Annotated in this window: 105 protein-coding genes and 5 tRNA genes (2 of these 110 running past the window's edge); 80 read left to right on the forward strand and 30 right to left on the reverse strand. The window is 56.2% G+C overall.

Annotated features, from left to right (window positions below):
• Positions 1-34, forward strand: partial view of a cytochrome b/b6 domain-containing protein gene (locus ACQE3D_RS03490; protein WP_313729072.1) — the 3' end only. Its footprint begins 644 nt before the window's first position; the window shows 34 of its 678 coding nt (coding positions 645-678); the start codon falls outside the window, past its left edge; it ends in the stop codon at positions 32-34.
• A 44-nt stretch (positions 35-78) separates the two neighbouring features.
• Positions 79-825 carry a VIT1/CCC1 transporter family protein gene (locus tag ACQE3D_RS03495; RefSeq protein ID WP_313729071.1) on the forward strand — a complete coding sequence of 249 codons (747 nt, stop codon included), beginning with the start codon at positions 79-81 and terminating at the stop codon, positions 823-825.
• 350 nt (positions 826-1,175) lie between these two features.
• On the opposite strand, the gene ACQE3D_RS03500 is transcribed toward ACQE3D_RS03495, so the two are convergent.
• Positions 1,176-1,943: a symmetrical bis(5'-nucleosyl)-tetraphosphatase gene (locus ACQE3D_RS03500; protein WP_313729070.1), complete on the reverse strand. Its 768-nt coding sequence runs from the start codon at positions 1,941-1,943 to the stop codon at positions 1,176-1,178.
• 1,190 nt (positions 1,944-3,133) lie between these two features.
• On the opposite strand from ACQE3D_RS03500, the gene ACQE3D_RS03505 reads away from it, so the two are divergent.
• The 4 genes from ACQE3D_RS03505 (at position 3,134) to ACQE3D_RS03520 (ending at position 8,721) form a co-directional block, all read left to right on the forward strand.
• Positions 3,134-4,750, forward strand: a complete 1,617-nt coding sequence (locus tag ACQE3D_RS03505) for an OprO/OprP family phosphate-selective porin (protein WP_313729069.1) — start codon at positions 3,134-3,136, stop codon at positions 4,748-4,750.
• Positions 4,751-4,896: 146 nt separating this feature from the next.
• Positions 4,897-6,324, forward strand: coding sequence for an ATP-binding protein (locus ACQE3D_RS03510; RefSeq protein ID WP_313729068.1), 1,428 nt, complete (start codon positions 4,897-4,899; stop codon positions 6,322-6,324).
• A gap of 66 nt (positions 6,325-6,390) precedes the next feature.
• Positions 6,391-7,329, forward strand: coding sequence for a cation diffusion facilitator family transporter (locus ACQE3D_RS03515; RefSeq protein WP_064025726.1), 939 nt, complete (start codon positions 6,391-6,393; stop codon positions 7,327-7,329).
• A 6-nt stretch (positions 7,330-7,335) separates the two neighbouring features.
• Entirely contained in the window at positions 7,336-8,721 is a 1,386-nt protein-coding gene (locus tag ACQE3D_RS03520; RefSeq protein ID WP_313729067.1) for a sigma-54-dependent transcriptional regulator, read from the forward strand.
• Between the two features lie 5 nt (positions 8,722-8,726).
• Here the strand turns inward: ACQE3D_RS03520 and ACQE3D_RS03525 are convergent, their stop codons facing one another.
• The 4 genes from ACQE3D_RS03525 to hemA are packed head-to-tail and all read right to left on the reverse strand — an operon-like array spanning position 8,727 to position 12,362.
• Positions 8,727-9,149 (reverse strand): M67 family metallopeptidase, encoded by a 423-nt coding sequence (locus tag ACQE3D_RS03525; RefSeq protein WP_313729066.1) that lies wholly within the window; start codon positions 9,147-9,149, stop codon positions 8,727-8,729.
• Positions 9,146-10,027 carry a peptide chain release factor N(5)-glutamine methyltransferase gene (gene prmC, locus ACQE3D_RS03530; protein ID WP_313729065.1) on the reverse strand — a complete coding sequence of 294 codons (882 nt, stop codon included), beginning with the start codon at positions 10,025-10,027 and terminating at the stop codon, positions 9,146-9,148. Before prmC ends, ACQE3D_RS03525 begins: the two co-directional genes overlap by 4 nt.
• Complete coding sequence (prfA, locus tag ACQE3D_RS03535; RefSeq protein ID WP_064025734.1) at positions 10,020-11,105, reverse strand: peptide chain release factor 1; 1,086 nt, start codon at positions 11,103-11,105, stop codon at positions 10,020-10,022. Before prfA ends, prmC begins: the two co-directional genes overlap by 8 nt.
• A 6-nt stretch (positions 11,106-11,111) precedes the next feature.
• Positions 11,112-12,362, reverse strand: a complete 1,251-nt coding sequence (hemA, locus tag ACQE3D_RS03540) for a glutamyl-tRNA reductase (protein ID WP_313729064.1) — start codon at positions 12,360-12,362, stop codon at positions 11,112-11,114.
• Between the two features lie 148 nt (positions 12,363-12,510).
• On the opposite strand from hemA, the gene ACQE3D_RS03545 reads away from it, so the two are divergent.
• From ACQE3D_RS03545 to rplQ, 52 genes are all read left to right on the forward strand, one after another.
• Positions 12,511-14,235, forward strand: coding sequence for a tetratricopeptide repeat protein (locus ACQE3D_RS03545; protein WP_313729063.1), 1,725 nt, complete (start codon positions 12,511-12,513; stop codon positions 14,233-14,235).
• Positions 14,235-14,801 (forward strand): lipoprotein insertase outer membrane protein LolB, encoded by a 567-nt coding sequence (gene lolB / locus ACQE3D_RS03550; RefSeq protein WP_064025740.1) that lies wholly within the window; start codon positions 14,235-14,237, stop codon positions 14,799-14,801. Before ACQE3D_RS03545 ends, lolB begins: the two co-directional genes overlap by 1 nt.
• On the forward strand, positions 14,798-15,667 hold the full coding sequence (gene ispE / locus ACQE3D_RS03555) for a 4-(cytidine 5'-diphospho)-2-C-methyl-D-erythritol kinase (protein ID WP_313729062.1): 870 nt from the start codon (positions 14,798-14,800) through the stop codon (positions 15,665-15,667). The genes lolB and ispE overlap by 4 nt, the downstream gene beginning before the upstream one ends.
• Before the next feature lie 9 nt (positions 15,668-15,676).
• Positions 15,677-15,751, forward strand: a tRNA-Gln gene (locus ACQE3D_RS03560).
• Between the two features lie 36 nt (positions 15,752-15,787).
• Positions 15,788-16,741, forward strand: a complete 954-nt coding sequence (locus ACQE3D_RS03565; protein WP_064025744.1) for a ribose-phosphate diphosphokinase — start codon at positions 15,788-15,790, stop codon at positions 16,739-16,741.
• A 55-nt stretch (positions 16,742-16,796) separates the two neighbouring features.
• Positions 16,797-17,393 (forward strand): 50S ribosomal protein L25/general stress protein Ctc, encoded by a 597-nt coding sequence (locus tag ACQE3D_RS03570; protein ID WP_082885371.1) that lies wholly within the window; start codon positions 16,797-16,799, stop codon positions 17,391-17,393.
• A 12-nt stretch (positions 17,394-17,405) separates the two neighbouring features.
• Positions 17,406-17,960 (forward strand): aminoacyl-tRNA hydrolase, encoded by a 555-nt coding sequence (gene pth / locus ACQE3D_RS03575; RefSeq protein WP_313729061.1) that lies wholly within the window; start codon positions 17,406-17,408, stop codon positions 17,958-17,960.
• 52 nt (positions 17,961-18,012) lie between these two features.
• Positions 18,013-18,097, forward strand: a tRNA-Tyr gene (locus tag ACQE3D_RS03580).
• Positions 18,098-18,121: 24 nt separating this feature from the next.
• Positions 18,122-18,195: transfer RNA gene (locus tag ACQE3D_RS03585), tRNA-Gly, on the forward strand.
• Between the two features lie 19 nt (positions 18,196-18,214).
• Positions 18,215-18,290, forward strand: a tRNA-Thr gene (locus ACQE3D_RS03590).
• A 35-nt stretch (positions 18,291-18,325) separates the two neighbouring features.
• On the forward strand, positions 18,326-19,516 hold the full coding sequence (gene tuf / locus ACQE3D_RS03595) for an elongation factor Tu (RefSeq protein ID WP_281022268.1): 1,191 nt from the start codon (positions 18,326-18,328) through the stop codon (positions 19,514-19,516).
• 38 nt (positions 19,517-19,554) lie between these two features.
• Positions 19,555-19,630: transfer RNA gene (locus tag ACQE3D_RS03600), tRNA-Trp, on the forward strand.
• A gap of 38 nt (positions 19,631-19,668) precedes the next feature.
• A complete protein-coding gene (gene secE, locus ACQE3D_RS03605; protein ID WP_281022269.1) occupies positions 19,669-20,049 on the forward strand; it encodes a preprotein translocase subunit SecE in 381 nt (126 codons plus the stop codon).
• The gene (gene nusG / locus ACQE3D_RS03610; protein WP_064023908.1) at positions 20,050-20,583 is read left to right on the forward strand and encodes a transcription termination/antitermination protein NusG; all 534 of its coding nucleotides are present in this window, start codon (positions 20,050-20,052) and stop codon (positions 20,581-20,583) included. It abuts the gene before it with no gap.
• Between the two features lie 101 nt (positions 20,584-20,684).
• On the forward strand, positions 20,685-21,116 hold the full coding sequence (rplK, locus tag ACQE3D_RS03615; RefSeq protein WP_064023907.1) for a 50S ribosomal protein L11: 432 nt from the start codon (positions 20,685-20,687) through the stop codon (positions 21,114-21,116).
• Positions 21,116-21,811, forward strand: coding sequence for a 50S ribosomal protein L1 (rplA, locus tag ACQE3D_RS03620; RefSeq protein ID WP_064023906.1), 696 nt, complete (start codon positions 21,116-21,118; stop codon positions 21,809-21,811). Before rplK ends, rplA begins: the two co-directional genes overlap by 1 nt.
• A gap of 181 nt (positions 21,812-21,992) precedes the next feature.
• Entirely contained in the window at positions 21,993-22,487 is a 495-nt protein-coding gene (gene rplJ, locus ACQE3D_RS03625; protein WP_064023910.1) for a 50S ribosomal protein L10, read from the forward strand.
• Positions 22,488-22,534: 47 nt separating this feature from the next.
• Positions 22,535-22,906, forward strand: coding sequence for a 50S ribosomal protein L7/L12 (gene rplL / locus ACQE3D_RS03630; RefSeq protein ID WP_064023905.1), 372 nt, complete (start codon positions 22,535-22,537; stop codon positions 22,904-22,906).
• A gap of 129 nt (positions 22,907-23,035) precedes the next feature.
• Complete coding sequence (gene rpoB, locus ACQE3D_RS03635) at positions 23,036-27,112, forward strand: DNA-directed RNA polymerase subunit beta (RefSeq protein WP_313729060.1); 4,077 nt, start codon at positions 23,036-23,038, stop codon at positions 27,110-27,112.
• Between the two features lie 69 nt (positions 27,113-27,181).
• On the forward strand, positions 27,182-31,381 hold the full coding sequence (rpoC, locus tag ACQE3D_RS03640) for a DNA-directed RNA polymerase subunit beta' (RefSeq protein WP_071158708.1): 4,200 nt from the start codon (positions 27,182-27,184) through the stop codon (positions 31,379-31,381).
• A gap of 145 nt (positions 31,382-31,526) precedes the next feature.
• On the forward strand, positions 31,527-31,901 hold the full coding sequence (rpsL, locus tag ACQE3D_RS03645) for a 30S ribosomal protein S12 (protein ID WP_013820393.1): 375 nt from the start codon (positions 31,527-31,529) through the stop codon (positions 31,899-31,901).
• 13 nt (positions 31,902-31,914) lie between these two features.
• Positions 31,915-32,385, forward strand: a complete 471-nt coding sequence (rpsG, locus tag ACQE3D_RS03650; RefSeq protein WP_064023902.1) for a 30S ribosomal protein S7 — start codon at positions 31,915-31,917, stop codon at positions 32,383-32,385.
• Between the two features lie 27 nt (positions 32,386-32,412).
• On the forward strand, positions 32,413-34,506 hold the full coding sequence (gene fusA, locus ACQE3D_RS03655) for an elongation factor G (RefSeq protein WP_281022270.1): 2,094 nt from the start codon (positions 32,413-32,415) through the stop codon (positions 34,504-34,506).
• Positions 34,507-34,534: 28 nt separating this feature from the next.
• On the forward strand, positions 34,535-35,725 hold the full coding sequence (gene tuf / locus ACQE3D_RS03660; protein ID WP_281022268.1) for an elongation factor Tu: 1,191 nt from the start codon (positions 34,535-34,537) through the stop codon (positions 35,723-35,725).
• 6 nt (positions 35,726-35,731) lie between these two features.
• Positions 35,732-36,043, forward strand: coding sequence for a 30S ribosomal protein S10 (rpsJ, locus tag ACQE3D_RS03665; protein ID WP_020484801.1), 312 nt, complete (start codon positions 35,732-35,734; stop codon positions 36,041-36,043).
• Positions 36,044-36,073: 30 nt separating this feature from the next.
• Positions 36,074-36,715 carry a 50S ribosomal protein L3 gene (gene rplC, locus ACQE3D_RS03670; RefSeq protein WP_064027404.1) on the forward strand — a complete coding sequence of 214 codons (642 nt, stop codon included), beginning with the start codon at positions 36,074-36,076 and terminating at the stop codon, positions 36,713-36,715.
• A 12-nt stretch (positions 36,716-36,727) separates the two neighbouring features.
• The gene (gene rplD / locus ACQE3D_RS03675) at positions 36,728-37,348 is read left to right on the forward strand and encodes a 50S ribosomal protein L4 (protein WP_071158636.1); all 621 of its coding nucleotides are present in this window, start codon (positions 36,728-36,730) and stop codon (positions 37,346-37,348) included.
• Positions 37,345-37,644 carry a 50S ribosomal protein L23 gene (rplW, locus tag ACQE3D_RS03680; RefSeq protein ID WP_064027399.1) on the forward strand — a complete coding sequence of 100 codons (300 nt, stop codon included), beginning with the start codon at positions 37,345-37,347 and terminating at the stop codon, positions 37,642-37,644. Before rplD ends, rplW begins: the two co-directional genes overlap by 4 nt.
• Positions 37,645-37,682: 38 nt before the next feature.
• Entirely contained in the window at positions 37,683-38,510 is an 828-nt protein-coding gene (rplB, locus tag ACQE3D_RS03685; protein ID WP_064027397.1) for a 50S ribosomal protein L2, read from the forward strand.
• 12 nt (positions 38,511-38,522) lie between these two features.
• Positions 38,523-38,795, forward strand: a complete 273-nt coding sequence (rpsS, locus tag ACQE3D_RS03690; RefSeq protein WP_064027395.1) for a 30S ribosomal protein S19 — start codon at positions 38,523-38,525, stop codon at positions 38,793-38,795.
• A gap of 9 nt (positions 38,796-38,804) precedes the next feature.
• The gene (rplV, locus tag ACQE3D_RS03695; RefSeq protein ID WP_071158639.1) at positions 38,805-39,137 is read left to right on the forward strand and encodes a 50S ribosomal protein L22; all 333 of its coding nucleotides are present in this window, start codon (positions 38,805-38,807) and stop codon (positions 39,135-39,137) included.
• 9 nt (positions 39,138-39,146) lie between these two features.
• Positions 39,147-39,818 carry a 30S ribosomal protein S3 gene (gene rpsC, locus ACQE3D_RS03700; RefSeq protein WP_071158634.1) on the forward strand — a complete coding sequence of 224 codons (672 nt, stop codon included), beginning with the start codon at positions 39,147-39,149 and terminating at the stop codon, positions 39,816-39,818.
• A 19-nt stretch (positions 39,819-39,837) separates the two neighbouring features.
• The gene (rplP, locus tag ACQE3D_RS03705) at positions 39,838-40,251 is read left to right on the forward strand and encodes a 50S ribosomal protein L16 (RefSeq protein ID WP_064028927.1); all 414 of its coding nucleotides are present in this window, start codon (positions 39,838-39,840) and stop codon (positions 40,249-40,251) included.
• On the forward strand, positions 40,251-40,442 hold the full coding sequence (rpmC, locus tag ACQE3D_RS03710) for a 50S ribosomal protein L29 (RefSeq protein ID WP_064028925.1): 192 nt from the start codon (positions 40,251-40,253) through the stop codon (positions 40,440-40,442). The genes rplP and rpmC overlap by 1 nt, the downstream gene beginning before the upstream one ends.
• A 2-nt stretch (positions 40,443-40,444) precedes the next feature.
• On the forward strand, positions 40,445-40,708 hold the full coding sequence (rpsQ, locus tag ACQE3D_RS03715) for a 30S ribosomal protein S17 (protein WP_064028923.1): 264 nt from the start codon (positions 40,445-40,447) through the stop codon (positions 40,706-40,708).
• Positions 40,709-40,732: 24 nt separating this feature from the next.
• Positions 40,733-41,101 (forward strand): 50S ribosomal protein L14, encoded by a 369-nt coding sequence (gene rplN, locus ACQE3D_RS03720; protein WP_064028920.1) that lies wholly within the window; start codon positions 40,733-40,735, stop codon positions 41,099-41,101.
• A gap of 14 nt (positions 41,102-41,115) precedes the next feature.
• Positions 41,116-41,433: a 50S ribosomal protein L24 gene (rplX, locus tag ACQE3D_RS03725; RefSeq protein WP_064028918.1), complete on the forward strand. Its 318-nt coding sequence runs from the start codon at positions 41,116-41,118 to the stop codon at positions 41,431-41,433.
• A gap of 12 nt (positions 41,434-41,445) precedes the next feature.
• Positions 41,446-41,985 (forward strand): 50S ribosomal protein L5, encoded by a 540-nt coding sequence (rplE, locus tag ACQE3D_RS03730; protein ID WP_064028916.1) that lies wholly within the window; start codon positions 41,446-41,448, stop codon positions 41,983-41,985.
• Positions 41,986-41,998: 13 nt separating this feature from the next.
• The gene (rpsN, locus tag ACQE3D_RS03735) at positions 41,999-42,304 is read left to right on the forward strand and encodes a 30S ribosomal protein S14 (RefSeq protein ID WP_064028913.1); all 306 of its coding nucleotides are present in this window, start codon (positions 41,999-42,001) and stop codon (positions 42,302-42,304) included.
• 34 nt (positions 42,305-42,338) lie between these two features.
• Positions 42,339-42,734 (forward strand): 30S ribosomal protein S8, encoded by a 396-nt coding sequence (gene rpsH / locus ACQE3D_RS03740; RefSeq protein ID WP_064028911.1) that lies wholly within the window; start codon positions 42,339-42,341, stop codon positions 42,732-42,734.
• Positions 42,735-42,751: 17 nt separating this feature from the next.
• Complete coding sequence (rplF, locus tag ACQE3D_RS03745; protein ID WP_064028908.1) at positions 42,752-43,285, forward strand: 50S ribosomal protein L6; 534 nt, start codon at positions 42,752-42,754, stop codon at positions 43,283-43,285.
• An 8-nt stretch (positions 43,286-43,293) separates the two neighbouring features.
• A complete protein-coding gene (gene rplR / locus ACQE3D_RS03750; protein WP_313729058.1) occupies positions 43,294-43,647 on the forward strand; it encodes a 50S ribosomal protein L18 in 354 nt (117 codons plus the stop codon).
• A gap of 9 nt (positions 43,648-43,656) precedes the next feature.
• Positions 43,657-44,163 (forward strand): 30S ribosomal protein S5, encoded by a 507-nt coding sequence (gene rpsE / locus ACQE3D_RS03755; RefSeq protein WP_313729057.1) that lies wholly within the window; start codon positions 43,657-43,659, stop codon positions 44,161-44,163.
• Positions 44,164-44,167: 4 nt separating this feature from the next.
• Positions 44,168-44,353, forward strand: a complete 186-nt coding sequence (gene rpmD / locus ACQE3D_RS03760; RefSeq protein ID WP_064028900.1) for a 50S ribosomal protein L30 — start codon at positions 44,168-44,170, stop codon at positions 44,351-44,353.
• Positions 44,353-44,787 (forward strand): 50S ribosomal protein L15, encoded by a 435-nt coding sequence (gene rplO, locus ACQE3D_RS03765; protein ID WP_281022276.1) that lies wholly within the window; start codon positions 44,353-44,355, stop codon positions 44,785-44,787. Before rpmD ends, rplO begins: the two co-directional genes overlap by 1 nt.
• 1 nt (position 44,788) lies before the next feature.
• Positions 44,789-46,114: a preprotein translocase subunit SecY gene (gene secY / locus ACQE3D_RS03770; RefSeq protein WP_175463714.1), complete on the forward strand. Its 1,326-nt coding sequence runs from the start codon at positions 44,789-44,791 to the stop codon at positions 46,112-46,114.
• Between the two features lie 19 nt (positions 46,115-46,133).
• Positions 46,134-46,247 (forward strand): 50S ribosomal protein L36, encoded by a 114-nt coding sequence (rpmJ, locus tag ACQE3D_RS03775; RefSeq protein ID WP_082885534.1) that lies wholly within the window; start codon positions 46,134-46,136, stop codon positions 46,245-46,247.
• 76 nt (positions 46,248-46,323) lie between these two features.
• Complete coding sequence (gene rpsM, locus ACQE3D_RS03780) at positions 46,324-46,680, forward strand: 30S ribosomal protein S13 (protein ID WP_064028896.1); 357 nt, start codon at positions 46,324-46,326, stop codon at positions 46,678-46,680.
• A 22-nt stretch (positions 46,681-46,702) separates the two neighbouring features.
• On the forward strand, positions 46,703-47,089 hold the full coding sequence (gene rpsK / locus ACQE3D_RS03785) for a 30S ribosomal protein S11 (RefSeq protein WP_064028894.1): 387 nt from the start codon (positions 46,703-46,705) through the stop codon (positions 47,087-47,089).
• A gap of 16 nt (positions 47,090-47,105) precedes the next feature.
• Positions 47,106-47,726: a 30S ribosomal protein S4 gene (gene rpsD / locus ACQE3D_RS03790; RefSeq protein WP_064028892.1), complete on the forward strand. Its 621-nt coding sequence runs from the start codon at positions 47,106-47,108 to the stop codon at positions 47,724-47,726.
• Between the two features lie 23 nt (positions 47,727-47,749).
• Positions 47,750-48,760: a DNA-directed RNA polymerase subunit alpha gene (locus ACQE3D_RS03795; protein WP_064028889.1), complete on the forward strand. Its 1,011-nt coding sequence runs from the start codon at positions 47,750-47,752 to the stop codon at positions 48,758-48,760.
• Positions 48,761-48,776: 16 nt separating this feature from the next.
• Positions 48,777-49,160 (forward strand): 50S ribosomal protein L17, encoded by a 384-nt coding sequence (rplQ, locus tag ACQE3D_RS03800; RefSeq protein WP_064028887.1) that lies wholly within the window; start codon positions 48,777-48,779, stop codon positions 49,158-49,160.
• Positions 49,161-49,240: 80 nt separating this feature from the next.
• Here rplQ and ACQE3D_RS03805 read toward each other — a convergent pair whose 3' ends face one another.
• Positions 49,241-49,768 (reverse strand): DNA-deoxyinosine glycosylase, encoded by a 528-nt coding sequence (locus ACQE3D_RS03805; protein ID WP_313729056.1) that lies wholly within the window; start codon positions 49,766-49,768, stop codon positions 49,241-49,243.
• Between the two features lie 183 nt (positions 49,769-49,951).
• The gene (locus ACQE3D_RS03810; protein WP_064028936.1) at positions 49,952-50,518 is read right to left on the reverse strand and encodes a Smr/MutS family protein; all 567 of its coding nucleotides are present in this window, start codon (positions 50,516-50,518) and stop codon (positions 49,952-49,954) included.
• A 64-nt stretch (positions 50,519-50,582) separates the two neighbouring features.
• On the opposite strand from ACQE3D_RS03810, the gene surE reads away from it, so the two are divergent.
• From surE to ACQE3D_RS03865, 11 genes are all read left to right on the forward strand, one after another.
• Positions 50,583-51,332 (forward strand): 5'/3'-nucleotidase SurE, encoded by a 750-nt coding sequence (gene surE, locus ACQE3D_RS03815; protein WP_313729054.1) that lies wholly within the window; start codon positions 50,583-50,585, stop codon positions 51,330-51,332.
• 2 nt (positions 51,333-51,334) lie between these two features.
• Positions 51,335-51,997, forward strand: a complete 663-nt coding sequence (locus tag ACQE3D_RS03820) for a protein-L-isoaspartate(D-aspartate) O-methyltransferase (RefSeq protein ID WP_313729053.1) — start codon at positions 51,335-51,337, stop codon at positions 51,995-51,997.
• Positions 51,998-52,155: 158 nt separating this feature from the next.
• On the forward strand, positions 52,156-54,984 hold the full coding sequence (locus tag ACQE3D_RS03825; protein ID WP_409521094.1) for an Hsp70 family protein: 2,829 nt from the start codon (positions 52,156-52,158) through the stop codon (positions 54,982-54,984).
• A 356-nt stretch (positions 54,985-55,340) separates the two neighbouring features.
• Complete coding sequence (locus ACQE3D_RS03830; RefSeq protein WP_427551401.1) at positions 55,341-65,390, forward strand: hypothetical protein; 10,050 nt, start codon at positions 55,341-55,343, stop codon at positions 65,388-65,390.
• A 174-nt stretch (positions 65,391-65,564) separates the two neighbouring features.
• Positions 65,565-67,706, forward strand: a complete 2,142-nt coding sequence (locus ACQE3D_RS03835) for a peptidase domain-containing ABC transporter (protein WP_313729050.1) — start codon at positions 65,565-65,567, stop codon at positions 67,704-67,706.
• Positions 67,703-69,046, forward strand: a complete 1,344-nt coding sequence (locus tag ACQE3D_RS03840; protein ID WP_313729049.1) for an HlyD family type I secretion periplasmic adaptor subunit — start codon at positions 67,703-67,705, stop codon at positions 69,044-69,046. Before ACQE3D_RS03835 ends, ACQE3D_RS03840 begins: the two co-directional genes overlap by 4 nt.
• Positions 69,047-69,072: 26 nt before the next feature.
• Positions 69,073-70,812 carry a tetratricopeptide repeat protein gene (locus tag ACQE3D_RS03845; protein ID WP_313729048.1) on the forward strand — a complete coding sequence of 580 codons (1,740 nt, stop codon included), beginning with the start codon at positions 69,073-69,075 and terminating at the stop codon, positions 70,810-70,812.
• A gap of 275 nt (positions 70,813-71,087) precedes the next feature.
• Positions 71,088-72,155, forward strand: coding sequence for a cobalamin-independent methionine synthase II family protein (locus ACQE3D_RS03850; RefSeq protein ID WP_313729047.1), 1,068 nt, complete (start codon positions 71,088-71,090; stop codon positions 72,153-72,155).
• Positions 72,156-72,984: 829 nt separating this feature from the next.
• Positions 72,985-73,623, forward strand: coding sequence for a hypothetical protein (locus ACQE3D_RS03855; protein ID WP_139306215.1), 639 nt, complete (start codon positions 72,985-72,987; stop codon positions 73,621-73,623).
• A 59-nt stretch (positions 73,624-73,682) separates the two neighbouring features.
• Positions 73,683-73,994 carry an immunity protein TriTu family protein gene (locus ACQE3D_RS03860; RefSeq protein WP_313729046.1) on the forward strand — a complete coding sequence of 104 codons (312 nt, stop codon included), beginning with the start codon at positions 73,683-73,685 and terminating at the stop codon, positions 73,992-73,994.
• 180 nt (positions 73,995-74,174) lie between these two features.
• Positions 74,175-75,278: a glycosyltransferase family 2 protein gene (locus tag ACQE3D_RS03865; protein WP_313729045.1), complete on the forward strand. Its 1,104-nt coding sequence runs from the start codon at positions 74,175-74,177 to the stop codon at positions 75,276-75,278.
• A 193-nt stretch (positions 75,279-75,471) separates the two neighbouring features.
• On the opposite strand, the gene ACQE3D_RS03870 is transcribed toward ACQE3D_RS03865, so the two are convergent.
• The 17 genes from ACQE3D_RS03870 to ACQE3D_RS03950 all read right to left on the reverse strand — a co-directional run bounded on the left by ACQE3D_RS03870 (position 75,472) and on the right by ACQE3D_RS03950 (position 94,458).
• On the reverse strand, positions 75,472-77,124 hold the full coding sequence (locus ACQE3D_RS03870; protein ID WP_313729044.1) for an ATP-binding protein: 1,653 nt from the start codon (positions 77,122-77,124) through the stop codon (positions 75,472-75,474).
• Positions 77,121-78,392 (reverse strand): HD-GYP domain-containing protein, encoded by a 1,272-nt coding sequence (locus tag ACQE3D_RS03875; protein WP_313729043.1) that lies wholly within the window; start codon positions 78,390-78,392, stop codon positions 77,121-77,123. The genes ACQE3D_RS03870 and ACQE3D_RS03875 overlap by 4 nt, the downstream gene beginning before the upstream one ends.
• Positions 78,393-79,048: 656 nt before the next feature.
• On the reverse strand, positions 79,049-80,236 hold the full coding sequence (locus tag ACQE3D_RS03880; protein WP_313729042.1) for a glycosyltransferase: 1,188 nt from the start codon (positions 80,234-80,236) through the stop codon (positions 79,049-79,051).
• Between the two features lie 37 nt (positions 80,237-80,273).
• Positions 80,274-81,092 carry a cephalosporin hydroxylase family protein gene (locus tag ACQE3D_RS03885; protein ID WP_071157772.1) on the reverse strand — a complete coding sequence of 273 codons (819 nt, stop codon included), beginning with the start codon at positions 81,090-81,092 and terminating at the stop codon, positions 80,274-80,276.
• A 36-nt stretch (positions 81,093-81,128) separates the two neighbouring features.
• The gene (locus tag ACQE3D_RS03890; RefSeq protein WP_313729041.1) at positions 81,129-82,226 is read right to left on the reverse strand and encodes an FkbM family methyltransferase; all 1,098 of its coding nucleotides are present in this window, start codon (positions 82,224-82,226) and stop codon (positions 81,129-81,131) included.
• Positions 82,223-83,416, reverse strand: coding sequence for an FkbM family methyltransferase (locus ACQE3D_RS03895; RefSeq protein ID WP_427551402.1), 1,194 nt, complete (start codon positions 83,414-83,416; stop codon positions 82,223-82,225). Before ACQE3D_RS03895 ends, ACQE3D_RS03890 begins: the two co-directional genes overlap by 4 nt.
• A gap of 45 nt (positions 83,417-83,461) precedes the next feature.
• Positions 83,462-84,460, reverse strand: coding sequence for a radical SAM/SPASM domain-containing protein (locus ACQE3D_RS03900; protein ID WP_313729039.1), 999 nt, complete (start codon positions 84,458-84,460; stop codon positions 83,462-83,464).
• A 5-nt stretch (positions 84,461-84,465) separates the two neighbouring features.
• Positions 84,466-85,791, reverse strand: coding sequence for a glycosyltransferase family 4 protein (locus ACQE3D_RS03905; RefSeq protein ID WP_313729038.1), 1,326 nt, complete (start codon positions 85,789-85,791; stop codon positions 84,466-84,468).
• Between the two features lie 25 nt (positions 85,792-85,816).
• On the reverse strand, positions 85,817-86,845 hold the full coding sequence (locus ACQE3D_RS03910; protein ID WP_313729037.1) for a radical SAM protein: 1,029 nt from the start codon (positions 86,843-86,845) through the stop codon (positions 85,817-85,819).
• 49 nt (positions 86,846-86,894) lie between these two features.
• Positions 86,895-87,740 (reverse strand): NAD-dependent epimerase/dehydratase family protein, encoded by an 846-nt coding sequence (locus tag ACQE3D_RS03915; protein WP_313729036.1) that lies wholly within the window; start codon positions 87,738-87,740, stop codon positions 86,895-86,897.
• A 48-nt stretch (positions 87,741-87,788) separates the two neighbouring features.
• Positions 87,789-89,012: a class I SAM-dependent methyltransferase gene (locus ACQE3D_RS03920; protein ID WP_313729035.1), complete on the reverse strand. Its 1,224-nt coding sequence runs from the start codon at positions 89,010-89,012 to the stop codon at positions 87,789-87,791.
• Entirely contained in the window at positions 89,009-89,560 is a 552-nt protein-coding gene (rfbC, locus tag ACQE3D_RS03925; protein ID WP_313729034.1) for a dTDP-4-dehydrorhamnose 3,5-epimerase, read from the reverse strand. The genes ACQE3D_RS03920 and rfbC overlap by 4 nt, the downstream gene beginning before the upstream one ends.
• Entirely contained in the window at positions 89,557-90,669 is a 1,113-nt protein-coding gene (gene rfbG, locus ACQE3D_RS03930; protein ID WP_313729033.1) for a CDP-glucose 4,6-dehydratase, read from the reverse strand. The genes rfbC and rfbG overlap by 4 nt, the downstream gene beginning before the upstream one ends.
• On the reverse strand, positions 90,633-91,400 hold the full coding sequence (gene rfbF / locus ACQE3D_RS03935) for a glucose-1-phosphate cytidylyltransferase (protein ID WP_313729032.1): 768 nt from the start codon (positions 91,398-91,400) through the stop codon (positions 90,633-90,635). The genes rfbG and rfbF overlap by 37 nt, the downstream gene beginning before the upstream one ends.
• A gap of 189 nt (positions 91,401-91,589) precedes the next feature.
• On the reverse strand, positions 91,590-92,933 hold the full coding sequence (locus ACQE3D_RS03940; protein ID WP_064028825.1) for a PAS domain S-box protein: 1,344 nt from the start codon (positions 92,931-92,933) through the stop codon (positions 91,590-91,592).
• Entirely contained in the window at positions 92,930-93,346 is a 417-nt protein-coding gene (locus tag ACQE3D_RS03945) for a response regulator (protein WP_064028823.1), read from the reverse strand. The genes ACQE3D_RS03940 and ACQE3D_RS03945 overlap by 4 nt, the downstream gene beginning before the upstream one ends.
• Positions 93,347-93,348: 2 nt before the next feature.
• Positions 93,349-94,458 carry a sensor histidine kinase gene (locus tag ACQE3D_RS03950; protein ID WP_313729031.1) on the reverse strand — a complete coding sequence of 370 codons (1,110 nt, stop codon included), beginning with the start codon at positions 94,456-94,458 and terminating at the stop codon, positions 93,349-93,351.
• 195 nt (positions 94,459-94,653) lie between these two features.
• On the opposite strand from ACQE3D_RS03950, the gene ACQE3D_RS03955 reads away from it, so the two are divergent.
• The 8 genes from ACQE3D_RS03955 (at position 94,654) to ACQE3D_RS03990 (ending at position 105,664) form a co-directional block, all read left to right on the forward strand.
• The gene (locus tag ACQE3D_RS03955; protein WP_313729030.1) at positions 94,654-99,996 is read left to right on the forward strand and encodes a RecQ family ATP-dependent DNA helicase; all 5,343 of its coding nucleotides are present in this window, start codon (positions 94,654-94,656) and stop codon (positions 99,994-99,996) included.
• An 81-nt stretch (positions 99,997-100,077) separates the two neighbouring features.
• Entirely contained in the window at positions 100,078-100,332 is a 255-nt protein-coding gene (locus ACQE3D_RS03960; protein ID WP_313729029.1) for a hypothetical protein, read from the forward strand.
• 51 nt (positions 100,333-100,383) lie between these two features.
• Positions 100,384-100,791: a transposase gene (locus ACQE3D_RS03965; protein ID WP_231883784.1), complete on the forward strand. Its 408-nt coding sequence runs from the start codon at positions 100,384-100,386 to the stop codon at positions 100,789-100,791.
• Entirely contained in the window at positions 100,767-101,117 is a 351-nt protein-coding gene (tnpB, locus tag ACQE3D_RS03970) for an IS66 family insertion sequence element accessory protein TnpB (RefSeq protein WP_313727828.1), read from the forward strand. Before ACQE3D_RS03965 ends, tnpB begins: the two co-directional genes overlap by 25 nt.
• A 31-nt stretch (positions 101,118-101,148) precedes the next feature.
• Positions 101,149-102,708, forward strand: a complete 1,560-nt coding sequence (tnpC, locus tag ACQE3D_RS03975) for an IS66 family transposase (RefSeq protein WP_313729028.1) — start codon at positions 101,149-101,151, stop codon at positions 102,706-102,708.
• Positions 102,709-102,903: 195 nt separating this feature from the next.
• Positions 102,904-103,734: a hypothetical protein gene (locus ACQE3D_RS03980; protein ID WP_313729027.1), complete on the forward strand. Its 831-nt coding sequence runs from the start codon at positions 102,904-102,906 to the stop codon at positions 103,732-103,734.
• 335 nt (positions 103,735-104,069) lie between these two features.
• Entirely contained in the window at positions 104,070-104,381 is a 312-nt protein-coding gene (locus ACQE3D_RS03985; protein WP_313729026.1) for a transposase, read from the forward strand.
• 446 nt (positions 104,382-104,827) lie between these two features.
• On the forward strand, positions 104,828-105,664 hold the full coding sequence (locus ACQE3D_RS03990) for a hypothetical protein (protein WP_313729025.1): 837 nt from the start codon (positions 104,828-104,830) through the stop codon (positions 105,662-105,664).
• Between the two features lie 64 nt (positions 105,665-105,728).
• On the opposite strand, the gene ACQE3D_RS03995 is transcribed toward ACQE3D_RS03990, so the two are convergent.
• From ACQE3D_RS03995 to ACQE3D_RS04005, 3 genes are all read right to left on the reverse strand, one after another.
• Positions 105,729-106,235, reverse strand: a complete 507-nt coding sequence (locus tag ACQE3D_RS03995; RefSeq protein WP_313729023.1) for a M48 metallopeptidase family protein — start codon at positions 106,233-106,235, stop codon at positions 105,729-105,731.
• Positions 106,236-106,248: 13 nt separating this feature from the next.
• Positions 106,249-107,454 carry an MdtA/MuxA family multidrug efflux RND transporter periplasmic adaptor subunit gene (locus ACQE3D_RS04000; RefSeq protein ID WP_313729021.1) on the reverse strand — a complete coding sequence of 402 codons (1,206 nt, stop codon included), beginning with the start codon at positions 107,452-107,454 and terminating at the stop codon, positions 106,249-106,251.
• Positions 107,455-107,569: 115 nt separating this feature from the next.
• Positions 107,570-107,845 (reverse strand): cupin domain-containing protein, encoded by a 276-nt coding sequence (locus ACQE3D_RS04005; protein ID WP_064028806.1) that lies wholly within the window; start codon positions 107,843-107,845, stop codon positions 107,570-107,572.
• A 156-nt stretch (positions 107,846-108,001) separates the two neighbouring features.
• Here ACQE3D_RS04005 and ACQE3D_RS04010 point away from each other — a divergent pair, with 156 nt between their 5' ends.
• Positions 108,002-109,228 (forward strand): HD-GYP domain-containing protein, encoded by a 1,227-nt coding sequence (locus ACQE3D_RS04010; protein WP_231883661.1) that lies wholly within the window; start codon positions 108,002-108,004, stop codon positions 109,226-109,228.
• A 232-nt stretch (positions 109,229-109,460) separates the two neighbouring features.
• Here ACQE3D_RS04010 and ACQE3D_RS04015 read toward each other — a convergent pair whose 3' ends face one another.
• The gene (locus ACQE3D_RS04015; RefSeq protein ID WP_064028801.1) at positions 109,461-110,918 is read right to left on the reverse strand and encodes a GumC family protein; all 1,458 of its coding nucleotides are present in this window, start codon (positions 110,916-110,918) and stop codon (positions 109,461-109,463) included.
• A gap of 473 nt (positions 110,919-111,391) precedes the next feature.
• Here ACQE3D_RS04015 and ACQE3D_RS04020 point away from each other — a divergent pair, with 473 nt between their 5' ends.
• Together ACQE3D_RS04020 and ACQE3D_RS04025 are read left to right on the forward strand one after the other, a co-directional pair.
• Positions 111,392-112,588 (forward strand): HD-GYP domain-containing protein, encoded by a 1,197-nt coding sequence (locus ACQE3D_RS04020; RefSeq protein ID WP_313729019.1) that lies wholly within the window; start codon positions 111,392-111,394, stop codon positions 112,586-112,588.
• Between the two features lie 20 nt (positions 112,589-112,608).
• Entirely contained in the window at positions 112,609-113,769 is a 1,161-nt protein-coding gene (locus ACQE3D_RS04025) for an HD-GYP domain-containing protein (RefSeq protein WP_313729018.1), read from the forward strand.
• Positions 113,770-113,784: 15 nt separating this feature from the next.
• On the opposite strand, the gene waaC is transcribed toward ACQE3D_RS04025, so the two are convergent.
• Positions 113,785-114,801 carry a lipopolysaccharide heptosyltransferase I gene (waaC, locus tag ACQE3D_RS04030; RefSeq protein WP_313729017.1) on the reverse strand — a complete coding sequence of 339 codons (1,017 nt, stop codon included), beginning with the start codon at positions 114,799-114,801 and terminating at the stop codon, positions 113,785-113,787.
• A gap of 4 nt (positions 114,802-114,805) precedes the next feature.
• On the reverse strand, positions 114,806-115,022 hold the 3' end of the coding sequence (gene waaF / locus ACQE3D_RS04035) for a lipopolysaccharide heptosyltransferase II (RefSeq protein WP_409521101.1). It continues 740 nt past the right edge of the window; only the last 217 of its 957 coding nucleotides appear in the window; the start codon falls outside the window, past its right edge; the stop codon is at positions 114,806-114,808.

Raw genomic sequence — 115,022 nt, forward strand, 5'->3', positions numbered from 1 at the left:
GGGTAAAAAAGACATCGATGACACTTATCAATAGAATCGCAAGCGCCGCTACGACATTATCGATGGCTAGGAGTCAAGTTGAAACATTTGGAATTCCATAACGCGACGAGAATCGGCTGGTTGCGGGCCGCGGTGTTAGGCGCCAACGACGGCATTGTGTCGGTATCGAGCCTCATTATCGGTGTGGCGGCTTCCCATGCCGACCCGCAATCGATAGTGGTCAGTGGCGTTGCCGGACTGATGGCCGGCGCCATGTCGATGGCGGCCGGCGAATACGTATCGGTAAGCTCGCAAGTCGATACCGAACAAGCCGATTTAAAGCGGGAAGCGCGGGAGTTGGCGGAAAATCGCCATCACGAGCTAAACGAACTGACAACGATCTACGTGAGTAGAGGGCTACAACCCGAACTGGCTCGACAAGTGGCCGAACAATTGATGGCGCACGATGCTTTGGCGGCCCACGCGCGGGATGAACTGGGTCTAACGGATATCGCCGCCGCTAGGCCCCTGCAGGCTAGTATCGTCTCGGCTCTGACATTTTCGCTGGGCGCTTTGTTGCCGCTTTCGATGGCGATGATTTTCCCGCATTTGCCGTTAGCTCCAGTCAGCCGATGGCTGATTGCGTTTGGCGGATCGGCTGCATTGCCCTTGATTAGTGCGGTAGGGGCGATTTCCTTGTTGGCGCTGATGTCGTTGGGTGCACTGTCCGCGAGGGCCGGCGGCGCATCGGTGTGGTTGGCGGTCGGACGGGTTTCGTTTTGGGGGATGTTGTCGATGATCGTAACCGCCGGCGTCGGTTTGCTGTTCGGTGCGGCAACCGCTTGAGGGCGTAGCTCGCGCAGGCCGATGCATACGTCACCGCTTACAAGTGCTAAGCCGGCAAGCATTTCAATCGAAACCCTTCCTGTGCTGCCCCATCGCCCAAACACCGCAGGAACATCCCTTGGTTATGGAGGGTCCCTGATGCCAACTACTGGGAAACTTCTTCAATAAAAAGCAGATTGAGGATACATAAGCTTTGTGGTGCGAATCGCAAAAGTGTGCCGATGCTGCTGGTGAGCAGGGTCAGCGTTTCTGTATCGGGTTGGAATCCGCGCTTGCTTGGGCGCTTTGCCAGAGCGACCGTTCGCCTGCTGCTTCGGGCCAGATAGTGACGAGGCTGCGGCGTTACCTTGCTAAGCCAGCGTATCCAGCGCTCTCAATGCCGAAGGGTCGCCGACGGCCGGTAGCGGCACCGCCCCGGTAAACGGCTCATCCTGAAAACCCGCGTCGTCGGCAAACACGACGCGTTGGCTAGCGGTAGGCCGGTCCGGCAAGCGGTACCATGGCATCAGGCCGGCGGCTTGTGAGGAAACCGGGCCGCGAGCTTGGAAATCCATCTTGCCCTGTTCCGTGCAATATTTCATTTGAGTGAGTGCGTTGGCGATGTAATTCAAACGTTTCCAACCGCGTAATTTGGCGTGCCAGCGCGATTGATCCTGTTTGCGGTTCTCCAGAAAGGCCAGATAATTGCTTTGCGACAGTACCGACTCGACTTCGTAGGCAAAGGTCAGCATCTGGCTACGGGTCCATTCGGCCGGTATGCCGCTGTGAACCAGGGTGTAATTAAGCTTGCTGTCGTGGTGGATCAGGCCTCGCCGGCGCAGCCAATTCAGTAATTCGTCGCGGTCCGGGGCTTCCAGCACCGCGCGGTTGCTGCCTTGAGCGGGCGAGAAGCCGGCGGCTTGCATCAATAATTCCAGATCTTGGTTGCCCAGCACGCAGACCGCGCTTTTTCCCAGTCCCTTGACGTAACGCAGAACCTCCAGCGATTCCAGCCCGGCGCCGACCAGGTTGCCGGTCAGCCATAAGCGGTCGGTTGCGGGATCGAAGCCGACATCTTCCAAGCATTTGCGCAAAGCACTGAAATGGCCGTCGATACTACCTATCGCATAAATCGTCATGGTCTAGTTCCGAGGGGAATCGTTAAGGGCACTCGATTTGGCTATCAAATTGGATGCCAGTTCGGCTGTCCGATGTTGGGTCGTCGATTATTTGACTCTAGCACTTGAATTTACTGAGGGGCGCGCTTGGTCTTCGGTTGAAAGCGGTATGCCGAATGGCGATTCCCTTCGGCGATTGCTTGATTATGCGGCTTGCTTTGTCGGGACTGCGACAAAAAGCCGGGCATGCGCTCGCGACAAGGAGCGGATAACGAGTGGGGTGCCGGCGGTGCCAACCCGCTTGGGTTCCATTGGACGGATTTAAGCCAACCATCCGTGGCGCTGGATGCCTGCTTCCCGGCCGGCATGACGGTCTTGAACATATCCGACAAAGTAGAATTCGAAACGGGGGATAAACACCTTGATGTCCAAGGTGCCGTTCGCTAAGCGGAGTCGAAGCGAAATGGCTGGCTTCGACTCCGCTCAGCCAGCGGCTGACATGGACGGTCGCCGTTTAACTTCCGGGCACTGGATACCCGCTTCCCGACGGGCATGGCGGCCTTAAACATATCCGACAAAGTAGAATTCGAAACGGGGGATAAACACCTTGATGTCCAAGGTGCCGCTGGCTGAGCGGAGTCGAAGCGAAATGGCCGGCTTCGACTCCGCTCAGCCAGCGGCTACCTTGTCCGCCCAGCCACAGGCTTGCATTGCCCGCTCAGCCAGCGGCTGACATGGACGGTCGCTGTTTAACTTCCGGGCACTGGATACCCGCTTCCCGGCGGACATGGCGGCCTTAAACATATCCGACAAAGTAGAATTCGAAACGGGGGATAAACACCTTGATGTCCAAGGTGCCGTTCGCTGAGCGGAGTCGAAGCGAAATGGCTGGCTTCGACTTCGCTCAGCCAGCGGCTATATTGTCCGCTCAGCCAGCGGCGGGGATTGCCAGCTCAGCCAATGACTTACATGGACTGTCGCCGTTTAACGTCAGGCATTGGTAACCGCCTTCTGCCAAACGCCCTCCGAATAGCTACTCGAATTAGTTTTCGGCATCGTGGACCTTGTCGCAAAAACACGACGTTTTTTTGCGTTGCTGTCACGCTGTCACAAAGTTGTCATATTGCCTGCCTAAAATGCCTCCCAACTCGCCGAACAGCCGAAAGCGGCTCGGTAATGTGTTGATTTTATTAAATATCGGAGACATCGAAATGAAGTTTTCTAAACTGGGTTTGGCGGTGGCGGCGGTGTTGGGCGCCGGTACGGCCGGTCAAGCACTGGCATTGGACTTATACGTGGATACAAAAACCCAGCAGATTTTTGCCGAGCCGGGTCCAGGCCGGGCCAAGCTGGGTTCGTTCGAGCGAGTGGAAGACGGTGCAAACCAAAAAGCCGAGATGAGCGCACAGAAAGCCGAGATCGCGCACATTAAGGAAGAATTGGCATTGAAAAACAACGAATTGAAAGCGTTGGACGAACACGTCAAGGACGAGAAATACGGCGAGTTGCAAATCAACGAAAAAGGCATCAAGTTCGAAAGCAAGGACGGCAATTTCGAAATGATGATCAACGGCCGTATGCAAGTGGATTCCCAAACCAATGTCTCGGGCTTGAGCAACCACGGTATCGCCGACCCGACCGGGGCGAGTACCACTAATCAATTGGCCGACGGTGCCGGCATCCGTCGCGCGAGGATCGGTATCGAGGGTAGTTATTACAAGGATTTCGGCTACAAGTTCGAATACGACTTTGCGCGCGGCAACGGTACGGTGGCGAGTGGTCTAACCGACGCCTTCCTGACTTGGAACGGCTACGCGCCGTTTCAAGTGAAAGTTGGTCAGTTCAAAGAACCGTTCAGCATGGAAGAAGCCACCAGCAACCGCTATTTGACCTTCATCGAGCGTAATAACGTGGTTAATACGTTCTCGGATAACGACAATGCTTACAAAGTCGGCTTGGGTTTAGGTTACTCGGAACCGCGTTGGACCGCGAATATGGCATTGCAGACCGAATCGGTCGGCTCGGGCGGCGCGACGAGCAGCACCAGTTCCTTGAATGCGATGGGTAACACCAACCGCAATAACGGCTCCGGCGATACCGGTTGGGGCGTTACCGGCCGGGTGACCGGTCTGCCTTGGTTCGAAGACAAAACCAAGTTTTTGCATGTCGGTTTGTCGGGTTCCGAGCGCCAGATTGAAAATAATTTCCTGGCGAACGGTACGTTCAGCAACGGCGGCATCAGTTTCGGCAACCAGATCAACACCAATGTCGATAGAACCTATATTCTCAACACGGGTAACTTAACCGCTACCAACGGTTCCAGAATTGCCCAACGCATAGCTCGTTTCGGTGGTGAAACCGCGTTGGTCTACGGTCCGTTCTCGGCACAAGCCGAATACATTCAGGCCAACGTTTCCGGTAAAGGTTATCACGACGAGATGTTGAACGGTTGGTACGGTTACGCCAGCTACTTCCTGACCGGCGAATCGAGAGCGTACAAAACATCTACCGGCGCTTGGGATAGAATCAAGCCTAACCGCAACTTCAGCGCGCGCGGCGGCTGGGGCGCGTGGGAACTCGCGGCCGGTTACGATTATTTGAACTTGATCGACGGCAGCATCAACGGTGGCCGTGCGCAAACCGCCAAGTTCGGTATTAACTGGTATCCGAACTCGCATATTCGGATGATGGCTAACTTTGTCCATGCCTTAAACATCGACACTGCCGGCGTAATTAACGCCGCAAACGGCTCGGCGAACGCTCGTGCTCGCGCCTATAACAGTTCCAACTTCGACGTGGTTGAATTGCGCGCGCAAGTTGACTGGTAGTTGCCGTTTCGGGCAAGGATGCCTGCTAATCACCAAAAGCCGCCTCGATTCCTGAAAAGGACGAGGCGGTTTTTTTATGGTGCGTTGGGTGAGACCGAGTACCGTGGTAAATTTGCCGGCATTCATTGACTGCAAGGTAGTTGTTTATGTACCCCACGATGCGCCAGTTGCTGTTCCGTCCGGTCATTTTCGTCAGCTTCGTGCTGGGCATCCTGGTGGTTGGCGAATTGGCCGCCATCGGTCGGCTGACCTGGGTGAACGATCAACGCATTCATACCATAGAGCAGGACATTGGCCGCGGCCGGCATCTGGAAGAAACGATATTCGAATTGCTGCATTTGCAGCTCAGCTTGTCGGCCGAGGAAGGGGTCAGCGACGCCGAGAAGGCTCAAAAAGCCGCGATTCAGGCGCAATTGTTGGACAGTCTGCAAGATCACGACGCGGCGATTCCGGTCGATTTGCAGCAATTGCAGGACATATTCGCCAAGGCGGTGCAAGGCGATCGCACCAATCTGCTGACAGCCTTGCAAGTCATCAAGCAGGTGCTGGACAAGCAAGCCATGGAGGAAGAGAAACTGTTGATCAACATCGAGGACGATGGTCAATTGGAAATGCAGCTGGCGGTCATTTTGCCGTTTTTGTTGCTTTGGGTGGTTAGCTATTTCTTCCGAAACAACGTCTTGGAGCCGTTGGACGCTTTGAAAGCCTTGTTGTCCGGTCTGGCCGAAGGTGAAATGAAACCGATCACCCGGACCACCTCCGATCCGTTGATGCATTCGTTATTCGATCGCTACAACCATCTGGTGTCTCGCTTGGTCGAATTGGAGCAAGAGCATTTGGAACATACCGCGTCGCTGGAATATCGGGTGCGCCAAACCACGCACGCATTGCTCGAACGCAGTCAGCAATTGGCCAAGGCCGAGCGCTTGGCGGCGCTGGCCGAATTGGCGGCCAGCACTGCCCACGAGTTGCGCAATCCGTTGGCCAGCATCCAACTGGCGCTGGAAAATATGTTGGCGGAATGCCGCGACAGCGATTTGGCGGAACGCATGCAGTTGGTCTATCGCGAAGTGCAGCGCTTGACGCGCAATTTGAACGATTTACTGGCTTCGGCGCGCGGCAACGATGCGGCGGCACAGCGGATCGCGGTCGCGCCGGTCGTCGCCGAACTGCTGACCTTGCTGAAGTATCAGGCTCAGGAAAATATCGGATTCGATTGCGAAATCGACGCCGATGTTCACGTATTCCTGCCGGAAAGCGAGTTCCGGCAAGTGTTGCTCAATCTATTGTTGAATTCGATACAGGCGATAGGCCCCAACAGCGGCACGGTCAGAGTCACCGGCAGGGTCGAAAACGGGCGCTTGCTATTGACGGTGAGCGATAGCGGGCCGGGCTTTAGCGGCGATTTCCTGCGGCACGGCATTCGCCCTTTCGTCAGCCTTAAGGACGGCGGCAGCGGTTTGGGCTTGGCGATGGTGCAACGCTTCGTCAAGGATAGGCAAGGCCGGCTGGATCTGCGCAACAGCCCGGACGGTCACGCTTGCGTCACCCTGAATTTGCCGGTGACCGTTTAGATCGGCTTGGGCTTGGCGGCCGGCAACTGCTAGACTAGTCGGCCTTTTTTCATGGTTTTTCCGCCTATGTCTCAATCCAATTCGCTGACGGCTTACGGCTGGCTATCGATAGCGGCCGCGCTGAGCACGATAGCGCTGAAAAGTTACGCCTACTGGTTGACCGATTCGGTCGGTTTACTGTCCGATGCGTTGGAATCGCTGATTAACTTGGTCGCCGCGATCATCATGGTGATCGTGCTGAGCGTATCGGCCCGGCCGCCGGACGATAGCCACGCTTACGGCCACGAAAAGATCGAGTATTTTTCCAGCGGCGCCGAGGGCATCATGATTGTGTTGGCGGCTTGCAGTATCGCTTTTGCCGCCTGGGAAAGGCTTTGGCATCCGCAAGCTTTACAGCAGCTCGACTTAGGCATCGCGGTGTCGGTGTTCGCGTCGTTGATCAATCTGACGGTGGCGCGCATATTGATTGGTGTCGGGCGCTCACGTCAATCGATTACTCTGGAGGCCGACGGCAAGCATCTGATGACCGACGTCTGGACGACGGTCGGCATTTTAGGCGGCATTGCGCTGATCGCGGTCGCCAACCGCTACGACCGCGAACTGGCGCTGGCCCACCAACTGGGACTCGCAGGGTGGGACGTGCTCGACCCGCTGATTGCGTTTCTGGTGGCCGTGCAAATCGTTTGGGCCGGATTTCAGTTGATTACTCGGACGGTTGCCGGGCTGATGGACGCGGCGATGGCGCCGGACGAAGTCAGGGAAATTATTCAGGTGTTGGAGCATTACGCGGTCGAGCGCGGTATTGCTTACCACGCCTTGCGTACCCGCTACGCCGGCGCGCGGCGCTTCATGTCGGTGCACGTTTTGGTACCGGGTGGTTGGAGCGTCCAGCAAGGCCACGATTTGCTGGAGGAAATCGAAAGCCGTTTGATGGATTGCTTCGATAATATCGACATCGACACCCATTTGGAACCGATTGAAGATTTGGCCTCCTGGGAGCATTGACCGAACATGAACGACACGTTGCTGATTATCGAGGACGAAACCCTGCTCGGCTCGGAGCTGGCCCGATTTTTCCGAAAGAAGAACTGGGAAGTTTCGGTGACCGAATCGATACGCGAAGCCGAAGAGCATTTGTTGAAACAGGCCATCGATCCGCTCGTGGTTTTGTCGGATATGAATCTGCCCGACGGCAACGCTCTGGATTTGCTGGAGCGGATCAAGGATAAAAACGCTTGCAGCAGCGAATGGGTGTTTTTGACCGGTTACGGTAGCGTCGCCGATTCGGTACGCGCGGTGCGTTTGGGGGCTTACGATTTCGTCGAAAAGCCCTGCGAATTGGAGCGCTTGAATTTGTTGGTCGAGGGCGCGGCCCGTAGCGCCAGGGCACAGCGCCGAGTATTGCAGCAGGCAACGGCCCAACAGCGCCGCTACAGCGTCGACGCGCTGATCGGCGGCAGCCCGGCGTCGGTGGCGCTGCGCGGCATGATGACGCAGATTGCCCAAGTGCCGTTTTCCAGTCTGATCGTCAGCGGCGAAACCGGCACCGGCAAGGGTTTGATCGCTCGTATCCTGCATTGCGCCGGCGCGCGCTCCCACGCGCCGTTGATCGAAATCAATTGCGCGGCCTTGCCCAGGGAATTATTGGAATCGGAGTTGTTCGGCTACGAGGCTGGGGCATTTACCGGCGCCAAGAAGCGCCATCGCGGCCTGTTCGAGCAGGCCCATACCGGCACCTTGTTTCTGGACGAGATCGGCGAGATGGATCTGGAGCTGCAAACCAAACTGTTGAAAGCCGTCGAGGACTTGCGGATTCGTCGCTTGGGCGGCGAGTCCGAAATCGACATTGACGTGCAGATCATCGCCGCAACCAATCTGGATTTGGCCGAAAAGGTCAGGGACGGGCAGTTTCGGCGGGATTTGTATCACCGGCTGAACGTGATGAGTCTGCGGGTGCCGCCGTTACGCGAGCGTAAACAGGACTTGGACGAATTGGTGCCGATATTCATCGCCGACAGTAATCGCAAGTCGGCCAAAAACGTCCGCAATATTTCCGAAACAGCCTGGCAGGCGCTCAAGCGTTACGACTGGCCGGGCAATATCCGCGAATTGCACAACGTGTTGGAGCGTTGCGTCCTGTTGGCCAGCGATGAGAATTTTCCGGAACAATGGTTGCAGTTACCGGATCTCGGCGGTCAAACATCGGCGGGCGTGCGCGGCGACGGCATTTATTTACCGCTGGACGGCAGCTTGAGTTTGCAGGACATCGAGAAATTCGTGATTCAGGAAGTGTTGAACCGGACCGACGAAAATGTCACTGCCGCGGCCCGCATGTTGGGCATGACGCGTGAAACTCTGCGCTATCGGGTGCAGAAATACAATCTGAAATGTAAATAATCCGTTCAGGATTCGGTCATCGTCAGTATCGCTTCCCGGCTGACGCCGTTGTGAATTTGAAAGGCGCGCAATTCCAATACGCCTTTGGTATTCAACGAAACGATCAATTGCAAGGCCGTCGGATATCCGCTTTGCTCGATGTCGGCCGGCGACGGGACGGCCGGAGCGCTGGGATGGGAATGATAGATCGCGAATAGTGTTTCGCCTTTATCGCGCATCTGCTTCATCGCGGCAATTTGTTGGCGGCTGTCGAGCAAAAAGCGGGTGCCGGGCGTTTCGGCATCGTTGGCGATCGGGTAGCAGCTAATGGGTTTGCCGTCCGCGTCGGCGCCGATTAGACCGCAAACTTCCGCCTCGGGCGACAGTTGCGCCAAGTGCAACAGTTGGTTGGTGAGTTTGCGCGGGAGTTGGATTTCCGATTTATTCATAGGGGTTGCCATAGGCCTGAAGTAACGCGGGGATTGCCGGCGAGGTCGCGATGGGTAGCGACTGCCCGGTAACCGTGATTGTCGAAAATGGCTTGGACCGGCGCGGCTTGCTCGTAACCGTGCTCCACCAACAAACGCCCGCCCGGCTTTAAATGCCGGCCGGCTTGTTCGGCGATCGACTCGATGTCGCTCAAACCCTGTTTTTGGCTGACCAGCGCAGAGCGCGGTTCGAAACGCAGATCGCCCTGTTGCAAATGAGGGTCTTCCGCGGCGATATAAGGTGGATTGCTCAGGATCAGGTCGAAGTCTCGTTCCGGCACTTGCGCAAACCAATCCGAAACAACGAAGCGGACATTGTCGACCGCGAGTCGCTCCGCGTTGCGTTCGGCGACGGCCAAGGCCGGGCTGGAATTGTCGCAGGCTAAAACCGTGCTCAACGGCCTTTCCGCCGCGAGCGTGATCGCCAGTATTCCCGAGCCGGTGCCGAGGTCGAGTATTTTGGCGGCCCGGTCCCTTGCCAGCCAGACGAGGCTGAGTTCCACCAACAGTTCGCTGTCCGGGCGCGGAATCAGCACGTCCGGGGTCACGATAAATTCCCTCGACCAGAATTCGCGCAGACCGAGTAGATAAGCGACCGGGTGGCCTTGGCTTCTCAGCTCGAGCATGCGCTGGAATTCTTCGGTTTGCGGCAAGTCCGGGTGACGTTCCGGCCAGGCCCGCAAATACGAGCGGGGTTGCCGCAAGCAATGACATAACAATACTTCGGCATCGAGTCGCGCGGACGGGGACGTGTTTGCCAGTTGCCGCTCGCCGGCCTCGAGTAGCGTTGCTATTGAGGTAGAGCCGGGGTCAACGACAGGTTTGGTACTATCAAGCATTGCCCAGTTGGGTTAGCAGTTCGGCTTGGTGTTCGTGGATCAAGGGTTGGATAACTTGATCCAGGGCGCCTTCCATGATGTCTTCGAGTTTGTAGAGGGTCAGGTTGATGCGGTGGTCGGTGAGTCGGCCTTGCGGATAATTGTAAGTGCGAATGCGCTCGGAACGGTCGCCGCTGCCGACTTGCAGCTTGCGGCTTTCCGATTGCTCGGCGTGTTGCTTTTCCTGCTCGGCGGCCAGCAATCGCGCTTGCAGTACCGACATCGCGCGGGCGCGGTTTTTGTGTTGCGAACGTTCGTCCTGGCATTCCACCACCACGCCGGTGGGAATATGAGTGATCCGGATCGCCGAATCGGTGCGGTTGACGTGCTGACCGCCGGCGCCAGAGGCGCGGTAGGTATCGATGCGCAAATCGGCCGGATTGATCTCGATTTCGTCGACGCTGTCGACTTCCGGCATGATCGCGACGGTGCAAGCCGATGTATGCACGCGGCCTTGCGATTCGGTTTCCGGCACGCGTTGCACCCGGTGTGTGCCGGACTCGAATTTCAGTTGCGAATACACATTCTGGCCGGCCACGCGCAGGATGACCTCTTTATAGCCGCCGTGCTCGCCGCGATTTTCGTTGATGATTTCCACGCTCCAACCTTGGCGCTCGGCATAGCGTTGGTACATGCGCGCCAGATCGCCGGAAAAGATCGCGGCTTCGTCGCCGCCGGTGCCGGCGCGAACCTCGAGAAATATATTGCGGTTGTCGTTGGGGTCCTTGGGTAGCAACAGGATTTGCAGTTCTTGTTCGAGTTGTTCCCTCAGTTGTTCGGTCGAGGCGATTTCCTCCTTGGCCATCTCCCGTAAATCCGGGTCGCTGTCCTTGGCCATTTCCCTGGCCGATTCGAAATTAGCTTCGTTTTCCCGATAAGCGTTGTAGCAGGCCACGATGGGTTCGAGTTGGGCGTATTCTTGGCTTAGGCTGCGGAATTGGTTTTGGTTGCTTTGCACTTCCGGTTGAGTGAGCAGTGCGGTGATCTCCTCGAAGCGCTCGCCGAGGTTTTCCAGTTTGGTTTGTATCGAGGGTTTCATCAAGGGTTAACGTAATTTGAAAATTTCGCGCGAGGCGGCGATAAGATCGTGGCGCTCGTTGGCGCCGGCTTCGCGCAATTGCGCGCAGGGCGTGTGGATTAGTTTATTGGTCAGCGTGTGGGCCAGGCGCTGTAACACTTCTTCGGCGGATGCGCCGTTGCCGAGCTGCTGAACGGCTTTTTGTAACGCTTCGTCGCGCGCCAATTCAGCTTGCCGGCGGTAGTCGCGAATGGTTTCTTGGGCGCCTTGCGAACGTAACCAGGCCAGGAAGTGTTCGACCTGGGTGTCGATGATTTCCTCGGCCTGCTCTGCGGCCCGGCGGCGCGAGTCCATGTTTTGGTTGACGGTATTTTGCAGGTCGTCGACGGTGTACAAATAGACGTCGCGCAATTGCGACACTTCGGCTTCAATGTCGCGGGGTACCGCGAGATCGACCATGAACATCGGCTTATGCTTGCGCTTTTTGATGGCGCTCTCGACCCGGCCCTTACCTAGAATCGGCAATTGGCTGGCGGTGGAGGAGACGACGATATCGGCTTCGGCCAGATGGTCGGGTAGTTCCGATAGCGCGATCGCATAGCCGTTGAATTGCATTGCCAGGGCGTGGGCCTTGTCGTAGGTGCGATTGGCGATGATGACACGGCCGATGCCGTGCTGATACAAATGCCTAGCGGTCAATTCTATCGTTTCGCCGGCGCCGATCAGCAGTGCGGTTTGTTCGCTGAGTTTATCGAAGATTTGCTGCGCCAGTTGCACGGCGGCAAACGCGACCGATACCGGACTGGAGCCGATCGCGGTATCGGTGCGAACCTTCTTGGCGGCGGAAAATGTGTGATGAAACAACTTGCTCAGATTCCTGCCCAGCGTGCCGGCCTGATAAGCCGCGTGGTACGCGGTTTTCATTTGGCCGAGAATTTGCGGCTCGCCGAGTATCATCGAGTCTAGGCCACAGGCTACGCGAAACATGTGGCGTATGGTTTCGCTGTCTTTATAGCTGTACAAATAGGGCGTAAACTCCGCCGGCCGAATTTGCTTGGTGTCGGCGATCCACTCGATTAAAGGTGCTTGGCTATCGTTGTCGGTTTGACAGTAAAACTCGGTACGGTTGCAAGTCGACAGAATGGCTGCCTCGTTGATTTCCCGCAGACTCCGCAGATTCCGTAACGTGAAATCCAGGACGTCCGTCGGGAACGACAGGCGTTCCCGGACGGCTACCGGCGCGGTGTTGTAGTTAATGCCTACGGCGAGAAATGTCATCGGCTGCGAACAATAGCACACTGAAAGTATCTTATTTTAAGGACTGCGCGGTTTTTGTCCAAATGCAAACAAAGCCGGCCCCGTTTCGGCGCGGTTTTCTGGTAATCTATGGCTCCATATTTCTTGAAAAAACGGGTCGAATGATTGCATGAATAAATGGATAGGCATCGCAATACTTTCCGCTTTGTCGGGGTGCGCGTTAGCGCCGGAACAGCCGGCGGAAAACGAGGCCGCGGCGGTCAAGCCCGAGGGCTTGGATTTTAGAGTCAACCGCAATACCGTGATCGACGAGGAAGTCTTGTATTTGCTGATGGCGGCGGAAATGGCCGGTCAGCGCAATCAATACGATTTGGCCATGGATGCCTATCTGCAAGCGGCCAAGCGCGTTAACGATCCGCGAATCGCCGAGCGAGCGGTAAAAATCGGTTTGTTCCTAAAGGACGAACGGCGCACGCGCGAGGCTTTGTCGATCTGGCTGGAGAAAGACGGAAAAAATCTCGGTGCCCGAAAATTCGCGGTGATGCTGGCGTTAAAAAATGGCGACCGCAGTGCGGCTGTCGATCACCTGAATGCGATGCTGAACGATGATCCGGCCGGTTTCGAGGCCGGAATGTTGGAAATGGCCAAGATTTTGGAAAAAGAAGGCCGGGTACAGTTCGCATACGACGTTTTGGACGAATTGGCCAGGCAGCGACCCGATCAAGCCGGCTTGTTGTTCGTTCAGGCAGTGTTCGCTTCATTATTGCCGAATAACGAATTGGCCCAGCAAAAAATCGATAGAGCCCTGGAGTTGCAACCCGACTGGAATAAAGCAGTCATTTTTCAAGCGCAATTAGCCGGTCGTGCCGGCGACATGGCCAAAGCCCGGCAGTTTTTGGAAAAGGCGGTCAAACAGGCGCCGGACGACAAGCAGTTGCGGAAAATGTTGCTGGAGGTGTTGATTAACACCGGCGGGTTCGATGAAGCGATTAAATTATGCCAAAGCGTTTTGGAGGATAAGCCTGACGATCCTGAGACGCTGTTTATGCTGGCGGTTATTTACTTGCAACAGAATCAATCGGACAAAGCTGAAAATTATTTAGAAAAACTCGTGAGTAACCCGGATTGGGAAAGTCAGGCCAGTTTTTATCTGGGAAAGATAGAACAAGAGCGTCAGCGGCCCGACAAGGCGATTGCCTGGTTCGACAAAGTGGGTGAGGGTAATTACGCATTTGACGCCGACATGGCGGCTTTGTCGCTATTGATGGCGCAGAAACGATTCGATGAAGTCGAGAGCCGAATCGGGCGGATGGAGACCAAGTATCCAGACCGGCGCTTGCGGGTGTTGCTGGCCAAAGCCGAGCTCTTCAATCAACAAAGCAATTACTCCGAAGCGTTTGGTGTGTTGTCGGAGGCGCTCAAGGAAGTGCCTGACAATCGCGAGGTCTTGTATGCCAGAGCGCTGGTTGCCGAGCGCTTGGACAAGCTGGATGTTCTGGAAGCTGATTTGTTAAAGATCTTGGAAAAGAAACCGGATGATATCGCGGCGTTGAATGCCTTGGGTTATACATTAACAGACAGGACAAATCGCTATAGCGAGGCTGAGAAATATTTGGAGAAGGCCCTGGTCTTGCAGCCGGATGAGGCGGTTGTGATCGATAGTTATGGATGGTTGCAGTTCAAATTGGGCAAGCCGGAACAGGCCTTGGTTTATTTGCGTAAGGCTTACGAAAAGCAGGCGGAAAACGAAATAGCCGCTCATATCGCCGAGGTGTTGTGGTCGTTGGGTGAGCAAAAAGAGGCCACGGAGTTTTTTGAAGGCGTTTACAAGAAATTTCCCGACGACGAATATTTACTTGAGTTTAAGAAGCGGTTTCTCCAGGTTACGCCGTAGTGAATCAGCGTGTTTGGTGGTTAGTCGTTCTCGGTTTGCTGGCCGGCTGCACTACGCTGTCGGAGGGGCCGGTTCTCGAATACCGGCTGGCTGACGCAGGTGCGGCGCAAACTTTAGATCGTTGGTATTTCGAGGGGCGTTTGTCCTTTGTCGACGAGCGGGAGTCGGTTTCGGCTAGTGTGAATTGGCGTCACTCCAACCAAGTCGATGAAATCGAATTGGTTGGGCCATTGGCGCAAGGGCGCGTTAGGATTTCCGTGAGCGGCGACGTTGTTGCGATCGATGACGGTGAGGCGCGTCGCGAACTTCGGGGGGATGTTGACTCGATGGTAGAGGAAGGGCTGGGTATTTCCCTGCCGATCAGTGCGTTGCGGTTCTGGGTGTTGGGCGCGAGTCAGCCGGAATCTACGGTTACCGTCCAGCCAAGCGGTTTTTTTCAGTTGGGGTGGTTAGTGATTTTTCAAGAGATGCTTCAGGTGGAGCGAGTCGCTTTGCCGAGGAAAATGAGTGTGCAGCGGGACAAAACCCGAATAAAGTTATTTGTGGATCGGTGGGATTTGTCGTGACGAGAATTCAAGAAAATCGTTGGGGTGAGCGTTGGCCGGCGCCGGCCAAACTCAACCTGATGTTGAGAATTACCGGTCGGCGACCTGACGGTTATCACTTGCTGCAAACCGTATTTCAATTAATCGATTTGTGCGATTGGTTAACATTTCATCCGCTTGACGAAGACGTGGTTGAATTGGTTACCGAGATTCCAGGCGTGGCGGCGCAAGACGATCTCACCGTCAGGGCTGCCTTGTTGCTAAAGCAACATACCGGATGCAAGTTCGGTGTGAGAATTCAGGTGGACAAGCTGTTGCCGATGGGTGGCGGTTTGGGTGGAGGCAGTTCGGACGCAGCGACGACATTGGTGGTGCTGAATGCCTTGTGGGGGCTGAATTTGTCGACCGAAACTTTAATGTGTTTGGGGTTGCGTTTAGGTGCCGACGTGCCGGTATTTGTTGCCGGGCATTCCGCATGGGGAGAAGGGGTGGGTGATGTCTTAACGCCAATGACATTGCCTGAATCCTGGTTTGTGGTCATTAAGCCGGACTGTCACGTGAACACGAAGGAAATTTTTTTAGCTGACAGGTTGACACGGGATAGTAAATCAATCAGAATGAGCGACTTTATTGCAGGGGATAGCGTAAACGACTGTCTCGCTGTGGTTAGGGAGTTGTATCTGCCCGTGGCGAATGCATTGGACGCCTTATCGGGTTATGCGGAATCTCAGTTGACTGGTACGGGCGCGTGCGTGTTCGCGCGGTTTGAAAGCAGGCTTTCGGCTGAGAAAGTTTATTCTGCTTTGAAGGGTGATTGGTCGGTTTATTTGGCCAAGGGGGTAAATAAATCCCCGCTTCATAAGATGTTCGGACACGGATCTGTTTAATCTAATTTTTGGGCTGTCGCCAAGCGGTAAGGCACGAGGTTTTGATCCTCGCATACCAAGGTTCGAATCCTTGCAGCCCAGCCATAATCCTCGTATGTAGCCTCTTGGGAGTATGCTTCAATGCACGAAGCTTCGGTAATGGTATTCTCCGGTAATGCCAATAAGGCGTTGTCCGAAGGTATTGTAAAGAAGCTTAATATGCGGTTAGGCATGGCCAGTGTTGGCCGGTTCAGCGATGGTGAGATTTTTGTAGAAATTGAAGAAAACGTAAGGGGGCGGGATGTCTTTGTAATCCAGCCTACTTGCGCGCCAGCCAACGAAAACCTGATGGAGTTGTTGGTGATGATCGATGCCTTGCGCAGGGCATCGGCGGCAAGAATTACGGCGGTAATGCCTTATTACGGTTATGCGAGACAAGACCGTCGCAGTCGCTCGGCTAGGGTGCCTATCACGGCTCGGCTGGTTGCCGACATGATAGGTAATGCCGGAGCAGATCGAGCATTGACGGTGGATTTGCATGCCGATCAGATAATGGGTTTTTTTGCAATTCCCGTTGATAACGTCTATGCGTCTCCCATTCTTCTGGGTGATATTTGGCGGCAAGAGTACGAAAATTTGATTGTTGTCTCTCCAGATGTTGGGGGGGTTGTTCGGGCGAGGGCTATAGCCAAACGGTTAGGTGATGCGGATTTGGCCATCATCGATAAGCGTAGGCCTAGGCCGAATGTGTCCGAAATCATGCATATTATCGGCGATGTCGAAGGGCGCACTTGCGTGATGGTCGATGATTTGGTCGATACGGCCGGTACTCTTTGTCATGCTGCGGATGCTTTGAAAAAGCACGGAGCGAATAAGGTGGTGGCCTATTGCACCCACCCGGTTTTATCCGGGGCGGCTGTAGACAATGTCAGAAATTCGGTCTTGGACGAGTTGGTTGTAACAGACACGATTCCGTTAAGTAACGAGTTGGTGGCTGTTGATAAGATTCGGCAGCTCAGTGTGGCGGAGATGCTGGCTGAAACAATCAGGCGGATCGCCGTAGGCGAGTCGGTTAGTTCGCTTTATGTGGATTAGGGTTTTATTAGTTTTTGGGCGAGTGCCTTTTGGGGTGCTGCTTTTGGAGAAATAAATGGCTAACGTATTTGAATTTGTAGCGGAATCTCGCTCAAGTGCTGGAAGTAGTGCTTCGAAAGGGGTTCGTCGCATCGGTAAGGTTCCGGCGATTATTTATGGTGCTGGTGCTTCCCCGCAAATGCTGGTGCTGGATCACAATGAAGTTGTTAAGCATTTGGAGCATGAGGCTGTTTACTCTCATGTGTTGGATGTGAAAATCGACGGTAAAACTGAAAAAGCCGTTTTGAAGCAGATTCAAAGACATCCTGCCAAGCCGCAAATTCTTCACATGGATTTTATGCGTATCGATGAAACGCATAAGTTGAAAGTTCATGTGCCGTTGCACTTTGTCAACGAGGCGGTTTCCGTTGGTGTTAAAAAAGGCGGCGTTGTTACTCATGCGATGGTCGATGTTGAGGTGCTTTGTTTGCCTGCGGCGTTGCCTGAGTTTATCGAGGTCGATTTGGCTAAGGTCGAAATTGGCGAGGCCGTACACTTGTCCGATCTCAAATTGCCTAACGGTGTTGAGGTCGCTGCCCTCCAGCACGGTGCCGAGCATGATCATCCTGTTGCACAAATCGTCAAATCTCGTTCTGGTGAAGAATCGGAATAACAGTGTTTTTTGATGATTAAGGTGCTGGTTGGTTTGGGTAATCCAGGTCGGCAGTATGAAAAAACCCGGCATAATGTCGGGTTTTTGTTTCTCGATCATCTTTTGCTTGGTTCTGGTGGGCGCTGGCGAAATGTAAGTGGGTTTGAGGCGGAGATTGGGGAGCTGGTTATCGGCAATAAGATGCTGGTGTTGGTAAAGCCTCAAACGTTTATGAACAGAAGCGGGTCTTCGGTTGCTAAGGTTTTAAAGTACTACAAATTTGCGAGAGAAGCGATGCTGGTTGCTCACGACGACCTTGAGTTACCGATGGGTGTGGTTAAAACCAAGCAGGGTGGTGGGCATTCGGGGCATAACGGGCTTCGCGACATTATCGCGCATTTGGGTTCAAACGAGTTTGCTAGGTTGAGGTTCGGCATCGGGCGTCCAGACATAGGAGAGCGTGTCGCTGATTATGTGCTGAGCTCTCCTTCTAAGGAAGTGTTATCAAGGCAGTCTATGTTGTTTGATGCTGTCTCGGCCAAAATAGAAGGGATGCTTAATGGTGAAGAGCTTGTCTACGGGCTTTAAAAAGATATTGACTGAAAGGTTTAAAACGAGGATAATTGACTGATTAAGTAAAGGAGGGGTTCCCGAGCGGCCAAAGGGATCAGACTGTAAATCTGCCGGTTCTACCTTCGGAGGTTCGAATCCTCCCCCCTCCACCACTTCATTTGAAATTAGAAGGCTACGCGGGTGTAGTTCAATGGTAGAACTCCAGCCTTCCAAGCTGATTGCGTGGGTTCGATTCCCATCACCCGCTCCATTTTCTGGAAGTTTATTTTGCTCATATAGCTCAGTAGGTAGAGCACTTCCTTGGTAAGGAAGAGGTCACCGGTTCAAATCCGGTTATGAGCTCCAGTTTGGTTGATTGTTTTGTGTAGGGTGTTTTTACAATGGCAAAAGAAAAATTTGAAAGAAAGAAACCGCACGTAAACGTGGGCACGATTGGTCACGTCGACCATGGAAAAACCACGTTGACCGCCGCGTTGACGAAAGTAATGGCGGAGCTGCAAGGCGGTGAAGCAAAAGCTTTCGATCAAATTGACAATGCGCCAGAAGAGCGTGCGCGCGGTATTACTATTTCGACCTCGCACGTTGAATACGAGTCTGCGTCACGCCACTACGCACACGTAGACTGCCCGGGTCACGCCGACTACGTCAAAAACATGATTACCGGCGCCGCTCAAATGGATGGCGCGATTTTAGTTTGCTCGGCCGCCGACGGTCCGATGCCGCAAACCCGCGAGCATATCCTGCTGTCTCGTCAGGTCGGCGTTCCGTACATCGTGGTGTTCCTGAATAAAGCCGACATGGTCGACGACGCGGAACTGATCGAGCTGGTTGAAATGGAAATTCGCGAACTGTTGAATCAATACGAATTCCCCGGCGACGACACCCCTATCATTATCGGCTCCGCGCTGAAAGCGTTGGAAGGCGATCAAAGCGAAATCGGCGTGCAATCCGTCGTCAAGCTGGTTGAAGCACTGGACAGCTATATCCCTGAACCAGAGCGCGCGATCGACGGCAAATTCTTGATGCCGATCGAAGACGTCTTCTCGATTTCAGGCCGCGGCACCGTCGTTACCGGTCGTGTAGAGCGTGGGATTATTAAAGTGGGTGAAGAGGTCGAGATCGTCGGCATTCGCGACACGCAGAAAACCACCTGTACCGGTGTAGAAATGTTCCGCAAACTGCTCGATCAAGGCCAAGCGGGCGACAACGTAGGTGTCTTGTTGCGTGGCACCAAACGCGACGACGTCGAACGCGGTCAAGTTCTGGCTCACGTGAACAGCATCAAGCCACACTCGCACTTTAAAGCCGAAATTTACGTGCTGTCCAAGGAAGAGGGTGGTCGTCATACGCCATTTTTCAACGGCTATCGGCCGCAATTTTACTTCCGTACCACCGATGTCACAGGCGCGGTTGAATTGCCGGAAGGCGTCGAAATGGTGATGCCTGGCGACAACATCTCCGTCACCGTCAAATTGATCTCACCGATCGCGATGGAAGACGGTCTGCGCTTTGCAATTCGCGAAGGCGGTCGCACCGTGGGTGCCGGCGTCGTGGCTTCAATTATCGAATAAGTTGCCTTTAGGCGACTGCACAATGAGTTCTCTGGAATAGGTCAGTAGTTCAATTGGTAGAGCAGCGGTCTCCAAAACCGCAAGTTGGGGGTTCGAGTCCCTCCTGGCCTGCCACCCAGGGTTTCTTTCTTACTTACATCTTTAGTCAAGCAATGAACGCACAGGCAGAAGAAGCTACCTCGGTAGGCGATATAGTAAAGCTGGCTTTTTCGCTGGTTGTTATGGTAGCGGGCATCGTTGCGTTTTATTATTTTTCGGATTTCCAGCTTCTCTACCGCGTTCTCGGATTAGTTGCATTGATTTCTGGGGCGGTTGCGGTTTCATTTACGACCGCGAAGGGTAGAGAGTTTTGGGGTTTTATGCTTGAGGCCAAGCAGGAATTTAAGCGTATCGTGTGGCCAACTCGCGACGAAGCGGTCAGGACCACTTTGATGGTGTTCCTGATGGTATTTATTGTCGGTCTGATATTGTGGTTGCTTGATATGTTCCTGTTTTGGGGTGTTCAGCTTTTGATGAATCTGGGGATTAAGTAAATGGCGCTACGTTGGTATGTGGTTCACGCCTATTCGAATTTCGAAAATAAAGTCAAACAGGCCCTGGAAGAAAGAATCAAGCGCGAAGGCTTGAGCGAATACTTCGGCAAGATTCTGGTCCCAACCGAAGAGGTAGTTGAAATGCGAATGGGGCAGCAGCGCAAAAGCGAGCGTAAGTTTTTTCCCGGATATGTTCTAGTACAGATGGAGTTGAACGACGAAACATGGCATTTGGTTAGAAACGTTCCTCGTGTATTAGGTTTTATTGGAGGTGCCTCCGATAAACCTTCGCCGATTTCTGACAAAGAGGCGATGGCGATACTGAGTAGGGTTGAAGAAGGTGTGAACAAACCTCGCCCGAAAGTGTTGTTTGAAGTTGGTGAGGTGGTTCGCATCGTTGATGGGCCGTTCAAGGACTTCAATGGAAGTATCGAAGAAGTCAATTATGAAAAAAGCCGTTTGCGCGTTTCGGTCCTGATTTTCGGAAGGTCTACTCCAGTTGAGTTAGAGTTTGGACAGGTTGAAAAAGTCTAATTCTTGTATTGAGATTTTGTGAAAATCCCTGTCATCGAGGTGGCAGGGATTTTTGTTTGTTGGGGAGCTGGAAAGCGTTAATACCCGTTTAGGAGCGAAAAATGGCAAAAAAAATTGATTCGTACATCAAGCTGCAGGTGAAAGCAGGCGAGGCAAATCCAAGTCCACCGGTGGGCCCCGCGCTTGGTCAGCGCGGTGTTAACATCATGGAGTTTTGTAAGGCTTTTAATGCCCGCACTCAAGAGGTTGAAAAAGGCTTGCCTCTTCCCGTTGTAATTACGGTTTACAGCGACAAGAGCTTCACCTTTATTACTAAAACACCGCCTGCATCAATTTTGCTTAAAAAAGCGGTTGGCATTAAAAGCGGCAGCAGTAAGCCGAATTCCAATAAAGTTGGTACCGTTACGCGCGAACAACTCGAAGAAATCGCGAAAACTAAAATGGAAGATTTGAATGCGGCCGATATGGAAGGGGCGATTAAAACAATCGCAGGTAGCGCTCGTAGCATGGGTTTGAATGTGGAGGGCGTGTAATGGCTAAAATCACTAAACGTGCAAAAGCAATCAAGGAAAAAGTTTCTAGAAATAAACAGTACAGTATTTCAGAAGCAATTGGTTTGTTAAAAGAATTCGCCAATAGCAAATTCGACGAATCAGTCGATATTAGCGTTAATCTTGGTGTCGACCCTAGAAAATCCGATCAGAACGTTCGTGGTGCTTCCGTGTTGCCGCACGGGACAGGTAAAACCGTGAGAGTGGCGGTTTTTACCCAAGGCCCCAATGCCGATGCCGCTAAAGAAGCTGGCGCCGATATCGTTGGTATGGACGATTTAGCCGAACAAGTTAAGCGCGGCGAAATGAATTTCGATGTGGTTATTGCGTCTCCCGACGCGATGCGGGTCGTCGGTCAGCTTGGTCAAATCCTGGGTCCAAGAGGCTTAATGCCAAATCCGAAGGTCGGCACGGTGACGCCTGATGTTGCTACTGCCGTGAAAAACGCAAAATCGGGTCAAGTTAGGTACCGGACGGATAAGGCTGGCATTATTCATTGTTCTATCGGTAAGGTTTCATTCGATGAAGTGGCAATTAAACAAAATCTGGAGTTTTTGATTGCCGACCTTAAAAAAGCAAAGCCGACCGCCGCGAAAGGGGTTTATCTGAAAAAGATTTCCTTGTCTTCGACAATGGGGCCAGGCTTGTCTATCGACCAAAGCAGCGTCGATATCTAATCACATTCACGACTTTGGGTTGCCGGTAAACGGCAACCGTCAAAGACCGTAGGGGCGAAAGCTTAATCATCCTACGCAGACGGAAGCTGGAACCATCGATGGTGAAAGGGACCGTAAGGAGCATCGCAAAGATGCGTTTTATTGTTTCTGATATCACATCGGAAAATAATTGGAGAAAAATGTGGCACTCAATTTAGATGGCAAAAAAGTTGTCGTAGAGGAAGTTGCTGAATTCGCCGCCAAAGCCCACTCCGCAGTTGCTGCGGAATATCGTGGATTGACCGTTACCCAATTGACGAAATTGCGTAAAACCGCGAGAGAAACGGGCGTTTACTTGCGAGTAGTCAAGAACACATTGGCTAAACGTGCTGTTGCGGGAACTGAATTTGAATGTATGCAGGAGGGTCTGGTCGGACCGCTGATCCTCGCATTTTCAATGGAAGATCCAGGCGCCGCCGCGCGATTGGTAAGCGATTTCGCGAAAGAAAACAATAAACTGGTTGCGAAGGTTGTTGCGATCGGTGGTCAAGCATTTGATGGTTCCGAACTGGAGCGCTTGGCCAGACTGCCGACTCGTGATCAGGGCATCAGTATGCTGATGTCGGTCATGAAAGCCCCCGTCGAGAAACTCGCCAGAACCTTGGCGGCTATCAGAGACGAGAGAGAAGCGGCATAACTATCGCCTTAACCAGTTAATTAGTATTAAATTTAGAGGAATTAAGAATGGCAATCTCAAAAGAAGATATTTTGGAAGCAGTCGCGAACATGACTGTCATGGAAATCGTTGATTTGATTTCTGCAATGGAAGAAAAATTTGGCGTATCCGCGGCTGCTGCAGTCGCGGTAGCTGCTCCGGCTGCTGCGGCGGCGGTTGTCGAAGAACAAACCGAATTTGATGTAATTTTGACCGGCTTCGGTGAAAACAAAGTCGCGGTCATTAAAGCTGTACGCGGATTGACCGGTTTGGGCTTGAAAGAAGCAAAAGACGCTGTCGAAGGTGCACCTACGACTGTCAAAGAAGCTGTGAACAAAGCAGAAGCAGAAGCCGCCAAGAAAGAACTGGAAGACGCAGGCGCAACTGTCGAAATTAAATAATTATTTCGACAGCACCTTGGGCAGCGAATGCCCAGCAAACCGGGCTGGCGGTATTTTACCGCCGGCCTTTTACTGTTTGTCAAACAAACGGTAGTAAATCATCCCTGACGACGAAGGTATAGAAGCAATATGGCCTATTCTTTTACCGAAAAAAAGCGCATCCGTAATAATTTTGGGAAAGGTTCGGAAGTACTCGAAGTTCCCTATCTCTTAGCAACACAGATTGATTCTTACGCAAATTTTTTGCAGTTGGGCGCGGACCCAGAAAAAAGACGCAATCAAGGATTACATGCTGCATTTTCGAGTGTATTTCCGGTGGTTAGCCACTCAGGATACGCGGTTCTGGAATATGTCAAGTATCGTTTAGGTGAGCCGGCGTTCGACGTCAGAGAGTGTCAGCAGCGGGGGGCCACTTTCTCCGCGCCATTGCGCGTAATGGTGCGCTTGGTGATTTACGACAAGGACGCCCCTGCCAATACCAAAGTCGTAAAAGATATTCGCGAGCAAGAAGTCTACATGGGTGAGTTACCGTTGATGACTGAAAACGGCACGTTCGTTATCAATGGAACTGAGCGCGTCATCGTGTCGCAATTACATCGTTCGCCTGGGGTGTTTTTCGATCACGATAAGGGTAAGACTCACTCTTCCGGTAAATTGCTGTTTAACGCTCGAGTGATTCCGTATCGCGGCTCTTGGTTGGATTTCGAGTTCGACCACAAAGACGCGGTTTATGTGCGTATCGACCGCCGCAGAAAGATTCCGGCAACGATCTTGCTGCGCGCCTTGGGTTACGACAACGAAGAAATGATTCAAATTTTCTTCGACACCAATAAGTTTTCGTTGACTGCCGACAAATTCATGTTCCACGTGATTCCGGAACGGCTGCGTGGCGAAATGGCGGTGTTTGACATAAAGCATGACGGTAAAGTGCTGATCGAAGAAGGTCGGCGCATCACCGCGAAACACGTTCGCCAACTCGAAAAATCCGGCGTCACCGAGATCGAGGTGCCACGCGATTATTTGTTCGGGAAGATTCTTGGGCACAACGTTGTGGATACAGCCACTGGCGAATTGTTAGCCAGCGTTAACGACGAATTGACCGAAAACCTGTTGCAAAAACTGATCGATGCCGGTGTCAGCGAGATCAACACCTTGTACGTAAACGATTTGGATCGGGGCCCATATATTTCCAACTCGATGCGCCTGGATACGACAACCAATCGCTTGGAGGCCTTGGTAGAAATTTACCGGATGATGCGCCCAGGTGAACCGCCCACGGTCGAATCCGCCGAAAACCTGTTCGAGAACCTGTTTTTCACCGACGAGCGTTACGATTTGTCGGCAGTCGGCCGGATGAAGTTTAATCGGCGCTTGGGCCGAGAGGAAATCATCGGTACGGGCACGTTGAGCAAGGAAGACATCATCGACGTATTGAAGGAGTTGATCAAAATCCGCAACGGAAACGGCATTGTCGATGACATCGATCATTTAGGTAATCGCCGGGTACGGTCCGTGGGCGAAATGATTGAAAACCAATTTCGGATCGGATTGGTGCGAGTCGAGCGAGCAGTTCGAGAACGCTTAACTCTGGCTGATTCCGAAGGGCTGATGCCGCAAGAAATTATTAACGCTAAGCCTGTGTCTGCCGCAGTGAAAGAGTTTTTCGGCTCCAGCCAATTGTCGCAGTTTATGGATCAAAACAATCCATTGTCGCAAGTGACCCACAAGCGCAGGGTCTCCGCGTTGGGTCCAGGCGGTTTGGCCAGGGAGCGTGCCGGTTTCGAGGTTCGCGACGTTCATACCACGCACTACGGTCGGGTTTGTCCGATCGAAACGCCGGAGGGACCAAATATCGGTTTGATCAACTCGTTGTCGGTCTACGCCAGGACTAACGAATACGGCTTTCTTGAAACGCCGTACCGGAAAGTAGTCAACGGTATGGTGACCGATCAAGTCGATTATATTTCGGCTATCGAGGAAGGCGAGTATGTGATTGCGCAGTCCAGTGTCGCGGTAGACGAACACGGTAAATTGGTCGAAGGCTTGGTATCCTGCCGCTACAAAGACGAATTTACGTTAGCTTCGTCAGAGACCGTGCAATATATGGACGTGTCCTCCAAACAAATCGTTTCGGTCGCGGCATCGATTATTCCATTCTTGGAACACGACGACGCTAACCGGGCGTTGATGGGCTCCAACATGCAACGGCAAGCGGTTCCGACCTTACGAGCGGAGAAACCGCTGGTTGGTACCGGTATGGAGCGTGTCGTCGCCAAAGATTCCGGCGTAACTGTTGTGGCGACCCGTGGCGGTCGTATCGAAGCGGTTGACGCGGCCAGGATCGTGGTGCGAGCCAACGATAATGAAACGGTCGCCGGCGTACCGGGTGTCGATATTTACAACCTGATTAAATACACCCGGTCTAACCAAAACACCTGCATTAATCAGAAGCCGCTGGTTAAATTGGGCGATATCGTTAACAAGGGCGACATCCTCGCCGACGGTCCTTCTACCGACTTGGGCGAGTTGGCTTTGGGGCAAAACATGCTGATCGCCTTCATGCCTTGGAACGGCTACAACTTTGAAGACTCGATTCTGGTCTCCGAGCGCGTGGTTAAGGAAGATCGTTTCACGACAATCCATATCGAAGAGAAAACTTGCGTCGCCAGGGAGACGAAGCACGCTCCGGAGGAGATTACCGCCGATATCCCGAATGTCAGCGAGGAAGCGTTATCCAAGTTGGACGAGTCTGGTATCGTTTACGTCGGTGCCGAAGTCAAGGGTGGCGACATCCTGGTCGGAAAAGTTACGCCCAAGGGCGAGACTCAACTGACGCCGGAAGAAAAACTGTTACGGGCTATTTTCGGCGAAAAAGCCGCCGACGTTAAAGACACCTCGTTACGGGTGCCTGGCAACGTAAGGGGTACCGTTATCGACGTGCAGGTATTTACTCGCGACGGTGTCAAGAAAGATAAGCGCGCTCTGGAAATCGAAGAAGCCGAAATCAAGCGTTATCGGAAGGATTTGGACGATCAGCTGAAAATTGTCGAGCACGATATTTTCGCGCGGGTCAAAGCGATGTTAGTTGGTAAGAAAGCTGAAAAAGGTCCGAATGGTCTGAAAAAAGGCGAGGATATCGTTCGCGAGTATCTGGATAGTTTGGTCCCTTCGGAGTTGATGAAAATCAAAACCCAAGACGAGGATATCAACGTTCAATTGGAAACGATCGCCGAGCATATCGAGCAACAACGCAAGGAATTCGACGAACGTTTCGAACAGAAAAAGAAAAAAATCACGATGGGCGACGATTTGGCGCCTGGCGTGCTGAAGATGGTCAAGGTTTATTTGGCGGTCAAGAAGCGTATTCAGCCCGGCGACAAGATGGCGGGTCGACATGGAAATAAAGGGGTTATCTCCCAAATCGTGCCGATCGAAGACATGCCTTACACGGCGGACGGTAATCCGATCGATATCCTGCTGAATCCGTTGGGCGTACCTTCGCGGATGAACGTCGGGCAGGTGTTGGAAACCCATTTGGGTTGGGCCTCGAAAGGCTTGGGCATCAAAATCGGCAAAATGCTGGAAGCTCAGGCCAAAGTTGTTGAAATTCGCGGTTATCTCGAAAAAATCTACAACTGCAGCGGACGGAAGGAAGATTTGGATTCGTTCTCCGATAAAGAGGTGCTGGAGTTGGCGGCCAATTTAGTTGGTGGCGTCCCGATGGCAACCCCGGTTTTCGACGGCGCATCCGAGGATGATATCCGGGAAATGTTGCGTCTGGCCGATCTGCCTGAACACGGACAAACTCGGCTTTACGACGGGTTAACCGGTGAACCGTTCGAGCGTGAAGTCACCGTCGGCTACATGTACATGCTCAAATTGAACCACTTGGTGGATGACAAAATGCACGCGCGTTCCACGGGGCCATATAGCTTGGTCACTCAGCAACCGCTGGGCGGAAAGGCGCAATTCGGCGGCCAGCGTTTTGGGGAGATGGAGGTGTGGGCCTTGGAGGCTTATGGCGCCGCTTATACCCTACAGGAAATGTTGACCGTGAAATCCGACGACGTTACAGGCCGTACCCGAATGTATAAAAACATTGTCGACGGAAACCATTCAATGGAAGCGGGAATGCCGGAATCCTTCAACGTTTTGGTCAAGGAAATACGTTCGCTTGGCGTCAATATTGAAATGGAACAAGAGTAATCGGGCTCTGGATTTGGTTCTGGACAACATCGGATAACAATTAGAGAGGATAAGCTCTTGAAAGATTTAATGAATTTTTTAAAACGTCAAGGTCGCACCGAAGATTTCGACGCTATCCGCATTGGTTTGGCTTCTCCCGACATGATTCGCTCGTGGTCGTATGGCGAAGTGAAAAAGCCCGAAACGATTAATTACCGCACATTTAAGCCTGAGCGTGATGGTTTGTTTTGCGCCAAAATCTTTGGTCCTATCAGCGACTACGAATGTTTGTGCGGTAAATACAAGCGCTTAAAGCACCGCGGTGTAATTTGCGAAAAGTGCGGGGTCGAAGTAACGCTATCCAAGGTTCGTCGCGAACGGATGGGACACATCGATCTGGCCAGCCCGGTCGCTCACATTTGGTTCTTGAAGTCTCTCCCGTCGCGTATCGCGTTGCTGCTAGACATGACTCTGCGGTCGATCGAGCGCGTGTTGTATTTCGAGACATTCGTCGTCACCGATCCCGGTATGTCGCCGTTGGAAAAAGGTCAGTTGTTGACCGACGAAGAGTATTTGAATGCGATGGAAGAACACGGCGATGATTTTGTCGCCAAAATGGGCGCCGAGGCGATTTATGATCTGTTGAAATCCATCGACTTGAAAGATGAAATCAACAAGTTGAAGGAAGAGATCAATTCGACCAACTCCGACACCAAGATTAAAAAGTATTCTAAACGGCTGAAGGTCATCGATTCTCTGCTGGCGTCCAACAATCGTCCGGAATGGATGATTATGACCGTGCTGCCGGTGCTTCCGCCCGAATTGCGTCCGCTGGTGCCGTTGGACGGTGGCCGTTTCGCGACCTCCGACTTGAACGATCTGTACCGCCGTGTCATCAACCGCAATAACCGTTTGACTCGGTTATTGGACCTGAACGCCCCGGACATCATTGTTCGCAACGAAAAACGAATGCTGCAAGAAGCCGTCGATGCCTTGCTGGATAACGGCCGTCGCGGCCGGGCCATTACCGGTAGCAACCGGCGCCCGCTGAAATCGCTGGCCGATATGATCAAGGGCAAGCAAGGTCGTTTCCGCCAAAATCTGTTGGGCAAACGGGTCGACTATTCGGGGCGTTCGGTAATCGTGGTCGGTCCAACCCTGAGATTGCACCAATGCGGTCTGCCGAAAAAAATGGCCTTGGAGCTGTTCAAGCCGTTTATATTCAGCAAGCTGCAACTGCGCGGATTGGCGACCACTATTAAAGCCGCTAAAAAAATGGTCGAGCGCGAAGGCGCCGAGGTGTGGGATATCCTCGAAGAGGTCATCCGCGAGCATCCGGTGTTATTGAACCGTGCGCCAACACTGCACCGTTTGGGCATCCAAGCATTCGAGCCGACCCTAATAGAGGGCAAGGCGATCCAACTGCACCCGCTGGTATGTAGTGCATTTAACGCCGACTTCGACGGCGACCAAATGGCCGTGCATATTCCGTTGTCGATTGAGGCGCAGTTAGAAGCTCGTACCTTAATGATGGCGACCAACAACATCTTGTCGCCCGCAAACGGAGAGCCGGTGATCAACCCGTCGCAAGACGTGGTTTTGGGCCTCTATTACATCAGCCGTGAAAAAGTCAATGCGGTCGGAGAAGGCAGCATATTCACCGATTTGGCCGAGGTTATGAAAGCCTTGGATGCCAAGACAGTGGAGTTGCAAACCAAGGTTCAGGTCAGGATTACTGAAAAACTTAAAAACGCTGACGGTGAGTGGGAAAGCATCACCAGTCGTAAACAAACAACGGTGGGGCGTGCCCTGATCTGGGAGATTGCTCCTGATGGCATGCCGTATGAGCTGATCAACGTTGATATGACCAAGAAAAACATTTCGAGGTTGATCAACTATAGCTACCGCTACTTAGGTATAAAAGAAACAGTCATTCTCGCCGACCAAATCATGTATTTGGGTTTCAAATACGCAACGAGAGCGGGTGTTTCGTTCGGTATCGAAGACATGGAAATTCCGGCTAAAAAAGCCGATATCATTCGTTCCGCCGAGGCCGAGGTTAACGAAATCCAGAATCAATATGCGTCAGGGTTAGTGACCGACGGCGAGCGATACAACAAGGTCGTCGATATTTGGTCGCGGGCAAACGATCAAGTTGCGAAAGTGATGATGGAAGGCTTGGGTGAAGACGAAGTGGTCGACGCCAAAGGTAATAACGTCAAACAAAAATCGTTTAACTCGATCTTCATGATGGCCGAATCTGGCGCGCGGGGTTCAGCGGCGCAGATTCGCCAATTGGCGGGGATGCGCGGATTGATGGCTAAGCCGGACGGTTCGATCATCGAAACGCCAATTACAGCGAACTTCCGGGAAGGTCTGGACGTATTGCAGTATTTCATCTCGACGCACGGTGCTCGTAAAGGTTTGGCGGATACGGCGTTAAAAACCGCTAACTCCGGTTATCTAACTCGACGTCTGGTTGACGTGGCGCAGGATCTGGTGATTGCCGAGCTGGATTGTGGGACCCAAAACGGTCTGACCATGACGCCGATCATCGAAGGCGGCGATGTGGTCGAGCCGCTGGTCGATCGGGTATTGGGCCGCGTGGCAGCAGTCGATGTGACCGACGCTTCCGGTTCAAAAGTGTTGATCCCGGCGGGTACGATGATCGATGAGAACCTGGTGACCGTTTTGGAGGAAAACGGCGTTGATAAAATGCTGGTTCGGTCGGTTATTACTTGCGAATCTCGGGTGGGCGTTTGCGCCAAATGTTACGGCCGCGATTTGGGACGTGGGCATCTGGTCAATAGCGGCGAGGCCATTGGTGTCGTCGCGGCTCAATCGATCGGTGAGCCGGGTACTCAGTTGACGATGAGGACCTTCCATATTGGTGGCGCGGCCTCCAGGTCGGCGGCTGTCAGCAATGTTCAAGTTAAATCCAGCGGTACCGCAAAACTGAATAACCTGAAGACCGTTAGAAACCGAGAAAACAACTTGGTCGCGGTATCCCGTTCCGGCGAAGTTGGCGTGATGGACGATTATGGCCGTGAAAGAGAACGCTATAAGATTCCGTATGGCGCGGTACTTTCGGTCGACGACGGCGGACGTGTCAGTGCCGGTGACATTATCGTCAACTGGGACCCGCACACTCATCCAGTTATCACCGAAGTGGATGGCTTCATTCAGTTGATCGATTTTATCGACGGTATCACCGTTCAAGAGCAGTCGGACGAAGTCACCGGGCTTACATCGCGTGTGGTAACCGATCCTAAGCAACGAAGTGCGGCCGGTAAAGAGCTGCGCCCCATGGTACGGTTGATAGACGAACAAGGTGGACAAATTAACTTACCTGGAACCGATATTCCGGCTCAATATTTCTTGCCCGCCGGCGCAATTGTCGGGGTTAAGGATGGTGGTGAAGTAAAGGTTGGTGACGTATTGGCCCGGATTCCGCAAGAATCCAGTAAAACCCGCGATATCACCGGTGGTTTACCGCGGGTTGCGGACTTGTTCGAAGCTAGAAAAACCAAGGATCCGGCCATTCTTGCCGAAGCTACCGGTATGGTGTCTTTCGGTAAGGAGACGAAGGGTAAGCAGCGCGTCATCATTACCGACGCCGAAGGGGAGCAATATGAAACGCTCATTCCAAAATGGCGTCATATCACGGTGTTCGAAGGTGAGTTTGTAGAAAAAGGCGAAACGATTGCCGAAGGGGAATTGACGCCGCACGATATTCTGCGTCTGAGAGGTATCGAGGAGCTGTCTGATTATCTGGTTAAGGAAATTCAGGATGTTTACCGTCTACAGGGTGTAAAAATAAACGACAAACATATCGAAGCCATCATCCGGCAAATGCTCCGGAAAGTTGAGATAACGGCTTCCGGCGAAACCGATTTTGTGAAAGGTGAGCAGGTAGAGCGCGTATTGGTCAATATTGTTAACGAACAGGCGGAAAAAGAAGGGAAAATTCCTGCTAGCTATGACTCGTTGTTGTTAGGGATCACTAAGGCATCGTTGGCGACTGAGTCGTTTATATCCGCCGCCTCTTTCCAAGAGACCACAAGAGTGTTGACCGACGCTGCAGTGCGAGGCATCAGCGATAGTCTGAACGGCCTAAAAGAAAATGTCATTGTTGGTCGTTTAATCCCGGCCGGTACAGGTCTGGCCTATCACGAACAAAGGCGGAAAAAACGACATGCCGACTTGGCGAGCGGGATGGATTCCGGCATGTCTTCAGTCGAAGTGGTCGATGTCGAGGAAGCGCTGAAACAGGCGTTGAATATAGAATAGCTCTAGTAAAAAAGCTTGACCTAACAATGATCTGCAGGTATTATGCTCTGCTCACATCAGCCAAGAGATTTGGGTGGAGCAATGCCATTCGGTTGGGCGACTAATTGTATTGCTTATTAACATTGCATATTTGGAGTAGTTAAGAATGGCCACGATCAATCAGTTGGTCCGTAAGCCTCGTGCTAAAAAAATCGAAAAGACCAATGTTCCGGCATTGGAAGCCTGCCCCCAAAGGCGAGGTGTGTGTACTCGTGTTTATACGACTACGCCTAAGAAGCCTAATTCGGCCTTGCGTAAGGTGGCTAGGGTTAGATTGACCAATGGTGCCGAGGTTAGTAGTTATATTGGCGGAGAGGGCCACAATTTACAAGAGCACTCCGTGGTTCTGATTCGTGGTGGCAGGGTCAAAGACTTGCCCGGTGTTCGTTATCACGTAGTTCGAGGAAGCTTGGATACTTCAGGCGTAAAAGATAGAAAGTGCGGGCGCTCCAAATATGGCGCTAAGCGGCCTAAGAAATAAAGGTTGGTAAACAATGTCTAGAAGAAGAGTTGCGGCGAAAAGACCGGTCAATCCTGATCCAAGGTTTGGTAGCGATATGTTGTCCAAGTTCATGAATATGATCATGGTGGACGGCAAAAAGTCTGTCGCTGAAAAAATTGTATATGGTGCGTTGGATGTGATTGAGCACAAAGGGCATAAAGAGTCGCTAGAGCTTGTGGCAAAGGCGCTGGAAAATGTGCAGCCTAGGGTTGAGGTAAAGTCTCGTCGCGTAGGAGGGGCAACCTATCAGGTTCCGGTGGAAGTGCGTCCTGCGCGTAGACTGGCGTTGTCAATGCGTTGGTTGATTGATGCTGCCCGTAAGCGTAACGAGCGGACCATGGCTGCGAAGCTGGCCGGGGAATTGCTAGATGCGTCCGAGGGTCGTGGCGCGGCGGCTAAGAAGCGAGAAGATACTCATAGAATGGCCGAAGCGAACAAGGCTTTCGCTCATTATCGCTGGTAAGGTTCGTGATGCCTTTGGGGTGATAACGTGGTTCGCAAAACGCCTATAGAGCGTTATCGAAATATAGGCATAATGGCCCACATTGATGCCGGGAAGACGACCACTACCGAGCGTGTTCTGTTTTACACAGGGGTTTCGCATAAGATCGGCGAAGTGCATGACGGCGCCGCGACAATGGATTGGATGGCTCAAGAGCAAGAGCGGGGCATCACGATTACGTCAGCGGCGACAACGTGTTTTTGGTCTGGAATGTGGAAGCAACATTCCGAGCACAGAATTAATATTATCGATACGCCAGGGCACGTTGACTTTACGATTGAAGTTGAGCGGTCTCTTAGGGTGTTGGACGGCGCTTGTGCGGTGTTCTGTGCGGTAGGAGGTGTGGAGCCTCAGTCCGAGACAGTTTGGCGGCAAGCTAACAAATACCACGTTCCTCGTTTAGCATTCGTTAATAAGATGGATCGTACCGGGGCTGACTTTTACAGGGTATTAGAGCAGATAAAGGGACGATTAGGTAGTAACCCTGTGGCCATGCAGCTGCCAATAGGTGTAGAGGACGGTTTTAAGGGGGTTGTTGATCTTATTGAAATGAAGGCTGTGTATTGGGACGACACCAGTATGGGGCTGAAATTTCAGCAAGGGGAAATTCCTGTCGACATGGTTGTTCAAGCTGGTGAATGGCGGGAAAAATTGCTTGAAGCGGCTGCTGAGGCGTCCGAAGAGTTTATGGATAAATATCTTGAGCAAGGCTTGTTGAGTAATCAGGATATTAAGTTAGGTATCAGAGCGCAAACGCTTAATAATAAAATTGTTCCGGCGTATTGCGGCTCCGCCTTTAAAAACAAAGGCGTTCAGTGTGTATTAGATGGTATCATTGACTATTTGCCATCCCCTTCAGACATTGATGCTGTGGTAGGGCATGTAAATGACGAATTAGATGCTATACGTCAGCCGACTGACGACGAATCTTTTTCCGCGTTGGCTTTTAAAATCGCCACCGACCCGTATGTTGGGATGCTGACATTTCTGCGGGTTTATTCAGGTGTTTTAAAATCCGGCGATGCTGTTTTGAATGTTGCAAAAGGCAAGCGTGAACGAATTGGACGCATTGTCCAAATGCATGCCAATAGTCGGGAAGAGATTGGAGAAGTTCGAGCCGGCGACATCGCCGCCGTAATCGGATTAAAAGAGGTTACTACCGGTGATACGTTCTGCGATATGGCGCATCCCATTTTGCTGGAGCGTATGGAGTTTCCTGAGCCGGTAATCTCTGTTGCGGTAGAACCGAAAACCAAAGCCGATCAAGATAAGATGGGCAATGCGTTGGCAAAACTGGCGCAGGAAGATCCGTCCTTTCGTGTGAGTTCCGATCCGGAATCCGGGCAAACGCTAATAGCGGGCATGGGGGAGCTTCATCTCGAGATCATTGTCGATCGGATGCGGCGCGAATTTAATGTCGAAGCTAATGTCGGCGCACCGCAGGTGGCGTACAGGGAAACGATACGTAAGTCCTTGGAGTGCGAGGGTAAATTTATTCGACAGACCGGCGGCAAAGGGCAGTACGGTCACGTGTGGCTCAAGTTGGAGCCCAAGGCGGCTGGTAGCGGCTATGAGTTCGTAAACGGCGTTGTAGGTGGGGCTGTTCCTAAAGAGTATATCCCTGCGGTAGATAAAGGTATTCAAGAGCAAATGGAAAACGGCGTACTCGCTGGTTTCCCAATGGTGGACGTCAAGGTTACTTTGTTCGATGGTTCGTATCATGATGTCGATTCGAATGAAATGGCTTTCAAGATAGCAGGGTCTATGTGTTTCAGGGATGGGGCTAAGGCTGCAAATCCTGTATTGCTGGAACCCATTATGAAAGTGGAAGTAGTCACTCCAGAGGATTATATGGGGGAAGTCGTTGGTGACGTTAACCGGCGCAGAGGGGTTATTCACGGCATGGAAGACGTACCGGCTGGTAAGGTAATTAGTTGTGAAGTGCCGCTCTCGGAAATGTTTGGCTACGCAACCGATTTGCGATCGGCCACGCAAGGTAGAGCAACCTACAGTATGCAGTTTGAAAGATATAACGAAGCACCTGCGCATATAGCGGAAGCGATTATTAGAAAAGTATCTTAAATTTTTTATAAATATCAGGTATCGAGTCATGGCAAAAGAAAAATTTGAAAGAAAGAAACCGCACGTAAACGTGGGCACGATTGGTCACGTCGACCACGGAAAAACCACGTTGACCGCCGCGTTGACGAAAGTAATGGCGGAGCTGCAGGGCGGTGAAGCAAAAGCTTTCGATCAAATTGACAATGCGCCAGAAGAGCGTGCGCGCGGTATTACTATTTCGACCTCGCACGTTGAATACGAGTCTGCGTCACGCCACTACGCACACGTAGACTGCCCGGGGCACGCCGACTACGTCAAAAACATGATTACCGGCGCCGCTCAAATGGATGGCGCGATTTTGGTTTGCTCGGCTGCCGACGGTCCGATGCCGCAAACCCGCGAGCATATCCTGCTGTCTCGTCAGGTCGGCGTTCCGTACATCGTGGTGTTCCTGAATAAAGCCGACATGGTCGACGACGCGGAACTGATCGAGCTGGTTGAAATGGAAATTCGCGAATTGTTGAATCAATACGAATTCCCCGGCGACGACACCCCTATCATTATCGGCTCCGCGCTGAAAGCGTTGGAAGGCGATCAAAGCGAAATCGGCGTGCAATCCGTTGTCAAGCTGGTTGAAGCACTGGACAGCTATATCCCTGAACCAGAGCGCGCGATCGACGGCAAATTCTTGATGCCGATCGAAGACGTCTTCTCGATTTCAGGCCGCGGTACCGTCGTTACCGGTCGTGTAGAGCGTGGGATTATTAAAGTGGGTGAAGAGGTCGAGATCGTCGGCATTCGCGACACGCAGAAAACCACCTGTACCGGTGTAGAAATGTTCCGCAAACTGCTCGATCAAGGCCAAGCGGGCGACAACGTAGGTGTCTTGTTGCGTGGCACCAAACGCGACGACGTCGAACGCGGTCAAGTTCTGGCTCACGTGAACAGCATCAAGCCGCACTCGCACTTTAAAGCCGAAATTTACGTGCTGTCCAAGGAAGAGGGTGGCCGTCATACGCCATTTTTCAACGGCTATCGGCCGCAATTTTACTTCCGTACCACCGATGTCACAGGCGCGGTTGAATTGCCGGAAGGCGTCGAAATGGTGATGCCTGGCGACAACATCTCCGTCACCGTCAAATTGATCTCACCGATCGCGATGGAAGATGGTCTGCGCTTTGCAATTCGCGAAGGCGGTCGCACCGTGGGTGCCGGCGTCGTGGCTTCTATCATCGAGTAATTAACCATGGCAAATCAAACTATCAGAATCCAATTAAAGGCATTCGATCATAAACTCATCGATCAATCCGCCGGAGAGATAGTAGAGACAGCGAAGCGGACTGGCGCCCAAGTTAAGGGTCCGATTCCTTTGCCTACTAGAAAAGAAAGATTCACAGTACTTATTTCGCCCCACGTTAACAAAGATGCGCGCGACCAGTACGAGTTGAGAACTTATAAGCGGTTGCTTGATATAGTCGAGCCAACCGATAAAACAGTCGATGCCTTGATGAAGTTGGATCTGGCGGCTGGCGTAGATGTACAAATCAAGCTGAAATAAGCAGTAAGTAATAATTTTGAGGATTGGCAGATGTCAATAGGTCTTATTGGTCGTAAATGTGGTATGACCCGGATTTTTTGCGAAGACGGTTCAGCGGTACCAGTAACTGTGCTCCAAATTGACTCGAATAGGGTCATACAAGTGAAAAGTATCGAAAAAGATGGGTATCGTGCGGTTCAAGTTGCTGCGGGCGATATCAAGTCTTCGAAAGTCAATAGAGCAATGGCCGGTCACTATGCATCTGCCAACGTTACAGCGGGTAGGGGGTTGTGGGAGTTTCGGCTGAGCGACGAACAAGGTGTCGATTTGGCGCCCGGCGCATCTTTGGACGTAAATGTTTTTGAAGCCGGACAAAAAGTGGACGTTTCCGGCACAAGTATCGGTAAAGGTTTTGCCGGTACGGTTAAAAGGCATAACTTCCGTACTCAGGATGCAACGCACGGTAACTCGCGATCTCACCGCGTACCCGGTTCGAATGGTATGAATCAGACCCCTGGACGGGTTTTCAAGGGCAAGAAAATGTGCGGTCAGATGGGTGCGGTGAAAACCACGGTACAAAACCTGACGGTTCATTCTATTGACTCTGAAAGGGGGTTAATACTCGTTAGAGGCGCTGTACCCGGTGCTAAGGGCGGTGATGTCGTCATCACACCAGCAGTCAAGAAAGGTTAATAAGGTTAATTTATGAGTTTGCAAATACCTGCAATAAACGGTGGAGACGCAGCTCAAGCGCTCGATGTCTCTGAAGCCGTATTCGGTCAAGAATACAACGAGACGCTGGTGCATCAACTGGTAACAAAATACATGGCTGGTGCTAGGGCCGGAACAAAAGCGCAAAAGACTCGCTCGGACGTGAGCGGAGGCTGCGCTAAGCCGTGGCGGCAAAAAGGCACTGGACGTGCACGCGTTGGTAGCACTCGCAGCCCAATTTGGCGGACAGGCGGTGTTACATTTGCCGCCCAGCCCCGTTCGTACGACCAAAAGTTGAACAAGAAAATGTACAAAGTAGGCATACGCTCAATCTTTTCAGAGCTTTTAAGACAGGGGCGTCTTGCGGTTTGCGATGACCTCACTCCTGCCGTGCCAAAGACCAAAGAGTTCCTAAAAAAAATCAGCGGGATCGAGGTCAAACGTCTACTAGTAGTGGCTGAGGATTTGAACGAAAATCTGATTCTTGCTGCCCGGAATATTCCTTATGTCGCAGTTGTAACACCGACCAGCGTCGATCCGGTGTCTTTGGTTTCGGCTGACAAAGTCATTGCCACGGCTGCGGCGTTGAAACAAATTGAGGAGCGATTGGCATGAGTGCTCAAAAAATTAAGTTAGCAAATGTGCTGCAGGCCCCAATCATTTCAGAAAAAAGCACAAACGCTGCGGATCAAAACAACCAGTTCGTCTTTAAGGTTCAAAAAACTGCTAGCAAACTACAAGTAAAGCAGGCGGTCGAGCTCATGTTCAATGTAAAAGTCGAATCAGTTCGGGTTTTGAACGTGAAAGGAAAAATAAAGAGATTTGGACGCAGTATCGGTAAACGCTCTGATTGGAAAAAAGCATATATAAAGCTTGAATCCGGTCATAGCATCGAATTGGCAACGGCATAGTAAGTTTTAATTAGGTTAATTAGGAGCGGTAGAAGAGCATGGCTATTCTGAAATCAAAGCCGACATCTCCAGGTTCTCGGTTTGTAGTGCGTGTACAAAATAATGATTTGCATAAGGGTAAGCCATTTGCGCAACTACTGGACAAAAAAGGGAACACTGGCGGTCGTAACAACATGGGGCGAATCACCACGCGCCACATCGGCGGAGGACACAAAAAGTTCTACCGTATCATAGATTTCAAACGCAACAAGACAGATATTCCGGCTGTTGTTGAACGGATCGAATATGACCCAAATCGGACTGCGAATATCGCGTTGGTGCTATTTAAAGACGGTGAGCGCCGCTATATTATCGCGCCCAAAGGCATTGAGCTGGGTCAAGAAATACTGAGTGCCGAAACAACGCCAGTTAAACCAGGCAATTGCATGCCATTGCGGAACATGCCACTTGGCACGACTTTGCACTGCGTAGAGTTGCGGCCGGGTAAAGGAGCTCAAATCGCCCGGAGCGCCGGAACGTCGGTGCAATTGGTCGCGAAAGACGGCGCCTACGTTACAGTTCGCCTGCGATCCGGTGAGATGCGTAAGGTCTCCGCAGATTGCAAGGGTGTCGTCGGCGAAGTATCTAACTCCGAACATAACTTGATTTCGTTAGGGAAAGCCGGTGCGAAGAGATGGAGAGGTGTTCGCCCGACAGTGCGCGGTGTCGCAATGAACCCGGTCGATCATCCCCATGGTGGCGGTGAAGGGCGCACTTCCGGTGGTAGACACCCGGTATCACCCTGGGGTACCCCTACTAAGGGTTATAAAACGCGCAAAAACAAACGTACTGACAATATGATTGTCAGACGCCGTAAGCAAAAATAAGAGGTATCTGACGTGCCACGTTCAATTAAAAAAGGTCCATTTATCGATCACCACTTGTTGAAGAAAGTAGACGAAGCGGTTCGAACGAATAATAGGAAACCGATTAAAACCTGGTCTAGAAGGTCGATGATTAGTCCTGAGATGTTGGGGCTGACCATAGCGGTTCATAACGGAAAACTACACGTGCCGGTCTTGATTACCGAAAATATGGTTGGTCACAAGTTGGGTGAGTTTTCGCCAACGAGAACCTACAAGGGCCATATTGCTGACAAGAAATCGAGATAAGGAGTGAATGTGGAAGTATCAGCAAAATTGAGTAACGCTCCGCTGTCTGCTCAGAAGGCAAGATTGGTTGGCGATCAGATTCGCGGTTTGCCGGTTGAAAAAGCGCTAAACCTGTTGAATTTCAGCTCAAAGAAAGCCGCCGCAATTGTTAAGAAGGTTTTGGAATCGGCAATTGCGAATGCAGAGCATAACGAAAATGCCGATGTCGACGAGCTGAAAGTATCGACGGTCTTCGTGAATGAAGGCAGGACGTTAAAACGCGTAAGTGCAAGAGCTAAAGGGCGTGCAAACCATATCCTGAAAAGGACTTGCCATATAACCATTAAAGTAGCAGAGAAATAGAGGTAGAAAATGGGACAAAAAGTACATCCCACTGGGATTCGTCTCGGGATTGTAAAAGATTGGACTTCTAGATGGTACGCAAATAGCCAGAACTACCCTGTACTGCTGCTGCAAGATCTTAAGGTTCGCGAATACATAAAACAAAAGCTTGCGCACGCTTCAGTTAGTCGCGTTCAGATAAATCGTCCGGCGAACAACGCGAACATTACTGTGCATACTGCGCGGCCTGGTATTGTTATCGGCAAGAAGGGCGAAGACATCGATATTTTGCGACAAAATATTTCCGCAATGATGGGCGTTCCGGTTCAGTTAAATGTGGAAGAGATTCGGAAACCTGAACTAGATGCTTATTTGGTAGCGGAAAGTATCGCTCAGCAACTCGAAAAACGAATTATGTACCGCCGAGCTATGAAAAGAGCCGTTACGAACACAATGCGTTTAGGTGCCGAGGGTATCAAAATTACAGTCGCTGGACGGTTAAATGGTGCGGAGATCGCTAGAACCGAGTGGTATCGCGAAGGTCGAGTTCCTCTTCATACGTTGCGAGCCGATATTGATTACGGTACCGCCGAGGCGAAAACGACTTACGGCATTATCGGTATAAAAGTCTGGATATTTAAAGGTGAGGTGTTCGATATGGACGCCCATACAGCCTCTTTAAATGCCGAAAATAAGAAGTAGTTGAAGGAGTAAATTAGACATGCTTCAACCGAAAAGAACAAAATTTCGAAAACAACATACCGGCAGAAATAACGGCACAGCCTTGCGGGGTTCGTCTGTTAGCTTTGGCGAATATGGCTTAAAGGCGTTAAGTCGTGGTAGAATGACGGCCCGTCAAATCGAGGCGGCACGTCGGGCGATTAGTCGGCACGTAAAACGTGGAGGAAAGATTTGGATCAGAATCTTTCCCGATAAGCCTATCACCAAAAAGCCATTAGAAGTTCGGATGGGTAAAGGTAAAGGTAGCGTGGAATACTGGGTCGCTCAAATTAAGCCTGGTACCATGCTGTTTGAAATTGAGGGTGTTTCCGAGGAGATGGCTAGGGAAGCATTTCAGCTAGCGGCCGCGAAATTGCCGGTAAAAACTACTTTCTCTGCACGGACAATAATGTAATGAAAGCGTCAGAATTACGAACCAAAACAAAAGACGAACTCCTGACAAATCTACTGGAGCTGTCCAGAGAACAATTCAACCTGCGGATGCAAAAAGGCACTGGTCAACTCTCCAAATCCAGCCAAGTAAGGCAAGTCAGAAGGGACATCGCGCGGATCAATACTATTCTTGGCGAAATGGCGCGGGCTTAAATATGAACGAAAATGTAGATAGCGTACGCAAGGTAACGGGACGCGTCGTGAGCAACAAAATGGATAAAACAGCGTCGGTTCTAGTAGAACGATTGGTTAAGCATCCAGTTTACGGTAAATATATAAAACGCTCGACTAAGTTGCTGGTGCACGACGAAAATAACCTCTGCCAAGAGGGAGACATCGTCGCAATAGCCTCGTGTCGCCCTATTTCAAAGCGGAAATCTTTTACGTTGCTGGAAGTAGTTGAGTCTTCAGGCAAATAATTTAAATAAGTTGGGAATTTAAAAATGATTCAGATGCAAACTAGCCTTGACGTCGCCGATAATAGCGGCGCAAAAAAGGTCATGTGTATCAAAGTTCTAGGCGGGTCTCACCGCCGGTACGCCGGAATTGGCGATATTATAAAGGTGAGTGTAAAAGATGCCATGCCAAGAACTCGCGTAAAAAAGGGCGACGTCTATAACGCGTTGGTTGTGCGCACCAAACGAGGTGTGCGCCGTTCCGATGGCTCTGTCATCCGTTTCGACGGCAACGCTGCGGTCATTTTGAATAACCAACTACAACCGATCGGCACCCGCATCTTTGGACCTGTTACGCGTGAACTTAGGGGTGAAAAGTTTATGAAAATTATTTCATTGGCGCCAGAAGTCCTATAAGCGAGGGTTTACAGATGCAAAAAATTAAACAAGGCGACGAAGTAATTGTCATCGTCGGCAAAGACAAGGGTAAGCTCGGAAAAGTTGCGAAAATCCTGGATAACGAAAAAGTTCTGGTTGATGGGATAAATGTGGTAAAGAAACATCAGCGTGGAAATCCGAATTTGGGCGTTTCCGGCGGAATCGTCGATAAGAATTTGCCGGTCCATATTTCAAATGTAGCCCTTTATAACCCAAAAACAAAGAAAGGCGATCGTGTCGGCTTTAAAGTCCTTGATGATGGAAAGAAAGTCAGATTTTTTAAGTCTACAAACGAGAACGTCGAGCTCTAAGGGTAATTAAAAATGGCTAGATTAGAAAAAAAATACAAAGAGGAAATCGTTCCGGCTTTGGTGAACCAGTTCGGTTACAAAAGCGTTATGCAAGTTCCTAAGTTGACCAAAATCACTCTGAATATGGGCGTTGGCGGCGCCATCGCAGATAAAAAAGTGTTGCAATCCGCTGTAGCAGACATGGAGAAAATTTCAGGTCAAAAAGCCGTAGTTACTTTGGCTCGAAAATCAATCGCTGGGTTCAAAATTAGGGACGATATGCCGATTGGTTGTAAGGTTACATTGCGGGCGGATCGCATGTACGAATTTTTAGATCGCTTGATCACAATATCGATTCCTAGGATTCGCGATTTTCGCGGTATGAGTTCTAAAAGTTTCGACGGGCGTGGAAATTATTCGCTCGGTATTAAAGAGCAAATCATTTTCCCCGAAATCGACTATGACAAGATCGATGCACTTCGCGGTATGGATATTTGCATTACGACAACGGCGCAAACAGATGAAGAAGGCTTGGCGCTGTTGAAACTTTTCAATTTTCCATTCAAAAACTAGAGGCGCAACGATAATGGCTAAAAAATCCATGATAGCGCGCGAATCGAAGCGCGCTGGTTTGATAAAAAAATTCGACACAAAAAGAAAAGAGTTAAAAGAAATTATTCGTTCGCCTGGTTCTTCGTTTGACGAAAAAGAGGCTGCTCAATTACAACTTCAAAAACTACCAAGAGACTCCAGCAAGTCGCGGTTACGCAACCGTTGTAACTTGACCGGTCGTCCGCACGGTTTCTACCGTAAATTCGGACTCGGTCGGAACAAATTAAGGGAAGCCGCCATGCGCGGTGACGTTCCTGGTTTGACTAAAGCAAGCTGGTAAGTCCGGTTATAAAAGAGTTTTTGGAGATTAATTTATGAGCATGACAGATCCAATTGCAGACATGCTGACCAGGATAAGAAATGGTCAAGCGGCTGGCAAAAAAAGCGTCAAAGTACCTTCGTCGAAACTTAAATTGGCAATCGCAAAAGTTTTGAAGGAAGAAGGCTACATTAGCGATTATAAAACCGAGGTTAACGGTACGCATACCGAAATGACCGTTGATTTAAAATATCACAACGGCGTCCCTGTAATCGAAAATGTAAAGCGTATTAGTCGTCCCGGCTTGCGTATCTACCGATCAAAAGACCAATTGCCAAAAGTATTGGGCGGATTGGGCATTGCTATCGTTTCTACATCCAGCGGTGTTATGACTGACAGAGCGGCGCGCGCGATCGGTCACGGCGGCGAAATTATCTGCACCGTTTGCTAATCATTCCGAGGTAAGTTATGTCGCGAGTCGCAAATTCGCCGGTTACCGTCCCAGCCGGTGTAGAAATCAAATTGGACGGAAAAAACATGTTAGTTAAAGGTAAGCTGGGTGAATTAGCCTTTACTTTGAACGATGCTGTTGACTTAGAATTGCAGGATAATCTTATCCGAGTGAAGTGGGATGCCGATTGCAAAGGCGCGAAAGCGCATGCGGGCACGACGAGAGCTTCTATTAGCAATATGGTCGTGGGAGTTTCGGACGGCTTTGTTAAAAAAATGCTTTTAGTTGGTGTTGGTTATCGGGCTCAGGTTAAAGAGAACCTACTAACACTAGCGCTCGGTTATTCCAACCCAGTCGAATATCCGATTCCTGACGGGATTACTATCGAGGCGCCAACTCAAACGGAGCTACTGGTTAAAGGTCGCGATAAACAACGAGTTGGACAAGTCGCTTCTGAAATTAGAGCGTTACGTCCACCGGAGCCCTACAAAGGCAAAGGGGTGAGAATCGCCGATGAATATGTCGCTCGCAAAGAAGCTAAGAAGAAATAGGTGAAGTGATGGATAAAAAATCATCCAGAATGAAAAGAGCGTTGCGCTTACGCTCTAAAATTAAAGCTCTGAACGTTAATAGGCTAACAATACACCGCACTTCTCAGCACATTTATGCGCAAGTCTTGAGTGCGGACGGAAGGTCCACATTAGCCGCCGCTTCTACGGTTCAAGGCGATATTAAGAGCGCGTTATCTAACACGAGCAATATTAAAGCCGCATCTGAAGTCGGTCGCGTAGTCGCTGAAAGAGCGTTGGCTGCTGGTGTCACCGAAGTCGCGTTTGACCGTTCGGGTTTCAAATATCACGGTCGCGTAAAGGCACTTGCTGATGCCGCCCGCGAAGCCGGACTGAAGTTTTAAGGGGTTATCATGGCAACAGCACCATCTCAAGGTAGTACAGACGGATTACAGGAAAAACTCGTATCGGTAAGGCGGGTTGCAAAAGTAGTGAAAGGCGGACGGGTATTCGGCTTTGCAGCGCTGACCGTGGTTGGCGACGGCGATGGCCGTGTTGGCTACGGGGTTTCTAAAGCGCGCGAAGTTCCGGTCGCCATTCAAAAATCGCTGGAGCAAGCCAGAAAGAACATGCGCAAAGTCGCGCTTATTAACGGCACGTTGCAATATTCCGTCATGTCAGATACCGGGGCTGCGAAGGTTTACATGCAACCGGCTTCGGAGGGTACCGGTATTATTGCCGGCGGTGCTATGCGAGCTGTGTTTGAAGTGGTTGGCGTGCACAATGTATTGGCAAAATGCATCGGTACCAGTAACCCGATTAACGTCGTTAGAGCGACTATTAACGGGTTGACCTCGATGAAAGATGCCAAGCAGATCGCCGCTAAGCGTGGCCTATCCGTTGAACAAATAACAGGATAAGTATATGTCTGACAAAGTATTGAGCGTCACGATGACCAAAAGCAAGAACGGTCGCTTGAAAAATCACCAAGAGTGTTTGAAAGGGCTTGGGCTGAGGAAAATTAGGCAGACTGTAAGAGTCATCGATACCCCCGAGAACCGCGGCATGATTAATAAGGTCGCGTATATGGTTAAGGTCGAGGAAGTCTAATGTTTTTAAATACTATCCAAGCATCCGAAGGTGCTAGAAAAAAAGCGAAACGTGTGGGCCGGGGTATCGGCTGTACTGATGGTAAGACTTGCGGAAGAGGGCATAAAGGTCAAAAAGCTCGGGCTGGCGGTTTTCACAAAGTTGGCTTCGAGGGCGGTCAGATGCCGTTGCAGCGTCGTCTGCCTAAAGTCGGATTTACGTCCCACCTTAAGAAATTTACCTCTGAAGTAAGGTTGTCAGAAATCAATTCGCTTACTGATGAGATCGTTGATATTCAGGTCTTAATTGCGAACAACGTTGTCCCCGTTTTCACAAAAAAAGTTAAAGTCGTGAACACTGGCGTTGTTAATCGTGTTTTTACGGTTAAAGGGTTGGCTGTAACGGCGGGTGCGGTATCAACTATCGAAGCTGCTGGCGGCAAAGTAGAGGCGTAAAGTGAGTGCGAAAGGGTTTGATGTGGCAGCCGGCACGTTTCGGTTTGCGGAGTTAAAATCGCGGTTGTTGTTTGTCTTGGGTGCTTTCGTGGTGTATCGCGTAGGTGCTCATATTCCCGTGCCAGGCATCGATCCTAAAGCGCTTGCTACCATGTTTGAGCAGCAATCGGGTTCTATATTGAACATGTTTAACATGTTCTCTGGCGGGGCTTTGATGCGGCTTAGTTTATTCGCCTTAGGGATCATGCCCTACATTTCAGCCTCTATTATTATGCAGCTGATGACAATAGTCATTCCTGCGATGGAGCAGTTAAAGAAAGAGGGTGAATCCGGTCGTCGTAAGATTTCTCAGTATACCCGCTACGGCACGGTAGTGTTGGCTATGTTTCAATCGGTAGGGATTTCTGTCGCGTTACAGAACCAGACGGCAGGCGGTTTGGCTGTCGTTATACAGCCGGGCATCGGGTTCGTCGTGGTAACCACAATTACGCTGGTCACTGGCACGATATTTTTGATGTGGCTAGGCGAGCAAGTAACCGAGCGCGGCATAGGTAATGGCATATCCCTGCTTATATTCGCAGGTATTGTTTCCGGATTGCCGTCGGCTATCGGCGGGACTCTTGAGCTTGCGAGAACTGGCGAAATGAATGGTGCTTTTATCGTGCTGTTGTTCGTACTCGCAATCATAGTTACGGGGATTGTCGTCTTTGTAGAGAGAGGGCAAAGGCGTATCACAATCAACTACCCAAAACGTCAGCAAGGGAATAAGGTTTACGGCGGTCAAAGCTCCTTTCTTCCTCTAAAGTTGAACATGGCCGGGGTGATACCGCCTATCTTCGCGTCCAGCATTATTCTGTTTCCAGCCACTATCGCCGGTTGGTTCGGAAACGTCGATGGATTTGCCTGGTTGCAAGACATTTCTTCGGTGTTGTCTCCAGGACAACCCATTTATGTGCTTTGCTACGCTATTGCTATCGTTTTTTTCTGTTTTTTCTACACAGCGTTGGTATTCAATTCGAAAGAAACAGCTGAGAATCTGAAAAAGTCCGGGGCTTATCTTCCAGGTATCCGGCCAGGCCAGCACACAACGCACTATATCGATAAAGTCATGACCCGGTTGACATTAATCGGAGCGGTTTATATCACTCTAATTTGCTTGTTACCCGAGTTTTTAATTGTATATTGGAATGTTCCTTTTTCCTTTGGCGGTACTTCTTTGCTGATTATCGTCGTGGTTGTGATGGATTTCATATCGCAGATGCAAACGCATTTGATGTCGCAGCAATACGAAGGATTAATGAAAAAAGCCAATTTGAAAAAGTCTTAACTTAATTTAGGAGTCAGCGATGAAAGTGCGCGCCTCAATAAAAACTATCTGTAAAAGTTGTAAAGTGATCAAGAGAAATGGTGTGGTCCGCGTGATTTGCAAGGACGGACGTCATAAACAGCGTCAAGGCTAATTTGTTTTTGTGATTTATTTTTCGGAGTGATATAATCCTCCGTTTAACCTAATAGCACTGTGTTTGGAGTATCTGAATGGCTCGTATTGCCGGTATTAACGTGGCTGACCATAAGCATGCGGAGATCGCGTTAACAGCGATTTATGGGATTGGCAGGCAGACTGCTAGAAACATCTGCGATCAAATTGGGGTGTTGCCAACCGTTAAAATTAAAGACTTGACCGAAGAACAAGTTGAAGCAATCCGGAAAGTCATTTCAGGTATGACTGTAGAAGGCGACTTGCGTCGTGAAGTGTCTATGAATATTAAGCGTTTGATGGATTTGGGCTGCTATCGCGGGATCAGGCATCGGCGTGGGCTGCCTCTCAGAGGGCAGCGAACCAGAACCAATGCCAGGACTCGTAAAGGTCCTAGAAAACCAGTTACCAAGTAAGATTTCCAGAAAGGCAAGTTAGATGGCAACCCAAAATCGAGTAAAAAAGCGTGTTAAGAAAGAAGTCGCTGATGGCATAGCTCATGTCCATGCTTCGTTCAACAACACTATTGTTACTATAACTGATCGCAAAGGCAATGCGCTGTCTTGGGCGACGTCCGGAGGCTCAGGCTTTCGCGGATCCAGAAAGAGTACACCCTTCGCTGCTCAGGTAGCCGCCGAAAAGGCTGGCGCTGTTGCTCAGGAATATGGCATGAAAAACCTCGATGTCATGATTAAGGGGCCCGGACCCGGAAGAGAGTCGGCTGTTCGGTCGCTTAACAGCATGGGTTTTAAAATTTCAAACATCGTGGACGTCACTCCCATTCCTCATAATGGCTGCCGTCCACCAAAAAAACGTCGCGTTTAGGATAGTGGAGTAAACAATGGCAAGATATCTTGGCCCTGCTTGTAAACTGAGCCGTAGGGAAGGTACTGATTTATTTTTGAAAAGTAGAGGTAAATCTCTAGAGGCCAAATGTAAGTTAGATCAACGACCCGGGCAGCATGGCGCTAAACGTACAAGAAACTCCGACTACGCGCTGCAGTTAAGGGCGAAGCAACGGTTGCGCAGAATTTACGGCGTCCTGGAAAAACAATTTAGAAATTACTATAAAGCCGCAGACCAAAAGAAAGGCGCGACTGGTCAGAACTTGCTGAATTTCCTGGAAAGCCGCTTGGATAACGTGGTTTACAGAATGGGTTACGCGGCTACCCGCGCTGAGGCCCGTCAACTGGTATCTCACAAAGCAGTAATTGTGAATGACAAGTTGATCAACATTCCGTCTTTTCAAGTCTCGGTTGGCGACCAAATCAAAATCAGGGAAAAGTCAAAAACTCAGCAACGCATTAAAGATGCGTTGGTCGTCGCTGAACAATACGGGTTCCCGGCTTGGGTAGAAGTGAACGCTAAAGAAATGAGCGGTGTGTTCAAATCCGTACCAGATCGTATCGATTTGGGTTCGGACATCAACGAACAGTTGGTTGTCGAGCTTTACTCCAAGTAAAAAATAAGTCCAGGATTTAATCTATGCAGAGTTCTATTGGCGGCCTTTTAAAACCCAGACTAGTCGAGGTTGTTAACGAAACGGCCAACCACTCAAGAATCGTTATTGAGCCTTTAGAGCGCGGTTTTGGGCATTCTTTGGGTAACGCGTTGCGCCGTGTCATGTTGTCGTCTATACCCGGTTGCGCGGTTACCGAAATCTCGATCGAAGGCGTTTTGCACGAGTTTACTACGCTGGAAGGAGTTCAAGAAGACGTCATCGACATCATTTTGAATTTGAAAAAGCTTGCGGTGGTAGTGCATTCTCGAGACGAAGTCACGTTGACTCTCTCCAAGAAAGGAGTCGGTTCTGTTTCGGCTGGCGACATCGATTTGCCCCATAATGTTGAGATCATAAATCCTGAGCTGGTGATCGCCAATATCACGCAACCGGAATGCGCGCTGAACGTCAAAATTAAGGTTGAGCGTGGTCGCGGTTACGTACCCGCCAGCGTTAGAAAGGAACAAAATGAAGACGCCCCGGTTGGCGTTTTGATGGTCGACTCGTCATTTAGCCCGATTGTTAAGGTTGCATACCACGTCGAGAGTACGCGTGTTGAGCAGCGCACGAACCTGGATCGGTTAGTAATCGAACTGGAAACGAACGGCACAGTTGATCCAGAGCAGGCTATTAAGTTAGCTGCTTCTATTCTCCATGATCAATTGTCGGTTTTTGTTGACTTCGAGAAAGTTAACGAAAGGGTGGAAGAAGAAGTTGTTATCGAAGAAGAAACCTTCGACCCTATCCTATTGCGTCCAGTAGACGATCTGGAGTTGACCGTAAGGTCTGCAAACTGTTTGAAGGCAGAGAATATTTTCTACATCGGGGATCTTATACAGCGCACCGAAGTTGAGCTATTGCGCACCCCTAACTTGGGAAAAAAATCGCTTACCGAAATCAAGGATATCTTGGCCATTAAAGGTCTGTCGCTAGGTATGAGGCTTGAAAACTGGCCGCCAGAGAATTTGGCCGATCAGTCACAATCAGGCATTTGAAATATAAGGCATAAAAATGAGACACCGTAAATCTGGAAGACAGCTTAATAAAAACAGTAGCCACCGTAAAGCCCTATTTAGCAATATGGCCTGTTCGTTGTTTAAGCACGAGTTGATTAAAACTACTTTGCCGAAAGCCAAAGAGTTGCGCATGATTGCTGAACCTCTGATTACCCTTTCGAAAATTGATTCAGTAGCTAAGCGCAGGCAGGCTTTCTCTAAGCTGCGTGACCGTGATGTGGTTACTAAACTGTTTAACGAACTGGGGCCCCGTTATCAATCTAGAAATGGCGGCTATCTGCGCATCATTAAATGCGGGTTTAGGCCCGGGGACGACGCGCCGATGGCTTATGTCGAATTGGTTGATCGGCCTGAGCCGGCTCAGGCGTCCGCTGAGTAAGCTAGTTTCGAAAGGAACAAAAAAGCCGTGTCGGCCCAAGCCGACGCGGCTTTTTTAGTTTTAGGCCTTGCTGGTCTAATCTATTGAGACTCCTGAAGGGGGCGATTGAGGAGTTCAGGTAGCACACGCCAATTTTCCAGTTTCTGTTCGAAGCTCATCGCGGCATTGGCTGGGCTAGTTGAAGGTAAGCGGTAGCGCTTAATTTTTTCGGTAAACGCCTTGCTATAGTAATGCTTGTTGAATATTTTGTCGGCAGTCGCGCCGTTAAATAATATTGCTTCAATTTTGCCGTGGCTTTCGAAGAAGCTATCGAAGTCATTGATTACGACGCTCGTAAAGTCTATATCGGAATCCATGCTGCCGGGGCGGCGGCATCTCTTCATTACATCCCACAATGCGACGCCCGATAGGGTAAGTTTGTTTAATCTTTCGACATAAGCCGAATCGGGATTGATGCTTAGTAGCTTACAAATGATCGGCCAGAATTGATTCCTGGGATGAGCATAATATTGCTGATCTTGCAGAGAGCGAATGCCGGGTATGCTGCCCAGGACAAGTATTCTGGCATTCTTGTCAGCGATAGCTTGGAAGCTCTCGATTATCGTCATTTGATGAAGATTCCCGTAGATATTTATGTTCTAAAAAGATCGTTTATCTGGTTATAGGCTTTAAATGTCATGACTGTGAAGCTGGTTTTAAGCGGTCTGCTTGGCTATCGATATTGCTTATGTCTGGTTCCGGTTCTGCTAGCAATCGATTCTTTGAGGTTTTAGTAGCCAGCGCGTTTGGTTTTAAAGGTCGTCATCCTTGTCGGCGAATTTATCGGATAGCCGCAACAACACCAGTAGCGCGCCCGCGCCACCGTGACTTCTGGGTGCGGAACAGAAAGCTAATACGTCTCGGTGCTGACGTAGCCAAATATTGATGTCGTTTTTTAAAACTGGCAGTTGATCCGGCGAATTGTAGCCTTTGCCGTGAATAATCAATAAGCAGCGACAGCCTTTTTCAACGCAACGGTGTAAAAAGTTCAATAGCTGGCTTTGCGCCGAGCGACTACTTAGGCCGTGCAGATCGATTTCGGCGTCTAGGTCGTAATGCCCCTTACGTAGTTTTTTTAATACGTTCTTTTGTACGCCCGGCACGGCGAATAGCATTTGGTCTTCTTGAAATAAACGGGAAGGTACATCGTCCAACGGTATTTCCAAAGGATCGACAATCTCTGGCAATTTAGGTTTCGGCCTGGGAGGCGGGCTCTTATTGGGTCGTAAAATGACCGTGTCGGCTTTGATTTCTTTGACCTTGCCGACGGCCTCGCGAAAAAGCGTGGTCTCTTCAGGCGTTGTGGTTTTTTTTGTCACGTAAGCTGCTGGATTTGCGGTTTTTTTGCTAACATGCGGCAATTTTAAAGCGTTTTATCGCGACATGCATATTCTGATCAGCAACGACGACGGCTATTTGGCGCAGGGCATCAATACCTTGGCCGCAGCTCTCAGACCATTCGCCAAGGTTTCGGTAGTCGCCCCCGATAAGAACCGTAGCGCCGCCAGTAATTCGTTGACGTTGGATATGCCGCTTAGGGCGACCGTGTGCGAGAACGGTTTCGTTCGGGTTGATGGGACGCCTACCGATTGCGTGCATCTAGCCATTACCGGATTGTTGGCGGATGAACCCGATATGGTCTTCGCCGGCATCAATCACGGTGCAAACCTGGGGGATGACGTGATTTACTCGGGGACAGTCGCCGCCGCTACCGAGGGACGTTTTCTCGGACTGCCGGCGGTGGCTATCTCATTGGTTGGGCACAATGCCAAGCATTTCGATACGGCTGCCCAAGTAGCGGTGACTTTGCTAAACAAAATGCAACTTCGGCCTTTGCCGGAGGACACCTTGTTGAATGTCAACGTGCCCGATTTGCCGTTTTCCGAAATTAAGGGCTTCTTGTCTACTCGGCTTGGTCAGCGGCATAAAGCCGAGGCGGTCATTCGCGGATTTGATCCGCGGGGGCAAACCATCTATTGGGTGGGGCCGCCTGGTGCCGAGCAGGATGCCGGTCCCGGAACCGACTTCGACGCCGTTAAGAACGGCTATGTGTCAGTCACTCCGCTACAGCTGGATTTAACTCGCTACGAGCGTTTGGAGGGACTGCGCGACTGGCTGGCATTGGACGCATAAGTATGAGTCGACGAATACAAGGCATCGGTATGACCTCGCGGCGCACCCGCGAGCGTATGATCTCCCGGCTACGCCAACAAGGAATTTCCGATAACAAAGTGTTGGCAGTCATGGCCGACACTCCCCGCCATATTTTCGTCGACGAGGCTTTAGAGAGTCGCGCCTACGAAGACACTGCATTGCCGATTGGGCACAATCAAACGATCTCGCAGCCGTACATCGTCGCGAAAATGACTGAGTTACTGCTGCAATCCGCTGTTCCGGCCAAGGTCTTGGAGATCGGTACCGGTTGCGGTTACCAGACGGCTATCCTCGCCAAACTGGTCAGTCAGGTTTACACCGTTGAGCGAATTGCTCCTTTGATGAAAAAAGCACGCGATACCTTATGGGAGTTGAACATCAAGACTGTCGGTTTCAAACATACCGATGGTGGATGGGGCTGGCCCGAACATGCGCCGTTCGAGGGCATCTTGGCTGCGGCGGCTCCCGCCGAAGTGCCGGAAGCTCTATTGCAACAGTTGGCGGTCGGGGGGGTGCTGGTGATACCGGTCGGTCAAGAGGGGAAGCAGTATTTGCATCGTATTGTGCGTACCGACGAAGGTTATTTGGACGAAGTGATCGAACGCGTCACTTTTGTGCCGTTTCTGTCGGGTGTTATCGGGTAATTCGCGAAAACTTTGCTTGTGGACTCCTGATTCCTGAAGGCGGTAACCCTCCGTTGTTACTCGCGAGCAGTTGGTGTTGGCAAACTTGATTACAGGTTTCATTGTGCCGGCGCCAATCCTCTTCTTCGGCGAGATTGCCGGCATCTGGCATACAATGGATGCAATTCAATCGTGTCCGTGATTCCGCTTTGAAAAATAATACCCAATATTCGGTCGGTATCGACTTAGGTACTACCCACACCGTGGTTGCTTACGCCGAGGCCGAAGATCCGCACAAGACCATCCGTCTGTTCGAAATACCTCAATTGATTGCGCCGGGTGAAGTTGCTTCCAGGCCTTTGTTGCCGTCGGTGCGATATCACCCGGCGTTTGGCGAGCTTAATGCCGATAGCGGTTTTTTAACGGCCCCCGATGGGGCGGTGCTTGGGGAAGCGGCGCGATTGCTCGGCGCCAAGTCTCACGGCCGGCTGGTGACTAGCGCCAAGAGCTGGTTGTCGCATAATGCTGTCGATCCGGCTGCGGCTATTTTGCCGTGGGGTAGCGACGAGTCGGTGTTCAAGGTTTCTCCGGTGGCCGCGAGTGCCAGCTATCTGCAGTATGTTCGTAGCGCATGGGATCAACATTTTCCCCAGGCGCCGTTGTCCAGGCAGAACGTGGTGATCACGGTACCGGCGTCATTCGATGAATCGGCGCGTGCGCTGACCCTGGAGGCCGCCAAGTCCGCCGGCTTGGTGGATGTACGCTTACTGGAAGAGCCTCAGGCGGTTTGTTATGACTGGTTACGTCGGCATGACGGCAAAGTCGCAGCCAGTCTGGCCGGTTGTCGTCTTTTGCTGGTCTGCGACGTCGGTGGAGGCACCACCGACTTGACATTGATTCGTATCGACCACGGTGACGGCGATCCAAAACTCACTCGGATCGGCGTGGGCGATCACTTGATGCTGGGCGGCGACAACATCGATCTAGCGCTCGCGCGTCTAGCCGAAACACGGTTAACCGGGGGTGATAAGAAGCTGTCGGCGGGTGATTTGTCGCAATTACTCGAACAATGCCGGGTAGCAAAAGAACGTCTGTTGGCGGATGCCGCTCCGGAACAATTCGCCGTCACTTTGCTGGGCAGTGGTTCGAAACTCATAGGCGGAGCTCGAAGCAGTTTTCTTACCCGTGACGAAGTGCGACGCATCGCGCTAGACGGATTCTTCCCGCTGTCCGGAATCGAAGAGCTGCCGGACAAAAAACGAAGCGGAATGGTGGAGTTCGGTTTACCGTACGCCCCGGAGCCCGCGATTAGCAAGCATATCGCCGCTTTTCTTAAGGCGCATGCCCGAAGCTCGAGAGCAGCGTTGACTGGTACCGGCGAAGGGGCGGAGTTCGCGGGTCCCAGCGAGGTAGTAGACGGCTTGATCGTGCCTGATGCGCTGCTCTTGAATGGTGGTTTATTCCGTAGCCCTGCGCTCGTTACCCGCGCGCTAGAGTTGTTGGGACATTGGCGCGGTGAGCCACCAGTACAATTAGAAAACCTTGATCCGGAATTGGCAGTGGCCTACGGTGCTGTCGCGTATGCGATCGCCCGGCGCGAGCAAAAACTGAAAATCGGCGGTGGCGCGGCCAGGGCCTATTTTTTACTGGTAGACACCGTTAACGATGCGGGAGCTCGATTTACCAAACCTGGCATCTGTATCTTGCCCAAAGGTAGCGAGGAGGGGCGGGAAGTCACATTGACCTCCCGGCAATTTGCGCTACGGATCGGCCAGCCGGTACGTTTCCATCTGATGTCGAATAGCACGGACGCCGATTATCGCCCCGGCGACATCGTCGAACTTGACGATGACCGTTTTCATGGGCTGCCGCCGCTCGCTGTCGCGTTCGCCGGTGATCAACGAGTGGAAGTCGTCGTGCAGTTGGTGGCGACCTACACTGAAGTCGGCACCTTGCGCTTGCAATGCGTGGCAAAGGCGGATTTGATTCAGCGCTGGGATGTGGAGTTTCAAATAAGAAAAACTGCCCCAACGATCGGTGGAGGGGAGTTGCCGAATCAACTACCGCAAGCCCTAGAAAAGATTCAGGCGGTTTTTGGAGCGAAATCCAGGGACGTTGATCCGCAAGCGGTGAAAACCCTACGTGCCGATCTGGAAAAAATCCTGGGCGCGCCCCGAGCCGATTGGCGCACGCCATTACTGCGCGAGCTTTTCAATGCGCTGTTGGAGGGCGGAAAATATCGGCGGCGAAGCGAGCAGCATGAGCGTTTGTGGTTGAGTCTGGCCGGATTTTGTCTGCGGCCCGGTTTTGGGTATCCGCTCGATGATTGGCGGGTTGAGCAACTATGGAAGTGGTATGGGGACGGACTCCAGTTTGTCAACGAGAAACAAAATTGGACGGAGTGGTGGACCTTGTGGCGGCGCGTGGCCGGCGGTTTGCAGGCCGAGGCTCAGCAGCGGTTGTTCGGCGACATCGCCAAATTTATAAACCCGGCCACGACTCGTCAGGCGGGTGTTGCCAAACAATTGGTGACGCGCGGGTATGAGGATATGGTGCGCCTGGCCGCGGCTCTGGAGCGTTTGCCGGTTGCCGATAAAACGCAGTTTGGCGAATGGCTGTTGAAACGACTGGAAAAGGCCGGAGAGCCTGAACAAAGTTGGTGGGCACTTGGCCGGGTTGGCGCGCGCGTCCTGTTTCATGGCAGCAGTCACGAAGTGATTCCGTCGGATACCGTATCGATGTGGTTACACCGGTTATTGGCGGTCGATTGGAGAAAGCAATCTCAAGCCGGTTTCGCCGCCGCATTACTCGCACGCCGCTGCGACGATCGTGTCCGCGATATCGACGACCATTTGCGTGCCTTGGTGCTGGACAAGCTCAAGCAGGCAAAAGCGCCTGTCTCTTGGCAGCAAATGGTTTCCGACTACATGCCGCTCGACGAGCAGCAAGAACGGCAAATATTCGGAGAGGCGTTGCCTCCAGGCCTGAAGTTGCTTGAAGAGCATTAACCGCGCTGTAGCGAAATTGCGACGTTGTCAATAGTGGCTTGATGGTCCTGCATTAGTATTGTCGGCAAAACCACAAATTCACGGCGGATATCTGTCCATTGTTAAAAATTGGGCTAAACTCGACAGCGTTTTATGTCGTCGTAATTCCTAATCCAGTCACGTATGGAGCGAGCAAACCTTCTCCAGCTTGACCGCGAGATCGGCACAGGCGGAACGCACAGGGGCGGCAAGCGAGTTTGCCGCTAACGACGAGCATCCGGCAATCGAAAATCGATGGTCGGCGGGACGGTCAATCATCGGAACAGCCTAGCTTGCGTTTAGGCGGCTTTCCAGGAACTCAGTAAAGTAGGTGGGCTATGGCTTCGGTAATTTCATTATTCACCACGGCGCAAATCGCCGGACTAAGCACAGATGCTGTAGCAGCGCTAACCACCGAGGACATGCAGGCTCTGAGTACTGCTCAGATCGTCGCATTTACCACTGTTCAATTTCCGGTATTCAACAGCCTGCAGATTGATGCGTTGAGCACGGCGCAAATCGTCGCCATCGAAACCGCCGATATTGCAGTGATGAGTACGCTAGCCCTATCTTCCGGGCTATCCAGCAGCGACTTCGCCGCGCTGAGCACCCAACAAATCGTCGCGCTGAGCACCGCCCAAGCCTTCGGGTTAAAAACCAGCCAAGTGGCCGCGCTGACCACCCAACAAGTGGCCGCGCTGGAAACCGCCGACCTGGTGGGCCTGGGTACCAGCAATGCCGCATCGCTGACCACCGCCGGCATCGTCGCCCTGACCACCGCCCAAGCGGCGGCGCTGGCCACCGCCCAAATCGCCGGGCTAACCACCCAACAAGTAGCCGCGCTGGAAACCGCCGACCTGGCCGCGCTGAGCACCGCCCAAGCCGCCGCGCTCAAATCCAACCAAGCCGCCGCGCTGACCACCGGCCAAGTTGCCAACCTAATCACCGCCGACCTGGCCGCGCTCAGCACCCTGGCGCTGAGCAGCCTAACCACCGCCGGCATCGTCGCGCTGACCACCGCCCAAGCGGCGGCGTTGACCACCGCCCAAATCGCCGGGCTAACCACCCAACAAGTGGCCGCGCTGGAAACCGCCGACCTGGCCGCGCTAGGCACCGCCCAAGCCGCCGCGCTCAAATCCAACCAAGCCGCCGCGCTGAGCACCGGCCAAGCCGTCAACCTGGAAACCGCCGACCTGGCCGCGCTGACCACGCTGACCCTGAGCGGACTGACCACCGCCAGCACCGCCGCGCTGAGCACCCAACAAATCGTCGCGCTGAGCACCGCCCAAGCCTTCGGCCTGAAAACCAGCCAAGTGGCCGCGCTGACCACCCAACAAGTGGCCGCGCTGGAAACCGCCGACCTGGTGGGCCTGGGTACCAGCAATGCCGCATCGCTGACCACCGCCGGCATCGTCGCCCTGACCACCGCCCAAGCGGCGGCGCTGGCCACCGCCCAAATCGCCGGGCTAACCACCCAACAAGTAGCCGCGCTGGAAACCGCCGACCTGGCCGCGCTGAGCACCGCCCAAGCCGCCGCGCTCAAATCCAACCAAGCCGCCGCGCTGACCACCGGCCAAGTTGCCAACCTAATCACCGCCGACCTGGCCGCGCTCAGCACCCTGGCGCTGAGCAGCCTAACCACCGCCGGCATCGTCGCCCTGACCACCGCCCAAGCGGCGGCGTTGACCACCGCCCAAATCGCCGGGCTAACCACCCAACAAGTGGCCGCGCTGGAAACCGCCGACCTGGCCGCGCTAGGCACCGCCCAAGCCGCCGCGCTCAAATCCAACCAAGCCGCCGCGCTGAGCACCGGCCAAGCCGTCAACCTGGAAACCGCCGACCTGGCCGCGCTGACCACGCTGACCCTGAGCGGACTGACCACCGCCAGCACCGCCGCGCTGAGCACCCAACAAATCGTCGCGCTGAGCACCGCCCAAGCCTTCGGCCTGAAAACCAGCCAAGTGGCCGCGCTGACCACCCAACAAGTGGCCGCGCTGGAAACCGCCGACCTGGTGGGCCTGGGTACCAGCAATGCCGCATCGCTGACCACCGCCGGCATCGTCGCCCTGACCACCGCCCAAGCGGCGGCGCTGGCCACCGCCCAAATCGCCGGGCTAACCACCCAACAAGTAGCCGCGCTGGAAACCGCCGACCTGGCCGCGCTGAGCACCGCCCAAGCCGCCGCGCTCAAATCCAACCAAGCCGCCGCGCTGACCACCGGCCAAGTTGCCAACCTAATCACCGCCGACCTGGCCGCGCTCAGCACCCTGGCGCTGAGCAACCTGACCACCGCCGGCATCGTCGCGCTGACCACCGCCCAAGCGGCGGCGTTGACCACCGCCCAAATCGCCGGGCTAACCACCCAACAAGTGGCCGCGCTGGAAACCGCCGACCTGGCCGCGCTAGGCACCGCCCAAGCCGCCGCGCTCAAATCCAACCAAGCCGCCGCGCTGAGCACCGGCCAAGCCGTCAACCTGGAAACCGCCGACCTGGCCGCGCTGACCACGCTGACCCTGAGCGGACTGACCACCGCCAGCACCGCCGCGCTGAGCACCCAACAAATCGTCGCGCTGAGCACCGCCCAAGCCTTCGGCCTGAAAACCAGCCAAGTGGCCGCGCTGACCACCCAACAAGTGGCCGCGCTGGAAACCGCCGACCTGGTGGGCCTGGGTACCAGCAATGCCGCATCGCTGACCACCGCCGGCATCGTCGCCCTGACCACCGCCCAAGCGGCGGCGCTGGCCACCGCCCAAATCGCCGGGCTAACCACCCAACAAGTAGCCGCGCTGGAAACCGCCGACCTGGCCGCGCTGAGCACCGCCCAAGCCGCCGCGCTCAAATCCAACCAAGCCGCCGCGCTGACCACCGGCCAAGTTGCCAACCTAATCACCGCCGACCTGGCCGCGCTCAGCACCCTGGCGCTGAGCAGCCTAACCACCGCCGGCATCGTCGCGCTGACCACCGCCCAAGCGGCGGCGTTGACCACCGCCCAAATCGCCGGGCTAACCACCCAACAAGTGGCCGCGCTGGAAACCGCCGACCTGGCCGCGCTAGGCACCGCCCAAGCCGCCGCGCTCAAATCCAACCAAGCCGCCGCGCTGAGCACCGGCCAAGCCGTCAACCTGGAAACCGCCGACCTGGCCGCGCTGACCACGCTGACCCTGAGCGGACTGACCACCGCCAGCACCGCCGCGCTGAGCACCCAACAAATCGTCGCGCTGAGCACCGCCCAAGCCTTCGGCCTGAAAACCAGCCAAGTGGCCGCGCTGACCACCCAACAAGTGGCCGCGCTGGAAACCGCCGACCTGGTGGGCCTGGGTACCAGCAATGCCGCATCGCTGACCACCGCCGGCATCGTCGCCCTGACCACCGCCCAAGCGGCGGCGCTGGCCACCGCCCAAATCGCCGGGCTAACCACCCAACAAGTAGCCGCGCTGGAAACCGCCGACCTGGCCGCGCTGAGCACCGCCCAAGCCGCCGCGCTCAAATCCAACCAAGCCGCCGCGCTGACCACCGGCCAAGTTGCCAACCTAATCACCGCCGACCTGGCCGCGCTCAGCACCCTGGCGCTGAGCAGCCTAACCACCGCCGGCATCGTCGCCCTGACCACCGCCCAAGCGGCGGCGTTGACCACCGCCCAAATCGCCGGGCTAACCACCCAACAAGTAGCCGCGCTGGAAACCGCCGACCTGGCCGCGCTAGGCACCGCCCAAGCCGCCGCGCTCAAATCCAACCAAGCCGCCGCGCTGAGCACCGGCCAAGCCGTCAACCTGGAAACCGCCGACCTGGCCGCGCTGACCACGCTGACCCTGAGCGGACTGACCACCGCCAGCACCGCCGCGCTGAGCACCCAACAAATCGTCGCGCTGAGCACCGCCCAAGCCTTCGGCCTGAAAACCAGCCAAGTGGCCGCGCTGACCACCCAACAAGTGGCCGCGCTGGAAACCGCCGACCTGGTGGGCCTGGGTACCAGCAATGCCGCATCGCTGACCACCGCCGGCATCGTCGCCCTGACCACCGCCCAAGCGGCGGCGCTGGCCACCGCCCAAATCGCCGGGCTAACCACCCAACAAGTAGCCGCGCTGGAAACCGCCGACCTGGCCGCGCTGAGCACCGCCCAAGCCGCCGCGCTCAAATCCAACCAAGCCGCCGCGCTGACCACCGGCCAAGTTGCCAACCTAATCACCGCCGACCTGGCCGCGCTCAGCACCCTGGCGCTGAGCAGCCTAACCACCGCCGGCATCGTCGCGCTGACCACCGCCCAAGCGGCGGCGTTGACCACCGCCCAAATCGCCGGGCTAACCACCCAACAAGTGGCCGCGCTGGAAACCGCCGACCTGGCCGCGCTAGGCACCGCCCAAGCCGCCGCGCTCAAATCCAACCAAGCCGCCGCGCTGAGCACCGGCCAAGCCGTCAACCTGGAAACCGCCGACCTGGCCGCGCTGACCACGCTGACCCTGAGCGGACTGACCACCGCCAGCACCGCCGCGCTGAGCACCCAACAAATCGTCGCGCTGAGCACCGCCCAAGCCTTCGGCCTGAAAACCAGCCAAGTGGCCGCGCTGACCACCCAACAAGTGGCCGCGCTGGAAACCGCCGACCTGGTGGGCCTGGGTACCAGCAATGCCGCATCGCTGACCACCGCCGGCATCGTCGCCCTGACCACCGCCCAAGCGGCGGCGCTGGCCACCGCCCAAATCGCCGGGCTAACCACCCAACAAGTAGCCGCGCTGGAAACCGCCGACCTGGCCGCGCTGAGCACCGCCCAAGCCGCCGCGCTCAAATCCAACCAAGCCGCCGCGCTGACCACCGGCCAAGTTGCCAACCTAATCACCGCCGACCTGGCCGCGCTCAGCACCCTGGCGCTGAGCAGCCTAACCACCGCCGGCATCGTCGCGCTGACCACCGCCCAAGCGGCGGCGTTGACCACCGCCCAAATCGCCGGGCTAACCACCCAACAAGTGGCCGCGCTGGAAACCGCCGACCTGGCCGCGCTAGGCACCGCCCAAGCCGCCGCGCTCAAATCCAACCAAGCCGCCGCGCTGAGCACCGGCCAAGCCGTCAACCTGGAAACCGCCGACCTGGCCGCGCTGACCACGCTGACCCTGAGCGGACTGACCACCGCCAGCACCGCCGCGCTGAGCACCCAACAAATCGTCGCGCTGAGCACCGCCCAAGCCTTCGGCCTGAAAACCAGCCAAGTGGCCGCGCTGACCACCCAACAAGTGGCCGCGCTGGAAACCGCCGACCTGGTGGGCCTGGGTACCAGCAATGCCGCATCGCTGACCACCGCCGGCATCGTCGCCCTGACCACCGCCCAAGCGGCGGCGCTGGCCACCGCCCAAATCGCCGGGCTAACCACCCAACAAGTAGCCGCGCTGGAAACCGCCGACCTGGCCGCGCTGAGCACCGCCCAAGCCGCCGCGCTCAAATCCAACCAAGCCGCCGCGCTGACCACCGGCCAAGTTGCCAACCTGATCACCGCCGACCTGGCCGCGCTCAGCACCCTGGCGCTGAGCAGCCTAACCACCGCCGGCATCGTCGCCCTGACCACCGCCCAAGCGGCGGCGTTGACCACCGCCCAAATCGCCGGGCTAACCACCCAACAAGTAGCCGCGCTGGAAACCGCCGACCTGGCCGCGCTAGGCACCGCCCAAGCCGCCGCGCTCAAATCCAACCAAGCCGCCGCGCTGAGCACCGGCCAAGCCGTCAACCTGGAAACCGCCGACCTGGCCGCGCTGACCACGCTGACCCTGAGCGGACTGACCACCGCCAGCACCGCCGCGCTGAGCACCCAACAAATCGTCGCGCTGAGCACCGCCCAAGCCTTCGGCCTGAAAACCAGCCAAGTGGCCGCGCTGACCACCCAACAAGTGGCCGCGCTGGAAACCGCCGACCTGGTGGGCCTGGGTACCAGCAATGCCGCATCGCTGACCACCGCCGGCATCGTCGCGCTGACCACCGCCCAAGCGGCGGCGCTGGCCACCGCCCAAATCGCCGGGCTAACCACCCAACAAGTAGCCGCGCTGGAAACCGCCGACCTGGCCGCGCTGAGCACCGCCCAAGCCGCCGCGCTCAAATCCAACCAAGCCGCCGCGCTGACCACCGGCCAAGTTGCCAACCTAATCACCGCCGACCTGGCCGCGCTCAGCACCCTGGCGCTGAGCAGCCTAACCACCGCCGGCATCGTCGCCCTGACCACCGCCCAAGCGGCGGCGTTGACCACCGCCCAAATCGCCGGGCTAACCACCCAACAAGTAGCCGCGCTGGAAACCGCCGACCTGGCCGCGCTAGGCACCGCCCAAGCCGCCGCGCTCAAATCCAACCAAGCCGCCGCGCTGAGCACCGGCCAAGCCGTCAACCTGGAAACCGCCGACCTGGCCGCGCTGACCACGCTGACCCTGAGCGGACTGACCACCGCCAGCACCGCCGCGCTGAGCACCCAACAAATCGTCGCGCTGAGCACCGCCCAAGCCTTCGGCCTGAAAACCAGCCAAGTGGCCGCGCTGACCACCCAACAAGTGGCCGCGCTGGAAACCGCCGACCTGGTGGGCCTGGGTACCAGCAATGCCGCATCGCTGACCACCGCCGGCATCGTCGCCCTGACCACCGCCCAAGCGGCGGCGCTGGCCACCGCCCAAATCGCCGGGCTAACCACCCAACAAGTAGCCGCGCTGGAAACCGCCGACCTGGCCGCGCTGAGCACCGCCCAAGCCGCCGCGCTCAAATCCAACCAAGCCGCCGCGCTGACCACCGGCCAAGTTGCCAACCTAATCACCGCCGACCTGGCCGCGCTCAGCACCCTGGCGCTGAGCAACCTGACCACCGCCGGCATCGTCGCGCTGACCACCGCCCAAGCGGCGGCGTTGACCACCGCCCAAATCGCCGGGCTAACCACCCAACAAGTAGCCGCGCTGGAAACCGCCGACCTGGCCGCGCTAGGCACCGCCCAAGCCGCCGCGCTCAAATCCAACCAAGCCGCCGCGCTGAGCACCGCCCAAGCCGTCAACCTGGAAACCGCCGACCTGGCCGCGCTGACCACGCTGACCCTGAGCGGACTGACCACCGCCAGCACCGCCGCGCTGAGCACCCAACAAATCGTCGCGCTGAGCACCGCCCAAGCCTTCGGCCTGAAAACCAGCCAAGTGGCCGCGCTGACCACCCAACAAGTGGCCGCGCTGGAAACCGCCGACCTGGTGGGCCTGGGTACCAGCAATGCCGCATCGCTGACCACCGCCGGCATCGTCGCCCTGACCACCGCCCAAGCGGCGGCGCTGGCCACCGCCCAAATCGCCGGGCTAACCACCCAACAAGTAGCCGCGCTGGAAACCGCCGACCTGGCCGCGCTGAGCACCGCCCAAGCCGCCGCGCTCAAATCCAACCAAGCCGCCGCGCTGACCACCGGCCAAGTTGCCAACCTAATCACCGCCGACCTGGCCGCGCTCAGCACCCTGGCGCTGAGCAGCCTAACCACCGCCGGCATCGTCGCGCTGACCACCGCCCAAGCGGCGGCGTTGACCACCGCCCAAATCGCCGGGCTAACCACCCAACAAGTGGCCGCGCTGGAAACCGCCGACCTGGCCGCGCTAGGCACCGCCCAAGCCGCCGCGCTCAAATCCAACCAAGCCGCCGCGCTGAGCACCGGCCAAGCCGTCAACCTGGAAACCGCCGACCTGGCCGCGCTGACCACGCTGACCCTGAGCGGACTGACCACCGCCAGCACCGCCGCGCTGAGCACCCAACAAATCGTCGCGCTGAGCACCGCCCAAGCCTTCGGCCTGAAAACCAGCCAAGTGGCCGCGCTGACCACCCAACAAGTGGCCGCGCTGGAAACCGCCGACCTGGTGGGCCTGGGTACCAGCAATGCCGCATCGCTGACCACCGCCGGCATCGTCGCCCTGACCACCGCCCAAGCGGCGGCGCTGGCCACCGCCCAAATCGCCGGGCTAACCACCCAACAAGTAGCCGCGCTGGAAACCGCCGACCTGGCCGCGCTGAGCACCGCCCAAGCCGCCGCGCTCAAATCCAACCAAGCCGCCGCGCTGACCACCGGCCAAGTTGCCAACCTAATCACCGCCGACCTGGCCGCGCTCAGCACCCTGGCGCTGAGCAGCCTAACCACCGCCGGCATCGTCGCCCTGACCACCGCCCAAGCGGCGGCGTTGACCACCGCCCAAATCGCCGGGCTAACCACCCAACAAGTAGCCGCGCTGGAAACCGCCGACCTGGCCGCGCTAGGCACCGCCCAAGCCGCCGCGCTCAAATCCAACCAAGCCGCCGCGCTGAGCACCGGCCAAGCCGTCAACCTGGAAACCGCCGACCTGGCCGCGCTGACCACGCTGACCCTGAGCGGACTGACCACCGCCAGCACCGCCGCGCTGAGCACCCAACAAATCGTCGCGCTGAGCACCGCCCAAGCCTTCGGCCTGAAAACCAGCCAAGTGGCCGCGCTGACCACCCAACAAGTGGCCGCGCTGGAAACCGCCGACCTGGTGGGCCTGGGTACCAGCAATGCCGCATCGCTGACCACCGCCGGCATCGTCGCCCTGACCACCGCCCAAGCGGCGGCGCTGGCCACCGCCCAAATCGCCGGGCTAACCACCCAACAAGTAGCCGCGCTGGAAACCGCCGACCTGGCCGCGCTGAGCACCGCCCAAGCCGCCGCGCTCAAATCCAACCAAGCCGCCGCGCTGACCACCGGCCAAGTTGCCAACCTAATCACCGCCGACCTGGCCGCGCTCAGCACCCTGGCGCTGAGCAGCCTAACCACCGCCGGCATCGTCGCGCTGACCACCGCCCAAGCGGCGGCGTTGACCACCGCCCAAATCGCCGGGCTAACCACCCAACAAGTGGCCGCGCTGGAAACCGCCGACCTGGCCGCGCTAGGCACCGCCCAAGCCGCCGCGCTCAAATCCAACCAAGCCGCCGCGCTGAGCACCGGCCAAGCCGTCAACCTGGAAACCGCCGACCTGGCCGCGCTGACCACGCTGACCCTGAGCGGACTGACCACCGCCAGCACCGCCGCGCTGAGCACCCAACAAATCGTCGCGCTGAGCACCGCCCAAGCCTTCGGCCTGAAAACCAGCCAAGTGGCCGCGCTGACCACCCAACAAGTGGCCGCGCTGGAAACCGCCGACCTGGTGGGCCTGGGTACCAGCAATGCCGCATCGCTGACCACCGCCGGCATCGTCGCCCTGACCACCGCCCAAGCGGCGGCGCTGGCCACCGCGCAGGTGCGGGCCTTGACTACTACGCAGGTCTCAACTCTGGAAACCGCCGATTTGGCTGCATTTACGACGGCTCAAGTGGTTGCGCTGGCGACCAATCAGATCGTCGCGTTGACGACTGCGCAGGTGGTTAGCATGGAAACGGCGGATGTGGCCGCATTGACCACCAGCCAATTTATTAAGTTGGAGACCGCCGACATTCAGGCGCTATCTACCGCGCAGATTTTCGGTTTAACCACCGCTCAAGTTTGCGCGATGACCGATGCCCAAGAACTTGCGCTGACAACGGCCCAGTTGAACGCGATGACCACCGCGCAATTGAACGCGTTGTTTACGACACCGTTGGTGCTGGATCTGAATGGCGACGGTATTTCGACTTTAAGTCGAGCAGCCGGCGTGAGCTTCGATATCGACGCCGACGGTAGTCGGGAGACAGTGGGTTGGGTCGGCAGCGGCGACGGTTTGCTTGCGATCGATACCAATCGAGACGGGGTCATCAATGACGGTTCGGAATTGTTCGGGTCCGCGACCCGGCTCGCTGACGGTCAGACCGCCGCCGACGGTTACGCCGCATTGCGAGCCCTTGATAGTAATCAAGACGGTTGGATTAGCGCCGACGATAACGCATTCAAGGAGTTGAAGGTCTGGACCGACAACAATGCGGACGGCTTAAGCCAAGCCGACGAGTTGCATAGCTTGACCGAGCTTGGCATTAGTCGGTTGGGTGTGAACGCCGAGACCACCTCTTCTCTGGATAACGGTAACTGGATAGGCTTGACTTCGAGTTACGAAACCGTCGACGGTGACAACCGCGCGATGGTCGATGTCTGGTTTGCGAAGAGCGATCAGGCTAATCCAGAAGCCGATTTGAGAGCCAACGTCAATCGCCTGGCCCAAGCGATTAGCAGCTTTGCCGATGCTGACAGCGGTAATGCGTTACCCGTGACACCCGGTTTGCCGAGCGGCTCGGAAAGCGTGTCCGCCAACCCGGCATCGCTTGCGACGCTCGCCCTTGCGGATACCCTCAAGCAATTCGACGCCAATGGCAACCCGCTGGCGTTGGCGGCCACACCGTCGCAGACCGCGCGGACCGGTTTGACGCCGTCGCTGCCTGGTCTCGACGATCCAGCCAGCGGCTATCTCGCCAGCAAAGGCAAATAAACGCGTTACCTTCAAACAACAGGCATCGGGAGTTCGCTCCCGATGCCTTTTTTATGTCGTTTGCGTTATTTGGCTGATAGCGGCGGCATTGCAACACCATGATGTCCGGCCGGTTGTGTTTTCCAGTTATCATGCCGGGTTTGGCGTATAGCACTAGCGGGTATCACACTCTACATGGCTGACAAGTTTCAACATTCGGTTATTCAATGTTTGACCGCGATCGCCCAGCATCACGGCATACAGATCAATCCGGAACGGCTGATCGACGAGTATGCACTGGAAGCCAAGGAACCCAATGCGGCGATGTTGCAGCGTATTGCTACCGATATAGGGCTGAAAATCAAGATTGCCCGCTTAAGCTGGCAGACTTTGCTAGCGCAAACCGGCGTTTTCCCAATCATGGCCAGACTGCGAGACGGCGGCGCCGTGATTGTGGTCGGCATCAAGAAAGAAGCGCCGGAACAGGTGGCGATCCTCGATCCGCTGGCCGGCGACGCGGCCGTGACCTATTTGGACCGCGAGCAATGGTGGGATCGTTGGTCCGGCGAAGTGGTGTTTCTGAAGCGTCACCACGCCCTCGGCGATCCGAATCAGCCGTTTGGTTTGCGCTGGTTCATTCCGGAAATCCTGAAGCAGAAGGCGGCTTTTCGGGACATTGCGGTCGCCGCGTTCGCGATGCATTTTTTAGGGCTGGCCTCCCCGATCTTCTTTCAGTTGGTCATCGATAAAGTGTTGGTTCACCAGAGTCTATCCACGCTCTGGGTCTTGGGCATCGGTGTGATGCTGGCCTTGGTGTTCGATTCGATATTCGGCTACCTTCGCCAGTTGTTGACCTTGGCGGCCACCAACAAAATCGACATGCGCCTGACGCGGCGCGCCTTCGCGCAATTATTGTCGCTACCAATCGATTATTTCGAGACCACGACGGCCGGCGTCATTACGCGCCACATGCACCAATTGGAAGGCATACGCCAATTTTTGACCGGGCGGCTGTTCTTTACCGCACTGGACGTGTTGGCGCTGCTGATATTTCTGCCGATTTTGTTCGCTTATTCGGTCAAGCTGGCGATGATCGTGTTGGGGTTTTCGGTGGTGATCGCGGCGATTATCGCGGTCTTGCTGCCCAGTTACCGGCGCCGGTTGGATGCCTTGTACAGTGCCGAGGGCAAGCGCCAGGCTTTGTTGGTCGAAACCATACACGGCATGCGTACCGTCAAGGCGCTGGCGATCGAACCGATGCAACGGCGGATCTGGGACCAATTTTCCGCGCAGTCCATCACGATGCATTTTCGGGTCGGCAAATTGTCGATCGCCGGCGGAACCATCACCGATTTCCTCGGCAAGCTGTTGCCGATCGTCATCATCGTCATCGGCGCTCAAGACGTGTTCGATCAGACCTTGTCGGTCGGTGCCTTGATTGCGTTTCAAATGTTGTCCAGCCGGGTCAGCTCGCCGTTGTTGCAAATCGTCGGCTTGATCAACGAATATCAACAAACGGCGCTGTCGGTGCGCATGCTCGGCGAGATCATGAACCGCGCCCCGGAAGGCCGGTCCGGCGCCGGCGGTTTGCGGCCGCAATTGGCCGGCGCCATCGCCTTCGACGCGGTGGCTTTTCGCTATCCGGGGTCCAGCGTCGCGGCGCTGGATAGAGCCAGCTTCACGATCCCGGCCGGCAAGGTCATCGGCATTGTCGGCCGGAGCGGCTCCGGTAAAACCACGCTGACCAAACTGATCCAAGGTTTGTATCCGGTGCAGGAAGGCATTATTCGTTTCGATGGCGTGGACATGCGCGAAATCGATTTGTCTCATTTGCGGCGGCAAATCGGCGTGGTGCTGCAGGAGAATTTCTTGTTTCGCGGCAGCGTCCGCGAGAATATTTCGGTTACCCAGCCGGGCGCCAGTTTCGAAGACATCGTCGCGGTAGCGCAGGCGGCCGGCGCCGACGAGTTCATCGAACGCTTGCCGCAAGGCTACGATACCTTGCTGGAAGAAAACGCCGCCAACCTGAGCGGCGGGCAAAAGCAGCGGTTGTCGATCGCCCGCGCCTTGCTGTCGCGGCCGCGAATATTGATCCTCGACGAAGCCGCCAGCGCCCTGGACCCGGAAAGCGAGGCGATCTTTATCCGCAACCTGTCCCGCATCGCCGTCGGCCGCACCGTGATTATGATTTCCCACCGTTTATCGACGCTGGTCAACGCCCACGCGATCTTAGTGATGCAGCAAGGCAAGTTGGTGGACAGCGGTCGCCACCAGGACTTATTAAGCCGCTGCGATACCTATCGGCAATTATGGAACCAACAAACCAGTCATCTGTGAAACCCGGCGTTCCGAATAAGCACGCCACCGACGAACTGGCGGTGGACTTCCTGCCGGATGCCGACGAAATCGAGCGCAGTCCGCTGCCGCGTCAGGCCCGCATCACGCTCTACGTGCTGCTGACCGCCTTGCTGGGCTTTTTGCTGTGGGCGATTTACTCGGACGTCGATCGGGTCGTGGTCGCGCGGGGTCGGCTGGTCACACCGCTGCCCAATATCGTCGTGCAGCCGCTGGAAACCTCGATCATCGCCAGCCTGGACGTGCGGGTCGGCCAAATCGTCCACAAGGGTCAGCAATTGGCGACCCTGGACCCGACCTTTGCCGAAGCCGATCAGGCCCAGTTGCGGATACGTCTGGATAGTTTAAACACCCAAGTGCAACGTCTGAATGCCGAACTGTCCGGGGCCAAGTCGGCCGATGCCGAATCGGACACGGCCGACCGGCAATTGCAGGCGCAACTGGACGCCGAACGCAAAGCCAATTATCAGGCCCAGCAAAAGCAGCTCTCGGAAAAAATTCAACAACTGCATGCCGGGATTACGACTAATCTACGCGATCAGCAAGCGCTATCTGCAAGGGTCAAGCCGCTGCTGGAGATCGAGGAAATGCAGAACAACTTGGTCAACCGCCATTACGGCGCGCGCGTGCAAATGCTGGAAGCCCAGGAGAAGCGCATGGAAGTCGAGCGCGATTTACAGTTGGCAAAGAACCGCGAACAGGAATTGAAGCGGGAGCTGGCCGCGCTGGAGGCCGAAAAGGCGGCCTTCGATAAAGGCTGGCGGCAAAAAACCATGGAAGATTTGCTGGCGACTCAGCGCGAGCGCGACGAGGTTAACGAACAACTGCAAAAAGCCGAAAAACGCCACAAACTGGTCACGTTGGTATCGCCAGCCGAAGCCGTGGTGCTGGATGTCGCGAAATTGTCGCTGAGTTCGGTAGCCAAGGCCGCCGAACCGCTGTTTACGCTGGTGCCGTTGGAAGCCGAATTGGAAGCCGAAGTCGAGATCGATTCGCTGGACGTCGGCTACGTCAAACCGGGCGATCTGGCTAGGCTGAAACTGGACGCCTATCCCTTCCAACTGCACGGTACCTTGGAAGCGACGGTGCGGACGCTGAGCGAGGACGCGTTTCGCCGCGAATCGGCCGGTCCCGGCATGGAGGCCTATTACGCCAGCCGCTTGGCCTTGGGCGACGGGCGGCTAAAGAATCTGCCCGGCCAAGCCAGATTGTTGCCGGGCATGACCTTGACCGCCGAAATCGTGGTCGGCAAGCGTTCGGTGATTTCTTACCTGCTCTGGCCGCTGACCAAGGCGTTGGACGAATCGATACAAGAACCCTGATGGCACACAACACAAGTAATGCAACCATGAAAGCGACGACTTTGGTGGAGGTCATGGCGCAAGCCGACGCGTTGGCGAAAAGCGGCGACAGCGCCGCCGCGATCGCCTGTTATACCGATTGGCTAGCCTCGCCCGGCGCCGAGCCGCAATTGCGCCACCTGGCGCTGTTCAATCTCGGCAGCCTGCTGCGTCCGGCCGGACGCATCGAGCAGGCGATCGCCGTCTATCAAGAGGCCCTGCAACTTAGGCCGGATTTTTATCAGGCGGCAGTGAATTTGGGTTTGACGTTGGAAGCTCAGGGCAATCAGGCCGGGGCAATGGCGATCTGGTTGCAGGCGCTGCAACCGGTCGAGGGGCAGACTTTGTTGTTGAATCACGCCGGCCGTCTGCAAGAGGTCAACCGCAACTTCGACGAAGCCGAAGCCTTGCTCGGGCGCAGCTTGGCGGTCATGCCGGATCAACCCGACGTGATGCAGCATTATCTGCATATTCGCCAGAAAAAATGCCAGTGGCCGGTGTTCGACGGCGTGGCCGGCATCCCGTTACGGACTTTACAACAGAACGTCGGGCCCTTGGGCTTGCTGGCCTCCAGCGACGATCCGGCCCTGCAATTGGCGGCGATCACCGCCTGGGTGGAGCGCAAGGTGCCGCGCAATCTGGCGAGGATGGCGCCGCTCGACGGCTATCGGCACGACAAATTGCGGATAGGCTATTTGTCCTGCGACTTTCGCTGGCACGCGGTCAGCATTTTGACCGCCGAGTTGCTGGAACTGCACGACAGAGAGCGCTTCGAAGTGTACGGCATCGATTTCAGTCCCGAGGACGGCGGCACGATGCGGCAGCGGATGCTGGCGGCTTTTGATAGGCATTTGCCTATCCATGCGCTGTCCGACGAGGAGGCGGCGCAAACGATACGCCGCCACGAAATCGACGTATTGATCGACCTGACCGGCTTGACCGCCGGCGCCCGGCCCGGCATCGTCGCCCACAAGCCGGCACCGGTGCAGATTTCGTATCTGGGTTACGTCGGCAGTTGCGGCATGCCCGAGATCGATTACATCCTGGCCGACCGCTACGTATTTCCGGAAGCGCTGGCCCGCTACTATTTCGAGAAGCCCCTGTATTTGCCGGAGGTTTACCAAGCCAACGACAGCCAGCGCCCGATTGCCGAGACGCCGAGCCGGGCGTCCTGCGGTTTGCCCGACGACGCTTTCGTGTTCTGCTCGTTTAACGGTAGCTACAAGATCAGCGAGCCGGTGTTTACGGTATGGATGAACATCCTGCGGCGGGTGCCGAGCGGTGTGTTGTGGCTGGCGATCGACAACCCGACGGCGCGCGGCAATCTGGCGGCCGAGGCGGTAAAACGCGGAGTCGATCCCGGCCGGCTGGTGTTTGCCGACAAAGCCGCCCCGTCCGAGTATCTGGCCCGCTACCGGGCGGCCGATTTATTGCTGGACACTAATCCCTACAACGCCGGCACTACCGCCAGCGACGCGTTATGGGCCGGTTTGCCGGTGCTGACCTGTTCCGGCAAGACCTTCGCGTCGCGGATGGCCGGCAGCTTGCTGCACGCGGTCGGTCTGCCGGAATTGATTACCACCAGCTGGCTGGATTACGAAAATCTGGCGGTGGGGCTGGCATCGGAGCCGACGGCGTTGCAAACCTATCGACATCGCCTGCACACCCAGGGCCGCAGTTCCGCGCTATTCGACACCCGCCGCTTCGTCAAAAACTTCGAAGCGACGATCGCCGGGTTGTTCGACTAAGGACGGACCGGGCAATCACTGCGGGGCCGGCCGTTGGTTCGAAGGCGGTTCCGCGCGATTTGATTGGCGGTTTTCGACGCTTTCGCCGCTAGCCGAAATTGGCGAATCAACCTAACGATCATGAAAGGGTTCGCCCCAAGGCGTGAGAAAAAGGGCGTGGGAGCGGCTTTAGCGGCGATTGACGGCGTTCCGCCACCGGTATGTCCGTATTTTACCCAACGGATTCTTTTAGGCTTAATGACCTACGACAACCTGCAAATCACTCGGAGAAGCCCATGATAATACCGACCGAAGCCATCGGCAGCATCCCCCGCCCGCCGCAATTGTTGGATGCGCTGAGCGAATTCCGCGCGGGCCGGTTGCCGCGCGAACGGCTGGATGCGTGCTACGACGCGGCGCTGCGAGACACCCTGGAACGCTTCGAGCGGACCGGATCGCCGGTGATTTCCGACGGCGAACAGACCAAATCCAGTTTCGCCACCTATCCGCTGGAAGGGCTGGACAATCTTGCCGCTGACGGGGTGGTTATCCCGTTCGCCGACGGGCATACCCGGCAACTGCCCAGGTTGAATGCCGGGCCGTTCCGCTACGGCGCTTATGCCGGCGATTATGTCCGCGCCGCCAAACGCTATACCGCACGGCCGCTGAAACAGGCCGTCATCTCGGCGTCGGCGCTCAGTCTGCTTTACCCGCAACAGGGCTTGGAAGGCTATACGCGCGAGGCGTTTATCGACGATCTGATCCGGGAAGCCGTGGCGGACATCTGCGGTTGTCTGGCGCAAGGCGCGCAACATGTGCAGATCGATTTTACCGAAGGCCGATTGTCCGTGAAGCTCGATCCGTCCAAACAACTGCTCCGGCAATTCATCGCGCTGAACAACCGGGTATTGGCGCATTTCACGGCGGACGAACGCCAACGGATCGGCGTCCATACCTGTCCGGGCGGCGACCACGACTCCACCCACAGCGCCGACGTTGATTATGCCGAGCTGTTGCCCGAGCTGTTTCAACTTCAGGCCGGCCATTTTTATATGCAACTGGCGAGCGAAAACCGACCGGAACAGGTCTTGGCCGTGGTCCGCGACCATCTCCGGGGCCATCAGCGGGTCTATGTCGGCGTCATCGATGTGCTTGATCCGGCGGTCGAGTCGCCGGAATCGGTCCGCGACCGGATCTTGCAAGCCGCCGAATTTATACCAATCCACCAATTGGGCAGCACCGACGATTGCGGATTTTCGCCGTTCGAGGACGACCGCTCTACCGGGCGAGACACCGCATTCGCCAAAATCGAAGCCAGAGTGATCGGCACGAAGCTGGCCGAGGCCGCGCTGAAATTAGGGTAGGCAGTGGTTGAGGCAAACCATTCCGAAGCCAGCTTGAATCCACGCGATTTCGCGCGGATATTTCAACCGAGCGATCCGTGCTTGTCCTCGCTTTGGTGTCTTAGGCCCACACATCGGCGCTGACGGCCATTTCGCCGGGCGAGGCATTTTTGGGGGATCGCCCTGGTCCGGGTCGCGCCGGGAGCTTGAGCGGCGGAACGTTAATGTTCGCGCGCTTCGCGGCGTTTTTAGTTCAATCCGCCGCGATGTGCCCGACAGGTCCGGCGACTCTGAGCTGAAGACCAGCGCTTCAACAAAATCTCACATCGATTGCCAATCACACTGGACCGTTCCGGTTTAGACCGGGAAGCATTCAAGGTGAACCCGCAGCGGTCAGTGTTGGAAGTGCAGAGTTCTCGACGAAACGGCTAACGACTTCTCGGCAACCTGCAACGTTCTCGGTTGAACATAGACCAGTGTCTGGTTGAGGTAGATCGCTCGATGCCCGCCGAAGAACATTGTCCGATTGGAGTAGATCGCCGAGGTGGCGCAGTGCGGCGTTCCATGGTTATCGTGGAACGCTTCAAAAACTTTCTAGGCCGATTCGCGTTCATCGTAAAACGTTCCGTGTTCCAACAAGCACGTTGCTTATCGAAGCTGGAACGATGCTGTACCAATAGAGAAGCATGCATGTTCAACACAGATCGCTGTGGCTTGCAGCCGGAATCGTCCCCGCTCAATCCGCAACGGTGAGGTTTGAAACCGCTCCGTCGAGTATCCCGGCCGGCCGGCCCGAGGTTTGAGCCGGAACGGGAGGTTTTCGGCCGGCGGGATAGATACATCTGGTAGATTGCTTGGAAGTAATGTCTTTAAGTTAAGCCGTTGGCTGAGCGAAGTCGAAGCAAAATGGCTGGCTTCGACTTCATTCGGCCGGCGGCTTATATGGACTGTAACCGTTGAACTTCAGGGCATTGGGGTGTTCGGCAATCCGGTCGGCTATACGGATCCGACGGGGACTTTCGGGTTGTTCGGGGCGTTTGTTGGCGCAACCTTTGATTTTGGTTTGCAAATGTACAGCAACGGTGGTGATATTGGTGCCGTCAACTGGGGAGATGTCGGTATTTCCGCTGCTTTGGGGGCGACGGGTGGAGGTCTCCTAGGAAAAATTGGCAAGATTACCGATACAATTTGGGATACGAGTAAAGTTGTAAAGGAAACAACCAGAGTCGGGCGGTGGATGTCGCAGGCTGAGCATGATGCCATGAAGGCGTCTGGAAAGGTGCAGGAAAGCTTTTCTGGAACCACCCATGTTGCGGATCCAGAGGATGCTTCGGCTTTTATAAACCAGGCGAAGCCGGGAAGTATGTACGTTGAGTTCAACGTCCCGACGTCATCGTTGAAGGCAACAAATGAAGGTTGGGCTAAAATTATTGGCCCCAACTCTCTAGAGGGGCGGCTTGCGGCTCGAAAAGGAATGTCAATTCCTTAAATGCCCGAAGCAACGGATATCCTACACTCGGCAACTAAACTTCCATGAGAGGAGAGAGCGTGTTGGACACCTTTATCGGCTGGGCAAAGCAAATCACAGATAAGGCTCTCGGCAATGATGTCGAGGCGAGAGTCACAGAAAGCGAAATGTCACACAATCCATCAGCGCGACTCGATATAGATACGCCTACGATGGTGGCTCGGATTACATATTGGGAAAGTGGTGATTTCGACGCAGAGATTATTGAGCTAGAGACGGAGAGGACTATTTTCTCAAGCCATGGAAGTTTACATGAGGGACGGGCGTTCTCGGAACAGTTCGCCGACTTCTTTGAGTCGCTTAGTATCGCTGGGCCGTCCGATTATGCTTAGCGTCGGTTCCGAAGCGGTCGCGTTTAACGCGGGTCACAAATTCCCGAAAGATGCCGCGCCATTACCGGCATCATCTCGCCGGCGATCTGTTTCCCGGTCGTGGCCTTGCGCGTTGGCGGTCGGCTGCGTTGCCGACTTGGCGTCACCGCCGGCAGGGTTCCGGCCTATTTTGAGTAGCCTATGAAAATCGATATTACTTTTTTGAATTACGAGCAGTGCCAGGTCATGTTGTCGGAGACGCCGCGCGACGGCGTGCTGGTGGTTTGCCAGACCGACGCAGCCGGCGCCGAGGTCGTGCTGGGCCGCTTTCCGCTGACCGGCGCGGCCTTGCCGATCGCGATACCGATCGGCACCGAGCGGAGCGAGGAGTTGGAGCGCCTGGTGTTCCACGAATACAACGGCGACACGCAACGGGCGGTCGCGCACCGGTTGAATCTGGCCGCCACGCTGTTAGCCCGGCAAGCCTTGCAAGCCGGGGTTTACCGGGCTAGGCCGAGTACGGTCAAGCGGGTGGCGGCGCTGACGATTGCCTATAACGAGGACTTCGTGCTGCCGAAATGGGTGGATTACTACGGACGCCAGTTCGGTCTGGAAAATCTGTATGTGATCGACGACGGCTCGGACCGCGATCCGCGCACTTATCTGCCGGCGGCCGTCAACGTGATTCGCCAGCCCCGCACCAGTTTCGATTCGTGGCGACTGTCGCGCAGTCTGGGCATTTTCCAACATTTTCTGCTGGAGACTTACGACTTGGTGGTGGTGACCGATTCAGACGAATTCATCGTGCCGACCCGCTCCGCGTATTCGAGTCTGGCCGATTACGTGACCCGCTTGTCCGTCGATACGCCCAGGCGGTTAATCCCGACCGGTTGGGATTTGGTGCATCTGCGTGGTAGCGATGCGGCGATCGATCTATCTCAGCCCATCGTCGGCCAGCGGCGGGCCTTGTTGCGCAACACCGCCTTGGACAAGGTGGCCATCCTCAGCGACCCCGTGTCGTTCACGCCGGGCCAGCACCAATGCTACGAACGCAGCGAAAAAGCCGACGACCTGACGCTGATTCATTTGCGCTATTTCGATTACGAGTTTTCCCGCGAAAAACTCCAGCGCTACCGGACCACGACCTGGGCCGCCAACGATTTATCGGCCGGCCTGTCCTACCATCAACGCCAGGAATTCAGCGCGTTGGAGCAGGAGTTTCAGCGCTTCGAGGACCGTTACCAAGGCGGCGGTCAGGAAACCAACGTACTGAACGACTTCTGGCGGGCGCAGTTGGGGGTGTAGCGGGGAGGGCTTTTTTGAGCAATCAAGACGCTCGGATTCTGCGTTTGAAGAAGGCGGTTGTTGGTAACGCGGACTGCCGCTATCGATCCGTTTTTTACGGTTGCGCTTCGCCAAAGCGGCTTGCTGGGCCGGTCCAACTTCCGCGAACTTGAGGCGGCAAAGCAACCACGGGCGACCTCGCCAAATTAGCCTGTCAGCCGGTCCGGGGCAACAAGACTCGAAAGCAAGTGCCCTTGCCGACCGTGCTTTTCACTTCGATGCGTCCGTTGTGTTTGTTCACGATGCCGTAGGATAAGGAAAGACCCAAGCCGGTGCCCATGCCGACCGACTTGGTGGTAAAGAACGGATCGAAGATTTTTCCAAGCTGATCTGGCTTGATGCCCTTGCCGGTATCCTCCACCTCAACCCAGACACTGTTCTCGTCATAAGCGGTGCGAAGCGTAATTCGGCCGTGATCCTCGATGGCTTGCACCGCATTGATCAGCAGGTTCATGAACACTTGGTTGAGTTGGGACGCGATGCAGTTGATCTCGGGGATTGCGCCGTATTCCTTGACGACCTCGGCTTTGTACTTGATTTCGTTCCATACCACGTTCAGCGTGCTGTCGAGCCCCGCCTCCAGATTCGCCGACTGCTTTTCCAATTCGCCAACGTGAGAGAAATCCTTTAGATCCTTAACGATACGCCGCACTCGCTGCAAACCGTCGAGAGATTCCGCCAGAAGTTCGCCGATGTCTTGGCGCAGATAGCCGATATTGATTTCCTGCTTCAGAAGCGTAATGTCCTGCAAGGCCTCATTCACCAGCTTACCTTCGACGTCTTCGTAAGCCGCCAGCAGTCTGAGCATTCCATCCACATACTCCTGCAAGGTACTCAAGTTGGAGTTGACGAAGCCAATGGGATTATTGATCTCGTGAGCCACGCCGGCCGCGAGCTGACCGATCGAAGCCATTTTTTCGGATTGCAGCAGTTGCATCTGGGTTTCTTCAAGCTGCTTGATCAGGTCCTCTTGACGCGCCTTCTCGGCCAGCAGTTGGGTATTGGCCATTTGCAGCGAGGCGGTGCGCTTTTGAACCTGCTCTTCGAGTTTATCTCGGGAGTCGCGCAACGCTTCCTCGGCGCGTTTGTGTTCGGTGATATCGTTGAAGCCGAAGACGCGACCGATGATGTGTTCGCCAAGATATTGCGGCCGCGATCGGCATTCGAAAACCCGGCCATCCTGGAGACTCAGGATATCTTCGGTTTCCCCGTCCCCAACGAGCTCTTGTAAGCGCACACGAAATGCCTCGGGCTCGACGACCTGCCCGGTAATGAACTCGAGAATATCGGCTTCTTCTGTCTCGAACAGCAAGTCGTCCGAAATGCCCCACATGCTACTGAACTGGCGGTTGATGTTGGCGATCTTGCCGTGCCAATCGATGACCAGTATGCCGTTGCCGGTCGATTCCAGCGTGGCCCTGAGCTGGGACAATAGCTGGGCCAGGGCATCCTCGGCCTTGTGTTCGTTTTGGACATCCCTGGCTTGGATCAGAATCAGCGGACGGCCATCGTGGTGAATGATCTTGACCGATTTGGTCACCGTCAGCAGCGAACCGTCGGCGCATTGATAAAGCCCATCCTGGGTCTCGATATCCTGGTATTGGCCGTTGCGGACGTCTTCCCAATAAAACACGTCCTGCAATGAACTTTCGATATTCGTGATCGCCATGGCCAGCAAATCCAGTTCCGAATAGCCGAGCATTTTCTCTGCCATCTTGTTGGCGACGATGATCCGCAACTCACCGGGTTCAACCAGCAGCATCATATGCTGGCAGTAATCGATCATCAGATGTTCGAGGCTGCTCATCTGGCTTGCTCCTGGCCGGGGCTGCTCGGGTCGAAATAATAATTGACCCGTTTGCGAGGACTGAGGTAGTTGTATATTTCCCTCGGAACCTGCGCAGGTCTGATCGCCTTCGCGATATTCGCATCCGCTTCGCAGGCCATGTCCACCAGGATAGCCTCGTCCCTGGGGATATCCGCGTCGTAAATGAGCACCAGCGGTTTCATCGGCTTGGCGGTATTGACGGTGACGACCATGCCGATCACGCCGTTGGAAAACTGCACGATCGTACCGGGCGGATACACCCCAAGACAACGGATGAAGACCTGGAGCAATTTCTGATCGAATTTGTTGCGCAACTTGGCGAACATCGTCGACAAAGCCTCGTGAGGCGTCAGCGCGTTGTTAATGTTCACCGGGTTGCAAAGTTCATCATAATGGTTGGCAATGACGACGATGCGGGACAGTAAGCCTATCGCTTCGCCCTTGAGTCTGCTCGGGTAGCCGGTCCCATCGAACAATTCGTGATGTTCGCTGATGATGGTCAAGACGGCGGGTGCAAGCCCCAGTCGCTGGCCGATATCCGCGCCATACTGGCAATGCATTTCGAATAAATGCCGCTCGGCCTGATTGAGCGGCTCCTTTTTCATCAGGATCTTGGACGGAATCTCCTTATGACCAATATCGTGAAATAGCGCGCCTATGCCCAAAGTGCCGACCACTTCTTGGGGCAACTCGATGTCGCGCGCCATCATCAGCGACAGCATGGTGACATTCAACGAGTGGTAATACATTTCCTCGGCACCTGCCTTGCCTATCATGACGTGTATGGCGAGTTCCGGCGCGGAAAGCAGGGAGTCGATAATTTGATCCACCAATTGTCCCGCCTTTCGCACGGTCTCCGCCGGCATGGTAAACAGGCTTTTCTCGATGCCGTGTATCGTTTTAGCGGTATCGATAAAGGCATTTTCAATCCGCGCCGCTGCCTCTCGCTGCCGCTGGATGCGTTCTACCAGCGCGACCTTGGCCGCCAACACCGGCGAAATATCAGGCTTGGCCGCTTCCGGTGTTTGCTGTACCTGCTGTGTCTTTTGAGGGAGCGGATTGACATCGCTGAGGGCCGGATCGTAACGAATCGACTTGAGCCCGAGACTCTGGATGGTCTTGATCTGTGCCTCGTTCTTGATCTTGAAATTGCTGAACGAGAACGGGTGATCAAACCACTTGAGATCGAGGTGGATATATAACCCGACCCGGAGCTGATCCATCGTAATATTGAAGTTATCTGGCATCGGTAGCGACAGTCCGATCTACTTGTATCAAATGGAATACCGCGGAATTCGGCGGTCTCGACCGATATTCCGCGCCCGGCCACTCAAGATTTTGCGATCCGTCTTCCGATGGATGTCGGCACCGCCGCAGTGTGATTGAGCGGAAGTCTCTTCCAAATTGACGTGCCGGTGGCGGTTGGTTTCGTCCCGTAAACTTATGTATCGGCGCATTTGCGAAGCCGGCCGCTCATTTTTCCCGAAAACCAATGTGAAACGCTGCCGCAAAGGTTGATTCGAGATTTTCGGTCAAGGTCGTCTGGCGTTCATTCTCCGCCGAATGCCTTCGGATTAGGCCACTAATTTTCAGTGTCTGTCAACGCGCGCTTGCACGCTATCATAACAACTCGAGCAATCACAAGGGAATTGATGGAGCGATAGCGATCGGTCACTAGTTCTATTCGACTTCGTCGGATACTCTGGTGGCCGGCTAGGTGACTGATTGCCTAACGTTCGTGAAAAGATTTTCGCCCCGGAGAATGCAACAAATGGGCGTGGGAGCGGCTTCAGCCGCGATTGAGGGCGTTCCGACACCGGTCTGTCCGCACCGTGATCAACGACTTTGTGCAAGGTCCATCACCGAATACTTGGGTTACCGCCAATTTGCCGCGAAATTCGGATCAGCAATCGCCGTCGGCATTTAGCAAGCCCGGCATCAGACCGTCGACGAAGCTGGCGAAGCGGCGTGATAGCCGCTCGGGAGCCGCCGGCGTTTTATCCTCGAAGACTTCGATCAACTCGATGAACCAGCATACGACGTCGGCGGCAAACACCGGTTGCAAGCTGTAGGGCGGCGCGCAAAATTTCAGGTAGCCGGCCAGCGCTCGCGGGTGCTCTGCGAACAGCATGCGGGCGGCGGCGTGGCTGGATTCGGCACTGACCATCGGTAGAAAGCCGGCGGCGTAGATTTTGGCGAATACCTGTTGGGCGCAGACGGCGCGTTGCAATGGGTCGGCAATCGGCGAGTGGCTGCCGCCCAAGAACAAGGCGCATTGGACCGCGGTACTCAGCGCGGTGAAATACACGAACGAAAACTGCAGACCGACGCCTTTGCAGATCAGTTCGTAGAAGCGTTGGGTGCCGTCGCCGTTTTGCGAGCCGTTCGCCGGATAATGTACCAAGCAGCCCGGCCCTGGCTGGCTGACGAAATCGCCCAAGGCCAACCGATTCAATTCCCACAAGTCTTCGGCCAAGGTCAGGCCGTGCAGCGGCGTCGCGGCCAGGAATTGCAAGGCGTGGTTCAGCGCGCCGCGTCGCGAGGCGTTGTACATCGTCGCGCGGGCCACCTCGGGGCGCCAGGTTGGCAGACGTTCGGCCGGGGTTGCACCCTGCATCGCCGCTTGGCTGACGTTGACCAGCTTGCCGTCGCCGATGTCCACGAAGGTACTGCCGACCTCGGCGCAGCTGAGTTTGGCGTCGCCGCGCAGCAGTTCGAAGGCGTCGGCGTGATAAGTCGGCGACATCCAGTCGTCGTCGGCCATCATCGCGCAATAGGGTAAGTCGCCGCACCACTCGAACAGATAGCTCAAATTGCCTGCGCCGCCGACGTTCTTCTGGTGTGCGATCGCGAAGATATAGGGATTCAGGGCCCGGATGCGTTCCAGAAATTCGCGTTTTTCCGGCGTTTCGCTGTTGTCGGCGACCAGCACCACGGTTTCCTCGTTGGCCGTGCCGACCAGCGAGGCGATCACCGAGCGCGCCATCGGCGTCCAGCGCGCGGTCGGCAATAAAATCGCGGCTTGCGCGGAGGCGGGCAGCGGCGGAAAGTGCCGGTCGCCGGTGGCGATTAACGGAACTTCGTGAGTCATGGCGCGTTCGGTGCGAGGTATCGAACCATGGTTGGTGTCAAGCCGGTACGCGGCGCAGAAAGCCGTCCGGCGAGGCGGTGATGGCGATTTTATGTTCGAGGGTTTTATCAATCTCGAAATTCAGCACCTTGCCGTCGGCGGCTTGGCGGCCTTCGCCGCGCAGCAGGCGCAGATATTCCCAAACCGCGGTTTTCGGGTTGTTGCCCTTGTCCCAGGGACGGTCGCGGCAAAAGCCTTCCGGCAGATCTTCGACGCCGGTATCCCAGACCACGCAGTAGCTGTCTTCCGAGGTCAGCGGCGCGTAGGCTTCCAGTTCGGCCAGCACATGGTCGTGGGTGTGGTTGGAGTCCAGGAAAACCAAGATGCGTTGGGCTTGCGCGGCGCGGGCCTTGACGGTGGCGACGATGTCCGGGGCGATCGACGATCCCTGGAGGGTCTCGATTTTATGCGCCAGCGGATGGGCTTCGATGGCCGCGCGGTTGTGGGGACGGATGTCGATGTCTATGCCCAATACCTTGCGCGGGCTTTGCAGCGGGTCCAAGGCTTGGCCGGCGGCGACCGCGTCGCAATAGTCCAGCAGGGCCAGCATCGATGCGCTCAGCACCAGCGAGCCGCCGTGGGCGATGCCGGTTTCGACGATCAGGTCCGGCTTGACCCGCCAAATCAATTCCTGAATCGCGTAAACGTCCTGCGGCACCTGGATGACCGGCCGGCCTAGCCAGGTAAAGTTCTGGGCGTAATTATGGCGGATGGATTCGCGCACCCAGATGTTGGAAAGTCCGATGAAATCGCGGTCGGTGCCGATCCGGCGAATGTTGTCGGCGACGTAAGTTTCGAATTGCTTGTTGGCGTCCATGAGAGGTTTCGGTGTGGTGGGGGCGAAATCGGGTGGTTATTCTTTCCAGCAATACAGCACGGTTTCCATCAGCAGCGGCGAATGGTGGCGCAACGCGAAGCGATAGCTAGAATCCAGGCTACGCACGTAGGCCGGAATCTCGAAAATATCGCTGGGGAAGTGGTAGACGCTGAGCGCCATTTTGGGGCCGCAGCGGCGGATCGTGGCGGCCGCGCCGCGCAACATTGCTAGTTCCAGGCCTTCCACGTCGGCTTTGATTAAGCTGGCCGGCTGGCCTTGCAGGTAGTCGTCCAGGCTGTAAACCGCGCTAGTCGGCAGATCGTCGCGATCGGCGGCGGCCTCGACCAGATTCAAGCTTTGTGCCGGTCCGCTGACGTTGACGCAAGCCATCCGGCCGCTGGCCTCGGCAACGCCGGCGTTGACCAGCGCGATTTGACCGTCGTCCAATGCCCACTCCGCCGTCAAGCGTTCGGTCCGCCGGCGCAACGCGGCGAATTGCCGCTCGCCCGGCTCGAAGGCGTGAATGCGTTTGAAGGCGCCGTGGCAGGCCCAGATGAACTTCTCGACGGTATCGCCGACGTAGGCGCCGGCATCGATGAAAATGTGGCGGTCGTCGTCGGCAAATCCCGGCAGGCAAAAATATTGATCGGGGGCTTGCACGTCGCGGCAAGGTGCCGGCGAGCCGCTCAGCCAGGCCAACACCACGGCGCCCAGGGTTTGCCGGGATAATTCGTCGGCGAGAAAAGCCTCGTTGATTTCCAGAATGTCTGGATAGCGGCTGACCGCGAAAAACGCATCGAAACTCAGCGCGGTCAGGCCGGTTGCGGTCAATTGCTCGACGACGGCTTTAGCCGCGTGGCGGGCGGCCACCAGCACCCAGCCGGTTTCGGCGACCGAAGGATGCTCCGGCGCTACGACCGGAACGCCGCGTATCGCCGTGTGCCATTTTTCGGGATTGCGGTCCGCCACGCAAACGACCTTGGCGCCCAACCCTTGCAGATACTGGACGGCCCAGGTGCCGACGAATCCGGCGCCGTAGACGACGATGCCCGTCGAAAGCGCTGCCTGAAAGCGGCTAACCAAGGGCTGTTGATCGGTACGGAGATCGGCGGCGCGCGTCCAAAAATCGCTCAATGGCTGCTCCGTTCGTTGGGCAGGGCGTAGATCACCGCGCCGGTGCCGCACCAACTGTGCAGGCGCAGCAAGAACCGGTAATTCGGCAAGGTTTGCATCAGCCACAGCGGCAATTCCCAGAGTCCTTGGACGTTGTGGTAGGACGTGGCGACGACGATAGGCCGATGACTCAACAAGGTCTGCTCGGCGCCCTTCAGCGCGTCGAGCTCGCCGCCTTCCAGATGCAGTTTGATGAAGGTCGGCGTAAACTCCAAATCGTCCAGCGCGACGACCGGCAATTTGCGCTTGCCGAGCGGGGTCAGTTGCGAGGCATAGTCCAAGCCTTCGTAAAACCGCCCCATCCCGGTTCGAGCGGCGATTCCGCAATCCATGACCCGCAACCGGGCATCGTCGCAAAGCCCCAGTTCGTCCATGGTGACTTCGAGTTGCGCGAGGCTGGTTCGGTCAGGCTCGATCAAGCAGAGTTCGGCGAAGCGGCCCTCGGTCAGTTGGCAAAAGCGCCGGGCGACGCCGCCGGTATGGGCGCCCAAATCGATAAAACGCTCCTCGTGGTTTAGGCAGTCCAACACTTCGGGGATAAAGAAGCGGTCGTCGGTCGTGACCGGCGCGGCGGAAAACGTCCATTCCTGGCGCAGCCGCCGCCAGGCGATGAATTGCAGGTGGTGCGCGCGGGACACGGCGTCGTGCCAGCCGTCCAATACCGTTTCGATGCGGTCCAGATCAATGTCGCTGAACGGGTCGGCGAACCAGCCGTTGGAGAGCGGATGGCGATCGCGGTAGGCTTCGGCAATGTCGTAAAACGGCACGGCATCCTGCCAGCCTTGCCGAGTCAAATATTCGGCCACCGGTGTAAAAGGATCGTTGGCGATGCTGATTGCCAGCAAGGTCTTGGTTTTGAGTTTGTTCGGGACGTCCTCGGGCGCGATCAACCGGGTTTGTTCCCAGAACGGGGTGTTTGCCAGCGTGCCGGCGTTGGCGTCGACGACGGTTTGCACGGTGACGTCGATCCGCTTGAAGTAGGCATGGGCCAGTCTGCCTAAATTGCCGGCACCGTACAACGTTACCGGCTTGTCTACTCGGCGAGGGGCTGCGTGACTCGGTACTTGCTGTAACCGGCGCAGCATTCGGCGGGCTTCGGCCGGATCGGGTAGGCGGCTAAATTGCCGGGCGATGGGATGTTGCAAGATCATCGGCTGAACGGATTTGCGATCGGGAACACGACGAATCGGGGCGCTTCAATCGTCCAACAGCGTCCGGATTTGTTCGGCATGGGCGCTGAGATCGACGACGGTTTTGGCGCCGCAGTAATAACAAATTGGTTTCTGGTGCTTGAGATCGCCTCCCAGCATGGTTTTGCGAATGTCGTTGAGCGCGCGGCCTTCCAGTATCTCCCGCAGACTTTGTTGGCTCAGATCGCCGATCGCCAATTCGCCGAAGATGTCTGCGCAACAGGCCGAAATCTTGCCGTCGAATTTGACGTAGGCCATGTAGAACGGCATTTCGCAGGGTGCGTTGGAACCGGCGAAGCCGATTTTTTGGCCGTCGTGGGTGTGGAACACCGGCATGTCTTTCAGATGGACCACCTGCGAATGCTCGCATAAGGTTTTCAGGCCGTCCCAACCTCGCTGGAACAGGCTGTCGGTGATGCCGTACAACTCGGCGTCGGATGAGGCCAGTTTGATGTAAAGCTGGACGGTTTGACGCTGTTCGACGGCTTCGGCCGCCGCGTAAATGTTGCGCATCAACTTGTCGAAGAAGTCCTTACCCTTGATGGTTTGGTATTCCTCGCGGCTGAAGGCATCCAGACTGATGTGGATTTCGTCGACGCCGGAATTCAACAGTTCTTCCAGAATCTCGGGTTTCAGGACGGTGCCGTTGGTGATGATGCGCAGCTTTCCGGCTAGCCCCCGCGACTTGCAGGCGGCCAGCATCGCCGCGATCTTTTTGTTCAGCAGCGGTTCGCCGTAACCGTGAAATTGGATCATCGCCATCTTGTAAGGTAAGGCTTGCAGATCGGTTAGCAGTTTGTCGAACACCGCGTCGCTCATCATGCCCTTGCGGTGATCGGTGTCGTAACGTCCGGAGTGCATGTCGCAGAAGGTGCAACTCAGATTGCATTCCGATGTCGGCTCGACGATCAGACTCAAGATGCGTTTTTCGGCGAGCGCCTTGAGCAGATTGTCGACCCGGGTTGCGGCGATGTCGATGTTTTTGGCTTCTTGTTTGGTGAGCATAAAACTTACGCTAGGGTTTGCCGGGCATTGAGCGGTGCGGAACGGAGCGGCTCGGCGAGCGCCCGGCTCCAGGACCGCAGTCTCGGGTTGTCCGGAAAGTACTTCAAAAAGTGAAACACGCTGCCTTTTGAGCGCTCGAAATCGCCATGCGCCAAGTCCGCGCCGGCGGGGATACTACCGTCGTCGGCATACGGGCCGTTCGGGTTTTGGAAGGCTTTAAACCAGTCGCAGGGGCAGTTACCGAATACGGCGGCGTAAGCAGGTTGGCGTTTTTCGGCGTTCATCAAATCCAGGTAATGCGCATTGAGTCCGGCAGTCATTTCGGCAAAAGTGTAGCGGGTTCTGGCGAATCCGGCGGCCTGCTGGGCCAAGGCCAAGCGTTGTTCGGGTTGGTTAATCAGCCCGGTCAGCGTCTCGGCGAATTCGGCGGGGCCGTTGACGACCAAACCGGTTTGGCCGTGCGTGACGATTCGGCGCTCGGCCGGGTTGTCCAGCACGATAGGCACGACGCCCATCGCCATCGCTTCGACCAGCGCGTTTTCGGCGGTGCCGTAGTGCAGCGGGTTCAGCAGATATACCAGAATATCCAGGTCGGCCAAGGCGGCGAGGATGTCCTCGGAATAACCGGCGAATTCGAATAAATCCGGCCGGCCGACGGCGGCGCACCGCGCTTGCAGTTCGGCGCGGTTGGCGATGTCGCCGAGCAATTTAACGCGTAGGTTGGCCAGCGGCACCGCCGCCAGAAACTCGACGAAGCGCGGATGCAGCTTGGCGAAGTTCAAGGTGCCGACGTAACCCAGACGCGGCGGCCGGCCTTGACGTTGCGGGAGCGGCGGCAAGTCGGCGAGGCCGGCGCTGGAGACCACGCCAAGGCTTTGTCGCTCGGCATCGCTCAAATCGGCGAAGGCAGGGTTATCCAGCGAGCATGCCGAGGTGAACACCCAGCGGTCCGCGATCGCCGCTAAACCGGCCGGGATGAGCGGATTCCCCAGGCCGGAAATATGGCACCAAAACAAGGCCCTGTGCGGCGGGAGCTCGGCTTCGCATAAGCACTTGGGCAACAGCGGATGGTTCCAGAATTCGAATTGCACGATGTCAGCCTCCGCCATCGCAACGCGCAGCCTATCGGGCGACGGACAAACTTCGACCGCGAAATTCGGATCGCCTAGCGAGGTGATGGCTTCGACGAACTGGGTTTTTTCCAACGCTTCCAGGCAAATAAACCGGTGCGACACCCCGGCGTTCTCAGCGGCCGCTTGCCGGGCTAGGCCCGATAGGGCTTTACCGACGCCGCCGCCCAGGTGCGGGGTGATGTGCAGGACCCGGATCATTGATGGTTGGCTGGAAGCCGTCGGTTCAAGCGGTTTCTAGGACGCTGCGTCGCAACAGCTTGGGCAGCAATTGCTCGCGGTAAGGATCGATGTTGTCGGGCAGGCAATGAGTGAGCTGACCGCATTGCGAGCACACCGGGTTTTGCCGGCGCTTGCCTTCCAAATGTTGAATCCGCAAGCGGTTGAAGGCGTCGGAATGCCAGATGTCGCGGATCGATTGTTCTCTGGCGTCGCCGATGATCAACTTGCGGCCCCAGTCCAGAAAGCAGGAGCTGACCAAGCCGTCGGCATTGACCGACATCGAATAAAAAATGTAGGGGCAGGTGTCGGTCGGCGTGATGGGTTGCTGGTAAATGCCTTCGGTAATCTTGAAGCCGGTGCGGGTTTCCACGTCGAATTCCGGCCAGCATGGCGCGAAATTTTCGATAAAAATCCGGTCGCAGTAATCGCCGAAGGTATCGTAGAACTCTTGCTGCTGAGCTTCGGTAATCAACTCTCTGGGAATTTTGATGACGATTTCGCAATCGCCCTTGTGCTCGTACAACCAATGAATGTTATCGACGAAGCGCTGGAACTCGAAGTCGAACTTGGTGAAGCGTTGGTATTGCTCCTCGTTCATACCGTCGACCGAAATATTGATCTTATCCAGGCCGGCTTCGATCAGCGGTCCCATCCGGTCCGGATCGATCAGCGTGCCGTTGGTGGTGGTGTCGATGTAAGGTATCCGGCCGCTTTGCTTGGCATAGGCCACCATCTCGGCCAGGTGTTTGTTCAGCAGCGGCTCACCGTCCTTGTACATCCGCAACACTTTGATGTCTTGCGGGAAGTCCGCCAAGTCGTCGATGATCTTTTTAAACAGCTCCAGCTTCATCGCGCCCTGGTAGCGGCCGGTTTGCTTAATCAGTTCGCGGTCGCCGGTCGGGCAAAACGTACATTGAAAGTTGCAGGAACTGGCCGGATCGACGAACAACACGAACGGCGTTTCCAGCGGAATCACGTCTTGCAGCGGGGTGCGTTCGTCGAGGTTAATGCGAGGTTTGATTTGTGCTTTCATCAAGGTTTTCCTAGGGTTGGCTCCTGCGGTGTCGATAGCGCCCGACGACTCAGTCGAGCGTTCCCAACAACTGGGTCAGTTTGCGCCGATTGCCCCAAAACGCCATCGGTTCGTAATCGGGGTAGGCATGGTAGCCCAGATTCAACGCGATGTCGGCGCCTCGCTTGCGAATATGCCGCTCGACCAGCGTTCTGATCGAAATCGGCGTACCGCTACAGACGTTGTAGACACCGTTGGCGTCCGGGCGTTCGACTAATTGCACCAGGCGGCGGGCCGCGACTTCGATCGGCAGGTAATCGCGGAGCTGTTCTCCGCCGGACATATCGAATGTCGGCCGCCCGTCGGCAATCGCCCGCTCCAATTGCGCCAGCAGGCTGTTGGCGTGCTGGCCTTCGCCGTACAGGTAGAACAGTCTAGCCCATTGCAGCGTGAAGGAATGATGTCGTTGGAGTTGTTGCAGAAATTTTCGCAAACTGTCCTTCGCCAGCGCGTAGGGATTGGCCGGCAGCGTCGGCAAATCTTCGGCCAGGCAGCCGTTTCGCAAGCCGTATTCGAAGCAGGTGCCGGCGACCAATAATTGCCCGACGCCTTGTTCGACCAACGACTTCAGGAAGCGGTAATCGCCGATCAGGTTTTGTTCGAAATGGAACAGCTCGCGGTAATTGGGCAGTCCCGGCCAAGCCAGGTGGATCACCGCGTCAAGTTGTCCCAAGCGGTCCGGCAAGCGGTCGGCGTGTACGTCGCCGCTCAGGAACTCGACTCGGTCGAACCAAACCAAACCTTGCGCCTTGCCGGCGTCGCGAGCCAGCGCGGTGACGCGGTGGCCGCGTTCCAGTAAGTGTGTGACGACGTGGCGGCCGACGAAGCCGCTGGCGCCGGTAACTAAGACTTTCATGGTCGGCTCCGGGCGAGTCTGGGCTGGATTCGCGTCGGCATCTTCGGCCTAAAACACGCTCAATTCCGGCACCGCGACCGCGAATTGCCCGCCCCAGTCGCGGATTTTCCGGTAATCGGCGACGATTTCGGCGCGGATATTCCACGGCAGAATCAGCAGGATGTCCGGCTGGCGCTCCGTCAGCGCGGTCGGCGGCAGAATCGGGATGTGCGAACCGGGTAGGAATTTACCTTGCTTGGACGGCGCGGCATCGCAGACATAGGCCAGCAAATCCGGTTTGACGCCGGCATAGTTCAGCAGGGTGTTGCCCTTGGCCGCCGCGCCGTAGGCGGCGACTCGCCGACCGAGCCGGCGTTGCTCGATCAGAAAGGCCAGCAAATCGTTTTTGATGCGGTCGGCGCGCGGCTGAAACGCCCGGTAAACGGCCAAGTCGGCCAGGCCGAAGTCGCGCTCGTGGGTCAACACCTGGGCGACCGCCGCCGTCGGCTCGCGCCCGTGTTCGGCATGGCAACCGTACACCCGCAGGCTGCCGCCGTGGGTGGCCAGTTCCTCGACATCCCAAATCCGCAAGCCGGCCCGTTCGAAGATGCGGCTGACGGTTTGCAGCGACAGGTAGGAATAGTGTTCGTGGTACACGGTATCGAACTGGGCCGATTCGATCAGCCGCAAAAGGTGCGGAAATTCCAGCGTAATCGTGCCGGCCGGTTTCAACGCCGTTTTGAGGCCGGCGGTAAAGTCGTTGATGTCCGGCACGTGGGCGTAGACATTGTTGCCGACGATCAGATCGGCGCGTCGGCCCTGGTCGGCCAGACGGTGGGCCAGCGCGTCGCCGAAAAACTCGCGCAGAATCGGAATGCCTAGGGCTTCGGCGGCGGCGGCGGTGCTGGCGGTGGGTTCAATGCCCAGGCAGGGAATGCCGGCGGCGACGAAGTTTTTCAGCAAATAACCGTCGTTGGCGGCGACTTCGACGACCAGGCTGTCGGCATCCAACGCCAAGCGCTCGCGGATGGTCTGGCAGTAATCGGCGGCGTGGCGCAGCCAGCTTTGCGACACCGACGAAAAATAGGCGTAGTCGCGATCGAACAATTGCTCGGCCGCCGCGTAATCCTCGGTTTGCACCAGCCAGCATTGTTCGCAGACGTAGAGTTTCAGCGGGTAATACAGTTCGGGCTTGTTCAGGTCGGTGGCATTCAAGTAGGCGTTCGACGGCGGTGCGAAACCCAGGTCTAGGAATACGTGTTCGAGCGGCGCGTGGCAGTGGCGGCAGTTCATAAGGCGATTCCGCGAAAGTCGGGGGGCAGGGCGGGGTGTTGGGCGTCTCTGGCCGATAAGTCACCGATCGGTAAGGGCCAGGCGATTTGCACGGACGGATCGGTCGGCGAGACGCCGGCTTCGGCATCCGGACAGTAGGCGGCGGTATGCAGATACAGCAGTTCGCTGGCGGCTTCCAGCACTTGAAAGCCGTGCGCGCAGCCTTCCGGAATCACCAGCATCCGGGCGTTGTCCGCGCTCAATTCCTCGGCGTGCCATTGTAGGAAGGTCGGCGAATCGGCCCGTAGATCCAGCGCCACGTCCCAGACCCGGCCGCGCAAACAGCGAACGAATTTGGTCTCGGCATGCGGCGGCCGCTGATAGTGCAGGCCGCGCGCCGCGCCGACCGCGCGGGTCAGCGAATGATTGATCTGGACGATGCGGCGCGTGCCGACCGCTTGAGCCAGTTCGTCTTCGCAAAACCAGCGGGCGAACGCGCCGCGCGAGTCTTGAAACGCTGAGGTCTCGACGACGACGACGCCGGCCAGCGGGGTGGGTAAAAGCTTCATGACCGAGCCCAGGCGATGCCCGCTTGCCTCGCCGCTGCCGAATAGTCCTGCAATTGCGCCCGACTGACCGCCGGCTTGGCGGATAGCGGCGCTTGGTACCAAGCTGCCGTGGCGGCCAGCGCGGTATCCAGCGGCCAAACCGGCCGCCAATCGAGTCGGCTTTTGGCCTTGCTGCTGTCCAGATACAGTAGGCCGGCTTCGTGCGGTTGCGGAGCGCTGCCGATTTGCCAGTGCAGTTTCGGCCAATGCCGCTGCAACTCGGTCAATACGTCGGCCACGCTACGGTTGCCTTCGGCGTCCGGGCCGAAGTTCCAGGCGTCGGCGGCATCGCGCCGTTCCTCCAGCAAGTGTTGGCCCAGCAGCAGATAACCGCTCAACGATTCCAACACGTGTTGCCAGGGCCGGGTGGCTTGCGGGGAGCGGATTTCCAGGGTCTCGCCGGCTTCGACGGCGCGGACCAAATCCGGAATCAGCCGGTCTTCCGACCAATCGCCGCCGCCGATCACGTTGCCGGCGCGGGCCGTGGCCAGTAATGGCGTACCGGAGCGTTGAAAAAAAGCATCGCGATAACTGGCCGCCAACAGTTCCACCGCCGCCTTGGAGGCGCTGTAAGGGTCGTGGCCGCCTAGGCTATCGGTTTCCCGGTAGCCCCACGGCCATTCGCGGTTTTGATAGCACTTGTCGGTGGTGACGACGACGACGGCTTTCACCGCCGGCACGTGGCGGCAGGCCTCCAACAGATTGGCGCTGCCGACGACGTTGCTGGTCCAGGTGTCCAGCGGTTGCCGGTAGCCGCGCCGTACCAAGGGTTGCGCGGCCAAATGAAAGACGATGTCGGGTTGGACATCGGCGACGATTTCGGCCACCGCCGCGCTGTCGCGCATATCCTGAAGGTATTCGACCATGTCCAGGCCGAGTAGCTGCCAATGGTTGGGCGCGGTTTCCGGCGGCAAGGCCAGGCCGATCGGCTCGGCGCCCAGTTCCCGCAACCACAGGCTCAGCCAGCTGCCCTTGAAACCAGTGTGGCCTGTAACCAGCACCCGCCGGCCGCGATACTGGCCGTTGAACAAGGTCATGCCCAAACCTTCCAGGGCGGATCGAGGCGCCACAGTTCTTCCAATTGGGTCTTGTCGCGCAAGGTATCCATTGCTTGCCAGAAGCCGGCGTGCTTGTAGGCGCGCAGTTGGTCTCGGGCGGCCAGATCGGCCAGCGGTTGGCCTTCCCAACTGCTTTGATCGCCATCGATTACTTCGAAAATATCCGGCTCCAACACGAAAAAGCCGCCGTTGATCCAGGCCCCGTCGCCGGCCGGCTTTTCCTGAAAGCCCTTGACTGCGGTGTCGGCGATGTCCAGCGCGCCGTAGCGGCCGGGCGGTTGGATCGCGGTGACGGTCGCCCATTTGCCGTGGCGGCGGTGAAAATCAATCAACGCGCCGATGTCCACGTCGGACAATCCGTCGCCGTAGGTAAAACAGAAGGCTTGGCCGTCCAGGTAATCGCGCACCCGTTTCAGGCGGCCGCCGGTCATCGTCGCTTCGCCGGTATCGATCAGCGTGACCCGCCAGGGTTCGGCGTAGCGCTGGTGGACTTCCATCCGGTTGGCGGCCATGTCGAAGGTGACGTTGGACATGTGCAGGAAGTAGTTGGCGAAGTATTCCTTGATCACGTAGCCCTTGTAGCCTAGGCAGATGATGAACTCGTTGATGCCGTAATGCGAAAACAGCTTCATGATGTGCCAGAGTATCGGCCGGCCGCCGATTTCTATCATCGGTTTGGGCTTTAAATGCGATTCCTCGCTGAGCCGCGTGCCGAGGCCGCCGGCCAGTATGACTGCTTTCATAGGAGTTCGATTAAGGCGTTGGCGGGAAGAGATTACTCGCTGCTCCGGCGCCGGCATTGGTCAAACCGGCCGGCGGCTAAACGGCGGCCATGATACCGCAATTGGGAGGGATTCGGGTTATGGCGGCCGGGATGGAGCGTTTCCGGTGGCGGAGCGTTTTGGGATGCCAGGCGCGTCGCCGGATCGGCGCTAAGCGCCGGGCGGGCTCAGTTCCCGAAAGGTCAACACCGCGCCGACCAGTTTGCCGTCGACGTGCATCGGGTGGGCGGAGCATTCCACGGTAAACGTGCTGCCGTCCTTGCGCCGGAACAGGTCGGTGCCGTGGCGAGGCGTGCCGTCGTGGCAGGCGGCGTAAATGCCGCATTGCTCTTCGGCGACCGACGTATCGCCGTGGATCGTGGTACAAGCGTTCTGGCCGAGCAGTTCCTGTTGACTGTAGCCGAGCATCGCCAGGGCCGCCGGATTGACGAAGTGGCACAGACCCTTGCCGTCGACGCCGACGATGCCGTCGCCGGCAGACTCCAGCAACAACCGGAAACGGGCTTCGCTGGCGCGCAACGCCGCTTCGGCTCGCTTGCGTTCGCAGAGCTCGTGGTCCATGCGGGCATTGGCCGCCTCCAGAATCGCGCTTTGCTTTTCCAATTGCTCGGTGCGTTGCGCGACCAGTTCTTCCAGGCGGCGCCGGTAGTAATACAATTCCTGAGCGGTTTCCTTATCGGCGGTTACGTCGATCAACAGACCTTGCAAACACAGCGCGCCGCGCGCTTCGTCGCGCACCACCTTGGCTTCGTCCAAAAACCAGCGCGCTTGACCGTTATCGTTGAGCAAACGGTATTCGCAATGCAGCGGGGTGTAGTGTTCGTAGGTCGCCGAATAGGCTTCGACGACGGCATCGCGGTCTTCGGCATGCACCCGTTTTAAGAAGCCGTCGCTACCTTCCAGCCAGCTGTCCGGCGCGAAACCCAGTTGCCGGATCTGTGGGCTGACGTACAGCAGTTTGCCCGGCGTGTCGAGCGAGGCGATATAGGTGATGGCCGGCATTTGCTCGATCAGGCAGCGGTATTTGGCTTCCGCTTCGCGCAATTGTTCGACGGCTTCGGTTTTATCCAGCAAGGCTTGTTGTTCGCGCATCGCCCGCATCACCACCGCCGGCAGCCATTGCAGCGTTTCGCCGTTGGCGTTGGAGCCTTTCACGACGTAATCGCGGGCGCCCAGTTTTAAGGCGTCCACCGCGATCATCGCGTTGTCGGAGCCGGTCAGCATCACCACCGGCATCGGCAGCTCACCGGATGCTTCGGCCAATTCGGACAGAAACTCGACCCCGCTCAAATCGGGCAAATGGTAGTCGAGCAGGATGCAGTCGATCTTCTCGTCGCGCGCCAGCTTCAAGCCCTGGTTGCCGGTTTCGGCTTCGAACAATACGAACTCGCAGTCGTGGTGTTGGGCTAGCGCTCGCTTGCAAGCCATCCGGTCGATTTGGTCGTCTTCCACCAACAGTAGACGGATGACCGGTTTACCGTTTAAATCGGTCATAGCGGCGACTCGCTGATCGTCCAATAGGCGTCGATGGCGCGTACGATCTCGACGAATTGTTGGTATTCGACCGGCTTGCGCATGTAGCCGGCCACGCCCAACTCGAAACTTTCCACCTTGTCTTCCTGTTCGTCGGAGGTGGTCAACGCGACGACCGGAATGCGTTTGAGTTCGGGCAGCGATTTGACGGCATGCAGAAACTCGATGCCGTTCATCACCGGCATGTTCAAGTCCAGCAGAATCAAACAGGGTTGCTCTTGACTGGCATCCTGAAGGTGCGCCAGAGCTTCCTCGCCGTTTTCGACATGGGTCAGTGGGTTGGAGACATGCAGCTCTTTCAAGGCGCGCTTGACCGTCATCGCGTCCACGCTGTCGTCTTCCACCAGAAGGATGGGATTGCTCTTGATTCTCATGGTTACGGGTTCAATTGGGTTGCGGGTGCTTGTTTGGGTACCGTGAAATAAAAGATACTGCCTTGGCCGGGCTCGGAGTCGAGCCAGACCCGTCCGCCGCTTTGTTCGACGATTTTTTTGACGATGGACAGCCCGACGCCGGTGCTTTCCACCCGGTCGCGCGGGTGAAGGGTTTGGAACAATTGAAAGATGCGTTCGAAGTGGCGCTCGGCGATGCCGGGGCCGTTGTCGGCGACGCTGAATTGCCAAGCGTCCGGCTGTTCGGCGCAGTCGATGGCGATGCGGCCTTCGGGTTTGTCCAGATAACGGATCGCATTGGACAGCAGGTTTTGCAGGACCTGCTGCATGCCGGTGCGTTCGACGGCCAGCGTCGGCAGATCGGCCGCGACCGAGACCGCGATGTGGGACGGCGGGGCCAGCGCATCGATCACCTCGCGCGCCAATTCGTTGAAATCGACGGAGCTGACCGCCTCGTGGATACGGCCGATCCGCGAATAGCGCAGCACGCCGTCTATCAAGCCGTCCAATCGGCGCACCCGCTGAATCAACAGCCGCAAGTGTTCCTGGCCTTCGGCATCCAGGCGTTCGGACTGGTCGGCGGCAATCCAGTCGGCCAGCGAGCCGATCGCGCGCAACGGCGCTTTCAGATCGTGAGAGACCACGTAGGCGAAATTCTTCAATTCCTCATTGACGCTTTCCAGTTCGTGGATCATGCGTAGTTTTTGTTCTTCCAGCTGTTTGCGCGGCGTGATGTCGTACACGGTGGCCAGCACGCGGCCGCTGTCGATCGGGGTGATGCTAATGTCGGTGGCGAATTCGCTGCCGTCCTTGCGCAGTCCGCACAGCGTTAGACCGCTGCCCATTTTGCGGTATTCGGGATGTTCGGCGTAAGCGGCGCGCTTTTCGGCGTGCGCGAGCCGGAAGCGGCGCGGGATCAGGTCTTCGACGGTCAGCCGGGTGAATTCGTCGGTGTCGTAGCCGAACAGGCGCTCCGCCGCCGGATTGGCGAGCAGAATCCGCCCGTCCGTGTCGGCAACCAACATCGCGTCGGCGGCGATCTCCATCAGCCAGCCGGCGTCGTGTCCGTTCAAGATATTTCTAGCGGCAATCATGCGGATGCTCCTCGGTCCTACCGACGGTAAGAGCCAGGATCATACAATAAATTCAGAGAAAATAAGCATTCTCTAAAACTGTCTCCGGCTGGCGCGCGTCTGTCCGGCCGTGTGAAAGAGTGCGCCGGTACTGTCGCGCGTACCGGCGTTGCTGTACTAAAGTAGTGCCGAAACCGTCTATTACAATCCGACCCGATGACATTCGCTTCCCATCCTCTTAAACCCCGCTGCCTGTGCTTGGACATCGAAACCGCCCGCCAGGATAGCTTACATCTGCGCGAAATCGGCGCCGTTCGCCCGGATACCGGCGCGAAACTGCGCATTTCCGGCAAGGCTAAGGACTTGAGCGCGCGGCTGGACGACATCAGTCTAGGCGCGGCGTTTGTGTTGGGGCATAACATCGTCGCCTTCGACCAGCCGGCCTTGGCGCTGTTGCATCCGGGTTTATTCCTGCACAGCTTGCCGCTGGTCGATACCCTGGAACTGTCGTCGCTGGCCTTTCCGCAAAACCCTTACCACCGCCTGATCAAGGATTACAAACTCTGCACGACCACCCGCAACGATCCGGTACGCGATGCCGAACTGGCTTACGAGCTGTTTCTGGAGCAGCGCGAGGCCTTGTTGCAACGCGTCGAGGAACACCCGAACGACATGCTCTGCCTGCATTTTTTGTTGGCGCCGGAAAGCGGGCGCGGCGTTGCCAGTTTCTTCGCGACCTTGCGCAATGCGCTAAGGCCGACCTTGGCGCAAGCCCAGGCGGCCTGGTTGAAAGCGACCTCCGGCAAGGTTTGCATCAACGCCCAACGTCGGATCGCCGAGGACTGTTTCCCCGATCCTGACTGGCACAAGCCCTTGGCCTTCGTGTTGGCCTGGCTGCGAGTGGCCGGCGGCAATTCGGTATTGCCGCCCTGGGTCGGCAGTCAGTTTCCTCGAACCAAAATCCTGATTAGCCAACTGCGCGACGTGCCCTGCGGCGATCCGGCTTGCGCTTGGTGCCGCGAACAGTACGACTTGAAAAAACTGCTGGCGCGCTACTTCGCCGGCATCCCGGATTTTCGCGCCACGCCCACCACCGCCGACGGCCGCTCCTTGCAGCAAACCATCGTCGAGCACGGTTTCGCCGGTCGGCCGATGCTGGCGATTTTGCCGACCGGCGGAGGCAAGTCCTTGTGTTACCAGTTGCCGGCCCTGGCCCGCTATTACCGGAGCGGCAGCCTGACCGTGGTGATTTCGCCGCTGCAATCGTTGATGAAGGATCAGGTCGACAATCTGGAAGCGCGCGGCATCGCCTGCGCCGGCTATTTGAACAGCCTGCTCAACCCGTTGGAGCGGCGGGTCGTGCTCGACAAACTGCGCTTGGGCGATTTGGGATTGATCTTCGTCGCACCCGAGCAATTCCGCAGCAGCGCCTTTGCCAACGCCCTGGCTCACCGCGACGTCGGCGCCTGGGTGTTCGACGAGGCGCATTGTTTGTCCAAATGGGGGCACGACTTCCGCCCGGATTATCTGTACGTGTCGCGCTTCATCAAATCGCGGCAGAAGGATAAACCGTCGCCGGTATTCTGCTTTACCGCCACCGCCAAGCCCGACGTGGTCGCCGACATCGTCGGCCATTTCAAGCAGCGGCTGGACATGGAGTTGGCGGTGCTGAGCGGCGGGGTCAGTCGCGACAACTTGAACTACGAAGTCCACGCGGTGCCGGCCCAGGCCAAATACCCGGCGGTGTTGAGTTTGCTGGAAGCAGCCTTGCGCGGCGACGGCGGCGCCATCGTGTTTTGCGCCCGCCAGAAAACCGTCGAGGAAATGGCCGAGTTCTTGACTCAGGCCGGCCTGGACTGCGGCCACTTCCACGGCGGCATGCCGCCCGAACGCAAGCGGCGGATGCAGGAAGCCTTCATCGCCGGCGAGTTGCGGGTCATCGCCGCGACCAATGCTTTTGGGATGGGCGTGGACAAGGCCGACGTGCGGCTGGTGATTCATCTCGATACCCCCGGCTCGCTGGAAAATTATTTGCAGGAAGCCGGCCGCGCCGGCCGCGATCAGGCGCCGGCGCGCTGCATCTTGCTGTACGACGACGCCGACCTGGACGTGCAGTTTCGCTTGTTGCGTAATTCCAGGCTGACCCAGCAGGACATTTACGCGATTCTCAAAGCCCTGCGCAGCATAGAACGCAAGGACAGGAGCGAGGGCAGCGTAGTCGTCACCAGCGGCGAAATCCTTTTAGAAATCCCCGACAAGCATGGCATCGACCCCGACGCCGCCGATGCCGACACCAAGGTGCGCATCGCCGTGGTCTGGCTGGAAGAGGCGCGGTTGCTGGAGCGCCAGGAAAACCATACCCGGGTGTTTCCAGGCTGTTTGCAAGTCGCGACGCTGGACGAAGCCGGATTATTGTTGAAGCAAAAGCTAGGGCCCAACGCCGATCCCGAACCTTATCTGGCCGTGCTCGCGGAATTGCTGAACGCCGGCGACGACGAAGGCATCAGCACCGACGACCTGATATTGGCCACCGGCCAGCCGGCGCAGGTGGTGCAAAACCTGCTCCGCGATTTGGATCGCTTCAAGCTGGTGTCCAACGACACTGAAATCGGCGTGAGCTTTTACCTCGACCCGGACACCGTCGATAGGCTGGCCGACCTTGTCAAACTGGAGGACGCGCTGGTCAACTGCCTACGCGAAGCCACCCCGGACGCCGATCTGGAACAATGGCAGATGCTGCACATGCGCCGCTTGTGCGACACCTTGCGCCGCAATGCCGGCGTCGAATTGGAACCGGACCGTTTGACCCGCTTGCTGAAAGCCTTTGCCGAAACTTTCGGCGACGACGGCGACAAATCCCGGCGCGGCTTTTTTGCGTTGCGCCCCGGCGGCCCGGACCACCGCTACGTCAAGCTGTTGCGCGACTGGCGGCAAATCGAGCACATCCGCGCCAAGCGCATGCGACTGGCCCAGGCCCTGGTCGGCTATTTCGCCGAACTGCGCCAGGGCAACAACTTGCTGGTGACCTGCAAGCAGGGCGTGTTGGAAGCGGCTTTGCAAAGCGATTTGACCCTGCAGGACCTGGAAATCAGCGACTGGCAACGGGCGCTGGCCGCCGCGTTGCTGTATCTGGACGCCAACGAGGTCTTGCACTTGGCGCGCGGCAAGGCGATTTTCCGTTCGGCGATGCATATTCAACTGAATCCCGAGGCGCGCCGCCGCCAGTTTAAGAATGCCGATTACGCCGAGCTGGCTTTGCATTACAAGGACAAGATCATCCAGGTGCACGTGATGGCCGAATACGCCAAGCTGGCGCTGGGCAAGATCCAGGCGGCGATGAGTTTCATCGTCGATTACTTTGGTATGGAACGGGCCGAATTCGTGCGCCGCTATTTCGCCGGCCGCGAGGACATCCTGGAAATGGCAACCAGCGAGGCCGCCCACCGCCGCATCCTCACCGATCTGAAAAACCCCGAGCAGCAAGCTATCGTCGCCGCGCCGCCGGACGCCAATTTGCTGGTATTGGCCGGACCCGGCGCCGGTAAGACCAAGGTTATCGTCCATCGAGTGGCCTGGTTGCTGCGCGAGGCGCTGGTCGCGCCGGATGCGATCATGGTGCTGACTTACAATCGGGCGGCGGCGGTCGAGATTCGGCGTAGGCTGTGGGCCTTGGCCGGCGCCGATGCCGCCGGCGTTACCGTGCAAACCCTGCACACGCTGGCTCTGCGCCTGACCGGTACCAGTTGCGCGGTGGCCGCCGAGCGCGGCGAAGCGGTGGACTTTAACGCGGTGATCAAAAACGCCGCCGCTAATTTGCGACGCGCCGACGCCGACGAGGAAGCCGGCGCCTCGGTCCGACGCGACCGCCTGCTGGCCGGGCTGCACTACTTGTTGATCGATGAATACCAGGACATCAACGCCGACCACTACGATTTGATCAGCGCCTTGGCCGGCAGGGCCTTGAACGGTGCCGACGACAAACTGGCGCTAATGGCGGTCGGCGACGACGACCAGAACATCTACGCCTTCAACGCCGCCAACGTCCGCTTCATCCGCCAGTTCGAAGCCGACTACCAAGCCAAGGTTTGTTACCTGTTGGAAAACTACCGTTCGACGAAGCAGATCATCGCCTGCGCCAACCAAGTCATTGCCAAGGCCAAGGAACGGATGAAGCGGGAGCAAGCCATCCGCGTCGATCACGCCCGCCGCGACCAACCGGCCGGCGGTGAGTTCGAGGCCTTGGATTCGCTGACATTGGGCCGGGTGCACATACTGAAAACGCCGCCGCCAGCCGGCGCCGAACTGGCGGCGGCCTTGGCCGAATTGCGGCGCCTGAACGGCTTGCAACATCCCGAAGCACCCAGCCACTGGGGCCGCTACGCGGTCATCGCCCGCCATTGGCAGGCCCTGGAACCCTTGGCGGCATTGTGTCGACAACAAGGCATCCCGGCGCGACTGCTACGCGACGAAGATTTGCCGGCCTTGCATGCCACTCGCGAAGGGGCGGCGTTGCTGGCGCTGTTGAGCCGAGTGCGTCGCGGCAAGCCGAGATTGCTGCTGCGCCACGGTGCCCTGTCGCGCTGGTTTCGTCGCCGCTACGGCCAGTCGGTTACCGAGGCTATCAGCCATCCCTACCGGGCGATGCTGGCGCAATTCATTGCCGACTGCGAAATGACCCACACCGAAGACGTACCCTCTTCCCCTGGCGGGTATTGTGTAGGTTGGGCTGAGCAGAGCGAAGCCCAACAAAATCAAAATGTTGGGCTTCATTGCATTTACCCCCAGGGGTACAAGCAGTCCAACCTACCTCTTGCGATAACCTCCGGGAAGGGACTGGGCGAGGGGCGTTTACACCAGCCTAGTCGGCGAAACCGCCCGGGGATGACGGACTCCCGGCTGGTCGCCGCCGACCTGATAGAAGCCCTCTACGAATTCGGCAGTGGCCGCCAAGCCAGTTTCGCTGACGGCCCAAACGCGCCGCTATTGCTGCTGACCGCCCACCGCGCCAAGGGTTTGGAATTCGACCACGTCCTGATCCTGGATGCCGGCGGCTGGCAACAGACCAGCGACGACGAACGCCGCCTGTTCTACGTAGCAATGACCCGCGCCCGCCAAACCTTAACCCTGTGCCAAAGACTAGGCGGACGCCACGCCTTCATCGCCGACTGCGCGCCACTGTGCCTGACCAGCAGCGGCGAATCGGTCAGCGAAATCCCGGAAACCCGGCAACGCCGTTGGCTGGCCGGTCCGGAACAGGTCGTCCTGTCCTGGCCCGGCTACTTCGCCGCCAACCATGCCATCCACCGCGCCATCGCCGCCTTGGACTACGGCGACCCGCTAACCCTGCGCCCACGCGGCGACGGCAAACCCGGCTGGGAACTCGCCAACGGCACCACCGTCAGTCGCATGGCGCAAGCCTTTGTTCCGCCGCAAGGCGCTATCGTCGCGGTTCGCGTTGCCGGGATTTTGGCGAGGCAGGCCAAGCCGGGCGATGCGGAGGGTTTGCGGTGCGAGAGGTGGGAGGTGGTGTTGGCGGAGGTGGAGTATTTGGCTGGGTAATGGGTTGTGCGGCCTGGGTATTTTCGGGATGATATGCAGAAACTATCTAATAACTTGTTAGTCGTCACTTGAAGAGGTGCTATGAACGATAAAACAGCAGAAGAAAAATTGTCTGATCGCGTCATTGACGCCGCACAGAAGAAACGTAAGCGCACCATCAGAAGCTACCCGGCTTGCGCCTTCGAAGAGGCTGTTGACTTTGCAAAGAAAATTCTGGAATTTGGCAGTGGCCAACCAGTTCGTAGGCTTTCTCTATTCGACGAGCTTGGAAAATCTCCTGATAGCAGCACAAGCCGCCAATTAATCGTAAGCGGTCCTTTAACAGCATCTGTATAAACAGCTCGAAAGGAACGAAGATAGTGTCCACTTATAATCAGGTGGACACCTATGAAGGAGCATAACACGCGATTATCGCGGCCATTAATCGTGGGGCACGGGCGAGACGGCCGTTGCCTTTATGATCCGGAAGCCAAGCGGGAGCTAGTGAAAGTTTGCTTGCATTCGGGCACATCGGTTGCCAAGATCGCTCTGCAATACGGTATCAATGCCAATCTGCTGCGCAAGTGGATGGGGCATTACCGAGAAACAGGACATCCGAATCCGAACAGTCCATTAACGTTGCCGGCTTTTGTGCCCGTTCAGTCGCTGAGCGCAGAGAAACCGGCTGAGTCAGCGCTCAGTGCGGAGTTGCCCAACGGCGTTAAACTCGCGTTACAGCCTGTCGCACTGAGCGACCTGCCGGTGATTTTGAAGGCGTTGGCCGAGCTGCCATGTTTCGTTTCGACGCAGGATTGAAGGTCTACCTGCACCGCGAGCCGGTCGACGGCCGCAAGGCCATCAATGGTTTAGCGCTGCTGGTTGAGCAGGCATTAGGCTTGAATCCGTTCGAGCCGGCCATCTACGTGTTCAGCAACCGCCGGCGGGATCGGATCAAACTGCTGTTGTGGGACCGCACCGGTTTTTGGTTGATGCTCAAGCGGCTGGAAGCCGACCGTTTTCACTGGCCGAAAGAGGCAGCAGTTGTGATGTTGACGGTCGAGCAACTCCACTGGTTGTTAGCCGGTATTGACTTGGCCGCGATGCGGCCGCATCCGGCACGAACCTATACCCAAGTGGGCTGAAACGCGGATGTAAAGCCGGTAAAATAACGGCATGACGCCCACCATCACGCTGTCCACCGAAGACTACCAAGCCTTGCTGGCCGAGCAGCAACGGCTGGCGAGTCAACTGCGGTTGGTGACGGTCGAGCGGGATTTATTGAAAGAACGTGTGGATGCCTTTCTGCATAGGCTGTATGCCGCAAAATCCGAGGCGCGGGCCAATCCGGCCCAGCGCGACCTGTTCCTGAACGAAGCCGAAGTGTTGGCGCCGAACGGTGCTCCAATCGCCGAGGAAGCCACGCCCGAAGCGGTCGAGGTGGCCGGTCACCGCCGTAAGAAACGCGGTCGCAAACCGCTCGATCCGCATCTGCCGCGTGAGATCGTGCGCCATGAATTAGCGGAAGCCGAACGCATCTGTGCGCATGACGGTACTCGTCTGGTGGAAATCGGCGCTGAAATCAGCGAGCAGCTCGACATCGTGCCGCAACAGGTGCGAGTCATTCAACATCACCGCGTCAAATATGCCTGCCCGTGCTGCGATGAAAGCATTCGCGTGACGCCGGCACCGGTTCGCATCATCCCCAAAGGCTTACTCACCGAAACGGCATTAGCCTGGGTCGTCACCGCCAAATACCAGGATAGCCTGCCGCTGTATCGGCAAGCCGCGCTGTTGAGCCGTTTCGGCGGCGATCTGTCGCGCAACACGCTGGCGGCTAGCATGGTGCGGGTTGGCGACGCAGTGCAACCCATCATCAACTTGCTGCGCGACCATCTGCTCGATGCCGATCTGATCCTGGGCGACGAAACCGTGGTTCAAGTGCTCAAAGAATCCGGCCGAGCCGCGCAAAGCAAAAGCTATCTGTGGGCACAAATGACCGGCTCCGGACCGCCGATTCGGCTGTTCAGCTACACGCCGGGGCGCGGCGGAACGCATGCGCAGCCGTTGTATGAAGGCATCAAACCCGGCGCGGTACTGATGAGCGACGGCTATGAGGTGTATAACGCCATTGCAGCCAGCCGGGGTGCGATTCACCTCGGCTGTTGGGCGCATGCGCGGCGTTATTTTGTCGAGGCCGAAGCCGCCATTCCTAAAGCCGCGCGCGGCCCGGAGCAACTGGCGACGCAGTTTATCGCGGCGATGGGTGAACTGTACGCGATTGAAACTCAGACGGAAGACCTGAGCGTCGAACAGCGTGGGCAGCGGCGCCAGGAGCAAAGCCGACCGGTTTTGGTCAAAATCGAAGCCCTGCTGCTACAACATCTGCATGCGGTAATCCCCGGTAGTTTGCTGGGCAAGGCTTTGCATTACTTGTCATCGCAGTGGTCCAAACTGATCCGCTTCGTCGACAACGGCGCTTGGCCCATCGACAACAACCTCTGCGAAAACGCCATACGCCCCTTCGTGGTGGGCCGCCGCAATTGGTTGTTTTGCGATACGGTGGCCGGCGCCCGTGCCAGCGCTAATCTTTACTCGTTGATCGAAACCTGCAAGGCCAATAGCGTCGACCTTTACACCTATCTGGTCGATCTGTTCCGAAAGCTTCCCACCGCAAAAACTGTCGAAGAGTTCGAAGCGCTGTTGCCTTGGAATCTCGACGCCCTAACGGACTAATCGTACGCCAACGGTTAAGTCATTGTCCGTTTCAGTTCTAGTGCGTCCTTCAAAGATCGCTTACAATTAATCGTCAACTCGAACAAGTATGGACTGACCGAGGGAAGTTACACTGCTGAGTACATAAAGCTTACCACCGGCGGATTACGTGCCATTGATGAAGAGATTCAGCAACGAGAGCGGGCAAAGGCTCGCGTGCTACTCGCAATAGAGAACATCGAGCCGTTCCAGAATCTCTATGACCGTTTCAAGGGAAATAAGCTTCCGGCGAAGACGGCACTAGTTGATGCGGCGATGGAAACAGGTTTAGAGAAGGAGGCAGCAGAGGAAGCTGTAGACACGTTTATTCTCAATCTTCGTTATGTGGGCCTGCTGCAGATGCTTTCTGGCGCTGAACGCATAGTAACGTTGGAGCACTTGCTCGACAGTCTGCCTTCAAGCTCAGCCCAGCCGCAACGAGCCAGTGAAAATGCTATATCTAGCACTACGTCGCACCAGCCGTCTCCCTTGATGACCGCCGAGCAGGCACGGTTTGAAACGGTCTGTTTCTACGTAACGCCAATCGGCGAGGATGGATCGGAGCATCGAAAGCACTCCGATTTATTCCTTAGCTCTATAGTAGAACCAGCGTTAGAGCAGTTCCACATGAAGGTCATCCGCGCTGACGCAATAGACAAGCCTGGAACGATAACCCGGCAAATCATCGAGTACCTAATTAGGTCGAGACTCGTTATAGCTGACCTATCGTTTCACAATCCAAATGTTTTTTATGAGCTCGCAATTAGGCACGCAGCGCGCCTTCCGGTTGTTCAAATTATTCGCGCCGCCGACAGGATTCCCTTCGATTTAAGTCAAAGTCGCACAATTCGGATAGATACAACAGATATTTATTCACTAGTTCCCCGACTAGAGGTATACAAATCCGAAATTGCTAGTCAAGTGCGACGCGCTCTAGAAGATCCAGACGCAGTTGACAACCCTATTTCTGTTTTCTATCCGAGCTTTAAAGGGGTGGTGTCTGCTTGACCAATATAGCTAACAATAACATTCACTCGGACTGGACCGATGTGCTGAACGGAGCCCCGTAGTTGCGTAGGGTGGGCACGGTTTTTGTGCCCACGCGGATTTAAAACTGGGATGAATATTGTTTCGCTATCGTGAGGCCTAATTTTTAATGTCGGTTCGCGGACTGGCAACCGCGATACTTTTTCTACGAAAACCATCCATGGTTTTCGCCTTTCGGGCCAGCCTATCGGCTGTTCAAATTCGTTCCAGACGAATTTGTGTTTGGCCTCGGTAATTGCTCTTGCATCCTTGCAGCTATGTAGGGTACGCACCGCGTATCTTTTGCGGCGCTAGTGATGAGTAACTCTGACAAGGTACGCGATGCGTACCCTACGGTGGACAATCCAATAATTGACGGAGACATGGCCGATTATCGCCGTTGTTATATGCCGGGTCGGTCGTATTTCTTTACCGTGGTGACCGAACGGCGAGCCGGGATACTGGCGAGCGACACGGCGCGGGATTGCTTGCGCGAGGCGATTCGGCATTGCCGGCTAACCTTGCCGTTTGCCGTCGACGCTCTGGTGATGTCGCCCGACCACATCCACATGATCTGGGTCTTGCCTCCAGGCGACGGCGATTTTTCCAAACGCTGGGGCATTATCTAAAAACACTTCACCCATCAATGGCTGGTGCTCGACGGCACGGAACAAAGCCTGACCGCGTCCCGCTCGCGGAGTTAAACAACATGGGTTTGAAACGGTGGGGCTTGTGGGGGCAATCGGCTTTTGCGACATTATGAAGGCGTCGCTAGGTTCAACTGCTGGGTGCGGAAAACCGCATGTCCGATGGTGTGGGATTGGGAGGAAGACCACCGCAAGCTCGTCGCTCCGAGCTGATCATTGCTTTCGATCAGGAATGTTTGGTGCGCCCGAAGATTGTCCAGGCCAACGGCGCGGTATGCGCCGATTTGGGCCGAGGCGCCTGCGGCGCAGGTGGGCGAAGGAAAAGTTCTAGCATATTTGTTATGCAGACGTCGGCGGCAAATTGTCTTATGATTCTCGCGCTTGGATCAAGCTCCAACTTTCGGCGAGGGTGTCTGATGAATCGAGGTATGGCTTTGAAAATCGGCTTGGTGGTCTTGCTGTCGGGATGTGCTAAACCCGGCTTGCAGACCGGAGGCAGCGGTAATCTGGTGTCCGGATCGGCGGCGGGCGGGACCAGCGTCGATGCGAATAAAACGCTGGAGCGTTGCTCCAGCCCCATGGGGACCTTGGCGGTCAGCGACGGCCGCATCACCGGCGGGCAGGCGGTGACGACGGTCGATCCGTTGATCCGCTTGGCGGTGCAACAATCCAATTGTTTTGTGATTACCGCGATCGGCAACACCGCCACGCGGGCGTTGATTAACGAAATCGTCGGCGAACAGCGCAATTCCGGCGAATACCGGGCCGGATCCAAACAGCATAAAGGTCAGCGGGTCGCCGCCGATTATCTGATGGAACCGCAAGTGATCGTGTTGAACGAATCGACCGAAGGGCATCGGGCGGGCGCCTTTGGCGCCGGCTACCGTCATTACTCGCCGCCGGGGCAAATTTCGTTGGGCGGCATTCTGGCCGACTCGCTGGCCGCCACGTTGGCGGACGCCGCCGACAAACGGACCACCGATGTGACCCTGACCTTGACCGATATTCGCTCGACCGTGCAGATCGGCATCTCGCAAGGCAGCGCCACCGCCAACCGTTTGCAAACCAACGGCTGGGGCGGCTATTTGGGGGACAGCGTTGGCGCGGTGGTCGGCTTGGCGAGCTTCAAAAACACGCCCGAAGGTTTGTCCACGGCGGCGGCGTTTTTGGATGCTTACAATCAACTGGTCGTCGCGGTTAAAAACTACAAGGCGCAGGAAATCAAGGGCGGTGCCGGTACCGGCGGCGTGTTGAATCTTCAATAGCGACGGGGCGGAATGGCTTGGATCGGCTACGCACCGCGTACCGCTCGAAGTCGCGGCTCGCGATTCAGTTCCCGCGCCGGTTTTCCTGAAACGCCAGATACAGGCGCAGATCGAACTCCAGTTGGTGATAGTCCGGTTCCATGTGGCGGCACAGTTGGTAAAAGGCTTTGTTGTGGTCTTTTTCGCGCAAATGGGCCAGCTCATGGACGACGATGGCGCGCAGGAAGGCGGCCGGCGCGGTTTTGAAAACCGCGCCGATGCGGATTTCGGTTTTGGCCTTGAGTTTGCCGCCTTGCACCCTGGCTACGACGCTGTGCAAGCCCAGCGCTTGATGAACGATGTCCAGTTTGTCGTCATAGACGATTTTGCTGAGCGGAGCGGATTGGCGCAAATATTGGCTTTTCAAGTCCGTCACGTAGTGATAAAGCGCCTTGTCGGTCTGGACGTGGTGAGTCCGCGGGTATTTGTCGGCCAGCCAGTCGCCCAGCTTGCCGCTGGTCAGCCATTGTTCGGCGCGCTCGACCAATTCGGCCGGATAACCGTTTAAATATTTGGAAACCGGGGTGTGCATTGGACCGAGAGGCTTATCGGGCCGGAACCGGCGCGGTCTCTGGGGAAACGGCGGCGTCGGCCGGCTTGATTCGGCTGCCCTCGCGTAATTTGTCGCTGCCGCCCGCGACCAGGACATCGCCGGGAGCGAGGCCTTCCAAAACGGCAACGCGGTCGGCGTCGACCGGCCCGGTCTTGATCGGCCGAATCGTGACGGTTCGGTCGGGTTTGACCCAGTAAACGAAATCGCCGTTGGCGCCGTGCTGAATGGCGGCGGCCGGGGCTAGCGTCGCGGCGGGTAGGGTGTCCAGCCGCAGGCGGATATTGACGAACTGGTTGGCGTACAGTCCGCGCTCGGCGTTGTCGAACCAGGCCTTGAGTTTCAGGGTGCCGGTGGCGGTATCGATTTGGTTGTCCACCGCCAGCAATTTGCCGTCGGCCAATTTGCGCAGGCCGGAGCGGTCGAAGGCTTCCACCGTCAGACTGCGTTCGCTACGCCAGCGGCGCATCACCGCCGGCACCTGATCCTCGGGTAGCGTGAACAGCACGGTGATCGGTTGAATTTGGGTGATAACGGCCAGACCGGTCGTGTCGCCGGCGCGGACGATGTTGCCTTTATCCACCAGCCGCAGGCCGATTTGACCGGCGATTGGCGCGACGATGCGGGTGTAGTCGAGTTGGAGCTTGGCGTTGTTGACTTGCGCTCGGTCCATTTCGACGGTGCCCCGGTATTGGCGTACCAGTGCCTCCTGGGTGGCGGTTTGCTGGGCGGCGATTGAATCCTGTGCCAGCAGGGTACGATAGCGCTGCAAATCCTGCTCGGCATTGCTCAACAGTGCTTCATCCCGCATCAGTTGGCCCTCGGCCTGGTGCAATTGCACCTGATAAGGGCGGGGATCGATCTCGGCCAGCAGTTCGCCGGCTTGTACGGTTTGGCCCTCCCGGAAGGCTACCTTGAACAGTTCGCCGTCCACTCGGCTTTTGATCGTCACGGTTTGTAGCGGGGTGACGGTGCCCAGGCCGTGCAGATAAATCGGCAGGTCGCCTTGGTTGACGGTGGCGGTGGTGACGCTGGCCGCTGGTGCGTCCCTAGCGCCGGTCGAGCCGGGTCGCTCGCTAGGCTCTTCGGTGGCGTGCAGGCGCCAGTAAGCGTAGCCGGCGGTCAGCGCGAACAGCAACGCGGCGGTCGGCCAACCTGACCGGCTGGCGGCGCGGGTTTCGGGAGGTCGTGGATTGTCCATGCGGGCTTACCGTGGTGTCCTTGTCGGCGGGGCGGAGTGGCCCGGCGACTTCGAGGCGTTGTCATAAAAAAGGCATCCGGTGGATGCCTTTTCCAAACCTCGGGCCGGCCGCGCCTTAATCGTAGTGATAGTGTTTGCGTAGCGGTTTGACTACTTCCCAATGACTGTCCAAACCGGCTTGAAAGATCACCAGATCGCCGGGGACGATGCGCACCGCTTCGCCGCCGGTCGGCGTGACCAAGATTTCGCCGTCCAGGACGTAGGCGGTTTCGGTTTCGTCGAAATCGATCGTGAATTTGGACACTTCTTTTTCCCAGATCGGCCATTCGGAGACGCCCAATTCCTGTAAACGCTCCTCGCTGGGATTGTGTTCGATAATAATCTGACTCATGACTTCCTTTCGGGTTCGGGTGGTAAGAGGGTTTGATTCTACCATTGTCGGCGGCGCGGGGCCACGCGGCCGCGTGCTAGAATGGCTCGGTAATTTTAGTCAAGCGGGGCCGGGCGTCACAGTTCGAGTCCGGCACATTTCGGGCGGGGGCCGATTTTGAAGACTCTACAACACGTCAATATGCACGAGGCGATCGCCGCGTTGAGCGGCGCTCTGGACCTGGTGGGCGTCGACGAAGTCCGCCACGGTAAAAGGGTGGCCATGATCGCGCGCGGCGTTGCCGATCGTCTGGGTTGGTCGGCCACCGATCGGATGGCGATGTTGCATGCCGGCATGTTGCACGATTGCGGCGTGTCGCGGATTCACGAGCACCGTCAGTTGACCGAGACGCTGGAATGGGACGGCGCGGAAGATCATTGCATCCGCGGCGCCGAGTATTTGGCGGCCTGCCGGCCGGTTGCCCATCTGGCCGACGACATTCGCTATCACCACACCCGTTGGCGGACCTTGCTGGAATTGCCGCTGGCGCCGGACTTGCGCTTGCGGACCAATTTGCTGTTTCTGGCCGATCGTATTGATGTGCTGCAGGCGCCGTTCTTGAATAGCGAGCATATTCTGAACGAATTTTCGAATATCATCGCCCGGATTCGCGGTTTGGCCGGCTTGCTGTTTTGCCCGGAATTGGTCGAGGCGTTCGCCGAGTTGGCGGAGGTCGAGGCGTTCTGGCTGGCGATGGAGCCGGAATACCTCGACGAGGACTTGCGCGTGATTGGCGCCGGTTTGGAACCGGTGTTGCTGGACATGGCCGAGCTTAAAGATTTGGCGACTTTGTTTTCCCGCGTGGTCGACGCCAAGACCCCATTTACCGACGAGCATTCGCAGCGGGTGGCGTTGATAGCCCGCGAATTGGGCGCCGATTTCGGATTATCCGGTTGCCATCTGGAGCAGATTGAAATCGCCGGCTTGCTGCACGACATCGGCAAACTGCGCGTGTCCGAGGACATCATCAATAAGCCGGGAGGCTTGACGCCGTCCGAACGGGCGACGATGCACCGGCACAGTTACGATACCTTCAGGATTTTACTGCGGGTGTTCGCCGATTCCAAAATCCCGATTTGGGCCGGCTATCACCATGAAACCCTGGTGGGAGACGGTTATCCGTTCCGTAGTCAGCCCAAGGAATTGGATTTGGAATGCCGGATCATCGCGGTGGCCGATATTTTTCAGGCATTGATTCAGGTACGGCCTTACCGTCCCAGCGTGACGGCGGAAGAAGCTTTGGCTGATTTGCGCCGGCGCGTCGCGGAAGGCAAGCTGGACCCGGACGTAGTCGGCAAGTTGGCGGCGCGCGCGGAGGCTTACTATCAATTGGCGAGTGCCTGACGCTAGACTGTCGGCGACCGACTCTGTCTTGACCAAGGTTCTGGTACTCGCTCGGCAGCGGAGACCGCTCGAAAAGGCAGGATTTGTAGGGAGAAGGGCGTTTGTCGTTCGCGGCGTTCGTCGGAAAGACCAAAACTCTTCCGGTGCCGGAGAGCCTTCCAGCACGGCTAAATCCCGGCCTACGCCACCGGCTTTCATTTTTCGTGGGGATGCAGGGGGAGGGACCGTTAGGTTAGCGCCGGTCGCGGCGGCGGTCCTCGCCGTCTTCGCGCGGCGATTCGTTAATGGCTTGTAGCGGATCGAAGCCCAGTGCGTCGGGCGGTCGGCGCCTGTCCAGCAATTGTCGGCGATCGTTCGGAGACGGCCGGTGCGGGTAAACCCGAATGCCGGTTATCGTTTGCAAGTTGCGCAATTGTGGATTGGGATTCAGATAGTCCGCCAGCCAGACCGCGAACAGACCCGCCCCCACGCTGGCGGCCAACGCGATCGCGGCGGCCAGCCAATAATCCGGTCGAATCGGTTCGGTCGGCAGGGTTGCCCAATCGATCACGCTCAATTGCGGATGGGTCTGGCGCTGTTTGACTTCGATGTCCGCCAAGCGCTGCTTGGTGTCTTGCTGCAGTTTTTCCAGGCCTTCCAGTTCTTGCAGCATCGCTTGGTATTTTTCGAATTGTCCAGTGTATTCGGCGGCTTTTTGCTTGTGTTGAGCCAGTTGCTTTTGCAAATCCGCGACGGTGCGTCGGGCGGCCACGTAGGCGGTGTTTGCTTCCTGCAACATGAAATCGGTGCCGCTATGCTCTTTTTCGCTGATCTTGGCATCGAGTTCGCTCAACTGCTGTTTGACGATTTTCATGGTCGGATGAAAATCGATGTAATGCTCGGTGTAGCGGCCGCGCAGGTTTTCCAGTTTGTCGCGCAAGCGCTCCGCGGTTTCTTGCAGAACCGCCAAACTGCGGCTGTCTTGGTTCGGAATTACCGGCCGACCTTCTTCGATCGCGGCGCGGATCGCTCCGACTTTCGCTTTCGCCTTGGCTTCTTCTTCCAGCGCGTTATTCAGGGAGGCGTTGAGACCCTGCAGGCGGGCGTGGGCTTGGTTGTCGCTACTATCTTGGGACAGAATATTGTGGGTTAGTCGGAACTGATCCAATTCGCGGCGTTTTGCCGACAACAATAGTCCCACCCGATCCAGTTCGCCGTCCAGGGTCGCCGTGGATTGGGCGGTGACTTGGCGAATGTAGTCTTCGCGGAGTTGTCGATAAGTTTCTATCCAGGCGTTCAGAATCACCTGCAGTTTTCCAGGGTCGTAGCCTTCGGCGTGTAATTTAATCAGATTGCTGTCGGCCACCGGCGTGGCGCCCAGCATCTTATGCAGATCCGCGACGTCTGTCGGCGCGGACCGCTCGCTGAGACGCGCGGCGGTTTTTTCGAGGATGTCCTGGCCGAGCAAGACCTGGGCCTGGATGCCGGTCTGTTGCGGATCGGCCTCGGCCGGCGCTTGGTCGACCTGGGCGGATTCGCTGGTCAATACCGAAGCCTCGCTACGGTATATGGCCGGTTGCATAAAAATCAGAATTTGAGAAATCGTAAACAACGGCAGGAAGGCCAGCAAAAACAAGCTGATGCGCTGCGGAATTCTTAATGGCGGTGTTGGGTACGCGTTAGCGTATTGTCGGAACGATTTGAGAAACATCGCTGTGTTCTCCTCATGTCGGCACAAATTACGGTGGTTCTTGCGGCCGGCGCATGTGCCGGACCGTGCGGTGGAGCTGGGCCGAAGCAAGGCGCCGGAAGATCGCCGGCGTGGCTGGAAAGGGCAGGGAGGTCCGCCGAGGTACGCAGTGTAACGCAATCGGCGGCGAGTGTAATCGGGTTTTCCAGGTTGTCGGGCGACGTGCGTCGGCTATAGTCCTATTCATGTATTGCGATGGGCGTTTGCGAGCCGCCGGGAATAGCGGTGGATGGGGAAAGGGGAGAAGCGTTGGCTCGCCCACGGTGCGCCGCGATGTGAGCGGTCTTGGAATAGCACGGCGGTGGATTCGCAAAATGTGCGAGACAAATCAATATTTTGTGGCATCCAAGCGTGTTAGGCCGGTCGATCTATTGCACAATGCCGGCTCGATTTTGGTGGGGTCTATGTCTGCGAATAAAGCTGGAATAATCAGAATGCATGTTTACGAACTCAGAGTCGGAATGTGCGTATGCGAGTTGGAAGCACCGAAAGGCGAAAATCCGTTTATGCTGGATCGCATTGTCATCGAAAGCCATGCGGATATTCAGGCCATACAGGCGGTTTGCGATTACGTTTATATCGACGTCAAGTTTCAAAAAGACCATACCGGAGCCATTCCGACTCGCTCGACCGAGGCGCGCAAACAGCTCAGTTTTGCGCGTTCTTTCGAACAGACCGCCGTCACCTTTCAGCGCGTCGGCAATTTGATTAAGACCGTGCTGGACGATATTCGCTTCGGTAATCAATTCAATACCGAGGCAGTCAAGCAAGCGGTTGCCGAATGTGTCGACCAAGTGCTGGAACATCCCGAAACCATGTTATTGCTGACCCAGTTGAAGGACCAGGATCAATACACCGCTCAACACTGTATGAATGTGTGCATTTTGGCGATCCTGCTCGGCAGGGAATTGAAGTATTCGGTCGAAGACCTCAACAAGATCGGCTTTTGCGGGTTGATGCACGACGTCGGCAAAATGAAGGTGCCGTTGGAGATTTTGAACAAGCCCGGCAAGCTCGACAAGTTCGAACTGGACATCATGCGCAATCACACGGTCTACGGCCGCAACGTGTTGATGTCGGCCAGAGGGGCATTCCCCGGCGCGGTCGATGTCGCGCACAACCACCATGAACAACTAAACGGCGGCGGTTACCCGCGCGGCTTGGATAAATCGGCGTTGTCCGATTTCACCAAAATGGTTGCCGTCGTCGATACCTACGACGCGATGACCAGCGACCGGGTTTATCAGCACGGCCAACCGCATTTGATTGCGTTGGGCACGCTGGTCAAGGGGATGAGCCAACGTTACGAAGCCCATTACGTCACGCATTTCATTAACTGTATCGGCTTTTATCCGCAGGGCAATGCCGTCGAATTGAGTAGCGGCGAAATCGGCATCGTGGTCGAACAAAACAAGGTCGATCGTTTGAAACCAAAGATATTGATCGTCAAGGATAGCCAGCGTAGCGACATCGAGCCCCGGTTGCTGGACTTGGCCAAACCGGTGGCCGATCCACAGGGAAACCGCTATGCCGTCAAGCAAGTGGTGCGAGCCAAGGATTATCGGTTGGATTTGAACGAATATTACCGGGATGGCTTGTTCGTCAAGGACTACGCCATAGTCGGAGCCTAGGGGCGCGGCGGACGGCTGGCATGATAAAAAAAATTAACGCCGAGCAGCTGGAGATCGGGATGTATATCGTCGATACCGATCGAAAATGGCTGGATTTGCCGTTTTTTCGAACCCGCTTTGCCGTGACCTCGGCCAAACAAGTCGCGACCTTGCGCGAGTATTGCCGGTTTGTGTGCATTGACACCGCCAAAGGCAAGGATATTAGCGATTCGCCGCCGGCCGGCGCGATTCCCTCGAGCGCGGATCTGGATACGACGACTTGGGAAGGCTGTTACGCGGCGGTTCGCCTCGGCTACGCCGACGTTTTGCGGCGCGCGGCGGCGGAAAATACGCTGGATTTTGCGACGGTTGATAAGCTGGCGGCGGAGCTGGAGCAGGGGATTTCGCCGGACTCCGGGCGGGTTTGGGGAGGCTTGATGCGCGACACCCAACCGGACCCGGCCGCGAAAGCGGTCAATGCCGCCGCGTTGGCGTTGGTTTGGGGGCTGGCGACAGGACTGTCGGCCGAGGCCTTAAGACACTTGGGCAGCGGCGCGCTGTTGCTCGACATTGGCCTACAACGTTTGCCGGACGCGATACGAGCGGCCGAGCGGCCCTTGGATGCCGGCGAAACGGCTTTGTTTTGGCAACATCCGCAATGCGGACGCGATATGTTGCTGGCGGCTTCCGACGTACCGGCCGAGGTATTGGACATCGTGCTAAATCATCATGAACGAGCGGACGGCAGCGGCTATCCGCGCGGACTCGGTGGGGGAGATTTGAGCAGAGCGGGGCAAATCGCGGCGATGGCCGCCGAGTGCGAGGATTTGTGCTGGGAACACGCCGGTCGCCCGGCGATGAGCGGTTTACAAGCCTTGGCAAGCATTTATAACGCCGGAGCGCGGCTATTCGACGGCGATTTGACGGCCGATTTCGTGCGGGCGCTAGGCGTTTGGCCGCCGGGTTGTTTGGTCGAACTGGCCGGCGGCGAGTTGGCCGTGGTTGGAGACATTCCGGCATCCGAATTCGGCGCGCTTAGCCTAAGGCCGGTCACCAATTCGGCGAAGGAGCTGCTTGATTTTGCCGCCGATCCCGATCGCACGGTGAGGGTATCGGCGATTGAAATCGTCCGCATACTGTCGCTGGCGGACCCGATTGCCCGGTTTGTCCGCTATTACCTGCGGCAATGCGGGGGCCATTAAAGCCGCCGGCGAAACTTAGCCCGGTTGGCTTTTTGCGCGGGCCGGCAGCAAGCTTCTCGCCAACGCCACGACACTGTCGGCCTTGATTTGATTGATCGAGAAATCCAGCTTGTTCAGTTTGAAGGGGTCGACGACGGACGGCGACTTCAACACCTTGTTGATGGCCGTTTGGTAAACCCGGCTGACCGGCGTCGGTCCGAACAGCGTAATCGATGGCCGGTTCAAACCCCAGGCCATGTGGGTCGGTCCGGTGTCGTTGCCGATCAACAGGTCGCAACGGGCAATCGCGGCCTTTAGGTCGTTAAAACTCAGTTTCGGCAGCGGCCGCGCCAGACTGCGTTCGGCCAGCCATTGCGCCATCCAGTGTTCTTGCTGGCTGCCCCAGCAAATCAGCATATTGGCTTCCAGGCCGAAAATGACCCGCAGGTACTGCTCCAGCGGATAATTGCGGCTGGGCCAGGTCGAGCCGATCACCAAAATGACGTTGGGCTGGTCCGGCACGAAGTACTCGTTCAACTCGGCGGTCGGCGGCGTGAAGTACAGAAAGGGTTGCTTGGCTAAAATCCGGTCGGGGCCGATGTCCAGACCCAGCGGTTGGGTCAGCACCGCGACGTTGCGGTCTATCGTGTTGGCATCGTAGGGAAACGCCACGGTTTCCCGATAAAACCAGGCCGCGAATGTCTCCCGGATCGAATCGCGGTCGAATCCGACGCAATTGGCCGACAACAGGCGCGCGACCAGCGCCGATTTGATCAGCCCCTGGGCGTCGATGACCAGATCGTAATTCGCGGCGGCATAGCCGCGCACCTTGGCAATTTCGCTAAAAATCGCGGCTTTGTTCGATTTCAGCGCTTTCAGATTGACGGTCAGGACTCGGTTGACGTGCGGATTGTGCTCGATGACGCCGGCAAAGCCAGCCTCGACGATCCAGTCGATTTCGCTATCCGGTAGCGCTTCCTTGATAAATTGCAGCGCGACCATCGCATGGACGATGTCGCCCAGAGCGGACAGTTTGACGATGGCGATTTTCATCCGCTCAGGGGGCGAGTAGCGCCAATACTCGCTCCGGCGCGATGTCGGCCAGACAGCGGGTGTGACCGAGTGGGCAGTCGCGCTGGAAACACGGCGAGCAATCCAGGCCCAGGGTCAGAATTCGCGCGTTGGGGTGTAAAGGCGGCGTGAATCCCGGATCGGACGAGCCGTACAGCGCGACGACCGGCTTGTTCAGGGCGGCGACGACGTGCATCAAGCCC

This window comes from Methylomonas sp. MS20, from assembly GCF_050275925.1.
Taxonomy (GTDB): Bacteria; Pseudomonadota; Gammaproteobacteria; order Methylococcales; family Methylomonadaceae; genus Methylomonas; species Methylomonas koyamae_A.

What these genes read in the sequence shown, in the direction of transcription:
- ACQE3D_RS04015 (WP_064028801.1), bottom strand. Translation starts at nt 110,918, where the DNA reads ATGTTTCTCAAATCGTTCCGACAATACGCTAACGCGTACCCAACACCG.
- rplX (WP_064028918.1), top strand. Translation starts at nt 41,116, where the DNA reads ATGCAAAAAATTAAACAAGGCGACGAAGTAATTGTCATCGTCGGCAAA.
- rpsE (WP_313729057.1), top strand. Translation starts at nt 43,657, where the DNA reads ATGGCAACAGCACCATCTCAAGGTAGTACAGACGGATTACAGGAAAAA.
- surE (WP_313729054.1), top strand. Translation starts at nt 50,583, where the DNA reads ATGCATATTCTGATCAGCAACGACGACGGCTATTTGGCGCAGGGCATC.
- ACQE3D_RS03795 (WP_064028889.1), top strand. Translation starts at nt 47,750, where the DNA reads ATGCAGAGTTCTATTGGCGGCCTTTTAAAACCCAGACTAGTCGAGGTT.
- ACQE3D_RS03545 (WP_313729063.1), top strand. Translation starts at nt 12,511, where the DNA reads ATGAATAAATGGATAGGCATCGCAATACTTTCCGCTTTGTCGGGGTGC.
- ACQE3D_RS03920 (WP_313729035.1), bottom strand. Translation starts at nt 89,012, where the DNA reads ATGAACTGCCGCCACTGCCACGCGCCGCTCGAACACGTATTCCTAGAC.
- ACQE3D_RS03865 (WP_313729045.1), top strand. Translation starts at nt 74,175, where the DNA reads ATGAAAATCGATATTACTTTTTTGAATTACGAGCAGTGCCAGGTCATG.
- rpmD (WP_064028900.1), top strand. Translation starts at nt 44,168, where the DNA reads ATGTCTGACAAAGTATTGAGCGTCACGATGACCAAAAGCAAGAACGGT.
- rplC (WP_064027404.1), top strand. Translation starts at nt 36,074, where the DNA reads ATGTCAATAGGTCTTATTGGTCGTAAATGTGGTATGACCCGGATTTTT.
- ACQE3D_RS03505 (WP_313729069.1), top strand. Translation starts at nt 3,134, where the DNA reads ATGAAGTTTTCTAAACTGGGTTTGGCGGTGGCGGCGGTGTTGGGCGCC.
- tuf (WP_281022268.1), top strand. Translation starts at nt 18,326, where the DNA reads ATGGCAAAAGAAAAATTTGAAAGAAAGAAACCGCACGTAAACGTGGGC.
- ACQE3D_RS03570 (WP_082885371.1), top strand. Translation starts at nt 16,797, where the DNA reads ATGGCTAACGTATTTGAATTTGTAGCGGAATCTCGCTCAAGTGCTGGA.
- ACQE3D_RS03835 (WP_313729050.1), top strand. Translation starts at nt 65,565, where the DNA reads ATGGCTGACAAGTTTCAACATTCGGTTATTCAATGTTTGACCGCGATC.
- ACQE3D_RS03805 (WP_313729056.1), bottom strand. Translation starts at nt 49,768, where the DNA reads ATGACGATAATCGAGAGCTTCCAAGCTATCGCTGACAAGAATGCCAGA.
- ACQE3D_RS03875 (WP_313729043.1), bottom strand. Translation starts at nt 78,392, where the DNA reads ATGCCAGATAACTTCAATATTACGATGGATCAGCTCCGGGTCGGGTTA.
- ACQE3D_RS03985 (WP_313729026.1), top strand. Translation starts at nt 104,070, where the DNA reads ATGAGTAACTCTGACAAGGTACGCGATGCGTACCCTACGGTGGACAAT.
- rplP (WP_064028927.1), top strand. Translation starts at nt 39,838, where the DNA reads ATGCTTCAACCGAAAAGAACAAAATTTCGAAAACAACATACCGGCAGA.
- tnpC (WP_313729028.1), top strand. Translation starts at nt 101,149, where the DNA reads ATGACGCCCACCATCACGCTGTCCACCGAAGACTACCAAGCCTTGCTG.
- rpsC (WP_071158634.1), top strand. Translation starts at nt 39,147, where the DNA reads ATGGGACAAAAAGTACATCCCACTGGGATTCGTCTCGGGATTGTAAAA.
- ACQE3D_RS03905 (WP_313729038.1), bottom strand. Translation starts at nt 85,791, where the DNA reads ATGATCCGGGTCCTGCACATCACCCCGCACCTGGGCGGCGGCGTCGGT.
- rpsM (WP_064028896.1), top strand. Translation starts at nt 46,324, where the DNA reads ATGGCTCGTATTGCCGGTATTAACGTGGCTGACCATAAGCATGCGGAG.
- rplL (WP_064023905.1), top strand. Translation starts at nt 22,535, where the DNA reads ATGGCAATCTCAAAAGAAGATATTTTGGAAGCAGTCGCGAACATGACT.
- ACQE3D_RS03895 (WP_427551402.1), bottom strand. Translation starts at nt 83,416, where the DNA reads ATGATCTTGCAACATCCCATCGCCCGGCAATTTAGCCGCCTACCCGAT.
- ACQE3D_RS03885 (WP_071157772.1), bottom strand. Translation starts at nt 81,092, where the DNA reads ATGGACGCCAACAAGCAATTCGAAACTTACGTCGCCGACAACATTCGC.
- ACQE3D_RS03960 (WP_313729029.1), top strand. Translation starts at nt 100,078, where the DNA reads ATGAACGATAAAACAGCAGAAGAAAAATTGTCTGATCGCGTCATTGAC.
- ACQE3D_RS03995 (WP_313729023.1), bottom strand. Translation starts at nt 106,235, where the DNA reads ATGCACACCCCGGTTTCCAAATATTTAAACGGTTATCCGGCCGAATTG.
- rpsD (WP_064028892.1), top strand. Translation starts at nt 47,106, where the DNA reads ATGGCAAGATATCTTGGCCCTGCTTGTAAACTGAGCCGTAGGGAAGGT.
- tuf (WP_281022268.1), top strand. Translation starts at nt 34,535, where the DNA reads ATGGCAAAAGAAAAATTTGAAAGAAAGAAACCGCACGTAAACGTGGGC.
- rplN (WP_064028920.1), top strand. Translation starts at nt 40,733, where the DNA reads ATGATTCAGATGCAAACTAGCCTTGACGTCGCCGATAATAGCGGCGCA.
- rfbF (WP_313729032.1), bottom strand. Translation starts at nt 91,400, where the DNA reads ATGAAAGCAGTCATACTGGCCGGCGGCCTCGGCACGCGGCTCAGCGAG.
- ACQE3D_RS04025 (WP_313729018.1), top strand. Translation starts at nt 112,609, where the DNA reads ATGATAAAAAAAATTAACGCCGAGCAGCTGGAGATCGGGATGTATATC.
- ACQE3D_RS03990 (WP_313729025.1), top strand. Translation starts at nt 104,828, where the DNA reads ATGGCTTTGAAAATCGGCTTGGTGGTCTTGCTGTCGGGATGTGCTAAA.
- waaC (WP_313729017.1), bottom strand. Translation starts at nt 114,801, where the DNA reads ATGAAAATCGCCATCGTCAAACTGTCCGCTCTGGGCGACATCGTCCAT.
- rpsK (WP_064028894.1), top strand. Translation starts at nt 46,703, where the DNA reads ATGGCAACCCAAAATCGAGTAAAAAAGCGTGTTAAGAAAGAAGTCGCT.
- ACQE3D_RS04000 (WP_313729021.1), bottom strand. Translation starts at nt 107,454, where the DNA reads ATGGACAATCCACGACCTCCCGAAACCCGCGCCGCCAGCCGGTCAGGT.
- ACQE3D_RS04020 (WP_313729019.1), top strand. Translation starts at nt 111,392, where the DNA reads ATGCATGTTTACGAACTCAGAGTCGGAATGTGCGTATGCGAGTTGGAA.
- ACQE3D_RS03565 (WP_064025744.1), top strand. Translation starts at nt 15,788, where the DNA reads ATGCACGAAGCTTCGGTAATGGTATTCTCCGGTAATGCCAATAAGGCG.
- ACQE3D_RS03955 (WP_313729030.1), top strand. Translation starts at nt 94,654, where the DNA reads ATGACATTCGCTTCCCATCCTCTTAAACCCCGCTGCCTGTGCTTGGAC.
- rpsG (WP_064023902.1), top strand. Translation starts at nt 31,915, where the DNA reads ATGTCTAGAAGAAGAGTTGCGGCGAAAAGACCGGTCAATCCTGATCCA.
- ACQE3D_RS03915 (WP_313729036.1), bottom strand. Translation starts at nt 87,740, where the DNA reads ATGAAAGTCTTAGTTACCGGCGCCAGCGGCTTCGTCGGCCGCCACGTC.
- rpsJ (WP_020484801.1), top strand. Translation starts at nt 35,732, where the DNA reads ATGGCAAATCAAACTATCAGAATCCAATTAAAGGCATTCGATCATAAA.
- ACQE3D_RS03870 (WP_313729044.1), bottom strand. Translation starts at nt 77,124, where the DNA reads ATGAGCAGCCTCGAACATCTGATGATCGATTACTGCCAGCATATGATG.
- rpmJ (WP_082885534.1), top strand. Translation starts at nt 46,134, where the DNA reads ATGAAAGTGCGCGCCTCAATAAAAACTATCTGTAAAAGTTGTAAAGTG.
- rpsH (WP_064028911.1), top strand. Translation starts at nt 42,339, where the DNA reads ATGAGCATGACAGATCCAATTGCAGACATGCTGACCAGGATAAGAAAT.
- ACQE3D_RS03965 (WP_231883784.1), top strand. Translation starts at nt 100,384, where the DNA reads ATGAAGGAGCATAACACGCGATTATCGCGGCCATTAATCGTGGGGCAC.
- rplD (WP_071158636.1), top strand. Translation starts at nt 36,728, where the DNA reads ATGAGTTTGCAAATACCTGCAATAAACGGTGGAGACGCAGCTCAAGCG.
- rpsN (WP_064028913.1), top strand. Translation starts at nt 41,999, where the DNA reads ATGGCTAAAAAATCCATGATAGCGCGCGAATCGAAGCGCGCTGGTTTG.
- ACQE3D_RS03910 (WP_313729037.1), bottom strand. Translation starts at nt 86,845, where the DNA reads ATGAAAGCACAAATCAAACCTCGCATTAACCTCGACGAACGCACCCCG.
- ACQE3D_RS03820 (WP_313729053.1), top strand. Translation starts at nt 51,335, where the DNA reads ATGAGTCGACGAATACAAGGCATCGGTATGACCTCGCGGCGCACCCGC.
- ACQE3D_RS03515 (WP_064025726.1), top strand. Translation starts at nt 6,391, where the DNA reads ATGTCTCAATCCAATTCGCTGACGGCTTACGGCTGGCTATCGATAGCG.
- rpoC (WP_071158708.1), top strand. Translation starts at nt 27,182, where the DNA reads ATGAATTTTTTAAAACGTCAAGGTCGCACCGAAGATTTCGACGCTATC.
- ACQE3D_RS03520 (WP_313729067.1), top strand. Translation starts at nt 7,336, where the DNA reads ATGAACGACACGTTGCTGATTATCGAGGACGAAACCCTGCTCGGCTCG.
- rpsL (WP_013820393.1), top strand. Translation starts at nt 31,527, where the DNA reads ATGGCCACGATCAATCAGTTGGTCCGTAAGCCTCGTGCTAAAAAAATC.
- rplQ (WP_064028887.1), top strand. Translation starts at nt 48,777, where the DNA reads ATGAGACACCGTAAATCTGGAAGACAGCTTAATAAAAACAGTAGCCAC.
- rplW (WP_064027399.1), top strand. Translation starts at nt 37,345, where the DNA reads ATGAGTGCTCAAAAAATTAAGTTAGCAAATGTGCTGCAGGCCCCAATC.
- secE (WP_281022269.1), top strand. Translation starts at nt 19,669, where the DNA reads ATGAACGCACAGGCAGAAGAAGCTACCTCGGTAGGCGATATAGTAAAG.
- rplB (WP_064027397.1), top strand. Translation starts at nt 37,683, where the DNA reads ATGGCTATTCTGAAATCAAAGCCGACATCTCCAGGTTCTCGGTTTGTA.
- hemA (WP_313729064.1), bottom strand. Translation starts at nt 12,362, where the DNA reads ATGACATTTCTCGCCGTAGGCATTAACTACAACACCGCGCCGGTAGCC.
- ACQE3D_RS03500 (WP_313729070.1), bottom strand. Translation starts at nt 1,943, where the DNA reads ATGACGATTTATGCGATAGGTAGTATCGACGGCCATTTCAGTGCTTTG.
- ACQE3D_RS03900 (WP_313729039.1), bottom strand. Translation starts at nt 84,460, where the DNA reads ATGCTCACCAAACAAGAAGCCAAAAACATCGACATCGCCGCAACCCGG.
- rpoB (WP_313729060.1), top strand. Translation starts at nt 23,036, where the DNA reads ATGGCCTATTCTTTTACCGAAAAAAAGCGCATCCGTAATAATTTTGGG.
- rplE (WP_064028916.1), top strand. Translation starts at nt 41,446, where the DNA reads ATGGCTAGATTAGAAAAAAAATACAAAGAGGAAATCGTTCCGGCTTTG.
- ACQE3D_RS03850 (WP_313729047.1), top strand. Translation starts at nt 71,088, where the DNA reads ATGATAATACCGACCGAAGCCATCGGCAGCATCCCCCGCCCGCCGCAA.
- ACQE3D_RS03825 (WP_409521094.1), top strand. Translation starts at nt 52,156, where the DNA reads ATGCAATTCAATCGTGTCCGTGATTCCGCTTTGAAAAATAATACCCAA.
- ACQE3D_RS03845 (WP_313729048.1), top strand. Translation starts at nt 69,073, where the DNA reads ATGAAAGCGACGACTTTGGTGGAGGTCATGGCGCAAGCCGACGCGTTG.
- ACQE3D_RS03525 (WP_313729066.1), bottom strand. Translation starts at nt 9,149, where the DNA reads ATGAATAAATCGGAAATCCAACTCCCGCGCAAACTCACCAACCAACTG.
- prfA (WP_064025734.1), bottom strand. Translation starts at nt 11,105, where the DNA reads ATGAAACCCTCGATACAAACCAAACTGGAAAACCTCGGCGAGCGCTTC.
- rplO (WP_281022276.1), top strand. Translation starts at nt 44,353, where the DNA reads ATGTTTTTAAATACTATCCAAGCATCCGAAGGTGCTAGAAAAAAAGCG.
- ACQE3D_RS03830 (WP_427551401.1), top strand. Translation starts at nt 55,341, where the DNA reads ATGGCTTCGGTAATTTCATTATTCACCACGGCGCAAATCGCCGGACTA.
- ACQE3D_RS03950 (WP_313729031.1), bottom strand. Translation starts at nt 94,458, where the DNA reads ATGATTGCCGCTAGAAATATCTTGAACGGACACGACGCCGGCTGGCTG.
- pth (WP_313729061.1), top strand. Translation starts at nt 17,406, where the DNA reads ATGATTAAGGTGCTGGTTGGTTTGGGTAATCCAGGTCGGCAGTATGAA.
- ACQE3D_RS03880 (WP_313729042.1), bottom strand. Translation starts at nt 80,236, where the DNA reads ATGACTCACGAAGTTCCGTTAATCGCCACCGGCGACCGGCACTTTCCG.
- rfbC (WP_313729034.1), bottom strand. Translation starts at nt 89,560, where the DNA reads ATGAAGCTTTTACCCACCCCGCTGGCCGGCGTCGTCGTCGTCGAGACC.
- rplF (WP_064028908.1), top strand. Translation starts at nt 42,752, where the DNA reads ATGTCGCGAGTCGCAAATTCGCCGGTTACCGTCCCAGCCGGTGTAGAA.
- ACQE3D_RS03945 (WP_064028823.1), bottom strand. Translation starts at nt 93,346, where the DNA reads ATGAGAATCAAGAGCAATCCCATCCTTCTGGTGGAAGACGACAGCGTG.
- rplA (WP_064023906.1), top strand. Translation starts at nt 21,116, where the DNA reads ATGGCTAAAATCACTAAACGTGCAAAAGCAATCAAGGAAAAAGTTTCT.
- ACQE3D_RS03510 (WP_313729068.1), top strand. Translation starts at nt 4,897, where the DNA reads ATGTACCCCACGATGCGCCAGTTGCTGTTCCGTCCGGTCATTTTCGTC.
- rplK (WP_064023907.1), top strand. Translation starts at nt 20,685, where the DNA reads ATGGCAAAAAAAATTGATTCGTACATCAAGCTGCAGGTGAAAGCAGGC.
- rplR (WP_313729058.1), top strand. Translation starts at nt 43,294, where the DNA reads ATGGATAAAAAATCATCCAGAATGAAAAGAGCGTTGCGCTTACGCTCT.
- nusG (WP_064023908.1), top strand. Translation starts at nt 20,050, where the DNA reads ATGGCGCTACGTTGGTATGTGGTTCACGCCTATTCGAATTTCGAAAAT.
- rpmC (WP_064028925.1), top strand. Translation starts at nt 40,251, where the DNA reads ATGAAAGCGTCAGAATTACGAACCAAAACAAAAGACGAACTCCTGACA.
- tnpB (WP_313727828.1), top strand. Translation starts at nt 100,767, where the DNA reads ATGTTTCGTTTCGACGCAGGATTGAAGGTCTACCTGCACCGCGAGCCG.
- ACQE3D_RS03940 (WP_064028825.1), bottom strand. Translation starts at nt 92,933, where the DNA reads ATGACCGATTTAAACGGTAAACCGGTCATCCGTCTACTGTTGGTGGAA.
- prmC (WP_313729065.1), bottom strand. Translation starts at nt 10,027, where the DNA reads ATGCTTGATAGTACCAAACCTGTCGTTGACCCCGGCTCTACCTCAATA.
- rpsQ (WP_064028923.1), top strand. Translation starts at nt 40,445, where the DNA reads ATGAACGAAAATGTAGATAGCGTACGCAAGGTAACGGGACGCGTCGTG.
- ACQE3D_RS04005 (WP_064028806.1), bottom strand. Translation starts at nt 107,845, where the DNA reads ATGAGTCAGATTATTATCGAACACAATCCCAGCGAGGAGCGTTTACAG.